This window comes from Dapis purpurea BLCC-M126 (assembly GCF_050015975.1).
In the GTDB taxonomy this organism is placed as follows: Bacteria; Cyanobacteriota; Cyanobacteriia; order Cyanobacteriales; family Microcoleaceae; genus Trichodesmium.
In genome coordinates, this window is the sequence record NZ_JBNHER010000314.1 from 1 (window position 1) to 115,343 (window position 115,343).

General features: G+C 35.3%; 87 protein-coding genes and 1 tRNA gene (1 of these 88 running past the window's edge). 54 read left to right on the forward strand and 34 right to left on the reverse strand.

All coding sequences use genetic code 11. The annotated features are described in order from the left end of the window. Positions 1–300: 300 nt before the first annotated feature. Positions 301–1,506: a response regulator gene (locus tag ACP6PL_RS28480; RefSeq protein ID WP_426548713.1), complete on the reverse strand. Its 1,206-nt coding sequence runs from the start codon at positions 1,504–1,506 to the stop codon at positions 301–303. Positions 1,507–2,117: 611 nt separating this feature from the next. Between ACP6PL_RS28480 and ACP6PL_RS28485 the strand changes: the two genes are divergently transcribed. The 7 genes from ACP6PL_RS28485 to ACP6PL_RS28515 all read left to right on the forward strand — a co-directional run bounded on the left by ACP6PL_RS28485 (position 2,118) and on the right by ACP6PL_RS28515 (position 20,300). Next, a complete protein-coding gene (locus tag ACP6PL_RS28485) occupies positions 2,118–5,027 on the forward strand; it encodes a CHAT domain-containing protein (RefSeq protein ID WP_426548714.1) in 2,910 nt (969 codons plus the stop codon). 946 nt (positions 5,028–5,973) lie between these two features. After that, on the forward strand, positions 5,974–8,376 hold the full coding sequence (locus ACP6PL_RS28490; protein WP_426548715.1) for a S8 family serine peptidase: 2,403 nt from the start codon (positions 5,974–5,976) through the stop codon (positions 8,374–8,376). Positions 8,377–8,898: 522 nt separating this feature from the next. After that, positions 8,899–10,305, forward strand: coding sequence for a hypothetical protein (locus tag ACP6PL_RS28495; RefSeq protein ID WP_426548716.1), 1,407 nt, complete (start codon positions 8,899–8,901; stop codon positions 10,303–10,305). Between the two features lie 199 nt (positions 10,306–10,504). Then, entirely contained in the window at positions 10,505–11,905 is a 1,401-nt protein-coding gene (locus ACP6PL_RS28500; protein ID WP_426548717.1) for a DUF1822 family protein, read from the forward strand. Between the two features lie 803 nt (positions 11,906–12,708). Further along, complete coding sequence (locus ACP6PL_RS28505) at positions 12,709–13,680, forward strand: tetratricopeptide repeat protein (RefSeq protein WP_426548718.1); 972 nt, start codon at positions 12,709–12,711, stop codon at positions 13,678–13,680. Positions 13,681–14,190: 510 nt separating this feature from the next. Next, positions 14,191–15,126 carry a tetratricopeptide repeat protein gene (locus tag ACP6PL_RS28510; RefSeq protein ID WP_426548719.1) on the forward strand — a complete coding sequence of 312 codons (936 nt, stop codon included), beginning with the start codon at positions 14,191–14,193 and terminating at the stop codon, positions 15,124–15,126. A gap of 392 nt (positions 15,127–15,518) precedes the next feature. Continuing rightward, complete coding sequence (locus ACP6PL_RS28515) at positions 15,519–20,300, forward strand: GAF domain-containing protein (protein ID WP_426548720.1); 4,782 nt, start codon at positions 15,519–15,521, stop codon at positions 20,298–20,300. Positions 20,301–20,811: 511 nt separating this feature from the next. Here the strand turns inward: ACP6PL_RS28515 and ACP6PL_RS28520 are convergent. The 3 genes from ACP6PL_RS28520 to ACP6PL_RS28530 form a co-directional block, all read right to left on the reverse strand. After that, positions 20,812–21,402: a hypothetical protein gene (locus tag ACP6PL_RS28520; protein WP_426548721.1), complete on the reverse strand. Its 591-nt coding sequence runs from the start codon at positions 21,400–21,402 to the stop codon at positions 20,812–20,814. Between the two features lie 1,727 nt (positions 21,403–23,129). After that, positions 23,130–24,023 (reverse strand): alpha/beta fold hydrolase, encoded by an 894-nt coding sequence (locus ACP6PL_RS28525; RefSeq protein WP_426548723.1) that lies wholly within the window; start codon positions 24,021–24,023, stop codon positions 23,130–23,132. A gap of 130 nt (positions 24,024–24,153) precedes the next feature. Further along, the gene (locus tag ACP6PL_RS28530; RefSeq protein WP_426548724.1) at positions 24,154–24,726 is read right to left on the reverse strand and encodes a hypothetical protein; all 573 of its coding nucleotides are present in this window, start codon (positions 24,724–24,726) and stop codon (positions 24,154–24,156) included. Between the two features lie 628 nt (positions 24,727–25,354). Between ACP6PL_RS28530 and ACP6PL_RS28535 the strand changes: the two genes are divergently transcribed. Both ACP6PL_RS28535 and cdf31 read left to right on the forward strand, forming a co-directional pair. Then, positions 25,355–26,548: a ferrochelatase gene (locus tag ACP6PL_RS28535; RefSeq protein ID WP_426548725.1), complete on the forward strand. Its 1,194-nt coding sequence runs from the start codon at positions 25,355–25,357 to the stop codon at positions 26,546–26,548. Positions 26,549–27,670: 1,122 nt separating this feature from the next. Beyond that, positions 27,671–28,582 carry a CDF family zinc efflux transporter Cdf31 gene (cdf31, locus tag ACP6PL_RS28540; protein WP_426548726.1) on the forward strand — a complete coding sequence of 304 codons (912 nt, stop codon included), beginning with the start codon at positions 27,671–27,673 and terminating at the stop codon, positions 28,580–28,582. A gap of 426 nt (positions 28,583–29,008) precedes the next feature. Here cdf31 and ACP6PL_RS28545 read toward each other — a convergent pair whose 3' ends face one another. Then, positions 29,009–29,182 carry a hypothetical protein gene (locus ACP6PL_RS28545; protein ID WP_426548727.1) on the reverse strand — a complete coding sequence of 58 codons (174 nt, stop codon included), beginning with the start codon at positions 29,180–29,182 and terminating at the stop codon, positions 29,009–29,011. A gap of 103 nt (positions 29,183–29,285) precedes the next feature. On the opposite strand from ACP6PL_RS28545, the gene ACP6PL_RS28550 reads away from it, so the two are divergent. Then, positions 29,286–30,056: a PEP-CTERM sorting domain-containing protein gene (locus tag ACP6PL_RS28550; RefSeq protein ID WP_426548728.1), complete on the forward strand. Its 771-nt coding sequence runs from the start codon at positions 29,286–29,288 to the stop codon at positions 30,054–30,056. Positions 30,057–30,268: 212 nt separating this feature from the next. On the opposite strand, the gene guaA is transcribed toward ACP6PL_RS28550, so the two are convergent. The 3 genes from guaA to ACP6PL_RS28565 all read right to left on the reverse strand — a co-directional run bounded on the left by guaA (position 30,269) and on the right by ACP6PL_RS28565 (position 34,198). Next, a complete protein-coding gene (guaA, locus tag ACP6PL_RS28555; protein ID WP_426548819.1) occupies positions 30,269–31,816 on the reverse strand; it encodes a glutamine-hydrolyzing GMP synthase in 1,548 nt (515 codons plus the stop codon). A 470-nt stretch (positions 31,817–32,286) separates the two neighbouring features. Next, positions 32,287–33,435 (reverse strand): cobalt-precorrin-5B (C(1))-methyltransferase CbiD, encoded by a 1,149-nt coding sequence (gene cbiD, locus ACP6PL_RS28560; protein WP_426548729.1) that lies wholly within the window; start codon positions 33,433–33,435, stop codon positions 32,287–32,289. A 133-nt stretch (positions 33,436–33,568) separates the two neighbouring features. Continuing rightward, on the reverse strand, positions 33,569–34,198 hold the full coding sequence (locus tag ACP6PL_RS28565; RefSeq protein WP_426548730.1) for a hypothetical protein: 630 nt from the start codon (positions 34,196–34,198) through the stop codon (positions 33,569–33,571). A gap of 293 nt (positions 34,199–34,491) precedes the next feature. On the opposite strand from ACP6PL_RS28565, the gene ACP6PL_RS28570 reads away from it, so the two are divergent. The 4 genes from ACP6PL_RS28570 to ACP6PL_RS28585 all read left to right on the forward strand — a co-directional run bounded on the left by ACP6PL_RS28570 (position 34,492) and on the right by ACP6PL_RS28585 (position 41,372). Continuing rightward, entirely contained in the window at positions 34,492–39,765 is a 5,274-nt protein-coding gene (locus ACP6PL_RS28570) for an NHLP family bacteriocin export ABC transporter peptidase/permease/ATPase subunit (protein ID WP_426548731.1), read from the forward strand. A 38-nt stretch (positions 39,766–39,803) separates the two neighbouring features. Next, positions 39,804–40,205 (forward strand): hypothetical protein, encoded by a 402-nt coding sequence (locus ACP6PL_RS28575; protein WP_426548732.1) that lies wholly within the window; start codon positions 39,804–39,806, stop codon positions 40,203–40,205. Beyond that, positions 40,206–40,364: a hypothetical protein gene (locus ACP6PL_RS28580; protein WP_426548733.1), complete on the forward strand. Its 159-nt coding sequence runs from the start codon at positions 40,206–40,208 to the stop codon at positions 40,362–40,364. An 801-nt stretch (positions 40,365–41,165) separates the two neighbouring features. Beyond that, on the forward strand, positions 41,166–41,372 hold the full coding sequence (locus tag ACP6PL_RS28585) for a hypothetical protein (protein ID WP_426548735.1): 207 nt from the start codon (positions 41,166–41,168) through the stop codon (positions 41,370–41,372). Positions 41,373–41,769: 397 nt separating this feature from the next. Here the strand turns inward: ACP6PL_RS28585 and ACP6PL_RS28590 are convergent, their stop codons facing one another. Further along, entirely contained in the window at positions 41,770–42,135 is a 366-nt protein-coding gene (locus ACP6PL_RS28590) for a four helix bundle protein (RefSeq protein ID WP_426548736.1), read from the reverse strand. A gap of 142 nt (positions 42,136–42,277) precedes the next feature. After that, positions 42,278–44,251 carry an NHLP bacteriocin system secretion protein gene (locus ACP6PL_RS28595; RefSeq protein ID WP_426548737.1) on the reverse strand — a complete coding sequence of 658 codons (1,974 nt, stop codon included), beginning with the start codon at positions 44,249–44,251 and terminating at the stop codon, positions 42,278–42,280. Between the two features lie 640 nt (positions 44,252–44,891). Between ACP6PL_RS28595 and lepB the strand changes: the two genes are divergently transcribed. After that, on the forward strand, positions 44,892–45,491 hold the full coding sequence (lepB, locus tag ACP6PL_RS28600) for a signal peptidase I (RefSeq protein WP_426548738.1): 600 nt from the start codon (positions 44,892–44,894) through the stop codon (positions 45,489–45,491). A 309-nt stretch (positions 45,492–45,800) separates the two neighbouring features. Here the strand turns inward: lepB and ACP6PL_RS28605 are convergent, their stop codons facing one another. Further along, a complete protein-coding gene (locus ACP6PL_RS28605) occupies positions 45,801–46,118 on the reverse strand; it encodes a hypothetical protein (protein ID WP_426548739.1) in 318 nt (105 codons plus the stop codon). 435 nt (positions 46,119–46,553) lie between these two features. Continuing rightward, positions 46,554–47,690 carry a peptidylprolyl isomerase gene (locus tag ACP6PL_RS28610; protein WP_426548740.1) on the reverse strand — a complete coding sequence of 379 codons (1,137 nt, stop codon included), beginning with the start codon at positions 47,688–47,690 and terminating at the stop codon, positions 46,554–46,556. A gap of 389 nt (positions 47,691–48,079) precedes the next feature. On the opposite strand from ACP6PL_RS28610, the gene efp reads away from it, so the two are divergent. The 3 genes from efp to ACP6PL_RS28625 all read left to right on the forward strand — a co-directional run bounded on the left by efp (position 48,080) and on the right by ACP6PL_RS28625 (position 50,520). After that, positions 48,080–48,637, forward strand: coding sequence for an elongation factor P (efp, locus tag ACP6PL_RS28615; protein ID WP_426548741.1), 558 nt, complete (start codon positions 48,080–48,082; stop codon positions 48,635–48,637). Positions 48,638–49,636: 999 nt separating this feature from the next. Further along, positions 49,637–50,140, forward strand: a complete 504-nt coding sequence (gene accB, locus ACP6PL_RS28620; RefSeq protein ID WP_426548743.1) for an acetyl-CoA carboxylase biotin carboxyl carrier protein — start codon at positions 49,637–49,639, stop codon at positions 50,138–50,140. Between the two features lie 14 nt (positions 50,141–50,154). After that, on the forward strand, positions 50,155–50,520 hold the full coding sequence (locus ACP6PL_RS28625) for a cupin domain-containing protein (RefSeq protein ID WP_426548744.1): 366 nt from the start codon (positions 50,155–50,157) through the stop codon (positions 50,518–50,520). 236 nt (positions 50,521–50,756) lie between these two features. Here ACP6PL_RS28625 and ACP6PL_RS28630 read toward each other — a convergent pair whose 3' ends face one another. Continuing rightward, positions 50,757–51,458 carry a GerMN domain-containing protein gene (locus ACP6PL_RS28630; RefSeq protein WP_426548745.1) on the reverse strand — a complete coding sequence of 234 codons (702 nt, stop codon included), beginning with the start codon at positions 51,456–51,458 and terminating at the stop codon, positions 50,757–50,759. Between the two features lie 553 nt (positions 51,459–52,011). After that, positions 52,012–53,817: a proline--tRNA ligase gene (proS, locus tag ACP6PL_RS28635; protein WP_426548746.1), complete on the reverse strand. Its 1,806-nt coding sequence runs from the start codon at positions 53,815–53,817 to the stop codon at positions 52,012–52,014. Positions 53,818–54,002: 185 nt separating this feature from the next. Here proS and ACP6PL_RS28640 point away from each other — a divergent pair, with 185 nt between their 5' ends. Further along, positions 54,003–54,437 carry an NUDIX domain-containing protein gene (locus ACP6PL_RS28640; protein ID WP_426548747.1) on the forward strand — a complete coding sequence of 145 codons (435 nt, stop codon included), beginning with the start codon at positions 54,003–54,005 and terminating at the stop codon, positions 54,435–54,437. A gap of 390 nt (positions 54,438–54,827) precedes the next feature. Here ACP6PL_RS28640 and ACP6PL_RS28645 read toward each other — a convergent pair whose 3' ends face one another. From ACP6PL_RS28645 to alaS, 3 genes are all read right to left on the reverse strand, one after another. Then, the gene (locus tag ACP6PL_RS28645; RefSeq protein WP_426548748.1) at positions 54,828–55,592 is read right to left on the reverse strand and encodes a hypothetical protein; all 765 of its coding nucleotides are present in this window, start codon (positions 55,590–55,592) and stop codon (positions 54,828–54,830) included. Further along, positions 55,585–57,075: an AAA family ATPase gene (locus ACP6PL_RS28650; protein ID WP_426548749.1), complete on the reverse strand. Its 1,491-nt coding sequence runs from the start codon at positions 57,073–57,075 to the stop codon at positions 55,585–55,587. Before ACP6PL_RS28650 ends, ACP6PL_RS28645 begins: the two co-directional genes overlap by 8 nt. Before the next feature lie 118 nt (positions 57,076–57,193). After that, on the reverse strand, positions 57,194–59,818 hold the full coding sequence (gene alaS, locus ACP6PL_RS28655; protein ID WP_426548750.1) for an alanine--tRNA ligase: 2,625 nt from the start codon (positions 59,816–59,818) through the stop codon (positions 57,194–57,196). Positions 59,819–60,429: 611 nt separating this feature from the next. Here alaS and ACP6PL_RS28660 point away from each other — a divergent pair. The 5 genes from ACP6PL_RS28660 to ACP6PL_RS28680 all read left to right on the forward strand — a co-directional run bounded on the left by ACP6PL_RS28660 (position 60,430) and on the right by ACP6PL_RS28680 (position 64,714). After that, positions 60,430–60,681, forward strand: a complete 252-nt coding sequence (locus ACP6PL_RS28660) for a hypothetical protein (RefSeq protein ID WP_426548751.1) — start codon at positions 60,430–60,432, stop codon at positions 60,679–60,681. A 16-nt stretch (positions 60,682–60,697) separates the two neighbouring features. Then, positions 60,698–60,916, forward strand: a complete 219-nt coding sequence (locus ACP6PL_RS28665; protein ID WP_426548820.1) for a calcium-binding protein — start codon at positions 60,698–60,700, stop codon at positions 60,914–60,916. 46 nt (positions 60,917–60,962) lie between these two features. After that, on the forward strand, positions 60,963–61,466 hold the full coding sequence (locus tag ACP6PL_RS28670; protein WP_426548821.1) for a calcium-binding protein: 504 nt from the start codon (positions 60,963–60,965) through the stop codon (positions 61,464–61,466). 479 nt (positions 61,467–61,945) lie between these two features. Next, positions 61,946–63,484: a phytoene desaturase family protein gene (locus tag ACP6PL_RS28675; protein ID WP_426548752.1), complete on the forward strand. Its 1,539-nt coding sequence runs from the start codon at positions 61,946–61,948 to the stop codon at positions 63,482–63,484. A 15-nt stretch (positions 63,485–63,499) separates the two neighbouring features. Then, positions 63,500–64,714, forward strand: a complete 1,215-nt coding sequence (locus ACP6PL_RS28680; protein ID WP_426548753.1) for an FAD-dependent oxidoreductase — start codon at positions 63,500–63,502, stop codon at positions 64,712–64,714. A 231-nt stretch (positions 64,715–64,945) separates the two neighbouring features. On the opposite strand, the gene ACP6PL_RS28685 is transcribed toward ACP6PL_RS28680, so the two are convergent. The 3 genes from ACP6PL_RS28685 to ACP6PL_RS28695 all read right to left on the reverse strand — a co-directional run bounded on the left by ACP6PL_RS28685 (position 64,946) and on the right by ACP6PL_RS28695 (position 67,650). Then, positions 64,946–65,509: a Uma2 family endonuclease gene (locus tag ACP6PL_RS28685; RefSeq protein WP_426548754.1), complete on the reverse strand. Its 564-nt coding sequence runs from the start codon at positions 65,507–65,509 to the stop codon at positions 64,946–64,948. Between the two features lie 14 nt (positions 65,510–65,523). Beyond that, a complete protein-coding gene (locus tag ACP6PL_RS28690; protein WP_426548755.1) occupies positions 65,524–65,700 on the reverse strand; it encodes a hypothetical protein in 177 nt (58 codons plus the stop codon). Between the two features lie 192 nt (positions 65,701–65,892). Next, entirely contained in the window at positions 65,893–67,650 is a 1,758-nt protein-coding gene (locus ACP6PL_RS28695) for a sodium:solute symporter family transporter (protein ID WP_426548756.1), read from the reverse strand. A 434-nt stretch (positions 67,651–68,084) separates the two neighbouring features. On the opposite strand from ACP6PL_RS28695, the gene ACP6PL_RS28700 reads away from it, so the two are divergent. The 4 genes from ACP6PL_RS28700 (at position 68,085) to ACP6PL_RS28715 (ending at position 69,958) form a co-directional block, all read left to right on the forward strand. Continuing rightward, positions 68,085–68,222, forward strand: a complete 138-nt coding sequence (locus tag ACP6PL_RS28700) for a DUF433 domain-containing protein (protein ID WP_426548822.1) — start codon at positions 68,085–68,087, stop codon at positions 68,220–68,222. Between the two features lie 220 nt (positions 68,223–68,442). Next, positions 68,443–68,580 carry a hypothetical protein gene (locus ACP6PL_RS28705; RefSeq protein ID WP_426548757.1) on the forward strand — a complete coding sequence of 46 codons (138 nt, stop codon included), beginning with the start codon at positions 68,443–68,445 and terminating at the stop codon, positions 68,578–68,580. A 170-nt stretch (positions 68,581–68,750) separates the two neighbouring features. Then, positions 68,751–69,434, forward strand: a complete 684-nt coding sequence (locus ACP6PL_RS28710; RefSeq protein WP_426548758.1) for a hypothetical protein — start codon at positions 68,751–68,753, stop codon at positions 69,432–69,434. Positions 69,435–69,448: 14 nt separating this feature from the next. Beyond that, entirely contained in the window at positions 69,449–69,958 is a 510-nt protein-coding gene (locus tag ACP6PL_RS28715) for a hypothetical protein (RefSeq protein WP_426548759.1), read from the forward strand. A 272-nt stretch (positions 69,959–70,230) separates the two neighbouring features. Here ACP6PL_RS28715 and ACP6PL_RS28720 read toward each other — a convergent pair whose 3' ends face one another. The 6 genes from ACP6PL_RS28720 to ACP6PL_RS28745 form a co-directional block, all read right to left on the reverse strand. Next, positions 70,231–72,699 (reverse strand): CHAT domain-containing protein, encoded by a 2,469-nt coding sequence (locus tag ACP6PL_RS28720; protein ID WP_426548760.1) that lies wholly within the window; start codon positions 72,697–72,699, stop codon positions 70,231–70,233. 54 nt (positions 72,700–72,753) lie between these two features. Further along, entirely contained in the window at positions 72,754–73,125 is a 372-nt protein-coding gene (locus ACP6PL_RS28725) for a trypco2 family protein (RefSeq protein ID WP_426548761.1), read from the reverse strand. 120 nt (positions 73,126–73,245) lie between these two features. After that, positions 73,246–74,226 (reverse strand): zinc-binding dehydrogenase, encoded by a 981-nt coding sequence (locus ACP6PL_RS28730; RefSeq protein WP_426548762.1) that lies wholly within the window; start codon positions 74,224–74,226, stop codon positions 73,246–73,248. 325 nt (positions 74,227–74,551) lie between these two features. Further along, a complete protein-coding gene (locus ACP6PL_RS28735) occupies positions 74,552–75,553 on the reverse strand; it encodes a zinc-dependent alcohol dehydrogenase family protein (protein WP_426548763.1) in 1,002 nt (333 codons plus the stop codon). Positions 75,554–76,120: 567 nt separating this feature from the next. Beyond that, positions 76,121–77,503: a bifunctional UDP-N-acetylglucosamine diphosphorylase/glucosamine-1-phosphate N-acetyltransferase GlmU gene (glmU, locus tag ACP6PL_RS28740; protein ID WP_426548764.1), complete on the reverse strand. Its 1,383-nt coding sequence runs from the start codon at positions 77,501–77,503 to the stop codon at positions 76,121–76,123. A 553-nt stretch (positions 77,504–78,056) separates the two neighbouring features. Beyond that, positions 78,057–78,953: a tRNA (5-methylaminomethyl-2-thiouridine)(34)-methyltransferase MnmD gene (locus ACP6PL_RS28745; RefSeq protein WP_426548765.1), complete on the reverse strand. Its 897-nt coding sequence runs from the start codon at positions 78,951–78,953 to the stop codon at positions 78,057–78,059. Positions 78,954–78,977: 24 nt separating this feature from the next. Here ACP6PL_RS28745 and ACP6PL_RS28750 point away from each other — a divergent pair, with 24 nt between their 5' ends. The 5 genes from ACP6PL_RS28750 (at position 78,978) to ACP6PL_RS28770 (ending at position 84,630) form a co-directional block, all read left to right on the forward strand. Further along, on the forward strand, positions 78,978–80,237 hold the full coding sequence (locus ACP6PL_RS28750; protein WP_426548766.1) for a hypothetical protein: 1,260 nt from the start codon (positions 78,978–78,980) through the stop codon (positions 80,235–80,237). A gap of 158 nt (positions 80,238–80,395) precedes the next feature. Further along, positions 80,396–80,953 carry a hypothetical protein gene (locus tag ACP6PL_RS28755; RefSeq protein ID WP_426548767.1) on the forward strand — a complete coding sequence of 186 codons (558 nt, stop codon included), beginning with the start codon at positions 80,396–80,398 and terminating at the stop codon, positions 80,951–80,953. Positions 80,954–80,960: 7 nt separating this feature from the next. Beyond that, on the forward strand, positions 80,961–81,788 hold the full coding sequence (locus ACP6PL_RS28760) for a sulfurtransferase (protein WP_426548769.1): 828 nt from the start codon (positions 80,961–80,963) through the stop codon (positions 81,786–81,788). A gap of 152 nt (positions 81,789–81,940) precedes the next feature. Continuing rightward, positions 81,941–83,623, forward strand: coding sequence for a tetratricopeptide repeat protein (locus ACP6PL_RS28765; RefSeq protein ID WP_426548770.1), 1,683 nt, complete (start codon positions 81,941–81,943; stop codon positions 83,621–83,623). Positions 83,624–83,868: 245 nt separating this feature from the next. After that, a complete protein-coding gene (locus ACP6PL_RS28770; protein WP_426548771.1) occupies positions 83,869–84,630 on the forward strand; it encodes an FkbM family methyltransferase in 762 nt (253 codons plus the stop codon). Between the two features lie 835 nt (positions 84,631–85,465). Here the strand turns inward: ACP6PL_RS28770 and ACP6PL_RS28775 are convergent. Next, positions 85,466–86,977: an MBOAT family O-acyltransferase gene (locus ACP6PL_RS28775; RefSeq protein ID WP_426548772.1), complete on the reverse strand. Its 1,512-nt coding sequence runs from the start codon at positions 86,975–86,977 to the stop codon at positions 85,466–85,468. A gap of 317 nt (positions 86,978–87,294) precedes the next feature. Here ACP6PL_RS28775 and ACP6PL_RS28780 point away from each other — a divergent pair. The 4 genes from ACP6PL_RS28780 to ACP6PL_RS28795 all read left to right on the forward strand — a co-directional run bounded on the left by ACP6PL_RS28780 (position 87,295) and on the right by ACP6PL_RS28795 (position 89,655). Beyond that, a tRNA-Phe gene (locus ACP6PL_RS28780) sits at positions 87,295–87,367 on the forward strand. A gap of 833 nt (positions 87,368–88,200) precedes the next feature. Beyond that, positions 88,201–88,506 carry a hypothetical protein gene (locus tag ACP6PL_RS28785; RefSeq protein ID WP_426548773.1) on the forward strand — a complete coding sequence of 102 codons (306 nt, stop codon included), beginning with the start codon at positions 88,201–88,203 and terminating at the stop codon, positions 88,504–88,506. Positions 88,507–88,646: 140 nt separating this feature from the next. Beyond that, positions 88,647–88,994, forward strand: coding sequence for a YtxH domain-containing protein (locus ACP6PL_RS28790; protein ID WP_426548774.1), 348 nt, complete (start codon positions 88,647–88,649; stop codon positions 88,992–88,994). Positions 88,995–89,100: 106 nt separating this feature from the next. After that, complete coding sequence (locus ACP6PL_RS28795; RefSeq protein ID WP_426548775.1) at positions 89,101–89,655, forward strand: DUF948 domain-containing protein; 555 nt, start codon at positions 89,101–89,103, stop codon at positions 89,653–89,655. Here ACP6PL_RS28795 and argB read toward each other — a convergent pair. From argB to ACP6PL_RS28815, 4 genes are all read right to left on the reverse strand, one after another. After that, on the reverse strand, positions 89,647–90,546 hold the full coding sequence (gene argB / locus ACP6PL_RS28800; RefSeq protein WP_426548777.1) for an acetylglutamate kinase: 900 nt from the start codon (positions 90,544–90,546) through the stop codon (positions 89,647–89,649). The two genes, ACP6PL_RS28795 and argB, sit on opposite strands and share 9 nt — an antisense overlap. Positions 90,547–90,988: 442 nt before the next feature. After that, entirely contained in the window at positions 90,989–91,507 is a 519-nt protein-coding gene (mreD, locus tag ACP6PL_RS28805) for a rod shape-determining protein MreD (protein ID WP_426548778.1), read from the reverse strand. Positions 91,508–91,635: 128 nt separating this feature from the next. After that, on the reverse strand, positions 91,636–92,391 hold the full coding sequence (mreC, locus tag ACP6PL_RS28810; protein ID WP_426548779.1) for a rod shape-determining protein MreC: 756 nt from the start codon (positions 92,389–92,391) through the stop codon (positions 91,636–91,638). A 593-nt stretch (positions 92,392–92,984) separates the two neighbouring features. Continuing rightward, positions 92,985–93,986 carry a rod shape-determining protein gene (locus ACP6PL_RS28815; protein ID WP_426548823.1) on the reverse strand — a complete coding sequence of 334 codons (1,002 nt, stop codon included), beginning with the start codon at positions 93,984–93,986 and terminating at the stop codon, positions 92,985–92,987. A gap of 607 nt (positions 93,987–94,593) precedes the next feature. Between ACP6PL_RS28815 and ACP6PL_RS28820 the strand changes: the two genes are divergently transcribed. From ACP6PL_RS28820 to ACP6PL_RS28855, 8 genes are all read left to right on the forward strand, one after another. Then, a complete protein-coding gene (locus ACP6PL_RS28820) occupies positions 94,594–94,953 on the forward strand; it encodes a single-stranded DNA-binding protein (RefSeq protein ID WP_426548780.1) in 360 nt (119 codons plus the stop codon). Positions 94,954–95,154: 201 nt separating this feature from the next. Beyond that, positions 95,155–95,250 carry a hypothetical protein gene (locus ACP6PL_RS28825; protein ID WP_426548781.1) on the forward strand — a complete coding sequence of 32 codons (96 nt, stop codon included), beginning with the start codon at positions 95,155–95,157 and terminating at the stop codon, positions 95,248–95,250. Positions 95,251–95,974: 724 nt separating this feature from the next. Continuing rightward, positions 95,975–96,121: a hypothetical protein gene (locus ACP6PL_RS28830; RefSeq protein WP_426548824.1), complete on the forward strand. Its 147-nt coding sequence runs from the start codon at positions 95,975–95,977 to the stop codon at positions 96,119–96,121. A gap of 40 nt (positions 96,122–96,161) precedes the next feature. Continuing rightward, the gene (locus ACP6PL_RS28835; RefSeq protein WP_426548782.1) at positions 96,162–96,296 is read left to right on the forward strand and encodes a hypothetical protein; all 135 of its coding nucleotides are present in this window, start codon (positions 96,162–96,164) and stop codon (positions 96,294–96,296) included. 2 nt (positions 96,297–96,298) lie between these two features. Further along, positions 96,299–97,045 (forward strand): DUF3153 domain-containing protein, encoded by a 747-nt coding sequence (locus tag ACP6PL_RS28840; RefSeq protein ID WP_426548783.1) that lies wholly within the window; start codon positions 96,299–96,301, stop codon positions 97,043–97,045. A 277-nt stretch (positions 97,046–97,322) separates the two neighbouring features. Next, positions 97,323–97,697: a LapA family protein gene (locus ACP6PL_RS28845; protein WP_426548784.1), complete on the forward strand. Its 375-nt coding sequence runs from the start codon at positions 97,323–97,325 to the stop codon at positions 97,695–97,697. A 499-nt stretch (positions 97,698–98,196) separates the two neighbouring features. Beyond that, on the forward strand, positions 98,197–99,051 hold the full coding sequence (locus ACP6PL_RS28850; RefSeq protein ID WP_426548785.1) for a segregation/condensation protein A: 855 nt from the start codon (positions 98,197–98,199) through the stop codon (positions 99,049–99,051). A 764-nt stretch (positions 99,052–99,815) separates the two neighbouring features. Then, positions 99,816–100,982, forward strand: coding sequence for a nucleotidyltransferase family protein (locus ACP6PL_RS28855; protein WP_426548786.1), 1,167 nt, complete (start codon positions 99,816–99,818; stop codon positions 100,980–100,982). A 629-nt stretch (positions 100,983–101,611) separates the two neighbouring features. On the opposite strand, the gene speA is transcribed toward ACP6PL_RS28855, so the two are convergent. Continuing rightward, a complete protein-coding gene (speA, locus tag ACP6PL_RS28860) occupies positions 101,612–103,702 on the reverse strand; it encodes a biosynthetic arginine decarboxylase (RefSeq protein ID WP_426548787.1) in 2,091 nt (696 codons plus the stop codon). A gap of 622 nt (positions 103,703–104,324) precedes the next feature. Here speA and ndk point away from each other — a divergent pair. The 3 genes from ndk (at position 104,325) to ACP6PL_RS28875 (ending at position 106,467) form a co-directional block, all read left to right on the forward strand. Next, a complete protein-coding gene (gene ndk, locus ACP6PL_RS28865) occupies positions 104,325–104,774 on the forward strand; it encodes a nucleoside-diphosphate kinase (protein WP_426548788.1) in 450 nt (149 codons plus the stop codon). Between the two features lie 780 nt (positions 104,775–105,554). After that, a complete protein-coding gene (gene psaM, locus ACP6PL_RS28870) occupies positions 105,555–105,650 on the forward strand; it encodes a photosystem I reaction center subunit XII (protein ID WP_071525264.1) in 96 nt (31 codons plus the stop codon). Between the two features lie 397 nt (positions 105,651–106,047). Beyond that, positions 106,048–106,467, forward strand: coding sequence for a slr1601 family putative cell division protein (locus ACP6PL_RS28875; RefSeq protein ID WP_426548789.1), 420 nt, complete (start codon positions 106,048–106,050; stop codon positions 106,465–106,467). A 199-nt stretch (positions 106,468–106,666) separates the two neighbouring features. Here ACP6PL_RS28875 and ctpA read toward each other — a convergent pair whose 3' ends face one another. Continuing rightward, on the reverse strand, positions 106,667–107,905 hold the full coding sequence (gene ctpA / locus ACP6PL_RS28880; protein ID WP_426548790.1) for a carboxyl-terminal processing protease CtpA: 1,239 nt from the start codon (positions 107,903–107,905) through the stop codon (positions 106,667–106,669). A gap of 349 nt (positions 107,906–108,254) precedes the next feature. Here ctpA and petB point away from each other — a divergent pair, with 349 nt between their 5' ends. The 5 genes from petB (at position 108,255) to ACP6PL_RS28905 (ending at position 112,806) form a co-directional block, all read left to right on the forward strand. Next, complete coding sequence (gene petB, locus ACP6PL_RS28885; RefSeq protein ID WP_426548791.1) at positions 108,255–108,923, forward strand: cytochrome b6; 669 nt, start codon at positions 108,255–108,257, stop codon at positions 108,921–108,923. A gap of 264 nt (positions 108,924–109,187) precedes the next feature. Continuing rightward, complete coding sequence (gene petD, locus ACP6PL_RS28890; protein ID WP_426548792.1) at positions 109,188–109,670, forward strand: cytochrome b6-f complex subunit IV; 483 nt, start codon at positions 109,188–109,190, stop codon at positions 109,668–109,670. Between the two features lie 712 nt (positions 109,671–110,382). Further along, the gene (locus ACP6PL_RS28895) at positions 110,383–111,552 is read left to right on the forward strand and encodes a glycosyltransferase family 4 protein (protein WP_426548793.1); all 1,170 of its coding nucleotides are present in this window, start codon (positions 110,383–110,385) and stop codon (positions 111,550–111,552) included. A gap of 225 nt (positions 111,553–111,777) precedes the next feature. Beyond that, positions 111,778–111,933, forward strand: coding sequence for a hypothetical protein (locus ACP6PL_RS28900; RefSeq protein ID WP_426548794.1), 156 nt, complete (start codon positions 111,778–111,780; stop codon positions 111,931–111,933). A gap of 489 nt (positions 111,934–112,422) precedes the next feature. Next, the gene (locus ACP6PL_RS28905) at positions 112,423–112,806 is read left to right on the forward strand and encodes a hypothetical protein (protein WP_426548796.1); all 384 of its coding nucleotides are present in this window, start codon (positions 112,423–112,425) and stop codon (positions 112,804–112,806) included. A gap of 161 nt (positions 112,807–112,967) precedes the next feature. On the opposite strand, the gene ACP6PL_RS28910 is transcribed toward ACP6PL_RS28905, so the two are convergent. Further along, entirely contained in the window at positions 112,968–113,978 is a 1,011-nt protein-coding gene (locus ACP6PL_RS28910; protein WP_426548797.1) for an endonuclease/exonuclease/phosphatase family protein, read from the reverse strand. 778 nt (positions 113,979–114,756) lie between these two features. Here ACP6PL_RS28910 and purH point away from each other — a divergent pair. Further along, on the forward strand, positions 114,757–115,343 hold the beginning of the coding sequence (gene purH / locus ACP6PL_RS28915) for a bifunctional phosphoribosylaminoimidazolecarboxamide formyltransferase/IMP cyclohydrolase (RefSeq protein ID WP_426548798.1). The gene runs 967 nt beyond the window's last position; only the first 587 of its 1,554 coding nucleotides appear in the window; its start codon is at positions 114,757–114,759; its stop codon lies beyond the right edge, outside the window.

Here is a 115,343-nt window from a genome sequence, read left to right on the forward strand (position 1 = left end):
TTGTTAATTAAATAATTGTGGTTTAAAGCCTCCCCTTTTAAGGGGAAAAAGCGGTCGAGGAATGCCGAGGTCTCCCGCTCTTGCAGAGCCACGAACGCTTTTCATGTCGCGCAGCGTTAACGAAGTTGTGCGGAACGCTAAACGGCATATCCAATCGACCAAGAGAAGAGAAATGATATTTCCCAATCTTCAATTCCCGAAGGGTTTTAACCAGAGGTAATTATCAATTATCCATTATCCATTATCAATTATCAATTAATGAATCCCCATCTCCCCATTTCCCTCTATTCTCGAACTCAATTATAAATCTGATTCATCAGATTTTATTTCAGAATCACCAGATGGAGGATTTTGTAAATATCGCTTGACCAATGCTAGAACTTTTTTCGGTTCAACAGGTTTAGTCAAATACCCTGTAGCTCCTACCATTTTCGCTCGAACTCTATCTACAACTCCATCATTTCCAGTTAATATAACTATTGGTGTATTCTCAAACATAGGCACTCGTCGGAGTTGAGTACAAATTTCATAACCATTAGCAATTGGCATCATTAAATCTAAGAAAATTATATCTGGTTTAGCTTCAATAATCATGACCAATGCTTTAATAGAATCCTGGATTCCGAGAAATCTATAACCACCCTTATTCATAATTTTCTCTAATAGATAACACATCTCTTTACTATCATCTACACAAGCAATTAATGCTTGATATTTAGTAGAAGATGTTGATGTATCAATATCTGGCTCTAATCCAGGACTTCCTTTCAAACGTTTTTTATCTGGAACTTCCTGTAAATCAATTAATTTATTTTTAATATAAGGCATTAAAAATAAAGTTAACTGGCGCAAATCTTTGTTGACCAAAGCAGCAGTTTCTCGAAGCGAGTGTTTGGCATCGACTAACTTTTTAATTGTATTGTAAGAGTTGTTTTTTGCTACTTTTTGTAACTGTTTATCCTTTGTAATTGCAGGAACTAAATTAGGAGAATATGCAGCTAAATTTGACTTTTGCCACTCCAGCCATAACTTATTAATAGGAGGGAGAACATTTTCTACTTGAATCACTGTAGACATGATGATTAAAGATTTATCTAATCCTGTATCAGATAAATTATAGGTTAATTCTTGTTGAGATTGTTCCTGTAGAATATCAAATAAAACTTCTTTTAAATTTGCCAATACTACTGCTTTTACTTGAGGGGTAGTTAATGATTTTCGTCTGTATAAAACAGACATAATATGATAGTAATAACAAATAGCATAATCTCCTTCTCGAAACTTAATTTTGTCTAGAGAAATATTAGAACAAAATTGATGCCATATTTTGTGAAATCGCCGATTATAATGTGCCCCGCCTATAGCCCAAGCTAGACGACCTATACAGAAAAATAGTGTCCAAATTTGGCGAGAACTTTTTACTTCTAACTTGCCTGTAAATTGATTTGGTAGCTTATTGAGGACCGAGTTAAAAAGTTTATTTTTGCTACTTTCATTAGTGTTCATTTTTTTATACCAATTGCATACAAAATCAGGAATTAGACGGGATAAAATTTCAAACTATACAAATAAAATTGATCGTTATTTTTGCATTTACTTTATATTCCAAGCAGTGCTGAAAGGCGAGGTCTTTAAAGTAAAATAACACCCTGTTTTTTGCTAATAAATTTTCTGGCTAGGGAAAAAATATCAGAATAATTTTGACAACTATAATTCAAGGATTCAAAAAAATAAGTAAATTAATCATTTCATCTATCTATAATTATTTATATAATTCCCCGCTTCCTGTTTTACACTGAAAAAAATGAATGTTAAAGAATATCAATAAAATAATTTTAGAACTATCTAAATTAACTTTACCATAAGTTCTACTTAACCGAAATTAACTCACTTGGCCACAGGGTGAACTTGAGAAATTTGAGAAAGGTAAAATGGTAAAAAATACCTGTTAAGAGTATAAAATCTTAGACTCTTAAAGAAGGTTTTAGGTTTAATTGTGGGTAAAAAAACCTAACCCCCCATAGCAAAAATAATATTAAATGGCCAAAATCTATAGTCTTTAAATAACTGTTTTATCTCAAACCCAGAACTTGTATTGAATGAGGAGGTCTTCCACAATGAAAAATTCCTATTTTTACTTTAGCTATTTGACTGTTATGGCGATTACCATTTTGGCCATACCCAACATTATAATTGTCCCAAATGTATTAGCCCAAACTCCTGCCCCAGAGGTGGAAAATTCTCCAGAATCCTCTGCCCCTAAGACTAAGGCAGATAAATTGTTTAAAACAGGTGTGGAACAATTTCGCAGAGGAACATTTGATGAAGCTTTAGAAACCTATGAACAAGTTTTGACAATTCGTCAGGAATTAGGAGATCAAGCAGGAATTGGTCAAACCTTCAACAATATTGGGGATGTTTATATTAACCAAAGGGAATATTCAGAAGCTTTAGACGTTTTGCAGAAAGCTTTAACTATTCGTCGCCAGATCAATGATCGCTCTGGTATAGCAGAAACTTTAAATTTAATTGGTTTTGTTTATCAGCGACAGCGGGAGTTTTCCCAAGCTTTAAATTTGCATCAAGAAGCTTTAGATATTTCTCAAGGGATTAACGATCGCTCCAAAGAAGGAGAGTCATTGCATAATATTGGTGCAGTTAAAGCAAGTCAGAGGCAACTTGAGCAAGCACTAGAATTTTACCAAGAAGCACTTACCATCCGGGAAGAAGTAGGCGATCGCCGAAACCTTGGTCGCACTCTTAATAATATGGGAGTAGTCTACTTTAATCAAGGGAATTATGACAAAGCTTTGGAAACATATCAAAAAGCTCTAACTGTCCGTCGAGAAATTAATGATAGTGCTGGAGTTGGGAGGTTATTAAATAATATCGGTTTTGTTTATCGGCAAAAAGGTGAAAACTCTGAAGCTATCAAATATTTCCAGCAAGCGGTTGCCATGTTAGAAAGTGTTGGTGACCAAAGAAGTGTAGGGCGAATTTATGGTTTTATTGGGGCACTCTACCAAAAAGAAGGAGAGGAAAGTCAAGCATTAATAGCTTATGAAAAAGGGTTAGAAGCTGCTAAAGTTGCCAAGGATAAAACTGGGCAATTAGAAGCTTTAAATTATTTGGGTAATGCCTATTATGAAATAGGAGAAAATACCAAAGCAAAATCAACTTATGAAGCAGCTTTAGTATTTTATCAAGAAGAAGAAGACCGCGCGGCCGAAGGTAAAACGATGGTTGGTTTGGGAAAAGTTTATGACCGTTTAGGAGAAAATCAGAAAGCCAAACAAATTTTACTAAAATCTTTACCAATTAATCAGAAAGTAGGAGAAAAGTCAGTTATTGCTGCAAACATGAATGCTTTGGGAGAAGTTTATTATACTTCTGGGGATTATTCTATTGCTCTAAATTACCACAAACTTGCTTTAGATAATTTACCCAAAAAAGAGGATAAAAATGCTGTTGCTATAGCTTATCAAGGAATGGGAGATTCTTTATTTCAACTAAAACAATATCCTCAAGCTTTAGAAAATTTAGAGCAAGCATTAGCCATATATCAAGAAATTGAAAAAACAGCAAAAGCAGGTAAAATTTATGGACAGTTAGGCACAATATTAATCGCCCAAGAAAAACCAGAGTTAGCAGTAGTTTTTTACAAACAAGCTGTTAATATCAATGAAACTATGCGGAGTCAGGAAAGTCAGAAAAGTTTATTAGAAAATCCTGAAACAGTTTATCGGAATTTAGCAGATTTACTATTACAACAAGAACGTATTTTTGAAGCTCAACAAGTTTTAGATTTGCTGAAAATTCAAGAATTAGATAATTATATCGGCAATGTTACAGGTAATGAAGTAACAGCAAATGGAATAAAATTGCTAGCTGCGGAAGAAAAAATTCTGGCTGAAGGTGCAAAAAATATTTTAAATCTGGAGATTGATAAAAATAATCTCAAAGCTGATTTGTCACAGTTCAAGAGTCTACAAGCAAAATTGCAAAAGTCACCCGAAGCAGCACTATTTTATCCATTGATTTTACCAGAAAAATTAGAATTGGTATTAATCAAAGCAGATGGGGAACCAATACACAAAACTGTAGAAGTAAAAGCAGAAGAAATTAACGAAGCGATCGCTGACTTCCGCCTAACAATTTCTAACCCCATTGGAGATATTAAAAATTCTTCCCAAAAACTCTATAATTGGTTAATCAAACCAATAGAAAATGAATTAACTAAAGCAAATATTAATACAATTATTTATGCGCCAGATCAGCAACTACGTTATCTACCTTTGACAGCACTTTATGATGGAGAAAAATGGTTAGTAGAACGTTTTGGTGTAAATAATATTATTGCAGCTAGTCTAACAAATTTTGAAACTCAACCCAAAAATCAACCTCGTGTATTAGCAGCAGCTTTAACCGAAGGTAAATATCAAGTTCAGATAGGCACTCGCCAAGTTCAGTTAAGACCAACAACAGGAAAATTAGTCGAAAATTTAGCAGAAACAATTCCAGGAACTAGAAAGTTAGTTAACAGCGAATTTAGTTCACAAACAACAATTAATGATTTTAATAACTACAATATTGTACATTTAGATACCCCCGTTGTATTGTTAACAAAACAAGAAGGAAATGGCAAACCAGAAGACTCTTTTATCTTATTTGGAGATGGCGATCGCATTACTTTGCGCGATATAGAAAGTTGGTCATTTGAAATAGATTTGGTAGTATTAAGTGCTGCCGAAACTAATATTAGTGGGCGAATGGGTAATGGAGAAGAAATAGTTGGTTTGGGTTATCAAATGCAAAATGCAGGAGCAGAAACAATCATAGCTTCTTTATGGAGAGTTAATGATGATTCAGACCAATTAATGAATACTTTTTATACAGTTTTGCAAGAAGGAAAAAGTAAAGCAGAAGCATTACGCGAAGCTCAAATAAATATGATTACTGGGAAGGATAAAGAAGGAAGTAATCCTTATTATTGGTCATCATTTATATTAATGGGAAATGGATTTTAAGGAAAGGGAATAGGGAATAGAGAAATGTTCTAATGGTACTTAGAGATTTTTTGAGATAAAAACTGCTTCAAAGTCATTCTAGACAAGGGAAGTACCTCAACGCACTAAAAATGGCTAAAACCCGTGCTTATAAATGATTTATACCTTTGCAACCTCAAAAACTATCCCTGTCTATCTTTAAGCTTGTTTTATATAGAATCCGGTTATACCAATTTGATAAATGTTTGCTACAAATGGTAGAAGTAAGGAAGAAGCAAGAAGCAAGAAGGAAGAAGGAGGAAATATTGAAAAAAAGGGGGAAATGATAGATATAACTATCTCACATGAATTAGAGTAGCTATTTTTCAGCACATCCGATCAGGGGCTACCTTTTCGTAGCATTCTTTTTTCAAAGTGGTATTATATAGTATATGTTCATAATTCTATCCACACTTCAATCTCCGCATCTCCGCATCTCCGCATATCCCCATCTCCCTATCCCCCAACTATATAACAAGTATTCAACCTGAGCTTATATACGGCTATTTTGTGTAAGTCCCCCTAACGTATTTGCGTAGCGCTATATATGTAATTAGAAACTCGGGTAATTTCAATAACCGGGTTTTTTTGTGCATAACCTCGAATGGATTAGATATATGTTAATGCAACAAAAGTTGAGGTTGCTTCTCAATCTGGGGATGTTCCTACTGTAACTGATATTAGATTTTGTCATGTTGATAAATCACAGTCTGCAGGAGTAGCACCCCTACCCTGTGCTTACCCCATCTGGGTAATAGGGGAACCACATAAGAATTGCCCCTAGAATTTCTTAATGCAATAACTTGGAGGTCTAATTGTAACTTTTTTTTACAGCATCCATAATTCCTGAATAAACTCTCTAGTTATTCCTAAAATTTAAGTATAAACGGACTGACAAAACTTAAAATTTAATCCCTACCTAAAAGTTATGTTTGATTTAGAGCTTGCTGAGAACAAAAATATTCTACAATTGGTAAACGATACTGATACTATCAGTAATTTCATACCCGATGAGTTAAACAACTATAACCAATTTTCTTCAGCAACAGATATTTCACCAGAGTTAATTCCTTCAGAAATAACAACTCCACGAGAAGTAGATAAATTAATATTATCCCCACCAGTAGGAGTAGATAACCTTACTTATTACCTAGAATCTGATACTGAATTTAGACCAAACCAAGATGCAATCGATCCACTCACTGGAATACCGAGTACTTCCGAAAGAACTGCCAATCAATTTAACCCCACACCACAATTTGATAACGATCTAATAAACGCTCGTAATATTGGAATTTTGAATGGTAATCAATTTTGGCAAGATTTTGTAGGTACTTCCGACTTTGTAGACTATTATCGTTTCGAGCTAAATACAACCAGTGACTTTAACCTATTTTTGTCTGGTTTAAGTGCAGATGCAGATGTCACCTTGTTACAAGATAACAATAACAATGGTTTAGCAGATTTTGGAGAAACTATAGATTTTTCCGATGCTGCTGGCAACACTTCTGAAGAAATTAATTTGTTTAATCTAGATCCTGGTACTTACTACGTTGAAGTCAGTCAATACAGTGGAGATACAAATTATGACCTAACTCTCTCAGCAACACCCTCTGTAAATGTACCCCCTCTAAATAACGACAACGACCTAACAAACGCTAGTAATATTGGAGTTTTGAATGGTAATCAATTTTGGCAAGATTTTGTAGGTACCTCCGACTCTATAGACTATTATCGTTTCGACTTAGATACAACCAGTGACTTTACCCTATTTTTGTCTGGTTTAAGTGCAGATGCAGATGTTGAATTGTTACAAGATAGCAATAATAATGGTTTAGTCGATTTTGGAGAAACTATAGATTCTTCAGTTGCTTTTGGCAACACTTCTGAAGAAATTAATTTGTTTAATCTAGATCCTGGTACTTACTACATTGAAGTAAGTCAATACAGTGGAGATACAAATTATGACTTAACTCTCTCAACAAGACCTTCTATCAACACTCTAAACAGCGATCTAGACCTAATAAACGCTAGTAATATTGGAGTTTTGAACGGCGAGCAATTTTGGCAAGATTTTGTAGGTACCTCCGACTCTGTAGACTATTATCGTTTCGATCTAGATACAACCAGTGACTTTAGTCTGTTTTTGTCTGGTTTAAGTGCAGATGCAGATGTCACCTTGTTACAAGATAGCAATAACAACGGTTTAGTCGATTTTGGAGAAACTATAGATTCTTCAATTGCTGCTGGTAACACTTCTGAAGAAATTAATTTGTTTAATCTAGATCCTGGTACTTACTACGTTGAAGTCAGTCAATACAGTGGAGATACAAATTATGACCTAACTCTCTCAGCAACACCTTCTCTAAATTCTGGTGGTTTTAGTAGTATCGATGGATATGGTTTAGTTGATGCCAATGCAGCAGTTGCTCAAACTATTGGCGCACCTTTCTTTCCTGAAGTTGTCGATGTCAATAACTGGGATATAGAACAAATTAATGCTCCTGAAGTCTGGAATCAAGGTTATAGCGGACAAGGTATTGTAGTAGCAGTCATAGATAGTGGAGTTGACTACAATCACTTTGATTTAGCTCCTAATATCTGGATTAATACAGATGAAATTCCTAATAACGGTTTTGATGATGATGGCAATGGATATGTAGATGATATTAGAGGATGGGACTTTTTTGATAATAATAATGATCCAATGGATTTAAGTAGTCATGGCACTCACATTGCAGGTACGATCGCTGCACAGCAAAATAGCTTTGGAGTAACAGGAGTTGCACCTAACGCTCAGATTATGCCAGTTAGAGTGGGGAATGACAGTTTTGATCATTTAGACATTGCTTCTGGTATTTATTATGCAGTTGATAACGGTGCAGATGTCATTAATTTAAGCTTAGGGAGCAATTTTTCTGCAACTATTCGGGATGATGCGATTCGTTATGCGATAGAAAGAGGAGTTGTAGTAGTTATGGCAGCAGGTAATGATGGTAGTAGTTTTCCTGAATATCCAGCAGCTAATGCCGATCAATGGGGAATTGCTGTTGGAGCAACAGATATTTTAGGGAGAATTAATGATGCATCCAACCGTGCTGGTTCAACACCACTAGATTATGTTGTTGCTCCTGGAGAAGATGTCTATTCAACTCTTCCTAATAATAATTTTGGCTCTAAAAGTGGTACATCAATGGCAACTCCCCATGTTGCAGGTGTCGCTGCTTTGATTTTGAGTGCTAATCCTTCTTTAACTCGTGAGCAAGTGGAATATATCATTACGACTACAGCAAATCATAACCAAGTCTTAGACATCTCTAGTGCAGGATGACGGAAATAAGTGACCAGTAACAAAATACTCAAAGTCTTACCAATCAAAACTTCTGAATTCAGAATTCAGAATTCTGACTTCCGCGTAGCGGTACTAGAGATTATACCAATTACCATAAACTTTGCTATACTTGGATTTTCTATTTCTAAATATTATTTGTTGGAGCAAATACTTGATATTTGGTAACTTCAGTTATGAAAGAAAGTTATTTTTGCCAGCTTCTAAGTATAGCAAGATTTTTGAGAATTGGTATTACATCAGTAGGGACGTTCCATTGAACGTCCCTACATTTCTTTTTCCCAAATATAGCAGTGCCTAATGATGTATAAGTCTTGACTTCTTTAAAAGAGTATCAAATTGCTTCATATAGAGTAAAATACTGCATAACCTTGAGGAAGATAGAAATATATGTAAATCAAAGGGATAATAGCTTAGTATTAAACCCAACTTATTAAGAGAGAAAAATTATCGTACAATTAACAATTAACCATGAGTATTATTTATTGAGCTGATTTATTCTTTATGGGTACTATATCTAAATACTGGAGACATATTAAAATTAACAGTTCTGGTTCCCGCCAAATTCTGGAAATTGCGGAGGCTAAAGAATTTTTTACCTCAAATTTTCCAGAATATTTAACAGCTAGTGACGTTCCAGATATTAAAATTCAGCGTCAACTTTTAGCATGGATGGGAGATAATTCAGATACTAATCCAGAGATAAATCCTTTATTAGCAGAACGCTGTTTACTATGTTTTATATCTTGTCAAATTGAAGGAGTTTGTCAACAGTTAGCTGCTAATTTTGGTAAAAATCATGGCTTTATTAGCCGGGATTTATTCCCTTACGTTTTGACCGATGATGGCAGAATCTCTAGCCAGAGAAAACAAACTTATGCTCCATCTTTTGCTCAAGAAATTCTCCAAAGTTTTGACCCAAATCAAGGCAGTTTAGCTACCTGGACAACTAGAAAAGTCAAACAGCATTCTGACCTAAATAATTTCTTACTAGAATGTGGAGTTTATTTAATTAGTGATTGGGCACTGCTGAATGATACTCCTCCTAAACAACTAGAGAAAATTTTTTCAAGCTTTTATAATTTGACCACTTGGGAAACTCAAGAAAGCCTGAATATTCTGTCAAGTTATCACTCTATTTATCGGGCGGAACGTCGTCAACAACGTCTCTCAAGATCGGGAAAAAAATGTTTACCACCAACTACAGAACAATTAGAAAAAATTGCTCAATTAATAGAAACTAAAACTGGTCAAAAAAGTTCTCCAAAGATATTGATGAATAAACTACAAAATCTGGCTTCTCAACTAAGAGAGTACCGAATTTATGTGAGAAAAGGTTCTCTACCCACAATTCCATTAGATACTTCTAAAAATCAATCTTTAGCTAATAAAATTTCTCTCTCTCAAGAAACAGATACTATAGATGAAGAAAATGAATTTTTGACTAACTATAGACAACAATTTATTCAAAGTTTAGATGCTGCTATATCTGAAGTAACAGATGTTTGGAGTAAATTACTGAAAGGCAAAAAATCATCAAAATCGGAACAATTTATCCAGGCATTACATCTATATCATTGTCAGGGAAAATCCATGACAGAAATTGCTAAAGATGTGGGATTAAAAGCCCAATATCAAGTAACTCGATTACTGAAATTAAAATCATTTCGGGCTGATATTCGGCAAAAATTGTTAATTATTTTGCACAATCGGATCTTAGAACTTGCTAAAGATTACACAAATCCACAAAGCTTAAAAACTCTAGATCGACAAATAGAAATTGCTCTAGATGAACAAGTTAATCAAATATTTCAAGAAGCCCAAGCTGAAGGTTATACATCTGGTCATCATTATACAGAAAGCTTATTTGCTAAAAGAGTTTGTACCTATTTAGATTTAGTTAAAAAATAACTATTTCGACCACATTCTTAAAGATAGAAAATCTTAATGAAGTCAGAAGTTGTTTTTGTAACGGGAATTTATTAAGTCAGAAGGCGCGAATTCAGAAGTTATAAATTAAATTATTACTTTTAACGAATAACTGATTAAAAGGCGGGGTTAAAGATCCAATTATTTTGATAAAAGAACTGAGTATAGAGGAAAAATTACAATGAATAACCAATTAACTAACACCTTAGAATCTCTCCTAGATTTTCAGCCTATTTCTACAGAATCTATACATCTATCATTAGACAAAATTGACCAAGCTATCCAAATCAGCAATCAAATTCCTAATGAATCAAGACAATGGGAAACGTATTTGAATTCTTTGGCATTATTTGGATTTGAAGAATGGCTAGAACAAAGAGATACAGATTTAACAATTAATTCAGACGATTCTTCGATTTTTAACCCAATTATCTCTAATTCAATTACCGCAGTTTGTCATCTTAATGTTAATCAGTTTCAAGTCTGCTTAATTACTACAGGTAGTTTTATAGATGAGGAAATTAGTATACCTAGAGCAGTAGTAGACTTACCAGAATTCAGCCATCATTTATATGTAGTGATGGAAGTACAAGAAGAACTAGAAACAGTAGTAATTTATGGTTTTATTTCTTATGCAGATTTAATTCGCTATAAAACACAGGTTAATCTACTCCCTGATGAGGACTGGACTTATCAAATTCCCTTAACTTGCTTTGATACAGAAATTGATAATTTATTACTTTATTTTCGTTGTTTAGATTTATCAGAAACTACTTTGCCAGATGTACAAACTAATTCCCAAAATTTAGCTGTAGCTAAACCTGAAATTACAAAATTATTACCTCAGTTATCCACACAAAATTTATGGGAATTTATTACCTGGGAACAAGGAAAAATCCTCCTTACTAATTATGAGTTATTAAAATGGATATATGATTGGCAATGGCAAAAATTAATAGAGTCAGAAAATATCCCAGATAATTTAGTGGAAATTGCAGAAAATCAAGAAAATTCACTAAATTATTTGAAAAAATATTTGCCAGACTTACTTAATATTTTAACTGAGCCAACAATTAATGTAGGGCGGTGGCTAAGAAACGAATTAGATAATTTTGCCAATCAATTATCCTGGGTTTTATTACCAGAATTACCAGAATTATCTCCCATGAGAGGAACATATTCTCCTACAGAAGAAATTCAAGCAATTATCAGAGAGCTACCAGAAAATGGCGCAGATATTCCTGCCCATGCGAGGGGTGCTTATCAAGATTTATTGTTAGGTGGGATTCCTTTAAGATTGTATGCTTTAACCTGGTCTTTAGTTTCAGATTCAACACCAGAATGGATGTTATTGTTGGTATTAAGTGCCCCGATAGGAATGAGTTTACCAGAGGGGATAAAATTACGGATTAGCGATACAACAGGAATTTTAGTTGAACAGAAATTAAATTATGATGAGGATGATTTTTATTTATTTGCTCATGTCGTGGGAGGTTTGAATGAGAAATTTATTGCTACAGTGTTTTTAACACCAGAAATTCAAGAGACTTTACCTCCTTTTGGATTTTATCCTGAGTCTTAGGGTAATTAATTAATGGATAATGGATAATTGATAATTGATAATTGATAATTACATCTGCTTGAAACCGTAAGGGAATTGAATATAAGGAAATATCCTAGTACCGCTACGCGGAAGTCAGGATTCTGAATTCAACCCACCCCCGCCCCTCCCAGGAGGGGAGCTGGGAGGGGAAGTTAGAAGTTTTGATTGGTAAGGCTTTGAGTATTTTCTCACTGGTAACATATTTGCGTCATCCTGTACTAGTACTTTTCTCTCATTCTTTTCACGAAGCCTTTCCGCAGGAAATGGAAACCTCAACAATGAGCACTCGATGCGTGACTTCCGTGAAACTGTATAATACCACTTTGAAAAAAGAATGCTACGAAAAGGTAGCCCCTGATCGGATGTGCTGAAAAATAGCTACTCTAATTCATGTGAGATAGTTATATCTATCATTTCCCCCTTTTTTTCAATATTTCCTCCTTCTTCCTTCTTGCTTCTTGCTTCTTCCTTACTTCTACCATTTGTAGCAAACATTTATCAAATTGGTATAATATATGTCAAATAATCCCTTGAAACTATTATATAATTAAATTTTTATGTCTATCAAATCTTAATGCATCACTTTTGAGTTCCGTGAAACGGTATAGTATTCAAAAATAAGCAGGGTAAGGAAGAATTTAATTTCCTACTCTCCCAACTCCCTCTCTCCTTTTCTTAGTCAGAGAGTAGCATTGATCTGAAAAATCTGCATAACCTGCTCACAGTCGGAAATACTAAAGTTTACAACCGAAAAATTACAGTATTCTCCTGGAGAAACTACGATGGTATGCAGTAATGTCCATGAAACTAAATTACAACAACTAATTCAAACAGGCGATCGCTTATTTGATCTAGGAAAATTTGAAACTGCTTTAAAAACTTTTCAGGAAGCTTTAGAAATTGCCCTAACTGATGAGCAAATACTCAAAATTTTCAACCGAATAGGATTAGTTTATCGCCGTTTAGGAAACTATAATTTTGCTTTAAAATATCTCAAATTAGCTTTACATATTGCTAAAGAAGTTGGCAATCAATATCAGGTTTTAATGATTTTAAATGATATTGGTGAAACTCATTCTCTGTCTATAGAATATAGTATTGCCTTAAGATACTATGCTAAAGCTTTAGAAATTTCTCAAAACTCTTCTAACTTAGTAGGTATGGGTATAACTCTCAATCATTTGGGGGAAATATATAACTTACTAGGATTATTTGACCAAAGTCTTAACTGTTGTCAAAAATCTATGGATATTTTCTATAAGGTTGAAAGAAAATCAGTGTTAGATAAATTAACTGCCCAAATTAATATCGCTCTAGCACTTCATAGTATAGGAGAGGCTTATTTATGGCTTGGTCAAGATACCCAAGCTAGAGAAATACTGGAACTTACTTTAGCTATTCGTCATAAAATTTGTAAAGTTATTTTTAAGCACTTTAGTAAAATTCCCAATGATTTAGATAAAAATATTCTGCATAAGGCTTGGTTTAATAGTAAAAAATCACCTCAAAAATTACCAATAATTCAACAAGAAGATATTGACTTCACTCAAAGTATTATCTCCCAACATGGAGCAGATTTAGCTAATACTATGAATTTAATCGAAAAAGTTTATCACAACTTAGGTCAATGGAAAAAAGCTGATGAGTGCCGTCAACAAAAAATTAAAATTTTGGAAAATTGTAGCGATAAATCTCTAGTCTACAATGTCTATATTCTGCCATTTTATTTGAGATTTAATTATCATCACAACTAGAAAATATAGTTAGATCTGCTAATTAATATTATTAACCATAGCTAATAAGATGTATTTTCCTGTTGATCCAGTTGCCAATATCTACTCAAAATTTTCCATTCTACATAATATTTTATCTGTCTGAGATTGACTTATTCCTAAAAATTAAAAATATTAATATAGATTAATTAATATTAATAAAATTAAAGCATACAAAGTAGTAATATTACCAATAAAGAGTTAGGTAATATTACTCTTAAAAACAGGATTTAGCCATAATGGCAATGGATATAATTTACTTATACCAATTCACTTTAGAGATGTCACAAATAGTTTCAAACTACATAAGTGAAATAATTTCCTGAAATTACTGTAGTGTTCAAGTTTTGAGCCTGTAAAATCTTAATGCATGACTTTGAACTTCCGTGAAATGGTATTATCTCCTACCTAAAACTGATTTGTAGCCAAATTTCTTCAATTTGTATAAGCTGTGTATCAGTCAAAAAACTAACTTTCATCAGGGTAACTACTATGAAACCTCATTCTAACTATCAAAATGAATTAAAAGCACTCTATCAAAAAGGCGATCGCTTCTACAGTTTAGGTCAACTAGAAACCGCATTAAAAATATTTCAAAAAGCCTTAGAAATCACGAAATTAATTAATAGTCCTGGGCAAAGACTTGATATTGTCTATCGTCTGGGATTAGTTCACTGTAGGATAGGAGAATATATCAATGCTCTTAACTATCTAAAACTAGCACTAAAATTAGCAAAAAAAATAGGAGATGAAGCCAAAATTGCCACTATATATAATGAACAGGGAGAAATTTATTATCTTTTAAAAGAGTATGCTAATGCCTTCCAGTCTTATTCAAAAGCTCTGACAATATTTCAGAAACTCAAAGATATAGTAGGTATTGGTAAAACAATTAATTATATTAGTACAATTTACAATTTAAGCGGATTATCAGCTCAAGCTCAAGAGTATTCTCGTCAATCTTTAAAGATTTTTCAAAAGCTTGATAAATCAGGAAAAATTGATAAATTTACAACTAAAATCAATGAATCAACTGCACTTCATAACATGGGAGAATCATATTTTCTTCAGGGTAGACCTTGCCAAGCTAAAGCTTTTTTAGAAATGGCTTTAGATATTCGGCAAAAACTGTGGGAAGATTCCTTAGAACGGCTAGAATTAATGGAAGATTATGTTCCAAAATTGGAGAAAAATCAAAATTATAACTATATGTATCCTCAAAAAATGTCAACTTACGACTATAAAGAAAAAGATGGATTTCACAGAAGTATTTTTGCTCAATATGGTCAGGATTTAATACAAACTATGAGCTTAGTAGAGAAAGTTTGCCAAGATTTAGGTAACGAGCAAAAAGCAAATAACTATCATCAACAAGCTGTGGAAATTCAGGAAAAAGTTAATAGTGATTTTTGCTCAGTAACAAACTAATTTAATTAATAGGGAGTAGGGAGTAGGGAATAGGGAGTAGGGGAGTAGGGAAGTAGAAAATAAGAAAAACAACTGTACCTCATTAGACATCTCTAGAAAAGAGGGAACAGGGAACAGAAAGAAAGAATAGATAATTTCTGGATGATAATTGATTTGATTTTTAATTTTTGGAGATGTCTATTAGTTTGAGAAAGGCTATAATTATTTTCGATTTACTATTGTAGGGAGGTTCCATGAAACCTCCCTACACTCTTTTTTGGGGATATCTAAAAATCTAACAGTAAAATAAAAAGGTCTGTAATTTTCTCCCAAGATTTTTGACTCCTACCTCCAGTCTTATCTTTTGGCCAAAAGATTGATAAAATGTTTAACAGTAATAAATAAATTACAATATGTCTCAACAAAATACAGAATATCAAACAGGATTAGGAGAGGCAATCGCTCAGATTCCAGTATCCCTAAACCCAGAAACTATTTTCAAAACTCAACTTACAGAACTAAGAAAGTTTCTTAAGGCAGACCGCGTGGCCCTATTGCGTTTATATTCTCAGTTAGATGTGGCAGGAGAATTTGTTTGTGAAAATGTTGGAGATAGTTGGAATTCTTTATTAAATCTGAAAGTTGAAAATAATTGTTTTCCTGACTATCAAAAAGAGGGTATTCAGGCAGTAACAGATATTGATGCGACCCAAATAAGTGAATCTCATGCCCAAATATTACGAGAATTTCAGGTAAAAGCTGATTTAGTTGTTCCTGTATTCAAACAAGATGATGCCACAGAAGTAACTGTACCTGAACTCTGGGGACTGCTCTGCATTCATCAATGTAGTAGTCCTCGAAAATGGCAAGACTTGGAGATTGAATTTGCCCAGAAAACAGCCGAAAACTTGGCAGTAATTATTAGAAATACAGAACTTTTAGCAGCAGCACATTATCAAGTAGAACAACAAAAAACTCTAGCAAAAGTAATCAAAAGGATTCGTACACCTCTAAGTTTAGAAGAAATTTTCCAGGTTACTGCTACAGAAGTACGTCAACTACTTCAAGCAGATCGGGTTGCCGTATTTCGTTTTTATCCAGAAAGAGACTGGGAAGGAGAATTTGTTTCCGAAGATGTAGCAGATGAATGGGAGTCAGCTTTGGCAGCTAAAGTATATGACCATTGTTTCGGCGGAGAATTTGCTGTTCACTATCAAGAAGGTAGAGTACAAGCAGTAGAAGATATCTATGCAGCAGGATTAAGTGATTGTCATATAGAAATTTTAGGACGATTTCAAGTCCGGGCAAATCTAGTTGTACCTCTACTTAAGGGTACAGAACAAGGAAAATTATCGGAACTTTGGGGTTTGTTGTGCATTCATCAATGTAAAAACCCCCGTCATTGGCAAGACTACGAAATAGATTTTGTCCAACAAATAGCCGATAATTTTGGTGTGGCACTACAACAAGAAAACAATTTTAAACAGCTTGAGGAAAACGCAATACAGCTAAGTATCAGTGTAGAACAACAAAAAACTCTAGCAAAAGTAATCAAAAGGGTTCGTGCGACTCTAGATTTAGAAGAAATTTTCCAGGTTACTGCTACAGAAGTACGCCAACTACTTCAAGCAGATCGGGTTGCCGTATTTCGTTTTTATCCAGAAAGAGACTGGGAAGGAGAATTTGTTTCCGAAGATGTAGCAGATGAATGGGAGTCAGCTTTGGCAGCTAAAGTATATGACCATTGTTTCGGCGGAGAATTTGCTGTTCACTATCAAGAAGGTAGAGTACAAGCAGTAGAAGATATCTATGCAGCAGGATTAAGTGATTGTCATATAGAAATTTTAGGACGATTTCAAGTCCGGGCAAATCTAATTGTACCTCTACTCAAGGGTAAAGAAGCAGGAAAATTACCCGAACTTTGGGGACTACTCTGCATTCATCAATGTAGTAGTCCCCGTCATTGGCAAGACTACGAAATAGATTTTGCCCAACAAATAGCGGATCATTTTGGTGTGGCACTACAGCAAGAAAAGAATCTCAAACAAGTTGAACAACAGGCAACAGAACTAGCTATTAGCAGAGAAAAGGAAAAGTCAACCGAACGTCAGAAAATAGTGAGTGAGTTGTTTGATAAAATTCGCCTTTCTATGGATCTTAAGACAATTTTTGCTACTGCTACTCAAGAAGCAAGACAACTGCTACAAGCGGAGCGAGTGGCAATATATCAGTTATTTCCTGATTGGAGTGGGGAATTTGTTGCCGAGTCTTTTGCACAAGGATGGACTCCTCTAGTCGGAGTTAAACCAATTATTAATGATACTTTTTTAGCAGAAAATAAGGGTGGACGGTATGTCAACAATGAAACTTTAGCTATTGATAATATCTATAAAGCTGGTTATAACGAGTGTCATATTCAACTTTTAGAACAGTTTGGAGCTAAAGCTTATGTAATTGCACCAATTTTGCAGGGAGAAAAACTTTGGGGTTTACTGGCAGCTTATCAAAATTCGGCTCCCCGTCATTGGCAAAGGGATGAAGTAGAGTTGCTAGCTCAAATAGGTACTCAGTTAGGGGTAGCTCTACAACAAGCTGAGTATGTTCAGAAACTTCAGGAGCAGTCAACACAACTTGCTACCAGAGCAGCAGCAATGGAAAAATCAGCAGAACGCCAAAAAACTCTAGCTACAATTGTTGATAAAATTCGTCAGTCTCTGGATATTGAGACAATTTTTGAAACAACCACCCAACAAGTACAAAAATTACTAGATGCAGACAGAGTTGTTATCTACCGCTTTAATTCTGATTGGAGTGGGGAATTTGTAGCTGAGTCAGTAGCTGAAGGTTGGAATTCCTTAATACAGCAGCAAAAAGAAAATCCCGAAATTAAGGAAAATGTTAGTCGATGTTCCGTGCAGGAGTTGGCAAATCCCCATATTGATACTTATATGCAGGAAACTGAGGGCGGGGCTTTTGCTAAAGAATTAGTTTATCGTATCTGCAACGATATTTATAATGCAGGTTTTAGTGACTGTTACATTAAAGCATTAGAGTCTTATCAAGCTAGATCTTATGGCATTATTGCGATTTATCAGGGAGAAAAACTTTGGGGTTTGCTGGCAGCTTTTCAAAATTCTGGTCCCCGTTATTGGCAAAAAGATGAGGTAGATTTGCTAGCTCAAATAGGTACTCAGTTAGGGGTAGCTCTACAACAAGCTGAGTATGTTCAGAAGGTTCAAGAGCAGTCAAAACAACTTGCCATTAGAGCAGTAGCAATGGAAAAATCAGCAGAACGCCAAAAAACTCTGGCTGCAATTGTTGATAAAATTCGCCGATCTCTCAATATTAAAACAATTTTCCAAACAACTACCCAAGAAGTACAACAATTATTGGATGCAGACAGAGTTGCTATCTTTCGCTTTCATCCTGATTGGAGTGGGGAGTTTGTAGCTGAGTCAGTAGCTGAGGGTTGGGAGAAGTTAATACACGAACAACAGGAAAATCCCCAAATTAATAAAAATGTTAGTCTATGTTCTGTTAGAGATTTACCAAATTATGTGAATGATACCTATTTGCAGGAAACTAAGGGGGAAAATTTTGCTCAAAAAGTTTATCGCACTTGTAACGATATTTATAATTCAGGTTTTAGTGACTGTTACATTGAGGTATTAGAGTCTTGTCAAGCTAGGGCGTATGCGATCGTAGCTATTTATCACGGAGAAAAACTTTGGGGTTTGCTGGCAGCTTATCAAAATTCTGGTCCCCGTGAGTGGGAATTAGCAGAAGTAGAAGTGTTGGCTCAAATTGGGGGACAGTTGGGAGTAGCACTACAACAAGCTGAGTATTTCAAACAAGTTCAAGCTCAAGCAGCAGAGTTGGAGAAAGCAACAGAGCGGCAAAAGGCGCTGTCAAATACCATTGACAAAATTCGTCAATCTTTGGATATTAATGCTATTTTTCAGACTACTACTCAAGAAGTGCGACAGTTACTAGAAGTTGAACGAGTGGCAATTTATCGTTTTTACCCAGACTGGAGTGGGGAGTTTGTGGCAGATTCGATGATTGATGGATGGAGTCCTACAGCTCAGACTCCGTTACAAATTAATCCTGTAATTGGTAAACAAACTAATGCTAGTAAACTTCCCAGAAATGAAACTTTTGTACCAATTTTGCAGGGGGAGAAACTTTGGGGATTGTTAGTTGCTTATCAAAATTCTAGTCCTCGTTATTGGCAAGATGAAGAAATTAATTTGTTAGCACAAGTAGGAGTGCAGTTAGGTATTGCTTTAAAACAAGCTGAACTACTAGAAAAAACTCGTACCCAAGCTGAAGATTTGACAAAGGCTTTGCAGGAGTTAAAACAAACTCAGGTACAGATGATTCAAGGTGAAAAAATGGCTGGTTTGGGTCAGTTAGTAGCAGGAATTGCCCATGAAATTAATAATCCTGTTAACTTTATTTACGGCAACCTGAATTATGTGGAAGAATATACTCAAAATTTACTGGATTTGATGAAATTATATAGTCAACATTATGTCGATGCTGTTCCAGAAATTCAAGATTTTATAGAAGATATTGACTTAGAATTTGTGATAGAAGATTTACCTAAGACAATGAATTCTATGAAGGTAGGAGCTGAACGTATTCGTCAATTAGTATTTTCATTAAGAACATTTTCTCGTCTTGATGAAGCAGAAATGAAAGCAGTAGATTTACATCAAGGAATTGATAGTACGCTGTTGATTTTGCAGCATCGTTTTAAACCTAAGAAGGCAGCTTTTGAGATTGAAATTGTGAAAAATTATGGAAATTTACCTTTGGTAAAATGTCATGCTGCTCAAATTAATCAGGTGTTTATGAACTTGCTGAGTAATGCCATAGATGTATTGGAAGAAAAACTAACAATAGAGAAAGATTTCAGCCCTACTATTAGAATTACTACGGCAATTAAGAAAGATAATCCAAGTAGTGTTTTGATTAAAATTGCTGATAATGGTTTGGGAATTCCCCCAAAGGCAAAAGAGAAAATATTCAATCTGTTTTTTACCACTAAAGAGATAGGAAAAGGAACAGGTTTAGGACTTGCAATTAGTTATGAGATTATTGTGCAAAAGCATGGTGGTAACCTCTTATGTAATTCTCAAGTAAATCAAGGAACTGAATTTATTCTGGAAATTCCAATTCAACCAGAGTAAGGGAGTCAGAGAGCGGGGGAGTGGGGAAAATAAAATATAAAATATAGCATTCTTTTTTCATGGCTGATATTACTATTTATAGATAGTATGATTTAAGATAATCAGGGTGAAATTATTTATTGCATTTTTTTAAGTCAATTGATAAGTTATATCATGTGCCCCCTCCGGGGGAGCTATGCTAACGGATAATCACTTATAATAAAGTATATGGTTTGTAGTAGGGCTTCAGCCCGAACTGTAGATAGGGCTGAAGCCCTACTACGAACTGTAATTATAATAACTATTTAACCGCACATAATATTAATAAGCAAAATTAATTATACATCCTATTTATTCCCTGTTCCCCGTTCCCTATTTCCTTTCCTATATTACTGAATAATTAATAATTATTAATTAAATAATTCATCCTTTAAAGCCTCCCCTTTCAAGGGGAAACAAAGTCCTAGGATATTTCCTTATATTCAATTCCCTTACGGTTTTAATCAGAGGAATTATCCATTAATGAATAATACTAACTTAATTCAGTCCATTTTTTAGGAAAACTTTGTTGTGGAAATACAATATTGGCTTTTTGATAATGTTCAAAAGATTTAATTAGATTATGGGTAGAAATTCCATAACAGCGAGTCTGATAAATTAGAGCTAGATTCTTATTAACTATTGCCCATTCTTCAGGAAATTTATCTAAATCATATACTTCCAAGGCTAACTCACAACAAGCTAAAGCAATTTCTAAATTCACATCCGAATCTCCATCAGGTAGTGCCCAAATAATTTGACCAAAATTTACTAATGTACAGGCAATGATAGCCGCTCTATTTTGATAGATCTTCGGAAAAGTTTGCCTCGCCCATTTACGTAAAATATATATAAAATGGGGTTCTAATAAATCAAGATTTTCGACAATTAGAGGATAAACAGTTTGAGGATTGCCTTGACTGTTAAAAGTTAACTTTAATACCTCTAGTAAAAATGGCAAAGTTTCATCAATCGGTATAGTTAGAGAGGGAGTAAAAATTTTATCTTCTAACCAAGAAACAAAATTTTGATAATCTGGCAATTTTTTCTCTAAAACGCTGTAAATAGGAAAATATGGCTGCATGAATTTTATATAGATTTTAGTTGATTTTGCTTGTAATGGCTGCTATTATCAATTGATGATTTTAACATTTTTAACATTTCCATTATTAGTCAGTTAATATTCTATTTTCCCATTCTAGAGTGGAGATTTCCGGATAGTATGAGATTATTTTTAGAAATTTGTGGTAAATAAAATTGAGAATATAGGGTAGTTAATTATCCTGATATAATTGAATTAAGGTTGTTATGGTTAGTAGTGAAATAATATCATAAATCAAGCTTGAATATAGCGTCAAAAATAATACTAAATGTAATTATTATTTGCTTGAATCGACTTTTCATCTAATTTTACTCCTAAGTACCTGTGGAAAATTAATTTAACATTTCTAAGTAGAGAACAGAGAACAGGAAAAAAATATATATTTGTATACTTTACCAGTTGATATAAAATAATTTTGCCTACCGAATTATCAAATTGAAAAGATTATATATAGCAATCCTCTAATCGGTTGTAATATTTTAGTGGTAGGGACGATTTGCCTAATTAGGAGCATGACAAAGGGATATTGCCCCTACAGGAGTCATAATTTTTAAGCTTAAAGGATCAAATTAACTATTATTAAAACTTTCACGACTAATAGGCAGATTGCTGTAATATTTGGATTTTATATGGAACCCATTTGGTATCTATTTAAAAGTAGAGGGGGAGATGGGGAGATGGGGTGTATTATACCATTTCTCAAAAGCTTTTCTACATTTTATTGAGCGGGGGAGTAGGGGAGTAGGGGAGTGGGGGAGAAGTAAACATAAGAATAATTAACATTAACTTAGCTTAAATTAGCAAAAAAAATATTATGTTTGTGTTAATTACTTAATAACTGAAGTAGTTCCCAAGTATAGCATTACTTTTGGGAATTGGTATTAGATATCTCTCAAAATCCAATCATCAAATCAACTATTACCCATAAATTATCAATTTCTTATGCCTCCAACCTATTTTCTGGAGATACCAAATGCGTTCTATAAGGAGTAGGGATTCAATAATTAATAATTAACAATTAATAATTAATAATTACCTATCCTTAAAAGAAGAGGATTGAGCAAAATATTTTTTTCTTCTGTTATATCATGTCCGGATAATTAGTGATAAAAAAACTTTCTGATTTTTATACTTTCTTTCTGCTCTCTTCCCTCCTGACTCCTGACTCCTGACTTCTGACTCCTCCCTCATTTATTTATAACTATTCAACCGGACATGATATTAGTCAATTGGATATGGCGTTTAGCGCTCCGAACAAGGCACGTTAACCCGCGACATCAAAAAGGCAGTGGCTCTGCCTTCTTCGGGAAACCGGCTCTTGCAGAGCCACTGCCCTAACGCCATCCCATCCTTCGGAATGATCCGCAAACGACGGCTGTATTGGTTGATTGGATATGGCGAGGGGACATCGCCATCCCTCAACCGCTTTTTAGGGAGAGGTAATTATCAATTATTCATTATCAATTATCAATTATTGAATCTTCCTGTCTCCTGTCTCCTGTCTCCTGACTCCTACCCTAACCCATAAGACTTTTTCAGCAAACCCTATTTAACATCTGATTTTAGATTGCTATATTATTCAATCATCAAACTAATTAGCTCTAAAACTACACCTTTGAAAAGGAAATATTTTTGGTAAGGTTACTGAAAATAACCCTTACAAAAATAACTTCTTCCTTCTTCCTTCTTCCTTCTTCCTTATTCTCTATCTACACCACAAAATTTAGCACACTTTGTAGATATTTTTCCCGATCTTCTAACATGGGAAAATGAGCCGTATTTTCCATAATAGTAAATTCTATATTTTGATTCAGATTTGCTGCTTGCCGACCCATCTCTGCCGGAATAATTTTGTCATATTCACCAGCTATTAATAAAGTAGGTACAGTTAATTTTTGAAATTGTTCTGGTAGCCATTCTGTTGCTTCTTTACTTACAGAAGTTAAAACTGTGCCATAAGCAGCATCAAAATCTGCTAATAAGAAATCTTCTAAAAAAACATTACATATATGATCGGGCAGAGATTTATATAAAAATCTTGCCATAAAAATACGACCCATAAAAGGAATTTTCATCAGCCATTTAGGTCGAAACATCACTACATAACGACTAAATTTATGAAAAGCAGAAAAGCTTTTTTCATCATATTCAAAAATACCACTACAAGTTAGAATTGCTTTTTCTAATCTCTCTGGATACATATTCAAAAAGAGAGCAGCAATAGAGGCTCCAGTTGAATGAGAATTAATATAAACTTTATCTAAATTCAAAACATCTAACAAAACTTTTAAATCTTCTGCATAAGTTACTAATTCATAATTATCAGTAAGATTTTTTGAAGTTTGAGAAATACTTTTTTCTCCTTTGGTTTGAGATTTAGGTAAAGAGGTACGACCAAATCCTCTTAAGTCGTAAATTAAACAATCAAATTCCTCAGAAAGTTCTTGAGCTGTGTTTTCCCAATATCTACCAGAACCTCCCCATCCATGCAAAAATACCATTACTGGTTTTGATTTTCCTATAGAGTTTGATGTTTTTATCCACTCATAATAATGTTCAACACCATTAACATTTATATAAGATGTTTTTTGTGCTGTTTCCACTCTAACTAGCTCCTGATTTTTGATGAAATTTTTTAATCTAGTGTAAGCATTCAGCGGTCAGCTATTAGCTATTAGCTCTATTACTTTAGAGCAAGCCTGCCTTTCTTTTGTTTAAATATACTTCACCATTTTAAAAGTTACTTAATTCTCCATAGTTTTCTAATATTTTTATGATAAATTCTTTTGCTGTTACAGGTGTTGCTGTTTTTACTTCAACACTGTTTTGATGTAGCCACCAACCTGTAGTAATGTCCGGCGATCGCCATATTTCTAAATGTTCTACAGATGGATAAGCATAAAAACTCTCATCCCCACTCCCGAAAATTCCCCAACTCCAATGGGTAAAATAGTCGTGACTAACTTTATATATAGGAAAATTCCCAACTACAGGCATTCCCCATCCATCAATAGCTATAAAAGCTTTCACTTGTCCACCCCGCAGTTGCCAAGTCCAAGCGGCTCCTATTGCTCCTACCACTCCTGCACTAAAGGCAATAAATATTAATGGTACATCTGTGGTTATAGATTTTGAGTACCATAAAAATTTTGATATGTCCATGGCAGAGTAGGGAGCATAGTCTTGAGTTGGGCAAACTAAGAGGTTACTGGAATCAGAGAAACTCCACCAATTAATAAATAATCTCTCCAAGAATTGATTAGTTAGCTTTGGATCATGTATTCCTGGGCAAATTACTACAGTCATTTCAGTTATCAGTTATCAGTTATCAGTTATCAGTCACCAGAAATATTTGGTATAGGTGCTGCATGACATTTCATTAACGCACTCCAGTAGACCGAATCAGAGATGACTTGTGACTTTTGAATTTTGACTTTTGAATTTTCAAACCTTTATATAATCTCAATTATTCTAGTACCCATCCCCCCGATAGGGAATGCTAAACTAACACCAGAGTGGAATTACTCACTACTACTTTTGCACAGAAACCAATAATTCTATACCAATTCACTTTAAGGATGTCATAAATAGTTTCAAGCTTTAAATTTCAAATAATTGCCTGAAACTGTTGTATTGTCGAAGTTTTTAGTTGATCAAATCTAAATTCTGACTTGTAGAGGCGAATGGCCATTCGCCTCTACTTCCTCTCCTGGCTCCCCTCTTGGGAGGGGTGGGGGTGGGTTGACTTCTGACTTCCGTTAGGGACAGATTTAACAAAAATGTTTGATTGTTTTCCCATCAAATTTCGATAAAATCTGTTCTTAAAAAAAAGTATTTTTATACTTGCTTTTTGAACAAGTATAAGCCGATAAATTATTTCTGTTGCACCTTCTTTAATCGAGTTAATTAATAAACATAACTAGAGGAGAAAAACGTGGTTACAACTCCAGAAAAAATTCAAAATTCAACAAATTCTGCATCTCCCAGTCAAGACAGAGTAGCAGTATTATTAATGGGATATGGCGAAGTAGAAAGTTATGAAGATTTTGCAAATTATAACGAACAAGCATTAAATTTACTAACTGCTAAATTTGCTCCTGTTCCTACCTGGATATATCCTCCTTTAGCAAAATTATTAGCTATTTTTGATTTGCATGAATGGAGTCATCAACATGGTAACTTCATCTCTCCTCATAATGCTATTTTTGAAAGTCAAAGAGCGGGAATTGAAAAAAATCTCCAAGTGAAATGGGGCGATCGCGTCAAAGTATTTAAAGCTTTTAACTTTTGCGCTCCTCACTTACCAGAACAAGTATTAACACAAATTAAATCTGAAGGATTTGATAAATTATTGATTTATCCTTTGCTAGTTGTTGACTCTATTTTCACCAGTGGAATTGCCGTCGAACAAGTTAATAAAGCATTGGTAAAATTAGCAGATAAAACCGAACATTGGGTTAAAGGTCAACGTTATATTCCTTCTTTTTATAACGAACCTGATTATATTGACTTAATGGCAAAAATGGTAGAAGAACAAGTTGCTAATGATTTAGCAGTTGCTCATTTACCATCTCAAATTGGCATTGTTTTAACTAATCATGGTTGCCCTCACAAAGCCAAAGGTTTTACTTCTGGAATTGATGAAAGTCAAACACTTTATGAGTTAGTGCGGGAACGTTTAATTAATCGTTTTCCTTTAATTTCTGTAGGTTGGTTAAACCACGATACTCCACTCATTGAATGGACTCAACCAGATGCTAAAACTGCAGCAAAAAATCTCATAGAATTAGGTGCAACATCTATTGTATTTATGCCTATTGGTTTTGCTACAGAAAACCACGAAACATTATTAGATGTGGAACATATTATTGAAGGTTTGCGTCGTCAAAATCCAGAAGTAACTTATCGTCAAATGCCTTGTGTAAATGACCGCCCAGAATTTTTGCAGATGGCTGCGGAGTGGGCTAACCTTTATATTGAGGAATTATTGAGCGAAAATGCTTTAGCTGTTAATCCTTCTTTGGCAGTAGCACAAGCAAAGTCAACTCATAGTCATAGTCATGATGGGGAGCATGGACATTCTCACAACCATCATCATCACGATCACCACCACCATCATCATCATTAGAAAGGAGTCAGGAGTCAGAATTTATTTTCTACAACTGGTGGAAGTCTTAGTGTAATATCATGTCCGGATAATTAGTGATAAAAAAGTTTTTGTTTGTAGTAGGGCTTTAGCCCGATAAATACCTATCTTAGGGCTAAAGCCCTACTACGAGCTTTAATTATCACTGTTCAACCGGACATGATATAAGTTGGGTTTTCGTGCGCAATATGCTTGCTTTTTTGCTAGCCCAAAGCGTGATATCATGTCCGGTAGCATCGGTATTATAAGGTAAGGGTAAGGAAGAAGGAAGAAGGTTAAGGTTTTAGTTATCTATGAGAGAAGGTTTTAGTTATCTAGGAGAGAAGGCTTAAAAGCCTGAAAAAACTTAAATTTCTTGTAAATATTCACACTTGGGTTTACACAAACGATACCAGTGGACATGATATGACCTGGGAAAAAAGTGGTAGTGCCACTCAACATATATCTATTCTATTATGGATATCTAGTCTACTCAACTGAAAAGCGCTGTAATCACAACATTAATCGGAATTATTTTTGTCGCCTTGCTCAATGGTTTAATTACAGAAAGATTATTAAGTACAAAATTTAAGTTTATATCATGTCCGGATAATCAGTGATAAAAAAGTTTTTGTTTGTAGTAGGGCTTCAGCCCGATATATACTTAGGGCTGAAGCCCTACTACGAACTTTATAGCAATTTTCATTAATATAGAGTACAGAGATTTAGGTTTAAAGGAAGAAGGAAGAAGGAAGAAGTTTTGTAGTCTACCTTTGTGAAAACCGCTATAATTATAACTATTCAACCGGACATGATATTACGAGAATAAATCCTATCCCTACCCAACACCATATTGTAATTGTTGGTTTAGGAAGAGTTGGTCAACAAGTTGCTACTTTATTACAAAGATTTAAACAGAAGTTAGTTGCAATTAGTAGTACAGTAGTCGTAACGTACCATTTTAGCTCCTAAAAACTACTCAATGGTGCGTTACGGCGCAATATCATACTTAAGAGTTCAACGGTATTTTTTTGTAAGCGCCTTTTCATGTTGCGCAGCAAAACGCACCCTACTGCTAACTTTATAATACTCTAATTATCAATTATCCATTATCAATTGCTGATCATGTCTACCGATAACCGTAAACAAGTCCGCAAAGTCTTAATCATCACTTTACTACTCAATTTATTAGTGATGCTAATTAAAGCAACAATAGCATTTTCGACAGGTTCCCTGAGCTTACTTGCAGATGCTTTACATAGTGTTACTGATAGTGCTAATAATATTTTAGGATTAGTCACAAATCATCTTGCTTCCCCCGAACCTGACCGCGAATATCCCTACGGACACCAAAAATTTGATGCTATTGGTGCTTTAGGTATTGCTGCATTCTTGGGTATTGCTTGTTTTGAAATTTTGAGTGGGGCGATAGAAAGAATAATCGGAGGTACTCAAGAAGTTGATATTTCCCCACTTGCGCTATGGATATTATTAATTGTGCTAGGAATTAATATTTTTGTGGCATTTTATGAACGTCGCGTAGGACAAAAAATTGGTAGTAGCATTTTGATTGCTGACTCTCATCATACCATGAGTGATATTTGGGTGACAGTAATAGTAATTGCAGGATTAATTGGTGTTTGGCAAGGAAATAAATTTAATTTACCTATTTTCCTTTGGTTAGATGTAATTTTAGCTTTTCCAGTTGCTTTATTAGTATTTCATAGTGCTTGGGAAGTTTTGAAAGAAAATTTGCCTTGGTTGGTAGACTATATGGCAGTTGCACCAGAAGCTATTCATGCGATCGCTATGGAAGTTCCAGGAGTAGTTAACTGTCACGATATTGCTTCTCGTGGAGTTATTGGGCGTCAGGTATTTATTGAAATGCACCTCATTGTTAATAGTGATGATGTAAAAAATGCTCATCAAATTACTGAAGAGGTAGAAGCACGTCTACAAGAAAGGTTTTATCCTGCTAGAATAATGATTCATGTTGAACCTCCTACTTATAAATCAGAACATATTTCTTTTGATTAGGGAGTAGGGAGTAGGGAGTAGGGAATAGGGGAGTGGGAATAATAAGAATCAAATCGAGAAACCGGGTTTGTATCAAATGCCCCACCATACTAAAATCTACCTTCCATAAACCCGGTTTCTTATAACACTCCAAAGCCAGAAGTATTCCATATCATATAAAAAAATATTAGTCAATTAGTTAAACAAAATATAAAATGACAAAATTATTGATTGTTGAAAAAGTGAAGTTTTCCACATTCTTGGTTGTTGAAAAAGCAAAGTTTTCCACAATTAAAATATAGTTTTCCACAGATTTTTCCACAAAGATTAAGGTTAAGTTAAAAAGGTGTTATCAACAGATTTATCTATACAAATTTATTTTAAGTTTAAATCAGTAAAAAAAAGTGAGACAAGTCTGGTTAATAAGTGAAGATAACACAAATAATGTCATGTTCGATCACCGAGCAGAATATATAAAGCCCGACTTTTATCTATCGGATCTACGGGGGCGATCGCTACCCCATGACAAAGTGCAAAGCCAAAAATCAGGAAATTTACATAAAATACCACAAATACATCCGTAGTTTTATGAAGATTCAGTAAAGATTTAGGGAATTTCACTGGTTTTATGAAGAGTTGATGAAGTTGGCGAAACCCGCTTGACACTAGGGGGGGTGGATTTACATTAGGATTGTAACGTTTTATTAAATACAAAACTTAAAGAATGAAATTTAGAACTGCCGATCAACCAACTTTCAGCCTGAATAAATACCTTGCAGCAAGTTTCGGAATTATCTGTGGTAGTAGCTTTTGGGGATTGATGCAGAACCCAGCAGGTGCAGCGTCTTTCACAGATATTAACGATTTCAACTCATTCGTGAGTTCTCCAACAGTTATCTCATTTACAGAGACTTCTTCTGGTTCTTTTGGTCAAGGTCCAACATTTTCAGATGTTCAAGCTGGAACATTTGACCCCAATGACTCATTTCAACAAGTCTATGCAAACCTGGGTGTAGTCTTTGCAGAAGGAGCTTCTGAATTAGGTGTTCCTTTAGCTAATGACAATATACCTGGTACAGGGAGTGGTGGAACTGATGCTGTGCTTGTTGGAAATTTCCCCTCCTTTACGCCAGCATTGGGAGCTTTTTTTGTCGATCCACAAACAGCTAATGGCTTTGTTAGTCCATCTCAAGCTTTTGCAGTAGGCGGTGAAGTTATTACCAATGGTGATGTAACGTTTAGTGTTTTTGATGTTGATGGAAACTTGATTGAATCAGTAACTCGAAATGGTAATGGTTTCCTTGGAATTACTTCATCAACCGCAATTGCTGCTGCTACATTTGAATATGATATTGCCGCTCAGAGTGCTTTGGATACTTTTATTTTCCAAAAGACTGACATCCAGAGTGCCGCCACCCCCGAACCAAGCCTAATGTTAGGTTTTATCACATTAGGTGGTGTAATGCTAGGCAGCAAAAGAAAAACTAAAAGCTAAAAAGTCATGGAAACGATTGAAGAGAGGGGAATTTCCCATTCTCTTTTCAGTTATCAGTTATCAGTGCGAATCGTTTATGAATTGAACTTGCCTGCGCCACGCTCCGTGCAGCCATATCGCCGACAGGTTTCATCAAAAACCGAGCAATTTTCGTTTGTAGTAGGGCTTTAGCCCGAAGATAGATATTTGATGGGCTAAAGCCCTACTACGAGCTACTCCCATTCAATAGTTCCAGGAGGCTTAGAAGTAATATCATACACCACCCGGTTAACACCCTTAACCTCATTCACAATACGGTTAGAAATACTTTCCAACAAATCGTAAGGCGCACGAGACCAATCTGCAGTCATCCCATCTTCACTAGAAACAAACCGCAAAACAATAGGGTAAGCATAAGTACGTTGGTCTCCCATTACCCCCACACTCCGAATAGGCAACAACACCGCAAACGCTTGCCAAAAATCGTGATACATTCCTTGCTTGTTGATTTCATCCCGCACCACAAAATCAGCATCCCGTAATATTTTCAACCGTTCGTCTGTAACTTCCCCTAAAATCCGAATTGCTAATCCTGGACCGGGAAAAGGATGTCGTCGGACAATTTCTTCTGGTAAACCAATGGAACGCGCTACCTTTCTGACTTCATCCTTAAAAAGTTTCCGCAGAGGTTCGACTAACTTAAATCTCAAATCTTTGGGCAAACCGCCAACATTATGATGACTCTTAATTTTTACTGCTACTCGCTCCCCAGTCTTGGGGTCAACATTAGTGTTAGCAGATTCGATCACGTCTGGATAAAGAGTACCTTGAGCAAGATAATCAAAAGGTCCTAAACGTTTTGATTCTTCTTCAAATACTTGGATAAATTCATGTCCGATTAATTTGCGTTTTTGTTCTGGATCAGTGACTCCTTTGAGTTTATCTAAGAAGCGCTCGCGGGCATTCACATATTCAACTGATATATGAAAAGATTCGTGAAATATTTTTACTAAGTTCTCCGGTTCATACTTCCGCATAAACCCTTGATCGATAAACATACAAGTTACTCGATCGCCTATCGCCTTATGGAGCAAAAACGCTAAAGTTGAAGAATCAACTCCTCCAGATAGAGCTAATAATACTCGTTTATCCCCTACTTTAGCTCTAATTTCTCGAATTGCTTCTTCCACAAAAGCTGCTGTCGTCCAAGTTGGTTCGCACTTGCAGATATGGTAGACAAAATTCCGAATCAAAGCTTGACCGCCAATAGAGTGAACTACCTCTGGGTGAAACTGAGTACCATAGAGCTTTTTCTCATGGTCAGCGATCGCTGCACAAGGAGTATTATCTGTATGAGCTAATACTTCAAAACCAGAAGGCATTTTGGTAACAGAATCTCCATGACTCATCCACATAGTTGTGCCTTCTTCTACATTCGTCAGCAAATCTGTAGGATCGTCTATTGATAGAGATGCTTTACCATATTCAGCTAACTGAGCGCGTTTGACTTCTCCGCCAAGTTGTTGTACCATTAATTGCATACCGTAGCATACACCCAAAATGGGTATTCCCAAATTCCAAATTTCCGGATCGCAATGAGGTGCCCCTTCATCGTAAACAGAATTAGGCCCTCCAGAAAGAATGATTCCCCTGGGATTTAGAGCTGCCAGTTTTTCAGCAGTTGTGCGGTAGGAAATAACCTCCGAATATACTTGAGTTTCCCGAATTCGGCGGGCAATTAGTTCTGAATATTGAGAACCAAAGTCCAGAATCACGATCATTTGACGGTTAAACTGAGTCAGAGAATCTGAACTTTTTTCTGTCTGTGTTGTTAGAGTCACGGTTAATATGCTATTATACTAGACTGGTGAGTTTAATTTTCCTGGATTTTGACTTGTTAGCTTCAGCTTATCGGCGTATAAGTAGTTTTATTGTGAGGAAAATTTGTTTCTCCACACTTTTGAGATAAAATTAAGTTTTTCTTTATTTACACAAAAGTTTGTATACTAGAATTACCGATAACCTGAGAACTAACAAGTTAATTGGAGTCAATTAATAATGGGGATCAGTTTATTAACTGAGTTTTTAGCAAAATTTGGGAATGGAATATGAAAAATGTTTTGATATTTTAACTAGAGAATAATCATCTATAATACACAGGTAACAATTCTAGTTAAGAACATAAAACAATTATTAATAATGTTTTCTATCCCCATAGGCTATTATTAATTCCTCATAAAATACCCTAACTCTAGCTCAGGGTATTGTTAATAGCATAACAAATTTGAGCAAAAACTGTATCAGCGACTTCAGTTTTATAGAAAATTTTCCGATCGCGGTCAAACAGCATCGAAGCTACTTGGACCTGCTTTTGACTATGATTAAAAATATAAGCTTGGCAACGTTGCTCAATTTTCGAGGCGATCGCCCCATACACCCTACTCACCCAGTCATTTTCGTCATTTATATCTAAGTTCCGCAAGAGTTTTAAAGCATCCTCAGCAGTATTACAAGCAAAAATTTCTTGTAGCACAGAAGTGGGCAGACCTATATTTGCACAGTGAGCTGTCAGAATTTCTAATCGTCCGTCAGCTAGATGGTGATGAGTATGAAAAATTCCCCCAGCCAATTTAATTAATTTGCCATGATAACCTAATAATAAAATAGATTCTACTCCGGCAATAGCAGCAGCCACCAACATTGGGCCTAACCAGTTAGCTGTTTTGAGGATTTGCTGTGACGGTATTCCCATTTTCCTTGCTATATCTAAACCATTTTCGCCGACACAAAACACCAAACTATTAAATTGCACTGCCTTCTGTTGTAGTTCTTCCTGGTAAGCTTCAAGTTGTCCAGGCAAGCTCAAAGGTTGAGAAACCCCGGTAGTTCCTAACAAAGAAAGACCTTCAACTATACCAAAAGCAGAATTAGAAGTCCGAGTTGCTAATTGACGACCTTCTGGTAAAATGATAGTGATTTTAACTTGTTCATTTTGGTTGAGCAAGGCTTGAAGATTTTCTTGCAGTAGTCGTCGCGCATAACTATAGATAGCTACTTCCCCAGAATGAATATTATGTCCAATTCCTGCTCCTCCCATAACTACAATTTGTTCTGAAGCATCAGTTGGGGAAACTGTGGCCAATTCTACCATAGCCCAAATAGGAGTATTCTGAGTTAGGTCGAGATTATTACCAGGATCGGAACGAGTAATAGCTAAGGCAGTATTACTTTTCAGTAAAGCCACCTGTTCGACAGGGATATCGACAATTTCTGCTGGTTCTAGTAAATTAATTGATACGGTAGACAAAGACGAGATATTTTGACGTATCCAACGGAGAGCAGCTACAGCAGCAGCACAAGCAAATACAGGTAGAGTATATCCAGGGCGAGGTTCAGTCATTTCAGTTATCAGTTATCAGTTATCAGGAAGTGATAGGTGAAAAATTACTATTAGACATTTCCAGAAATAAAAAATCAAATCAATTATCGAATTAGATATCAATTCTTTTTTCCTATTACCTATTACCTATTGCCTACTCCCTACTCCCTACTCCCTTCTGCAGATATCTATTAATTCCTAGAGATAAAATTCCTAAAATTTTCTCTAAGTTATTAACAACATATTCTGTTAGATCGATGTGAACTACCGTATTTTCTAATTGTAAGAATTTCCAAATATTTCCTGTAGTAACAACCCCATAAATAGTAGAAATTTGATTGCCTTGTTGTTGATTAAATATTTGTCCGGCAATCATTTCTGCCAGACATTGCCCTAATCCAGCATTTAAGTTTTCTTTTTTAGCTTCGACAATGGCAAAAACTGGAGATTTTATAAATAGTTGTTCTGGATCGAGACTAATTAGAAAGTCACAAGTACCGTTTAATCCTCTGGTATTATCAACATTAAATTCTGTTCCGGAAAAGAGGCTAATTTGATTATTCAGGATTTTTCTTAATTCTATTAAAATCGGGGCAATTATCATTTCTGAACGGGCTTTTTCTGTATTAATAGCTAAAGCTAATGGCAAGTTATTTTGTAATGTTTGTTTTAAAAATTCGCTTGATTTAACTTCGGAATTATTGGCAAAAAAATCGACTTGTTCATTGATTGTTAAGGAAAATTCTTGTTGAATTTTGGGTAATGTAAAATCGCTGTAAGGCATTTTATTTTTACTCTTTGGATTTTAAGCATTATTATAAAGTAAAAAAATTAATAATGGTAAGCATTTTATCAAATTTTACACAAATGCTACCAACAGACATGATATTATTTTAATATTTATTCCTTATTTCCTACAGCAGTTTTCAGGTTAATGAACCACATTAAAAAAATGATAACCTAGTAGAGAGGTTGTATCCAATCTCTCTACTATAGTCTACTAATTATGAAAACCGCTGTAAATACAAAAACCTTCTTACTTTTTCCTTCTTAACTTCCTCCTTCTTAATAATAAAAATGAGAGTAAAAACCAAACCTTTTTTACAAAGAGAAGCTACAGAATGTGGTGCCGCATCTTTGGGTATTATTCTGAAATATTATGGACGTGAAGTTCCTTTAATGGAGTTGCGCGGTAAATGTGGTGTTAGTCGAGATGGTACTAATGCTGGTCAAATTGTGAGAACGGCAAGAGAATATGGTTTGGAAGCTAGGGGTGGCAAAAGTACAGTTGAATTCTTAGAAAATACCGATCTACCTGTAATTATTTTTTGGAAATTTAATCATTTTTTGGTAGTAGAAGGTTTTGATAAAAAATTTGCCTATCTGAATGATCCAGCATTGGGTAGGCGCAAAGTTAGTAAAGAAGAATTTGCAAAATCTTACAGTGGTATTGTTTTGCAGATGGAACCAGGAGAAGAGTTTGTTAAAGGAGGAAAAAAAAGAAATTTTATTGCTTATTTAGCAGTTCGGTTACAAAACTCGAAAACTGCTCTTGCCTTTACTTTGATAGTTGGTTTTTTCCTCAGTTTAATTCGCTTAATTATTCCGGCTTTTAGTTTGGTTTTTGTTGACCAAATTTTAGTGGAGGGTTTTCAAGATTGGCTCCGCCCTTTATTGTTAGGAATGGCAGTAACAACTATTCTGCAATTTACTATTGCCAGGATGCAATATATTTTCTTGCGGAAGCTAATTATTAAACTTTCTATTACGATGAATAGTCAGTTTATGTGGCATCTGCTGAGGTTGCCAATGAAATTTTATGCTCAAAGATTTGCTGGAGATATTAGTTCTCGTGCTGCGTTGAATGACCAAACTGTGCAACTATTGAGTCGGGTGGCAAATACTTTAATTGATGTGATAATGTTAGTATTTTATGCTATTTTAATGAGTTTTTATAATGGAATTTTAGCGGGAATTACTATATTTTTTGGTTTGATTAATGTAGCAGCATTATATTGGCTCCGACAATTTAGGATTGAAGCAACTTTAAACTTGAGCGAAAAAAGAGGAAAATTATCTGGTTATCTTTTAGGGAGTTTAGGAGCAATTGAAAGTCTGAAGGCGGGGGGTTTAGAATCTTATATTTTTGCGCGGATTTTGGGAATATATTCTCAGGTGATGAATGAGGAACAAAGATTAAATATCCAAACCCAGACTTTAACTCTTTTACCAACATTTTTAAGCACTCTTTCTTCGACAATAATTTTGGTATTAGGAGGGTTAAAAGTAATGGCGGGGGAAATGAGTATTGGGATGTTAGTGGCATTTCAAACTGTAGCTTCTGGTTTTTTAAACCCTCTGGGGGAATTAATCAATTTTGGCAGTAGTTTACAAGAGTTGGAAGCAAATTTGGAACGTCTTGATGATGTTTTAGATCATCCTGTTGATGAAGATATTGAAATTACTGAAGCAGTAGAAAATTCTGTTTTTGAAGAGGAAAATGAGGTGGAAAAACCAATACTTGATTCCTCTGTACGGACGTTGCATAACAAAAATGCGTTTCATGTTGCGCAGCAAAACGTCCCTACATTCTTCTTAAAAGGAAAAGTCGAATTTATAAATATTACCTTTGGTTATAATCCTTTAAAACCTCCATTAATCGAAAATTTTAATTTGTTAATTAAGCCTGGTTCAAGAGTTGCTTTGGTAGGAAAAAGTGGATCTGGTAAATCAACTATTGCTAATTTAGTTTGCGGTTTATATAAACCTAAATTAGGAGAAATTTTATTTGACGATGTGAGCCGTCAAGAAATTCCTCGCTCGGTTTTAACAAAGTCTGTAGCAATGGTGGCGCAAGATATATTTTTATTTGAAGGAACAATTCGAGAAAATTTAACTTTATGGAATCCAACGATTAGTAATTCTGCTTTAATTCAAGCTTGTAAGGATGCAAATATTCACGAATTTATTATGACTTTAACTGGTGGTTATGATGCTAATTTGTTGGAAGGTGGGGTAAATTTATCGGGAGGGCAAAGACAACGTTTGGAAATTGCTAGGGCGTTGATAAATAATCCTCGGATTTTAATTTTAGATGAAGCAACGAGTAGTTTAGATGCGGAAACGGAAAGAATTATCGATCGTAATTTACGTCGTCGAGGTTGTGCTTGTATTGTTGTCGCACACCGTTTAAGTACAATTCGAGATTGTGATGAGATTCTGGTTTTAAAAGAAGGAAAAGTATTAGAAAGAGGTAATCATCAACAACTTTGGAATGAGGGTATTTATTATCGTGAATTATTAGAGGTAGAAGAAAGGAGTCAGGAGTCAGAGAAAGAAGGAGTCAGGAGTCAGGAGTCAGGAGTCAGAATGGGGGAAGAAGGAGGAAGAAGGAGTCAGGAGTCAGGAGTCAGGAGTCAGAATGAAGAAGAAGTCAGGAGTCGTAGGGGCGAATGGCCATTCGCCCCTACAGGAGTTAGAATGAATGAAGAAGAGAATTGGGTGTCAGAAATAAATGGAGAAATACGAGAGGAAAATCTTTCTGGAAATTCTGTTTTTTCTGCTCGTTTATTGGCAGATTTAGAAAATAAAGGAGAACATTATTTCCTAGAAGGTAATCAACCTATAATTTTTGAATCTCCCCAAATTATCTGGTTAGTAAAATCTGGGGAAGTAGAAATATTTTATTCTCTGGAATCAGCGGGAGAATTAATCGGAAATCGTGATTATTTATTTACAGTTAAACCGGGAGAGTTAATTTTTAATTGCGATGCTCAGACTCAAGGCAAATTATTGGGAATTTCTTTGGAAAAAGCCGAACTAATTCAGATTAATCTTACCAATATAGACTTAACTGAAGATTTGAATAATTTGTCTATCCCTTCTTTAGTAGAAAAATGGTTAAACCACCTGTGGGAAATTCAAAAGTCAAAAGTCAAAAGTCAAAACTATGAATTTGTAGATGAATCTGTTGACTCAATATCTGAACATCCTAATTTCTCCCAAGTCGTCACAATTAACAATAATTTTTGTAATTATCTGCACGAAGTTATTTTGGCAGAAGAACAAACAGAAATATTCAATTCTAAACAACTCAAAACCTATAATCAACGCAGTCAAGCAGAAACCATGCAAAATTTTGTTTCTGTCTTATACGATCGAGAAACAACTAACTCAATAACCTCTAATTTTAATGACTTATTATTAATAGCAGTCGGAGCAATAGGTCGTGCCAACCAAATAGAAATTAAACCACCATCTACACAGACAAAAAACTTCCAAAATATCCCCCCAGAAAAAAAATCTCCTGCCGATTATCAACAAGATTTACAAGAGATTGTTAAAGCTTCCCGATGTCGAATACGGACAGTAAAATTACGAGATAAATGGTGGAAAAAAAATTCTGGTGCTTTGTTAGGTTGGTTAGAATCAGAAAATATACCCGTTGCTTTATTACCCCACAAAAATAACTACCTTCTCTATAACCCAAAAACTCAAACTTCCATTCCCATAAATCAAAATGTTGCTGCTACTTTATCATCAACAGCATTTACTTTTTATCGCCCTTTCCCTTTCCAAGTAAAAAATGTTTGGGAGATATTTTTATTTGCTATCAAAAGTTATGAATGGGATGGAATTAAAACCATGATTTTAGGCACAATAATCAGTCTGATGGGAATGATTACTCCTCAAGCAAGTGCCATTCTTGTTAATAATGCGATTCCTGACAGTGACAAATTATTATTATGGCAAATAGGATTGGGTTTACTTGCGGTTACTGTGGGTAAATCTTTATTTAATTTGCTCCAAGGAATAATGTCTATCAAAGTTTCTCAGGGAATGGAAATTAATTTACAATCTGGAATTTATGACCGCCTCTTTCGGCTAAATCCAATTTTTTTCCGAGAATTTAGTACGGGAGACTTATTAACTAGGATTGCTGCGATTAGTCAGATTAGTAATTTGGTTAATAGTGCCGTTATTACAACGATTTTTACTGGTATATTTTCCCTCTTAAACTTGGGTTTAATGTTTTTCTATAGCCGAAAGTTAGCCTTAATTGTTCTAATTGTTGGTTTGATTTCTTTCCTCATCACCTTGATTTTCGGCATCATATTAATTCGCTTTGAACGGGAACAAGAAAAGCTGAGTGGGAAAATTCAAGGTTTAACGGTACAACTAATAAACGGCATTCAAAAATTACGAGTTACTGCTGCTGAAGTTAGAGCTTTTGCCGTTTGGGGTAAAAAATATCAACCTCAAATTCAACTTAATAATCGAATTTTTCAGATTAACGATATTATTTCTGTGATTAATGAAATAGTCTCGCTGGTGACTTCTCTTCTGATTTATTGGTTTACCATTCAGATTATTATTTCGGCTCAACAAACAGGAAATCCTGGTTTAAATATTGGTACATTTATTGCTTTTAATTCGGCGATGGGGGTGTTTCTTGGTGGCGTAACTTCCTTGAGCAATACTATTACTGATGTTATCGGTATTGTACCTTTGTGGGAAAGAGCAAAAAGTATTTTAGATTCTCCCATTGAATATAATCCTAATTTGGCTCACCCCGGAGAATTACAAGGTGGTATTTCTGTCGAAAATGTCACTTTTAGTTATCATCACAAGTCTAAGTTGACAACAGAAACTGCCGATAAAAATCTCTCAGAAATTAATGTCACCACCGTACTCCATAATATTAGTTTAGAAGTGAAACCAGGAGAATTTGTCGCCATTGTTGGTCCCTCTGGCAGCGGTAAGTCTACCTTATTCCGTCTGTTATTGGGGTTCGAGCAACCGCAAACAGGAAGCATTTTTTATGATGGTAAAAATTTAGCTGAATTAGACTTGGAAGCAGTCAGACAACAATTAGGAGTTGTGCTGCAAAATGGGAAAGTGATGACAGGCAGTATTTATGAAAATATCAGTAGTGGTGAGTTGGTAAGTCCACAGACAGCATGGGAAGCAGCTCAGAAAGTAGGTTTTGCAGATGATATTGAAGAAATGCCAATGGGAATGCACACGGTGGTGAGTGAGGGAGGTAGTAATCTTTCGGGAGGACAACGACAAAGGTTGCTTATTGCGCGGGCGTTGATATTGGAGCCGAAAATACTTTTGTTTGATGAAGCGACGAGTGCTTTGGATAATAAAACTCAGGCGATCGTGACTGAGAGTTTGGAGCAGTTGAATGTGACGCGGGTGGTTATTGCTCATCGTTTGAGTACCATTCGGAATGCGGATGTTATTTATGTGATGTCTCAGGGAAGGGTAGTGCAGAAGGGGAGTTTTGATGAGTTGATGGAAGAGGAGGGGTTGTTTAGAAAGTTGGTTAGTCGTCAGCTGGCTTAATTAATTTAATAATAATTTAATTATTTAATTACATTAAAGTGTTAAAATGTCAGACACCAAAAGTAATTAGAAAACAGAAAACAGAAAAAAAGAGAAAACAGAAAACAGAAAACAAAATGAAAATGCCAAATAACAACGAAATGTATGCCGACAAGAACTGTACCACTACTCACATAGCAACTAACCCTAATTCCAGCTTCTCCCACCACAAGAATTCCTCCACCACACCCTCGGAGAGAGAGACTTTCTCTCCTCTCTCTGATGAAGAATTGGAGGCATGCACCGGCGGTCTTTACCGCGAGGAAGTGGCCACGAAACTAAAAGACCCACGACTACTGTTGAAGGACCCCAATCCCTATCGCAAAGTGAAGTTCTTTGACCCTTCTAAATATAAAGAAAAAGAAGAAGAAGAAGAAAAAGAAGAAGAAGAAAAAAAATAAGTGGGTGGGCAAAATGAAAAAATGTATGTCGCCGATGGCGGGTTGTCACAAACAAAAAATTACTACACTCGATGGTTTTATGCTAGCTATCAAAAGCAACCATCAGAGAATAGAAAGCATGAAGTGCCGAAATTATCACCATTTAATTTGATACAATAGCACAGGAGAAGTCAGGAGACAAGACTCAGGAGACAGGACTCAGGAGTCAGAATAGGAAACTAGTGGATGGTACAAAGTAGCCCATAAAGTGTCGTTTTAGGAGTTGACCAATACGACAAATACTCTCACTAACTGATAACTGATAACTGATAACTGAAAAGACATGGGCAGACCAAAAAGAGAATTCAAGGCAGATTATTCGTACCATATTACGACTCGGTGCAATAACAGAGATTTCAACCTCACCCGCCATGAGACCAGAGAAATACTGTTACATATATGATGTCCGGATAATCAGTGATAAAAAATTTTTTGTTTGTAGTTGGGCTTTAGCCCGAACTGTAGATAGGGGTAAAGCCCAACTACAAGCTTTAATTATAACTATTCAATCGGACATGATATAAGGTATCCCCCGGTCAAATTCCCTTACCTTTTTTAGTAGAAAAATTGTCAAAATCGAAATTCCAGCGACCGCCAAAACAGCGATAGATTTTATTACAGTGAATCGTTTTCCCTATTATTCAGTAGAGTTAAAAAAAGTCAAAATTCTAAATTAAAAAGCCAAAACTCAAAAGCCAGAATTTAGAATTTTTAAGTTGATATAAAACGCGAAAGAAGTAGTCCAGTAGGGTGTATTAGCGGAACTCTAAGAGCGTAACGCACCATTTTCATTTTTGATGTTGCTGGTGCATTAGCGATAACGTAACGCACCCCACTAGACCTAAATAGAAATAAATAATTTAAAGAAATTATCAAGAAAAAAAGGTTATATTAAAAAAAATATTCAAAAAAACAAACATTATGGATCTGTCTATGTCGCAACCTAAAAAACCCAGTAAAAAACAACCTGCAACAATTGCAGCAACCCGCGAGGACTGTGGAATAGGGGAGGAATATATGGAACTCGACCTTCTCGAACTAGAGGAAGTGGTTGGTGGGTGGGTATCGTGGTGGCATGATGCGGTGGAGATTAAGAAGAGGGAGATCATCTCTAATACTCACGGCTAAATGGTGAGACGTTTAGCCTACAAGCTAATCACACCGAGAAAAAATGTCAAAAATCCTTTGCTTCCTGCTTTGACGGCCTATTTGCTACAGCAAATTAACTAACAACCCTTGCCAGTTAATCATTTTTTTTTCTACCTGACCTGGCACTCCCAATAAGCAGAGGACAAAAAATACAGTCGCGATCGCTACCAAACAAAGGAGGTCGTTTTGTTTAAGGTTTAGCAGATATTAATTTTACCATTGGTTGTTGATTTTTAGTAATAATAATTTCCTTTCCTTCGGCAGCCATATTTTCAATTCAAAAGTCAAAATTCAAAATTCAAAAGTAAGAATGTATCAATTCAAAAGTCAAAATTCAAAATTCAAAAGTAATAAATTTTAAGTTGAAAGTAATAAGTTAGTTATTCAGCTTTTTTTTGCTAGTAACTATGGATTGAGCCAGAATTTTAATAAGTTGTTCGCATTCATCTAAAAGCTTGGCTATTCTTTCAGATTCTATCATATCAGTTTCAATAAGTAATCTTAACCAATATCGAGTTTCCCTTGCTTCTTTGAGAGATATTTCTTGCTTACTAATAAAATCTTTAATACTCTGAGCTGATTGTGATTCTGCTAGATTAGCTCCAATTGATGTTCCAGACCTAAATAATTGATTAGCTAGTAATCTAGGTGTTCCTGGTTGCTGGTCTAAAAGATTACAAAGTTTGGTAATTCTAACTGCAAATTCAAAAGTTCTCTCAGTAATAGGTATATGATTTTTCATTTATTTAACTTTTCCTTTTTAACTTTAAACCTAAAAATTCTCACTTTGGAATTAAATAATTCTTACTTTTGACTTTTGAATTTTGACTTTGGAATTGAATAATTCTTACTTTTGAATTTTGAATTTTGACTTTTGAATTTAATTAAATCCCGCTCCATTCTCTCAATATTGGCAAAACAAAAGTAATAGGCGCTCTTTCTTCCACTTTTACTCGTGTTGTTATTGTGGTACCCGCAGTTAATTTTTGTTGGGGTCCGTTTGAAGAAGACCATTCATAACCACTGAAGGTATTATCATCTTTTCTTAGTTGAGCATAAGCTTCAATTTGCCCGCCACTTTCCCCAATAATATTCTCGACAATTTCAGGATTTCCTATTACAAAACTTGCACCTTCTTTAGTTACAGGAAAATTAGAAATAGAAGTAATATTTCCAATAATTCCGCCAAATCTTTCCCGTTTCACAGTATCAGGAGTAATATTAATTTCCAGATCGGGTTTAATCCGCTTACCATCTTTCACAGGGAAATAAGTAACTGCTACTAATTCAGATGACCTTCCTTGAACATTAATTTTACCCAGAGAAGTACCAGGATTTACATATTGTCCGACAGTGCTTTGAATTTCCAGAATACATCCATCTACCGGACTAAGAATTTTACTATTATCAGCCACTTCTTTTTCTAATTTAGCAATTTCTCGGTTAACGTCTTCTATGAGATTTTTTCTGGTATTAGCTGCTTCTAAATTCTCTTGTTCCAAACGTTTTCTCTGGGTATCTAAATCCTGTAAATCTACTTTTAATTGAGCAATTGTATTTTGGTTTGCTAAATATTTTTCCAGGGCTTCTGTTTCTTGCAATTTAACTTCCTGCAACTGCACTTTTATCTCATTAATTTGATTGAGATTATCCAGAAATTGTTTAGAAGTTTCAGTTGTTTGTGAATCTAATGCTTGGAGTTCAGTTTCAATTTCTCTAATAGTATTGATATTATCTAAATATCTCTGGTTAGTTTCTACTTCTTCCACTTCTAAGTCTTTGAGTTGACCTTCAATTTCATTAATATTGCTGAAGTTTTGTAAATATTTTTCTGTGGTTTCTGCTTCCTGTACTTCTAATTGTTTTAATTCAGCTTGAATTTGAGCAATAGACTGTAAATTTTGCCGAAATTCTTGTTCTGTTTGTAACAAATTATCTTGAGAAATAGCACCTTCAGCAAATAATTCTTGGCGTTGTGTTAGTCTCTGTTGAAAAATAGGAACTAATTCTTGAGCATCTTTTAAACGTTGCTGTAAACTTTCTCGTTGTTGTTGCAATGCCAACTCATTTTTATCTCGCAAAAGTGGAGTTAAATTTTTGGCATTTTGTAACCTTTCCTGGAGGGTGATTTTTTGTTCGGCGATCGCTTGTAATTTTTTATCCCTCAATTCAGGAGTTAATTGTTTAGCATCTCGCAAACGTTTTTCTAAACTTGTTCGTTGTTTATTAATTTCCTGTAATTTTTCCTCTTTTAATATCGGAGTAACAGCTTGCATATCCTGTAAACGTTGCTCTAAAGTTTGACGTTTTTCCCGGAGTGCTTTTAAAGTATTATTTTGTAGAGTAGGTGTAAGATTTTGAGTATCTTGCAAACGTTGTCTTAAACTTTCAGCTTTACTCGTCAAACCATCTATTTCTAATTCAGTCCGTTGACTTTCTAATTGTTGAGTATCTAATGCTTGAGTTTGCAAAAGAACTAATTTTTGTTGTTGTAATTCTAACTGTTTTTTGAGTTGAGATGGATCGATAGTTGCCAGTACATCATCTTTTTTGACACACTCTCCATCCCGAATTTCCAGAGATTCTAAATTACCTTGAATTGCTGATTGAAATTCTACTACTTGTCGAGGACGAATTAATACTCCTTTTCCAGTTACAGTAATAGGTATTTTGCCAAAAATACTCCATAAAATACCAACTAATACTAAACCTCCCAAGATGGCAAAAGATAGCCAGTCTTTTATGGTAACTACTTGTATTAATTGGTCAAACTCTTCTGGGGAAGATATTTGTTCCCATGACTCTTGAGAAAAGATACGGCGTTTTGGGGAGTCGGTTTTGGGGAGTTGGGTAGTCATTTTTTTCAATTACTATCATATTAAGTATAACACTTTTAATTAGGATCTTAGAAGCTGTTTGTAAACTCATAAAAACCTCTCTTCTACGAGCAGAGAGGCTTTGAAATCTTAATTCTCTTGTAGGGAATTAGGGCATGGGGGTTAGGTTTTTAGGATTAATTGGTTCCATATAATACTTCTGAAACGTAATAATTCAGGTGATATTTATATCGCTCTCACCTGAATTATTACGCAGTTACCACCGATTTCAAGCTAGTTTTAGTCTTTTAAACCCTTCTGTACTTAGTGAATTTAGCCTTATTTCTTTAGTGTTCATAATTATTTTTTTATAGGGGAAACTATGACAATAATTTCTTCTATTTCTTTTCCCTAGTACCATATATCTAAAGTCTTGAATATATAATATCATGTCCGCTGGTATCGGAGCGTGTAAACCAAAGGGTGAATATCTACAGGAAATTTAAGTTTTTTCAGGGTTAATACCCTTAAATAAAACCTTCATCTCAAATTTCTGAATTCTGAATTCTGAATTCTAAATTCTTACCCTTTTACAATACCGATGCTACCGGACATGATATAAATGCTAATTCCCAGGAGTTTTCCTGTAAAATAGAAATAATCAAAAATTAAAACCATAGAAATGACATCAGAAAAAGAATCCCTAAATCAACCAATCACAATTAACTCGAAAACTCCCTGGTGGTTAAAAATATGGCAGGAACAAAAAGAAAATATTAAAGTTTTGGCGATCGCTCTATCCTTATCTTTATTAGTCAGAATATTAATTGCAGAACCGAGATATATACCATCAGATTCAATGATGCCAACCTTAGAAGTGGGCGATCGCCTAGTCATAGAAAAAGTATCTTATAATTTTCATCCACCTGTAACAGGTGATATCATCGTCTTTGAACCACCACAACAGTTACAACGCTACGGTTATACCAAAAATCAAGCTTTTATCAAACGAATTATAGGTCTGCCAGGAGATACTATTAGAATTGAGAATGGTTTAGTATATATAAATGACCAACCCCTTTCTGAAAATTATATTGCAGAACCTCCTGAATATTCTTTACTAACTTCAGTTCAAGTTCCTGAAGATAAATATTTTGTAATGGGAGATAATCGTAACAATAGTAATGATTCTCATATTTGGGGTTTTTTGCCTAGAAAAAATATTATAGGTAGGGCAATATTTCGCTTTTGGCCTTATCAAAGATTAGGATCAGTTAATTAATGGATACTGGATAATTGATAATTACCTCAAGGAAAACCGTAATGAAATTGAATATAAGAAAATCTCCTAGCACTTTTTTTCTCCTTGACTGGATTTGCTTTAAACCAGATTGATTAATTATTAATTATCCATTAGTAATCATTTAGTAATAAAGTTGTATGCAACTTCCCTACTTTGTGGTTTACCGATCTAGAAAAAGCAGTGTAAATTTGTTTGTAAAGTTATTAAAAAAAACTTATCCTTAAATATTTCCATTAGGAAACCTCGGTTTATAACTAATTCCTAATCAAAAAATACTGATAACTGAAATCACCATTGTTGTCGATCTAAAATAGGGGGTAAACTTAAGCGAGGAAATCTGTACAATGTATCTCCTTGTTCATCTATTTCTAGAATTGCAGAGAATATTTGTACTTGAGTGTCTAGATATTTTTGAGCAATTTGAGCATCAACTTTAGCAGCAGCAGCTAATTGAATTAGAGAAATTCTACCATTTTGAAGTTGTAATAATCTGTAGAAAGCATCATCTAAAATACGCTGCTGCTGTCTATCATTTGACATATTAACTATAAATGCACCTAGTATAATTCCTAACCCAGTAAGTATTACAAATTCTATAATAGCCATTTAATTAATTAATAATTAATAATTACCTCTTCTTAAACATAAGAGGATTGGTTAATTAGTTTTTCGGTAATAAGGAGGAGAAAGTAAGAAGCAAAAATTAACGAGTAAAATATACTTTTTTTATCTAAACAGGATAAAGGGAAGAAAAACCAGGAAAAATTATCAATCTACTTAGAGTATAACGAAATAAAATTCCCTAGTTATTCTCAGGTTTTTTCCTATTTCGTCAAACTTAAACTTATCCGAGTTAATTTAACTAGAGTAATTGGTGATTTAGTCTTGTAATTATCTATAATTTTCGAGACTAAATTATCCAATTACCCTAATTTTAGATCGAATTTTATAGCACTACGCAAATAAGTTAAGACATTTATAAATACTCAAACTCAGTCATGCATTACTTCTGACTTGCGGGTAGCGCTATACTTAATCAATTTATGCTTCAGGTTCCACAAGATTTTCCAATCCAGCTACTACCTTCGCAGAAATAATCTTGTCTCCTTTACCTAATTGTTCCAAAACCTTTTTACCTTCAACAACATAACCAAAAACTGTATAACGACCATCCAATAAATTTATTCCCGCAGGTGTTAGTTCTGGTTGAAATAAGAAAAAGAAAAATTGAGAGGAACCACCATCATTTTCATCTTCAGGCCGAGCCATAGCCACTGTACCATAAGCAGAAAAAGGCAGAACAGTTTGTTCCCGAAAACGACCAATCTCTTCCAAAGTAAAACTATATATTGGTTCCTTATCCCCCTTCACAAAAATTTCTAATGGGATATTACGGTACTCACCACTATCAGGGTCAATAAAACCAACTTCTGGGCCAGGAGGGTCGCCAGCTTGCAGGACATAAGACTGTTCTGAGCGAATAAACTCTAGGCCATCATAAAAACCTCTCTGAACCAAATCTACAAAATTACCTGCCGTAACAGGGGCACTATAACCATCAACAATCAAAGTCAAAGAACCTTGAGCGGTTTCCATCTCAATAGTAGCGTGACCTTTCAGTTGCGGTAAATTAGAGAACTCTGAAGGTACTTCAAACGGAAATCCTTCTACCATCAACTGTTCAAGCTGACCCACTAATGTCAGTAGTTCTGCCCGTTGCTCCAATACTTGTTCCCCGTCTTTGGCTTCAGCAACTTCTCTAATATTAATAATGCCTTGATCTAGTTGAGCAATTATGGCCTCTGCCTCAGATTGTTTTGATTCAGGCACACTAGCTAATAATTTAGGCTTACTTATACTGAGAACCCTTGATGCAGCAGCAATATCACTACCAACAGAAGTCCAACGTTTGCCCCGCAGTCTATTAGAAATATCCTCTAGACTACTTTGTATTTTACGTACAGGTTCATTTTCTATTGGTAAGGCATACCTTAACAAGGCCCTACCATCAGTAATAGGATCGCCCTGAGGCAAACGACTTTCACGAGTTGTTGCAGTACCACCGTTCCACCAAGCAGCACTAAGACCTATAGACAAAGTAAAGAGTAGCAGCGCTAGGATGCCAGTTTTAAGCAGGCGTTTACAAGTGTTAATTACGAAATTGTGCAGATTTAGCATATTTCTGAATTTTTATTCCCTTAACTAATATTACATGGCTGTCCACGGTCTTAAAGAAGTCAGAAGTCAGATAGGGGAGCCGTCGGTAGGGGGACATACAGAAGTTGTTTTTATAATAGGGATTTTAAGCAACTCTCCAAAAACATTTCGCCAATCAAACCAGGGTTTTAGACCCAATTATTTTGATAAATTTTGTGGGACAAAAATTAGGTGATTTTTGATGAGGTGCTAAAAAATTTTTTCTACTCCCACAATATTCAACTATGATTGTGACTCCCAAATCTTTGGTCCTAACTGATAAACTCCTTCAAATATTTATAGAGAGTATTGTACGATGTCTAATGTTAAGTTCTAATTTGAATAATTAAAAACCGCAATCACGGTGTTATATGATTTCTAGTAATGACTTTCGCCCCGGTGTGACTATAGTATTAGATGGTTCAGTTTGGCGAGTAGTAGAATTTCTGCACGTTAAACCAGGTAAAGGGTCGGCTTTTGTTCGGACAAAGCTCAAAAATTCACAAACTGGTAGTGTTGTGGAGCGAACTTTTAGAGCAGGAGAAACAGTCCCTCAAGCTACTTTGGACAAGAGAGTGATGCAGCATACCTATAAAGACGCTGACCAATTTGTATTTATGGATATGGAAAGCTATGAAGAGGCCAGTCTAACTTCGGCACAAATTGGTGAGCGTGTTAAGTACCTAAGTGAGGGTATGGAGGTTAATGTCATTAAGTGGGACGAACAAATAATAGAGGTGGAACTGCCAAACTCGGTAGTATTAGAAGTGATCGAAACTGACCCTGGTGTTAAAGGAGATACTGCTACTGGTGGTAGTAAACCTGCTACTGTGGAAACAGGCGCTCAAGTTATGGTTCCCTTGTTTATATCCAAAGGAGAACGAATTAAGATAGATACCCGTGATGACAAATACTTGGGTAGGGAGTAACTACAGGAAACTAGACTTCTTACAAAAGTAAGTCAAGAGTCACAATTAGTCAAAATAAAGACAACTCAATAATGTCTTTATTGTAATTATTTGACTTTTAGCTTGGCAAAGGGTTCTTCAGTTTTCCTCGCAGGGGATAATCCCCTGCTTTTTGCTCTCAAGTTCTATATTTTCTGACTTTGCATTTCACACTTCTACCTCTATACTGAAGCAATAATTGATATCCTCCTAACGTTCCCATAGCTTAACAAAGTAGGGTTAGCTCAACTTATTATGAAGTAGCTTATTTTGCCTTTTGCCTACTGAGTCATGGCTGCGCTTTTCATCTCGCGCAGAAACAGAGGAGTTAAACTTTTCGGCGTTGCTGAATAAATGTATGATATTCAGGAGTTAGGAATCACGAGGGAAGAGGGAACAGGGGAAAAAGAAGGTATAAAAAAGAACGTTGCTGAATAAATGTATGATATTACAGGAGTCAGGATCTAGAAAAGAGTTATTTCCTAACTATAAGCTAAGAAATAAATACGATTTACACCATTAGCAATGAATTCTTGACCTATCTTACGAATGCAGTTTCATCACTAAAATCAGCAAATTAAGCTTTTAATGTCGCGCAGCGGGACATAGCAGCGCCCTTAAAGGCCAAATATCTTTCTAGTATGATGGTTACTCCATAGTAAGTTATCCTACTTACTGCTGCCCCAACATCCTTATCTACACTAGCAAATTTCTGGTAGAAGTGCAATATTGATTGCCATTCCCTGGTGACTCTCCCAGACAAAATAGTCTGGATATAAATCCCAACTTTCTGCTCAACCAAGACTGACGCACGAGAACCCAGAAAACCTGTTTCTGTTTTTTCCTTTTTCCTAGATGTCTATTTTTCAAAATAAGGATTTTTTCTAGAAACCAGGTTTAGGGCGCGTAAGTCCTATAAACTTTATATTTTCATTCAAAATCAATTTAGTTTAACACCAATTAACTGGGGATATACAAACTGTGGAATTAGATTTACATCAACTTCGGGAACTACTAACAGCAATAAACCAAACTAATATTTCCGAGTTGACCTTAAAAAGTGGAGATTTAGAACTGACGGTACGCAAAGGAACTTCACTCAGCGATCGCCCCTCATTACCTTCTCCTGACGAGAGCAATGCTGTTTCTGAATTAGTTTCTCCTACTGTAGTCCCGTTGGAAACAACGGCTACGTCAAAAACTCCTGCAACGCCTTCAGCCGCGCCACCTACAGCTTCAAACAAATTTGAAGAAGTTTTGTCCCCAGTTGTTGGTACTTTTTACCGCGCTCCTGCTCCTGATGAACAAGCTTTTGTGGAAGTGGGGGATCGGATTACTTCTGGCCAAACAGTTTGTATTATTGAAGCGATGAAGGTAATGAATGAGATTGAAGCTGAGGTATCTGGACAAATAGTGGAAATTTTAATTAAGAATGGAGAACCCGTAGAATACAATCAACCTCTAATGCTAGTTAACCCCAACTAAAGTTTATCAATACCATGCCACAATTAATTGAAAAGCCTACTCGGATTGAATCTACTGGTAATAAACCTAAGGAAATTGATGAGTATATTGGGCGTGTAAATAGTCAAACTGATGCTATAAGCCTGGCCAAAATGCACTCTCCCAGTGGTTGGATGGAACCAGGTCAAAGGCCGGAATTTGATGAATTCACCCTGGTACTTAAGGGCACTCTATGTGTTGAATATGAAGGTGGAAAATTAGAAGTTAATGCTGGCCAAGCAGTAATAGCTCATAAAGGAGAATGGGTAAAATATAGTACCCCTGGTGCAGAGGGAGCAGAATATATTGCTATTTGTTTGCCTGCTTTTTCCCCCGATACTGTAAATCGAGATTCTGATTAGATACAGAGAAACTTGACTTTACTAGGGAAAGGGGCCGGTTTGAATTATATACTTGTTTGAAAACCGCCCCTAAAGTTTTTTTGATTAGAAATTACCCAAATAAACCCTGTTTATACGAGAAATCCTTGGTTTAAATAATAGACATCTAGAAAAAACCTAGTTTCTGGGTTCTTATGCGTAATATTAAATTTACTTCTTTCCTACTCCCTATTCCCTACTTCCTACTCCCTATTCCCTTAATTTAATTGAAACTCTTGTTGAAAATTCTGCCTAGTAATAGGTTGAGATATTTCTAATCCTTCACCCCCTAGCATTTCCAAAGGTTTGCCCCCCACAAAAATCCAAACTTTAACATCTGGTTCTAAACTAGAGGCAGTATAGATAACTTGTCCCAAACGCCCCATCATTGAAGCACTACCACCTCCAGAAGTAAACTCTTCAGATAAGTCAATGTATACCCCATTATTTTCCACAGTTAAGGCTTGAATTTTGGTTCCTTCGGGTATAGCACTCACAACATCTGTATTTTTTGGCCCAGATAATAAACGGTCAAAAGCAGCGGTCAAAATAGCTTCCGGTTCGTCTGCTGCTTTTATTTTTACTCCAGAGGAAACTAAACCAATATTTCCAGCACTATCATTGACCCAATATAGTTCCACAGTCTTTTCTGTAACTGCTTTGGGTTCTGTTTGGATAGATAAAGGAAACTGTTCGGAGTCTAGAGAATCAATAGTAGCAGGAGGTGGAACAGATATAGTTTGATTAGGTGAGTTTTGAGTGGAGGGGTTTGTCAGAGTCTGGGAATTATCAGAAGTTTTTGTGGTGGTAGATTTTAAATTTGTCCACAAAGCGATGCCACCACCCACCGCCACTGCCAATGCACAGACACTGGCCACAATACCAACAGATAAATTACGAGTTTGATTTTGTTCTTTCATTTTGACCCTCCTTGAAAATTAGGCACAATGGCAGTGAGGAGCTGAATTTTAACTTTCTATTAGGTTAACTATATTACTTCTATTATGCCGAAATTAGCAGTTACTTATTAAGATTAGTATTTTTGACGTAAATTTTGAGACTTTTGGGATTGTATGATTTGAGAGTAAAAAATCAAGTCTTCAAAGAAGTTAGAAGTCAGTGGAGATAATTTCCGTTTGTCATGCTCTGCATTCAGTAGGAAAGCTTTGCAGAATGCAAAACGAGAATCACCCGTACAGAAGTTAGAAGTTAAATTATTACTTTATTCTGTATGATGAAACTAGAAAAAAGATTTAACTGTTAACGCAATTCTGACCTAGGAAGCTAACTGATTAAAAGGCGGGGTTTTAGACGAAATTATTTTGATAAATTATTTATCAACAAATTCTAGGCATAAAAAAATTACTGAACTGATACATCCTAGCTGAAAACTACTGCTGAAACTGATTAATATCAAAACAGCAATAGTTAACAATATAAAAATCAAAGTTGAATTTTTCCAGAATGAAAAAATCATTTTAAGGCTGTCTCGATTAAGTCTTTTAAGGTAGATAATACTTCTGCTACAAGAATTTCCTGAGATTGATGATTTGCTCTTTCTACGAGTTCAACTTTGCCAGATTTTAACGATCGCCCTGTAACTATTCGATAGGGAATTCCAATTAAATCTGCATCTTTGAATTTAACACCCGCTCGCTCGTCTCTGTCATCTAAAATAGTCTCTATTCCTGCTTCATTTAATTCCTTATAGAGATTTTCTGCTACTTCTATTTGTTTAGCATCTTTAATATTAGGAATACAGATAACCGCATGATAGGGAGCGATCGCCACAGGCCAAATAATTCCATCCTTATCATAAGACTGTTCCACCGCTGCCTGGGCTAAACGAGAAACCCCCACACCATAACATCCCATCATTAAAGGCGCTTCTTCACCCTGTTCATTAGTATAAGTTGCCCCCATAGCTTTAGAATATTTTGTCCCCAACTGGAATATATGACCCACCTCAATACCTCTAGCAGTTTCTAGAATTTGACCAGGGTCATGTACAGCGCGATCGCCTTTTTGAGCCTTTCGTACATCTACCACCAACTTTGGCAGACTAAATTCCTGACCCCAATTTGCCCCCACAACGTGATAACCTGATTCATTACCACCAGTTGCAAAATCTGTCAAGTATACGGCTGTTTGATCGACCATTCGTAGAAACTTTGGACTAATGTGCTGACTAGAAGCGATATAATCATCAGACAAATCTGGAGCAATATAACCCAAAGGTAAAGACTTAGCTGCCCATTTCTTTTGCGCTTCCACATCTGGTACAGTCAAGGCCAAAACAGTTTTTGCCTCATAATTTCCAGCCAACTTAGTCAACTCATTCAACAACTTCACATCATTAACATCTTGGTCTCCCCGAAGACTCACCAATACCAAAACAGTCATCCCATTGTCATAAACTGCCTGGTACAAAACATTTTTGACTATATTAGTTGCAGAGCAATGGAAAAACTCACACAGCTTTTCAATAGTTTCCGTACCAGGAGTTTCTAATTTTTCATAAGTATCAAAATGTGAAGTCTCCCCATCTACAGGTAAAGACATAGCCTTTTCCACATTTGCAGCATACTGGCCATCTTCGGTGTAGAGAATTTCATCCTCACCAGCATCTGCCAAAACCATAAATTCTTGGGAACCAGAACCACCAATGGCCCCAGAATCAGCATCAACGGCCCGAAATTGTAACCCACTGCGACGTAATATATTTCGATAAGCCTTATCCATATCCTGATAAGTCTTCTTCAGGCTTTCCTCATCAGCATGAAACGAATAGCCATCCTTCATAATAAATTCCCGACCTCGCATTAACCCAAAGCGAGGGCGAATTTCATCTCGGAATTTGGTTTGGAGTTGATAGAGATGTAGAGGTAATTGTCTATATGAACGAATCATTTCTTTAGCAACAGTAGTTATGACCTCTTCATGAGTTGGGCCTAATCCTAATTCCCGATTTTGACGGTCAATCAGAGAAAACATGATACCCTCAGCTTGGGTATAAGTATCCCAGCGGCCAGACTCTCGCCACAAGTCGGCGGGTTGAAGTTGAGGGAGCAAACATTCTTGGGCGCCAGTAGCATTCATTTCTTCACGGACAATTGTGGAGACTTTATTTAGAACCCGTAACATCAAGGGAAGATATGCGTAGATACCACTACCAATGCGACGAATATATCCAGCACGGATGAGGAGTTTGTGGCTAGGAATTTCTGCTTCCGCAGGGTCATCTCGTAGAGTGACTAATAACATTTGAGATAGTCGCATTGTTGCTCCTTGGTAAAAATAATAATTATCTCAGATTAGTTGAGGACATCTAGTATAGCGCTACGCAGAAGGGAAAAGACATAAAGGTAAAAGGCAAAATTTTACTATAATTACAATAAAATTAACTACTGTTGACTTAGAATGATATATTTTCTCTGAATAAAGTGAATTTCAACCAGAAGATTATGGAAAAGTCAGCAGTTAAGCCACAATTTCCACTTGTAACAGTCGGTGCTTTAGTTAAAGGGCCTTCCGATCGAATATTAATTGTTGAGACTACAAAATGGAAGGGTACATGGGGAGTACCTGGGGGAAAGGTTGACTGGGGAGAAAGTTTAGAGACTGCTGTGGCGCGGGAGTTTATGGAGGAGGTGGGGTTGACATTGACTGATATTCGCTTTGCTATGTTCCATGAGGCAATACTCGATCCACAATTTTATAAGGAAGCTCATTTTATTATGGTTAATTATTGGGCAAAATCTGATGGAGAAGATGTTGTGCCTAATGAAGAAATTGTCCGATGGGAATGGATTACTCCTGAAACTGCTTTTGATTATCCTTTGAATAGTTATACTCGGATACTTATTGAAAAATTTAGGTCTCAAACCTCTTTTTTATAGTTTATAGCTATTTCCAAGTTGAAGAAAATGTTGGTTAAGTTTCGGTAAAGTCTTATCATCTTTATCTTATACTTTGACTAATTCCCAAAAATTAATAACTCCATTAATCCAGTTTTATTTAGAAGGTGATATTTGTTGAGAAGAAATTTGTCAAAGCTATAAAATTTTTCAAGAATTTAGAGGAGAATAATTAATCTAGAATGCGGTTATATAATATATGTTTATAATTCCGGTTATCTTCACAATATTCAATCTTCCTACCTGCCCACTTCCTCATCTCCCGATATAAGAGGAGCGATCGCTTCATAATCCACAATTATAGTATCTACTCTGCTTGCGAGAAACAACCTGTTACTCTTTCATATTCATATACAAGAACAGAAAAGTCGGTCAGAAAAGTAAATCTTCGATTTTTACAGTAATACTTCCTTGATTATCCATACCATTAAAAAATTTGACCTTAGTTTTATCATTATCACTAAGTATAGTTGAACAGGTTAATAAATTTCTTTTCCCCTCAATTTTTCCCTCGAAAATATCGTAAAAAGTTTGTTCATTATCATTTCTTATATCTGCTTCTTTAATTTCATTTCTATCATAAAAAATTGCTCCTTTAAAATCGATATGAATAGAAGAGCGATTATAGTTTTTATCTGGGTTCCCATAATTATTCAAAGTCAATAACATATACATTCGATTCATAGTATCCCTAAATTTTTCGTGAATTTCATCTAAGGAACTGCTAATAATTTTTCCTGACTTACTTTTCCTCGGTTGAAGGGATGATTTCAGCTCAACTAGAATAATATTTAATCTATAACTATTACTTTCTAAATATTTCTGCAAAACCAACAATGCTATTTCTGTAGTCTTGCCACTTGTTGATATTCCAAAAATCTCTTCTTCCAAATTTATCCTCCAAATTTTTTCTATTTTAAATTTTTCATTGGCATAATTTAACTCTGTAATCTTGACCTGTTTTAAATTGGGTGTTCTCTCTCTTTTTTCGTTGATTTCTATTAACTCATCATCTAATGATATTTCTTCTATTAACTTTTCTTTGGCTAAAGCTTTATGAAATTCGTTTCTAACTAGAAAATGGTCATTGACATTCTCCTCATTAATAATCAAAAATTTGTTTCTTGCTTTACTCATCTTCGGTTTCTTTCAGATAGATGTAGTCAGTTAATACTTTCCTGGTTTTATCTAGAGAATCTATTATGTCTCGAAAGTTTCTAAAGTAAACTCCATATTCATCAGCTTCATAGTCAATTATTCTGCTGCCATCGAAGAAGTAAACTCCAATATCATCTTTGGAAATAGAGTGATCGGTATAGGCATATTTGAGGTTATTTTCCTCAACTATCTTATCAACAAAATCACTGCTATATTCATTTTTCAGCACATCCAGATAGATGTAGTTATTGACAGCATTAGCTAGAAGCGGACTGTGAGTTGTAACTAATACTTTATTCTCTTTTTGGGTAGCAAACTGAATTAATAGATCGACTAATTTAACTTGATTTTCTGGATGTAAATTTTCTTCTGGTTCATCGATCATTAGAAAATTATTCTTTTCAGCAGCCCAATATTTTAGATATAGGTAAAGCAAAGTTAATTGATTTACTGAGGAGGAAGTTAAGTGCATTGGTAAGTCTTGGTTTTCTTTCCCAAATCTAAAATAAAATTCTATTGGGGAGATCCCTTCTAAACTTTTTAAGACTATGTTTCCTCCCATTATTTTTCTCAGTTTTTCGATGATATTTTCATAATGTGTCACTATTTCTGTATTTTTATTCAGAGAATATAGTTCTTCAAATACATCGTTCATAGGTTCGGTGTAAGGTCTCTTAAATAAATTATCTTTGATAGAATCTGGTTTAATTTCATCCTTATTTTTCCTATTATTATGCTCAATTAAATCAATAATTTTCCTCACATCTTCTTCACGTCTTTTTCTATCTATATCATATATATACTTATAAAAAGTTGGATAGAATTGACGACTAGAAGGTAAAAAGAATGTTTGATGTTCATGGTTTAGCAAAATAAGCATTATGTGTAGAACCAAATATATTTTAATATTTCGCTTTATATCTTCCTCAAAATGCTTTTTAGGAACCAAATCAAAAAAACCTTCTGGCAAAGTTTTTTGTTCAATAGTGATTGATAAAGAATTTATAGATTTATTGATAACTAAATAATTTAGGTCTTTATAATCTTGAGAACTAACCTGAAAACTTCCTTGAAATTTACGTTGTTTCAATTCTTCTAGTCCATTGAGTTCAAATGATATTTCTAGATTAGAAGTAAAAGATGTAGACTGAACATTAAATATATTAGTGACTTCTTCTTTTAAAAATACCTCGTATTCTGACAAAATCTTATTAACTAAATCTTGATAAAGATTAACTTTATAAATATTAACCTCATCCGGAATTTCAATAGGAATATTTTCTAGTTGAATAGAACGAGCAAATTTATCAATTACCTCTGGATTAAAAATTGCCCACAATAGTTGAGAAATGTAAGTTTTTCCACTATTGTTATGACCAACAAAAACGTAAAATTTTTTAGATAAATCAATTGTCTGAGTATTGTTCCTAATCGGACCAAAATCTTTAACCAACAACTTCATTTAATATTTCTCCTTTATTGCTAAAAATATAGCTAATTTATTCAAGTATTGATACTAAAATAACATCTTTTAATCAATAAATATAGGTGGGTAAAAAACCCACCTCAAAAACTATAACCTACTTCAACCCATCAACTAACTGCTCCCTCGCACTCTCCAACGCTTCTTTCAACTTACTCGGATCGCGACCTCCTGCTTGCGCCAAGTTCGGACGGCCACCGCCTCCTCCTCCACACATTTTCGCTATCCCTCCTATAAATTTCCCTGCTTGCAAACCTTTACCATTCACGGACTTACTAAAAGCAGCAACTAAACTAACTTTACCCTCAGTACCAGAACCCAATACCACAGAACTCTCGCCCAACTTTTGTTGTAACCGTTCCGCAGCAGTTTTCAATGCTTCTGCATCAACACCAGGCATCTCTGCTACCAATATCTGAAACTCACCCACAGTCTCAGCATCCCCTAATAACTGATCGGACTTCGCTACTGCTAACTCGCCTTTCAACGCCTCCAACTGTTTCTGCGACTCCTTCAACTCCTGCTGTAAGTTACTTACCCGCTCTGATAATTCCTCCGGTTTTATCTTAAACCGATCGGTCAACTCTTTAACTACAGCATCCCGGACGTTCAAATAATCTAAAACTGCTAAACCTGCAACTGCTTCAATACGACGCACCCCAGAGGAAATACCAGCTTCAGAAATAATTTTAAACACGCCAATTTCTGCCGTATTACTTACATGAGTTCCCCCACATAATTCCATCGATACTCCCGGATAGTCAACTACCCGCACCACATCGGCATATTTTTCTCCAAACATGGCAACTGCTCCTTTTTCCTTTGCTACTTCCAACGGCATTTCTGCAACTGTTGCTGGATGTGCTTCCGCTATCCAACTATTCACCTGTGCTTCCACTTGCTCAACTTCCTCCGGTTTCAACCCTCGCGGACAATTAAAATCAAACCGCAAACGGTCAAAAGATACCAACGAACCTGCTTGAGAAATTGACGAGTCTACAAGAGACCGCAAAGCAGCTTGTAATAAATGAGTCGCCGTATGATTTGCCTGCGCTCTTCGCCGACAAGCAGCATCTATTTGAGCATTCACAGTCATCCCTAACTGTAAGATACCTCGCTCAACACGACCGAAATGTACAAAAATATTATTCTGCTTCTGCACGTCTTCTATCCGTACTACCACAGTATCCCCACTCAGAAAACCGCGATCGCCTATTTGACCGCCAGACTCAGCATAAAAAGGGGTTTGGTCGAGTACAATTTGCACTTGAGTACCTGTTTCAGCAGACTCAACCTGTTCCCCATCAGCTACTAATGCCATTATTTGTGCTGGGGAAGTCAAATCTGTGTATCCTAAAAATTCGGTTTGGTCAACATCTAATTTCACTCCACCTTCAGCAGTCAAGTCAATAGTTTCGTGTGCTAACTGAGAAAGAATTCGCGCCTGCTCCATTTCTGACTCAAACCCATCGACATCAACAGTTAAACCATTTTCTTCTGCTATTTCCTGAGTCAATTCTAGGGGGAAGCCATAAGTGTCATACAACTTGAAAGCATCTTCCCCAGAAATTTGTTTGCTTTTCTGAGTTTCTGGTTTTGCCATAATTTCTGCCAACAATTTTTCGCCCCGCTCCAATGTTTCTAAGAAGCGAGACTCTTCCCTTTCCAACTCAGCTTTAATAGCAGTTTCCCGTTCCCGCAAATTTGGGTAAACATTCTCAGAAAGAGCGATCGCTGTCTCAGCAACTTTTGATGTAAATTCCCCAGAAATGCCAATCAAACGACCATGACGAACAACCCGGCGAATTAACCGTCGTAAAATATAACCCCTACCAACGTTAGATGCAGTGACACCATCAGCAATTAAATGAGCTACTGCTCGCACATGATCGCCAATAACCTTCAGAGAAATTTTGGTTTTATCATCACTTTTGCTATAGTCGATACCAGCAATATCAGCAGCAGTTTTAATGATGGGAAAAATCAGGTCAGTTTCATAATTATTCGGCACTTTTTGTAATATTTGCGCCATCCTTTCCAACCCCATCCCAGTATCAATATTTCTGTTTTTTAGTGGGGTGAGATTTCCCTCTACATCGCGGTTATATTGCATAAACACCAGGTTATAAAATTCGATAAACCTGCTGTCGTCTTCCAAGTCAATGTTCTCATCCCCTAATTCTGGATGAAAATCATAATAAATTTCCGAACACGGACCACATGGACCAGTTGGACCTGATGCCCAAAAATTATCTTCTTCTCCCATCCGTTGAATGCGGTGTGCAGGAATACCAATTTTGTCGCGCCAAATTGCAAATGCTTCATCATCCTCTCGGAAGACACTGACAACTAAACGCTCTGGTGGTAAACCGAATATTTTTGTGGAAAGTTCCCAAGCGAAGGCGATCGCTTCTGGTTTAAAATAGTCGCCAAAACTGAAATTGCCCAACATCTCAAAAAAAGTGTGATGTCTGGCAGTGCGACCAACATTTTCGATATCGTTGGTACGGATACATTTTTGGGAAGTGGTCGCGCGGGGATATTTCCGGGGTTCTTGTCCAAGAAATATTGGTTTAAAAGGTAACATTCCCGCAATAGTCAGTAATACTGTGGGGTCTTCAGGAACTAGGGATGCACTGGGTAAAATAGGGTGTTCCCGTTGTGCGTAAAAGTCGAGAAACTTTTGGCGAATTTCGTTACCTGTGAGTTGTTTTGCAGACATAATTAATTTAAGATGTTTGATTTTGATTTTCAGGCGTTTAGGTAAGACTTTACCTTTTCTGTTATTACTTTACTTTAGTAGGTACTAGGTGTTATAGACCATTAAACTAGAGTAATTTTCTCAGGATTTACCTAAATAGGCTATATCATTCATAGCTATATTTTATATTATTTATAGCTATATTTTACCTTTTAAACTAATATTAGTTAACTCATCAATCAATAAGAAATAATCTATAATTTTACAGAAAATTTTAATCAGGGATTATTATGAGCAACATTACTTTTGGTAACTTAATAGAAGATAGTATTAGCCTTGAGGGGGAGCAAGATACCTATACCTTCAATGGCCGTTCTGGAGAGGGATGATATATAAGATTATCTACAGATTTTGAACCAGATCCAGCCATTACTATTTTCCGGCCTGATGGTTCTATTCTCACGGAGCAAAGTAGCTCTAATAGAACACTAGAACTAAGTGGTAGATTAGACGGTGATGGAATATACACAGTTATAGTAAAAGATAGAGATGGTTTCAGAACAGGGCAATATAGTTTATTTCTTCAGAATCTCACTAATCCAGAAAACTCTACTCCACTAACATTTGGTAGTTTGATATCTGGTAGTATTGATAGTTCTGTAGAAGTAGACACCTATACTTTTGAAGCTCTTGCTGGAGACAAAATTTCCTTGAATGTAAGTAGCCCTGATTCATTTAATTTGTTTCCACAGGTTATGGTATATGACTCAGATGGGAATCTTTTAGAAAGTTCCAGCGAACCAACAGAAGTTGATATTCAACTTTCTATAGAAACCAGAACCACCAACTCCTACACAACCACCAGACGAAACCCTCAATGGTAGTAATGGCGATAATATTATTAACGGTGGAGAAGATGACAACCAACTCAACGGCAGAAGAGGTAGGGATTTACTCCGAGGTAATGGTGGCGATGACACATTACTTGGTGGTATTGGTAATGATACTGTCAGTGGCGGTAATGGAGATGATACTGTTAATGGTGGTCGTGGTCGCGATCAAGTATTTGGTGGTGCTGGCGACGATCTGTTGCTAGTGCAGAATGGCGGAAATAACTGACCAGTTACAAAATCCTAAAAGTCTTACTAATCAATACTTCTGACTTCTGACTTCTGACTTCCGCGTAGCGGCACTAGGTCGCCCTGGTAACGATATCTTGTTAGGAAGTGATAGTGACGATACTCTAGAAGGAGCTATCGGTTGCGATCGCTTAAATGGTGGAGCAGGTAACGAGCAACTTACAGGAGGTGCTAGTATTGACCGCTTTATCTTTAACACTAATGAGGAATTTCAGAGAGAGGATGTAGGTATAGACACAATTACTGATTTTTCCCAAACCCAGGGAGATATTATTCTCTTAGACTTGACAACTTTTACTGCTGTCAACAGTGAATCAGGAACAGGTTTCAGCATTGCCAGTGAGTTTGCTACTGTTACTAATGACCAAGAAGCAGCAACCGCTGATGCAATAATTGTCTATAATAGTGAGAATGGTAATTTATTCTATAACCCTAATGGTAGTGAAACTGAATTTGGTAGTGGAGGTCAATTTGCCACTTTAACAAATATCCCATTGTTAGAAGGAGAAGATTTCTTCCTCAGAAGTTAGCCGCCATTTGCCGGCAGTGGGAGCATCTTGCCCCCGTGCTAGGTGTTGATAGATGTTTGGCGCTAAAGGGCAAGTACAAACAAAAACTTTTTTATAACTAATTATCCAAAAAGATGAGGTCTTATTCAGAGTAGTTTAACCCGACTTCTTCTGGTTAATGAGGAACATACGACAAATATTTGATAGAAAAAAATCAACCCGACTTCTCAACTCAGTTATATTTTATTAAGTGAAGTTTCATAAAGAAATGATCTAAAAATAAACTTTGAAAAACATCTCTAGTATATCAATCTGCTGACTTTTAAACAATACAATTTAGTATTAAGATGTGTTACTAAAAATGCTATAAAACTGCTCCTTTTAACCTGATCAAATTAACATTTTTCAACACTATTTTCATAATTATAGAGTTAGAATAGAGAAAGTTACAGCCTGACTATATAGTTAGATGTACAGCTCTATTTTTATAAACTTGTAAAATGAAAACGGATTATCTGATCATAGGCAGTGGTTTATCCGCCTTAGTATTTGGAGCGCTAATGGCAAAATCCGGTAAGCAAGTCCGAATATTAGAGGCCCATGAGCATCCTGGAGGTTTTGGTCATACCTTTACGATGGCGAAAAAATATAAATTTAATGCACAACTTCATTACGTTTGGGACTGTGGAGAAGGAGGCAGTGTTAATCGAGTTCTCAAAAAGCTAAATTTAGATCGAGTTGTTACTTTCAATCATTATGATCGTAATGGATTCGACCACATGAGAATGCCTGGTTATTCACTAGATATTCCCTCAAAATCAGAGGAATTAATTCAGCGTCTTGCGGCTTTATTTCCTGCTGATGCTCCTCGCTTGCGTCAATTTGTTGAAGAGGTAGAAAAAACCAGTGAAGGGTTGAAAATATTATCACCCCCTCTCAACCCTGCTGACTTATTTCAAAATATTGGAGAAGTTGTCTGTGCTTTAAAATATTTGCATAGTACCCTTCAGGATGTTTTCGATCGCTTTAATCTTCCCCAAGCAGCGCAAACTCTTTTAGCCTTACAATGGCCGGATTTCTTATTGCCGCCAGAACAACTATCTTTTTATGCCTGGGTAATTTTATTTACCGGATATCAAAAAGGGGCTTTTTACCCAGCCAAACATTTTGAGTTTGCTATCGATTCTTTGGTCAAGGTTATTGAAGAAAATGGTGGTGAGATTTTATATAATTATGAGGTAACTGACTTTATTCTTAAAGATAAAACAGTGAGTGGTCTTCGAGCTATTAATCGTCTGAACAATCAAACTCAGGAATTTACCGCCGAAACAATGATCTGTAATATGGACCCGAAAAAAGCTGCCCAGGCGATCGGGTGGGAAAAATTCTCCAAAACATTACAGAAAAAGCTCAATTATGATTATTCGCCCTCAAACTTTGTGGCATACTGTGCAGTCAAAGATATCGATCTGCGAGACTATGGATTTGGAGAATGGAATACCTTTCATACCGAGCATCGCAATTTGAATGAAGCCTTTACTCAAATGTATGAAAAGCACGACTTTTCTAACCCTTCTTTTGCAATTACAACTCCGACTTTATTAACCCAAGAGGAACGAGACTGTCCGGAAGGATATCAGATTATTGAGTTTTTGACCGTTGCTAATTATGGTTACTTTAAGCAACTGAAAGAACAAGATAAGAAAGCCTATCAAAAGAAAAAGACAGAAATTTTAGATGCCATGCTGAATGTAATGGAACGAGATTATATTCCCAACTTCAGAAAGCATCTGGTTTTCAAAATTACTGGCACTCCCACAACAAACGAGTATTTTTGTGGTTGTCCCGAAGGCAATTCTTACGGTTCTAGCTTAACCCCTAATAATATGGGAATAGGTAGGCTCAATCATCACACTTCTTTAAAAAACTTCTATTTTTGTAATGCTTCTTCTGGGTATCCCGGATTTGCTCCTACATTTTGGACGGGAGCAATTTTGTATCAAAGATTATCGGGAGACTTAATTTTATCCAAAAACTAAAGGGTGAATAAAAATATGAAAATCGCAATTATTGGAGGCGGAGCAAGTGGTTTAGTCACAGCATACTTACTTGATAAACAAGGTCATCAGGTTACACTTTTAGAAAAAGAAAATATTTTGGGGGGGCATATTCGCACCCTGAATAAGAATATTCAACCCAATCAATCTAACTGCAACCAAATTTTAGAATCCGGTGTTCTAGAATTTCCCCTTAAGTTTCATAACTTTCTCAATTTAATGAAAGAATTGGAAGTGGAATTGGAACCCGTCAAGATTGGTTCCGCTTTATTTCTTCAAGATGGTCGCCATTTTCTTTCGGGAGAAACGATCAAAAAAAATTTTACAGGTATTCAGCGTCTGCTTGAATATCTGCGCCTTGATACACTTTATGCTCGTTCGGCAGGATTTTGGGTGACAACTCGTTTTGCCAAAATGCAGGATTTTTATAATCACCCGATGTCTCAACACTTAAAGCGCCAGTGTCTTCGTAATTGTTGGCTGAAATTACTGACCATGTATAGCTATTCAATGCCATTTGAGACCATCGACGATTTTCCTGCGGAATTAGCCATTCCTGCCCTCCGAGATTATATTTTTGTGGGTTGGGTGCGAATTAAAGGCGGAGTGTATTCATATATCGAAAAAATTCTTCAACGCTTTCGGGGTAAGATTTGGCTCAATGCAGAAATTAAAGAAATTTCTCGAACCGCTGATTCTGCGAACATTCGGATGTCGGATGGAGTGACACAAAGATTTGACAAGGTAGTTTTCGCGACACCACCCGATCGGGTACGGCAGTTATTATCCGATCCGACTGACGCAGAAATCAAACGCTTTTCTCTCTGGAAGGCCAACCACGCCAAAACAATTATCCATTTTGATACCTCAATGTATGAGCGTTATGGGATTCAAAAATCTTCTGAATTTGACTTTTTTCAAACGGATAACGGCTGGGGATATAATGCTTATCTCAACCAACTTTGCGGAATTTCATCCTCTGAGCAATACAGTTTGGCATTTAACATAAATCCTTTGCTTGCTCCAAAGAAAATTATTCATATTCAGGAACATCAAACACCTTTATACAACGTTGACGCTTTTGAATATCGAGACGAAGTTGTTATTACTAATGGAGAGAATAATACTTATCATGCAGGAGCTTACTTAGGAGATGGGTTGCATGAAGGAGCAATTACTTCTGCTATCCGGGTTGCCCAATTATTAGCATAGAACGATCGACGGCGACTCTAATTAACTTGATATCTCATTGTCCTCATTTGGCAATTTCTCAGGAGCGATCGCTCAATATCTTTGTAGCTCAAGTTTATCAACTTATATCAATTCAATTTAAGGATGTCAGAAATAGTTTCAAACTTTAAATGTCAAATAATTGCCTGAAACTATTGTATTGTCAAAGTTTTGAGTCTATAAAATCGAACTTCTGACTTCCGTGAAACGGTATTACTCTTCCTCCTCAAATACTGGTGGCCAAATTTCCGATATCGGTAGTTCCCAACCAGGTAATAATTCTGGGATAGTCAAAGTATCTTCATTTGTTAAAATTATCGGTTCGCCATCGGCGCGATATACGGTTACGGTAAAATTTTTGGGATCTACTAAAATACCTACTTGGCTTCCCAATTCAATAAATTTTTGGAGTTTTTCTACTAACGGTTTAATATTATCTGATACTGACCTGACTTCAATAGTTAAATCCGGCACAATTTTAGCAAAAGCACGAGGAGCTTGACGCATCTTTTGAGCGGGAACAAAAGAAACATCAGGCCCGCGCAAGTTGCCGTCTGGTAGGCGAAATCCGGCAGAAGAACCTGTAACTCTTCCCAATTTACGGGGGAGTATCCACATACTCAGAAAGGTGATTACTCGAGCGATAATTTCTTCGGAAACGTAGTCTGATAATCCCATAATAATAATTTGGCCGTCAACTAATTCGGTTCGGTAGTCCAGATGAGCTTCTGTTAGTTGTTTTTGAATTTTTTCTAAGTCTGCAACTGTCAGAGACATAGATTTTATCTACCTTATTCTTTGAGACTGTTGATACTATTATAGCGGACAAAGTTGGGGATGTCATGGAAAATAATTGTTTTGGTGGCGATCGCATAGATGCTAAATTGCTTCCATAGCAATATTAGCAAATCACAAAATATAATATTTTCATTGCCAGGGAGGTGGGAAAAATCCTTAATTTTGTTCATCTCTGATTAAACCCCCTAAGCAATCTCTCAATAGCGATCGCTCTTTTAACTGTTTTGTTTGTGACAAAATTGCTTGATAGTAGTATTACAGGGCTTTTTATGATTACTAGACCACAAAGTAGGGATAAAGTAGCATAAAGCGAATGCTCTTTTTCATCCCGATCGCTTTGCAAATTGAAAATGGGACAATTCTCAATTTTCAATTTTCAACTTTTTTAGATGTCTGTACCAGGCGAAGTACAAACAGATAGAAAGTAAAAGTAGTAGCAGGGATAGGATTTGGAAATTATCCCAACGTTTCATCATAAACATGATTCCTGTGAGGCACAAAACTATTTGCCAGGGAATCGCGATCGCAGTCGCCAGCAAATCCCGCCGATTCTCTAATGTGATTTTGACCATGAGATTGCGGGGCAGATTAACGGCGATCGGCTTCCAGAAACCGAAGGGGCGGGTGATAGTATAGAATTTCTCCAGGACTGACCGTTCCGTTGCTGGAGTTAACAGGGTGCCAGCGATGCATCCTGCCAAGGAACAACTACTAGGAATTAAAAATTGGATAAATTCGGCAAGTTGCAGATTTGGGAAGGAAGGTAAGACGATCGCCTTAGTAACAATTGCGGCTACCATGCCAGCAGCGATACCGGTGGCAAATCCATAGCCATTAAACCGCCACCAATACCATCTTAACAGCAGAGGAACCGCAAGACCTGTGCCCAATCCCAGGGTCAACCATCCCCAAATTTCATTAATATTGGAGATACTGAAGCTAAATAGCAATCCCACCATGACTATAATAACCGATGCCCAGCGACTTTGAGCCAGCAGTTTGCGGTTGTCAGCTTGCGGATTGAGATAAGCTTGATAAATATCTTTCACCCAGTAAGCAGCGCCACCATTAATTAGGGAGTCAAAAGTAGACATTCCGGCGGCAATAAAACAAGCTAATATCAATCCTTTGATTCCCACTGGTAGGTAGGTAGCGATAACTGTTGGCAATACCAGTTCCGGGTCGGGAATTACTTGGTTAGTAATGCCGTAATTGATGCCGAGGATCGCAAAGGCAGTTACCAAAGGCCAGCGAAAGGAAAGCAAGAATATCCACCACAGGGACATTAACCCCACTTCCCGATCGCTTTTGGCAGCAAAATAGCGCTGCATCATATAGCCACCAATACCGCCAAACCCTTCCATCAATACCTTCAGCAGATAGAAGCAAAGGATAGCCCCGAACAAGTTGAAACGCCCATAGTCTCCTGGTAAGTCTACCGACATTGAGGGGAATATACTACTCCACTCGCTAAAATTCCACTCGTGTAATTGATCGGTTCCTGGAATGGAGATGGCAAATGTCTCCGGGAGAGGGGGAAGTTGCAGGGCGATCGTGCAGATATAGATGATAGCCACAAAAATCAATACTCCCTGAAACAGGTCTGTTAACACTACTCCATAAAAACCGCTAAGGACAGTGTATATCAATGCTAGGAAGATAATTAAAATTGAAGCTAGGCGGGCATCGACAGTGATAAATTCTCCTAAGAATTTGCCCCCACCTATGGCAAAGTAACTAATCCTGCCAATGGTCAAGATAATAGCAGCAACGGCACTAACTATCCGGGCAAGATTTCCTTCCCGTCCGACTCCAAAACGCAAATGCATCCATTCCGCTAAAGTCATAACTTGGGCGCGACGATTCCATTTGCCCATAAAAATCATAAACATTGCTAAAATTAAGGCAATGCTACCCCGGAGTTCCAGAAAAAATCCCTTCGTTCCCAAAGCGTAGACTAAGGCCGTTATCAACATTGTCCCCGCAATGTCTGTATTGGAAGCCATCCCGGAAGCCCCCAATACCCACCAAGGCATATTCCGATCGCCTAGAAAGTAAGAGTCTATGCCAGCCGAAGCTTTCCGCTGGAGAAATATGCCAAACAAGACTATCGCCAGCAAGTAGATGCCGACAATAATGTAATCAATTAAATGCATAAACTCCTCAACTGTCTTAATCAGTATCATTGATAGTATTACAATATTTTAGCCATGTCAAGTCACTACTGACAGGGGCTTGTATCGTTGTCGTGCAATAAGAGTTACACCGTCAACTATAGGATTACGGAGAATTTCGGTAAAGTGGAATGAAGCGATCGCTTTAATCGTAGATTTTCAAAGCAATCTCTCAACTTTTCCGCAGTGAGGGGGTAGAGAAAATCCTTGATTTTTCATCTGCAATCTAACCTCTGAAGCAATCTCTCAGTAGCTATAGCGCAGTGGAACGGAGTTATATCGCTACTGTTTTCTGGCAAATAGATCAAGCGATCGCTTATGCTACAATAATTGAATACAAATTTCTGTAGGGAAAAATGATGGACAAATAGCGACAACATATAGTCTCAAACCCTAAAATAATGATAGGCAAACCAGCGATCGCGGGAACTTGTATTACTGTGGAATTTATTCTCGAAAGTCTGGCAGCAGAAGAGACTCTAGAACAATTGTTGGAGGGGCATCCCCGACTTAAGTGAGAGGACATTCAAGCAGCTTTAGCGTTTGCTATGGAGGTTGAATAGAAATCTCCAAAAATCAATCCTTTCTCCCTATTACCTTTGTTATTGAATTTAGAATTAGTGTTTTGTCACAAGAGAAATTATAGAAACCATTCGGAAAGTAGTCTATGTCGAGAGCGATCGCTAACTTGAAATTAGCCTGTCCGATACTGTAGAACCGGGTTTAGTAGAAGTTTTGGTGGTAGTACAATCTTTACCCCTAGTAAGGGAAGTTTCGCAAGAGGAGGAGGAAGCTTTAGACCTTTTTGGCTTTTTGCCAAAACGGATAGATCCTCTTGAATTTCAACAAGTGTTAAGGGCAGAGTGGGATGACTAAATACTTGCACGCCATCATCAATTAAGCAGATAAAATTATTACTATACTACCTTTTAACTTGCTTTTCACTCTGTGAGACTACTACCACTTTATTAAGAAACTTTTCAGAATTACCACTTTCATAGATTAAAGAGAGTATGATCAATTAGCCTAGCTTGAGAGATTTTAAGATGGTGTCATATCTGGCCATTAACAAATTCCAGGATGTCTTTTACCCATATCTGGATACTGTTAAAGATTTTTGTTACTTATTTTTGGCTCTAGGAATTGCTTTAGTTTTCTGGAGTTATGCTGAACGATATACTGAAAAAGGACTCCGATTTGTTAACCCCCTATTATTTTTAGTTATGGTTATTTGGGGTGCAAGTGGCTTTTTTTTCCTTAGTCCTGTTCTACAGTTTTTACCTAGTTTTTTTGACTCAATTCTTGATATTTTTTATAAAGCAATACCAGATTGGGATATTGCTTTATATATTTGGTCTAATTATTGGTTTCCAAGGGTAGGTTGGGAATTCCTAAAACATCGTAGTTGGCTCTTTAGCTCAGTAATTATCCCTACAGCTATTCTGGTAATTAGCATACTACCATCTTTATTACACAAACCTATTTTAGCTAAAAAGTATCGTTGGCATCTAAATACTCTACGAAGTATTGCATTTGGTTTATTTGTTGGAGTTTCTGTTAACCTTTGTGGAGACATACTTCTAAGTTTTATTCCTCGGGGTGATATAGGGTTTAAAATTTATGGTTGGAATCAATCGGATTCTCTAATTTGGTTTGCGTTTCATATATTCTTAGGAATTTTTATTCCTTTCCTATGGATTTGGTTGATAGGTGTAACTTATAAAAAATGAAGTAAATTAGAACTATGAAAAATATGCAAAAAATGCTTGCTGCTGGTGCTGTGTTAGTCACAGTTACGGTTGTTGTTATTTCTTCTCCAGAGTCAGATTTTACACTTAGTCCTGGTTTTGATAGAAAAACTGAAATTGGTTATCTTGGTGATGAAAAATCAGAATATGATTATCAAGAGAATTGTAAGGGAGGCATAGCAAATATACGTCCTAGTAGAGATCCAGATCACATAGCAACATTAACAGATAACTTTGATAAGTCTATAATCAAAGTAAAAGTAAAAATAGAAGCCAAAGCTACTCCAGAAAAAGTAAATCCTGGGATTCTTATCAAAGCGGTAACAAAAGAAGAAATTATTTGTGAAAAAAATGATGAATCCGATTTAATATATTTTAGTTATCAAAACACTGATGAAATAGAAGCAGATACTTATCAGGTTTGGGTAGGAGATACAGAAGAAAATAATAATTTGACTAAAGATATAAAATATATAATAGAAGTTACTGAAGAGCCGAATTATTAAGTAGTCATGCCAAATTAATTACACATACTCTAAAGCTCAAAAGTTGATGCTGTAAAAATCATAGGAAATAAATAATGGTAATTAATTTTGTTTAAGCACTTATTGATTAGATATATCTAAAAATTGCCAAAGTTTTTTTATTTTGATTTGATTATTTTTTGAGGTTGGCTAATAAAGGTATGAAACATAATTAATGTCAAAGATAAAATGCTTTTCAGCTAATAGTTATGCGCCCGCCCTTAAAGTACAATCATAGCCAAAATCACCAACGCCTATAATTTATACTTTTTTGCTTTTTTCCAATGATATCTATAGACTCGCCTAAGAAAGTTCCTCTCTTCTAAGGGAAGATAATCTTCCAGATCATCTAGAAGATCATCTGGTGAGTTTAGCTCATATTTTTTTTCGTAATATTCGACAAACTTCTTATTAACATTGATAAGAAATTGTTTAAATTTAGGATCGCTTACACTTCTAAAATATTTTTGAAGCAAACTATTTAATTGAATAATTTTCCGACTAATATTAAACTCTCTTAAAAGTGATGATTGGTATAATTTAAGACATAAATGTTTAACTGTTGAAGATGGCAAATCCCAAATTATTGCGATAACAGAAAAAGGAATATTTAAATCTGCTGAAAAGATAAATAAAGAGTGAAAGTATTCTTTTTCTTTTTCAGTAAGATACTTAAAACTTTGCTTAATATTCTGATTAATTGGACTTTTGTGATCAGACCAATTAATTTCTCTGATTTCTTCTATGACATTATCTATAATAACTTCAGAAGTAGGACAATCAGGCAGATGTACAAATTGTTGAATTTTTTCCAAAGCTAAATTTAACAAAACAGGCCAATCATACAGTAAATCAGCTAATTCTTTGATTCTTAGATCGTTAAAGTTTTTTTCCTTTTTCAAAGGATACTTTAAAACAGTAATTAATTCTTCTAGATTTAAAGGGTTTATTTGTATTAACTTGAAATTATTACATTTCTTAAATGTATCAAGTCTTTCAGTCGTTATTAACAATTGACTGGATTCTCCAACGCTCCTGAGAAATAAATCTAATTCTTCTTCATCCTCTATATTATCTAAAATTACTAAAGTTGGCTTTTGGTTCCACTTATCAAGAAAATGCTCTGGCTCAACATCTTTCTCAATATTGGTTAAGTAGCTATACAATTTTTTAAGTGCTTTCTTTGCATCTAAATCATTTTTAATTTCAATCCAATAAATACCACCACTATAATGTTGCTGAATAGATGCTTCCCAAGCAATTAGTTTTGCTAAAGTTGTCTTACCATACCCACGTGGACTCCACAAAGCTATCACAGTTTTGCTTTGGTCTAGTTCTAATAGTGCTTTTATTATTTTCTCTATCTCTTCATCGCGTCTCACAAAAACAGAAGATCCACTAAGCTTAGGAACGTGGAATTTCGTTATGGGAAAACTTTCGCTTACAAAAAGTTGACCACCCTCATTGTCTTGCCAACGCAAATAAAGAACTGGACGATACCACTGATTTCCGTCCACACCCATCGCTGATCGGCCCTGACTCACCGCCATTGCCAGAGAATTTTTCTGCCCCAGGGAACGATAAAACTGTTCGGCAAACTTAGTGGCGCTGTCAACCCTCACAGAATATTGCATTGCCACCACCGCAGGTACCCGATGGGCGATGAGATTTTGAGCAGCACCATTAAATACCGACTCTCCCGCTATTGCCATTCCCGACTGACAAGCACTCAATACTACTAGCACCACCCCCTGTGTTTGACTGCTACCGTCGCTCAAAGCAGACTGTTGTAGCAGAGTACCCAATTCTTTGGCACTAATATAATCAGGATCTCCATCCTCATCCTCAAATACTAGATATCCCTGGGGTGAGGACAACTGCGCCTGACAATTTCGACATTGCTGCCGTTTTGTGGTTTTGTGAATTGTTGAACATTGCTGACATTTCTGACCAAAAACACCATGTCCGTCAAAGTGAATAACATGGGGGCTATCTTCTCCTTTATGTTCCGTTAGATAATCCCTCAAATGTTTTAATGTGGCAAACTCCAGTTCTGTCAAACTAATATGTCCCTCTTCCTCCGCTTTTTTAGCCCCCTGACGAATCGCTTCTCTTTCTTGCCTAGAAAGACGTTTTAAACCCATTTGTTTACTGAAAGCTTCTGAGGACACCAGCAAAATATTCAGCTTTTCCACAGGAGGCAGTTTTGGTGCAACCCCTTTATAAGCAATGTAACGAGACAATTTGACACTGTGATGACAGAGAAATCTATGACCATCATGGAGCAATTCCCAAGGATAATCAGCTAGTCGAGAATGCTGCACTCCATCAGCAGGAAATTTCAGTCGAACTACCAAAGGCTTTCCTTGAGATTCGGCACTGGCGATCGCCTGACCAAGTAGCTTTTCAACAGGACTTCCAGGTGGAAATAGAGCTTTGTATAAGAGCTGGCCAATTTGGGCTAAATAATCTGGATGAAAGGCATTGCGAGAAGTTGTAATAATGTTCTCGGCAGCCATCCAATCTAACTCAGTGTCATCTTGAAACTTGTCAACGCTAAACTGAGAAAATTCCACTGTTTTGATTAGAGTTATTCTCCTATGGCCTTCGTCTGGCAAAACTGATGGGGTATCTCCTCCGTCTCCCGAAGCAGTTGATTGACTGACAATTGCCGTAAATCGCGTTTCATCTATAGGGGATAGATAGAGTTCAAATAATTCCATTTTTCTTCTATAAGTAAAGCAGGGGAAAATATGTTGAGTCTTTGCTCTTTATTATTAAAACTGTGACTCACCTCGATGTTGTGGGACTTCTTTAAGTATGGCATCACTACTATTTATCAATAAATCTTTAAAATGTTCTGGATAACGCTTTTTATAAATTGCTAAAAGCTGCTCTTTATTCAAAAGTGGAGATAATTTTACCTTGACCTTCTGGACATCATCGCGACTGCCACCTCCTCCCATTTCCAAAACATATATTTTAATTCCTTCTTTTCTTTCTTTTTTCACCGTCACCTGTAATTCCAATTCTACAGAATCAACAGCAAAAATCGGGATATCTGTTTCACTATCTGGTGCTTGGGTTAGTAATTCCTGTTTTACTTGTTGAATTAACTCTGCTAGACCAATAGAACTTTCGTTATTCATATTTTTCTTTTACATTTGTATTCGACGACTTTATTATAATACTGTGAGTTGGGTTTTGTTCCTCAACCCAACCTACAAAGTGTCAATTTTTTATTATTAAGCATTTAACTAAATATGATATTACCCAATTTCAGCAACTATTTTTCCTCGCACATGACGACCTTTCAAACGATTTAATGCTTCGGGTATTTCCTCTAAACTAATCACTTCAGTTAACATCGGATTAACTTTTTTTCCACTCACTAATTCCCCCATTTCTCTCGCAATTTTTCCTAAATCTTGAATCGCCTTTTTATCCCCAGATAAATAAGCACCTCCTAAAGCAATTTCATGGATAGAAACAGCAATACTAAAAGGTTTGAATTTACTAAAATCAGGTAAACCTGCAATACAAGCAATTCCACCATTAAACGCCAACATTTCAAAACTTGTTGTTGCAGTTTCCGAACTAACTGTATCTAAAATTGCATCAACACCACGCCCCTGAGTAATTTCCTTAATTCTGGCAACCACATCCTCATTTTGATAATCAATTAAATGCTTTGCTCCCAATTTTTGCACATAATCAAAATTACTTTGAGAACAAGTTGTAATCACTTCCAACCCTGTTAAGGATGCCAATTGCACGCCAAAACCACCAACTCCACCAGCGCCACCATGAATTAAAATAGTTTGCTCTGACTGAATGTGCAAACGGCGATGCAAAGCATGATAAGCAGTGAAACTAGCACAAGGAATAGCAGCAGCTTCCACAAAAGAAATACCCTCTGGAAGTGGAGCAACTGCTAAGGCGTTAGCGTTGGTATATTCTGCATAACCTCCTGGTTTAGACAAATTTCCATGATAATAAACCTTATCTCCTACTTGCCAGTCAGTCACATCAGCACCGACAGCATCCACAACCCCTGCCACATCTAACCCCAAAATAAACGGATAACTCCATGTTGAAAAACCGGAAGCAGCAACTTTGTAGTCAACAGGGTTTAATCCCACAGCATGAACTTTTACCCGTATTTCTCCTGCTTCCGGTTGTGGTAAAGGCATTTCTGTAATGTTTAAAGTATCAGGAATTCCTGGTTTTTCTAATATTAGTGCTTTCATGTTTGTTTCAATTTGATAAATGTTTGTTACAAATAATAGAAGTAAGAAGTAAGAACAGGACTTACGCATAAGGAATGAAATATCAACATTTGAGATTGCTATCCTGACGGACTGCTCCGCAAACGCTGTCGCTCGCAATGACATAAATGCCTTATTTTGCGTGATTTCTGAAGAAGTAAGAAGGCTTAAATTTCCTGTAGACATTAACGCTATCCCCAATCAAGAAACCGGATTTATTGTCCTAATTTAATGGTTGATATGGCAAATTTTAGTTCATAAACCCTGTTTCTGCCTAAGTCTTGTTATCGTTTAAGACTCTTCTTCCTTACTTCAATTCAATTGTAATTTTGCCAAAATGGGAACCAGTTTCCATATAACTTAGTGCTTCTGGAGCTGACTCAAATGGAAAGACGCGATCGCAAACCGGACGTAACTTAGAGACATCTATTGCCCTATTCATGGTCTCAAACATTTGACGCGAACCCACAAAAATACCTTGTATCCGCACTCCTTTCATGACTGCGGGTAAAGGATTAAATTCTCCTTGCGCTCCTGCCAATACACCTATTAAACTTATTTGACCTCCCATTCTCACTGCTTTCACAGACTTACTCAAAGTATTTGCTCCACCAACTTCTACAACATAATCCACTCCCACTCCCTCAGTCAAAGCTAATACTTGTTTTTCCCATTTAGGCACAGATTTATAATTAATGACATCAGATGCACCTAACTCTTTCACCCGCTCCAATTTTTCATCACTACTGGAAGTTGCGATGACTCGCGCTCCTGCCATTACTGCAAACTGTAACGCAAACAAGGAAACTCCACCTGTTCCCATGACTAGCACTGTTTCCCCTGGTTTTAAACCTGCTTCCATTAAAGCGTGCCAAGCTGTCACCGCAGCACAAGGTAAAGTTGCTGCTTCTGTATCAGATAAGTGAGATGGAATATGTACCACCCCATCTTCAGACAAGACTACATATTCTGCCAACATTCCGTCAACTTCACCCCCTAAAGCAGACTTTGCTGCTTCTGTAGTCAAATTACCTGATAACCATTTCTGCATAAAAATGCCAGCTACTCTATCTCCCGGTTTCACTTTGGTGACACCTTCTCCTACTGACACAACTTCTCCCACTCCATCCGAACATGGAATAACAGGTAAAGGTAGATGGGGGTTGTAAAAACCTTTAACCATTAAAATATCTCGATAGTTAAGGGAGACAGCTTTAACTTTAACTAAAACTTCTCCAAATTTTGGTTGTGGTTGTGGTTTTTCAGTACAGACTAAGTTACCAAATTCCTGAATTACAAAAGCTTTCACAAAGTTCTCCTATTTACTAACTTTGACAAAACATGGCAGTTAAAAATAACACTGTAGTGGACTGTTTCATCTTAAATGTTGCATTAGAAAATGAAGGGATGGGGGGATAGGGTAATCGGGGGATGGGGTGATTATGAGAAAAGCTAATGCACTATTTTAGGTGAAACAATCCAGTAGTGAAGCGACACATATTCAATGGTGCGTTACGACGGATTGTTGAATGTATTTCACAGTCTAAATTTGAGCCGTCTAACGCACCCTACTAGACTGACACGCCTTAAATGGTGCAATAAATTTTTAGGAAAAGTCTGAATTTATCAGAGATTAAGTCATTTTTCTAATGCACAGTTTTAGCTGTGTCAGTCCACTACTGGACCGTTTCATCTTAAATGGTGCAATAGAAAAGTGCCTGGAGATTGCTTCACTGTCGTTTGCTATCGCAAAGCTGCGCTAACGCAACGACAAATCTAATGCACAGTTTTAGGTGAAACACTCCACTACTGGACTCTTGAATTTGTTGGGTAACTATCAATTATCCATTATCAATTATCCATTATCCATTATCCATTATCCATTATCCTCCGACTGTTTCAACCGCCAACCTTTTCTCACAAGTTGTCGAGAGCGAGCAATAACTAAACTATCATCTTCTACATCTTTTGTTACCACCGAACCTGCTGCTACTGTCACATCTTCCCCTAAAGTCACAGGAGCAACTAATACACTATTTGACCCAGTTTTCGAGCGATCGCCAATCTTAGTATGATGTTTTTTCACTCCATCATAATTAGCAGTAATTGTACCAGCACCAACATTTACTTTTTCTCCCAGAGTCGCATCCCCTAAATAAGATAAATGAGCTGCATTAGAGCGATCGGCAACCGTAGCTTTTTTCAATTCCACAAAATTACCAATTCTACAGTGAGAACCCACTTGAGAATCACCCCGTAAATGTGCATAAGGACCGATACGAGTATGATCGGCCACCACACTATCAGAAATTACGGAGTACAGAACCGAAGTATTTTTACCTATCTGACTATTTTCAATCAAACTTCCTGGCCCAATACGACTACCGGCACCGATCGTACTCCGACCCCGAATATGAGTTTGTGGTTCAATAATCACATCCCGTTGTAGCAAAACTGTATCATCAATAGTAATACTATCAGGGTCTATCAAGGTTACTCCAGCGGCCATCCAATCATCTTTGACCCGCATCTGCAAAATCTCATAAGCTGTAGCCAAATGTTTACGGTCATTAATCCCAACAATTTCTTGATAGTCATTCACATCAACTGCCATGACAGGGTTGAGAAAATTTACTGTATCTGTTAAATAATACTCTTGTTGGTCATTGTTAGGTTTGAGTTGGGGCAGTATTTGTGCTAAAGCAGGCCATTTGAAGCAGTAGACTCCAGCATTGACTCGATAGTTTTTTTTCTGGGCAGCCGTACAGTCTCGGTCTTCTACTATTTGAGTAACAATATTACTTGTATCACAGAATATTCTACCGTAGCCTTTGGGATTAGGTAAATTGGCAGTCAAGATGGTGGCTGAATTTTGATTTTCCTTGTGGGTATTGATTAACTGCTTGAGAGTTTCGGGTCGTAATAATGGTACATCTCCATTTAATACCAGCAAATCCTCAGAAAATTCTTTTAGATAGGGTAACAATTGTTGAATGGCATGACCAGTACCCAATTGTTCCGTCTGTTCTACAAATTCTAGTGTAGGAATATTATCATTATCAATATTATCTAGGAGAGATTTTTGTACAAGGTCTCCACGATAACCAACTATCACAATTATTCTTGATGGTTGAATAGAAACACAACTTTCCAGAACTCGTCCGACTAAGGTAGAGGAACCTAATTGGTGTAATACCTTGGGTAAGTCTGACTTCATTCTGGTGCCACGTCCAGCCGCTAAAATTGCTACCGCTACCATGATTTTTGGAATTATTTGCTTTCTGAATAAGATTCGTCATAAGACAAATCTACAATACTCATATTCTCATATTTGAGGGAGTAGGGAGTAGAGGGTAAGTTTTTTACTTTCTGGTTGTTACAAGACTTGGAGGACTTGGTTACAAGGAAGATAAGGAGGACAGGGAAGATAAGGTAACAAGAGAGAAAAAAGCAATTGTCATTACTCTATTAAATACTGGCGTGATAGATAACTAAATTTTTATAAGTTTGAATTTGGAGGTGTTTATGCTTCCTTGTCTACTTTCCCCCCAAATCTACCAAGTATTACCCTATTTATCCCTTTGTTGTAAAAAACCTACCCTTGTAAGGTAGGGAGTAGTTCTAATCAATAGGAATGAGAACAAGTAGTGAAAGGGAGTAAATATTTATAATTCAAATCTTCTAGTGCAGGATGACGGAAATAAGTGACCAGTAACAAAATACTCAAAGCCTTACCAATCAAAACTTCTGAATTCTGAATTCTGAATTCTGACTTCCGCGTAGCGGTACTAGATTATGCAACGCCATAATTTTTAACTTCTGACTTCTGACTTCTGACTTCTGACTTTCGTAGACCAACGTTTTTTCCAATGGGATGTAGGTTCTAAGGATGATTTTTGTTGTTCTAACTGACGGCGATGCACAATAATGTCAGTGGAGTCTGATAGATTTGGGTCACGGTAAGGAATACCAGCGCGAGTGAGTAAGTGTTCCTGTTCTTTCTGGGAAAGTGGGGGTAAATTTTTTTCTGCAAAACTGGCCACTGTTCCTGGCGATCGCCTACCTACTGGTGTTGTGGAACCAATTTTTAAACCAGTTTCAAGTAATGCTGTTCTGACTGCTGCGGAACAGGAATATGTTGCTAGATAACCATCAGGTTTAAGACAACTACTTACTAAGGATAAAAATTCTACCGTCCAAAGTTGGGGACAAGTGGGAGGAGAAAAGGGGTCGAGAAATATAGCATCTGTCTGGAAGCTAGAGTTACTTAATTGTTGAATCGTTGTCCTTGCATCCCCTGTTAGGAGTTGGGCCTCAATTTTGTCTGTTTGTAATTTATGGGTATTAGCAAGAGTAGTTAATAATTCTGGCACTGGTTCCGGCCAATTATCGAGAAGACCTTTGGCGATCGCTGCTTTTGGCACTTCTGGGTCTAATTCTAGTCCCACCCATTGGACTTTGCAACTAGGATTAACTGTCCAGATAGCTGCTAAAGCTGAAGCAGTATTATATCCTAGTCCATAACAAACGTCTAGTAGGTAGACTACAGATCGATCTACTCTAGATAATAGTTGAACTGGGTAAACAAATTTATATTCAGCTTCTTGTTGAGCGCCAAAATGAGAGTGAAAGCTTTCACCAAATTCGGGTGAAAAGAAAGTCCATGAACCATCTGCTGTTAGTTGTGGTATGAATTTATAATTTGTCAATTCTTCCTCCTAAATTTTCATCTAATGAACAAACCGAAAAAATTCTACTTACCAATATGGTTTCCTTATCCGAGTTCTTGGTTAAAGGCTTTAATTATGCTTTCTTTTCTGACTATTTTAGTTGCCCTAATTAGGAACTTTGAACTAGGAAGATATTTTTGGGAGCAAGTAGGGGGCAGTTTAGAATTATTGGTTTCTTTGAGTATCGTTATTCTATTTTTTTTCATTCCTGTTTTTGCATTTGCACATCATTTTTTTATTTTATTATTTAATACTATTCGGGAAACATTTTCTAAGAAATATCGTTATCATTTATTTTTTTTTCCAACCATTATCAGTTGGTGGAAAGCTTTATATAGCTGGTTAGTAATTATGATTAGCACCTTAGCAGCGATTTTAGTTTCTACATTAATCATGCCTTGGATCAACCTAAATTACACAGTTTTTATCTTAGAAAAAAATCTTTTTTTATATCCTGAGTCAGTTATCGACAAGTTGCTTTTATTTATATTTATTAGTATTTGGGTAATAGTAGCTGCTAAATTATATCAATTTGAATTTATCTCAAAAAGTTTTTTTCTGTCAAGCAAAACAAATCATTATAGTCAAGCCAAGAGTTCTAAAGTTAATCAAATAAATCAAAATCAACCTGACGTTGATTTGAATAAGATTGATGATGAATTAGCAAAATCAAGCATTTATTATGGAGTAAATCAAATCACAAAACCCCAAAATATTAGAGAGCAAATTCACAATAAAAAACTAATTTATTCCCAAAATAATCAGTTGAAAAAATTACCTAAAATCATCAGAGATAATATTTTAGTGTTACTAATTATTCCTTTACTAGGATTAGGCGTATATAAATTTTCTCAATGGCAATTAGCCTCTGAGACCCCTGTAGTTACAGTCACTGAAATTCCCTCACCAATACCAAAAAAACTGAATTCTGAAAAACCAGAAGTTGAAGAGGTAAAAATTGAACCGACACCTCTATCTTCTCCAACAAAAAAATCTGCATCTATTCCCACAAAAACTATTGTTTTACCACCACCTGACCCATTTACATTAGCAGTTAACCGAGCTATAAATGCAGCAGAAATGGCTCAGTCTGCCCAATCTCAAATAGAATGGGAAGCAGTAGCGAGTCAGTGGCAAGACGCAACAGAATTAATGAAAATAGTACCAGTATCTCATCCTAAATATAAGGAAGCCAGAAAAAAAATTAAAGAATATCAAAGCTACGCTGACTATGCAATTAGAGTTGCGAAAATTAAAAGGTAAAGCAATGGATAATTGATAATGGATAATTGATAATGGATAATTAATCCCCAAAGGTTTAAAGCGTCTCCTAATAATTAAGAATTGATAATTGAACTAAAATGTTTTTATTTCTCCCCAAGTTCCCTACTATCTACCCCCTAAAATAAAGGTAATTAATCATGGTTCAGTATAGATTTATCCAGCTTGCCAAACAAGGAAATTCTAAAGCGATCGCTACTTTATTAAATAGTAAATTACACCCTGAAGGTATTAATGCAAAAGCTAGTGTAGTAAATAGTTGGTTACACGTACTCCTAGAATCTGATGAATTGCCAGATAGAAGTTCTACTATAGGTGTAGTTCGGAATCAACTAATAGAATTAGCACCTGATTCAATTAAAAGAGTAAAATTATTGTTCAAAAGATACATTGATGATTATGCTACTTGGGGTCAAGAATTTGATTTAGAATTAAGCTCTTTATCTAATTTAAGCTTGACCAGTTTTCCCGATGATCAACAAAATGGATTTTATTCAAAGTCAAAAATTAATAGTATCAAAAATCAAGGTTTGAATAATCTCAGAATGAGTCAGATAACTTTAGCGATAGTAGTGATAATATTGTTCATGGCTTTAGTTGTTTTTATTGGCAAAATGTTGGTTAAGCAATCATCAACAACTCCCAATACTGGTACAACTTATCCTCAAGTCTTACCAGCAGAAGAAAACCTAATTTAACTTAAACATGACTAATACAAATTTTCTCATTTCTCCTCAGTGGTTAGCAAACCATCTTAATGACCAAAACCTAATTATTATTGACTGCCGTTTTTCCTTGGCAGACCCAGAATTAGGCAATAAAAAATATCAAGAAAGTCATATCCCTGGTGCATTCTATTTAGACCTCAACCAAGACCTTTCTAACCCTGTACAAAAACATGGTGGACGTCATCCATTACCTGACTCTAATAAACTTTCACAAAAATTAGCAACTATGGGTGTCAAATACCAAGAAACTTTAATCGTAGCTTATGATGATTCTCGCTTTGCCTTTGCCTCTCGTCTATGGTGGTTATTAACATATATGGGTCACGACAAAGTTGCTCTCTTGGATGGCGGTTTTTATGGATGGCAAAAAGAATATCCAGTTACAAATGAAATTTCCACTCGAAATATAGGTTTTTTTGAACCTCAAATTCAATCAAAAATGGTGGTAGATATAGAAACAGTAAAAGCCAGAAAAGATTTGCCAGAAGTAGTTTTAGTTGACTCACGAGATAGCGATCGCTATTTAGGAAAACATGAACCTATTGACCCTATTGCTGGTCATATTCCAGGGGCAGTTAATTATCCTTGGAAACAAGTTACTGATGAAAATAGTCAGGCGAAAGTTTCGGAACAAGTTTCTCGTTGGGAAGAAGTAAAAAATGCTGAGGAAGTTATTGTCTATTGTGGTTCTGGTGTGACTGCTTGTGTTAATTTATGGTCATTAAAAGTGGCGGGTATTAATAATGGAAAACTTTATGGGGGTAGTTGGAGTGATTGGTGTTCTTATTTAGTAGATAATAAGTAAAGTAAAAAGGAGAAACTCAGAAGAAAGAAGAAAGAAGTAAGAAGTAAGAAGAAAAAATAAACAAGGAAGAAACAACTATTAAAAATGTCAATATCAAATCAAGCAAAAGCTCATATCCACAACTAATATATTCAATCATTGACAACCATACGATGAATATCAAAACAAAAAAAAATTTGATTTTTATTATCTGTGTCTGTATCACTACTTGCATTTATATTGCACTTACTTTAAATCCTTCTTGGTCAGTTAGCGATAGAAATCAAAATGAATTAAATAGTGCAGTTCCTCTATGGAAAAACTTAGGAAATATCCATCATAAAATTACAACAAATTCTCCTCAAGCTCAACGTTACTTTGAACAAGGCTTAACCTTTATTTTTGGCTTCAACCATGCTGAAGCTAAACGCTCTTTTCACCAAGCAACTAAACTAGATTCTAATTGTGCAATGTGTTATTGGGGTATTGCTTTATCAGTAGGTCCTAATATTAATGCACAAATGAATCAAGAATCTATTCCTACTGCTTATAAAGCTATCCAAAAAGCTCAAAAACTTTCTACTAAAACTACTCCTATAGAACAAGCCTATATTAAAGCTTTATCTCAAAGATATTCTGCTCAAAATTTAGAAAATCGTCAACCTTTAGATATGGCTTATGCCAATGCCATGAGAGAACTTTCAAAACAATATCCTAATGATTTAGATGCAGCAACCCTATTTGCTGAATCTTTAATGGATTTAATGCCCTGGAATTACTGGAAAGAAAATGGTGAACCTCAACCTTTAACGAATGAAGTTGTTAAAACATTAGAGTTTATCTTAGAAAAAAATCCCAATCATCCAGGGGCAATACATTATTATATTCATGCCATTGAAGCTTCTCCATATCCAGAAAAAGCTGAAAAACCAGCAGATCGTCTCCGTAATTTAGTTCCTGCTGCTGGTCATTTAGTACATATGCCATCTCATATTTATCTCAGAATTGGTCGTTATCATGATGCAGCTAGTAGTAACGAAAATGCGATTAAAGCCGATGAAAAATTTCTGGCAAATTCTCAACAAAAAGGATTATATTCAGCACTTTATTATCCTCATAATATTCATTTTTTCTGGTCAGCAGCTAGTATGGAAGGACGTAGCAAAGATGCAATTAATGCTGCTAGAAAGTTAGTAGGTAAAGTTTCTCTTCAGGAACTTGAGCAGTTTCCTTTGAGTGAAATGTTTCTCCCCACTCCCTATTTTTCCTTGGTGCAATTTGCTAAGTGGGATGAAATTCTTACCGAATCTCAACCATCAAATGAGTTACCCTATACAATGGCAATGTGGCATTATGCAAGAGGTATGGCATGGGCTGGTAAGGGAAATTTAGAAAATGCTCAATTTGAGTCTAAAAAAATCAACGACTTATTAGAAAATTCACAATTTAGTGGATTGGAAACTGCAAATTTTCCAGCTACAAATTTAATTTCAATTGCTAATCATTTATTAGTGGCAAAAATTGGAGACCTAAAAGATAAAAATGAAGAGATGATTTCCGAATACCAAACTGCCGTAAAACTTCAGGATAATTTACCCTATATGGAACCCCCTTATTGGTATTATCCTGTACGTCAATCTTTAGGTGCAGCTTTGTTAAAATTAAATCGGGAAAAAGAAGCAGAAGCAGTTTATCGTCAAGATTTGCAACAGCATCCAAATAATGGTTGGTCTTTATATGGATTAGCAGAAAGTTTATCAGCACAAGGTAAACAAAAAGAAGCTGCTAAAGTTAAACAAGAGTTTAAAAAAGCTTGGTTAGAATCAGACATGAAACTAACTACTTCTGAGTTTTAAAATTGGCTACATAAAGTGCTTAATAATATTCAGTTAATTTTTTTTTAATGAGATGCGAGCTTGAATAATTATCAGCTAATAAGCCATCATATCTAGTCTAGAATAGCCTAATTAAATTGCTTTAAATTTTTGAAGTGGTAGCATTTTCCTAGAACTTGAAATTCCGGATTAGGAAGTTGACAAAATGTAGAGTTATCAGAGATAATTGTAGATTATTAACCCTCATTGAATAGGAAAATGTTAATATGTATGAAACGATAAAAAGTACGCTTAGTAGATATCCTGTAGTATACGAGCCATTACGTAAAACATTAAACAGCTACAGAAACCTGAAAATACAATACAACAACAACAAGAGACTTAGAAAAATACAAAAGCAAATATGGACAAATATTAAGCATAAAAATTCTGTTTTCTTTGTGCAAGTTGGCTCAAATGATGGGTCTCATGGAGACCCCATTCGGGATTTGGTTATCAGAAATACAAATTGGAAGGGCATATTTATTGAGCCTATTCCTTTTCTTTTCGAGAGATTAAAACAGAACTATAACAATTCTGAACGATTTATTTTTGAAAAGATTGCTATATCCACCCAAAGAGGTTTTCAGAAATTCTATTATGTTTCTGAGGAAGCAAAAAAAGAATTAGAAAATATACCTAAATGGTATGACCAATTGGGTTCTTTTGATAGAAATCACATACTTAAACATCTCGAAGGGAAGCTTGAACCCTATATTCTTGAAGAAGATATCGAAACTATAACTATGCAAGAAATCTTTGACAGAAATAATATAGAAAAAATAGACCTTCTTCATATAGATACAGAAGGATTTGATTATAAAGTACTATCACAAGTTGATTTTTTGAGATATAAACCCTCTGTCATAATGTATGAGCATAAGCATCTTTCTGATGATGAGAAAAATTTAGCAAAATCACTCTTGAGGAAGTACAATTATAACTGCTTTTCTTATGGTGGTGACACTTTGGCATTTATCAATGGCTAATCAGTACTAATACCAATTACCATAAACTTTGCTTTACTTGGATTTTCTATTTCTAAATATTATTTGTTGGAGTGAATACTTAATATTTGGTAGCTTCTGTTATCAATGAACCTTGTTTTTTCGAGCTTCCAGGTATAGCAATACTTTTGATAATTGGTATAAGGTAAACAAAAAGAGGCTGCTGAAGTTAAACAAGAGTTTCAAAAAGCTTGGTTAGAAGCAGATATTAAAATAATGGATAATTGATAATGGATAATTGATAATTAATCCCTAGAGATTTAAATTCTATACTTTTAAATGGATAATTGATAATTATGGTTTGTTGAATAACTCTTTTTGTCAGTGTAGCAGTCAGGGGAAATGGGAATTATAGAAGAAGTCAATAAATAATGGATAATTGATAATGAATAATTGATAATTAATCCCTAGAGGTTTAAACTCTATTCTTTTAAATGGATAATTGATAATTATGGTTTGCTGAATAACTATTTTTGGTAGGGTAGGAATCAGGAAAAAAGGGAATTATATAATAAGTAAGCAGTTTCTTGTCAAGATTTCCAACAGCATCCAAATAATGGTTGGTCTTTATTTGGATTAGCAGAAAGTTATCACCACAAGGTAAACAAAAAGAAGCTATTGAAAGTAAATAAAAAGAAGCTACTGAAGTGAAACAAAAGTTTGAAAAAGAAAAAGGTTATGACCTAACCTTAGTAGTTACTTGATTCTTTCAAAAGCTAATAGTTGAATACTTACATTCTTCTTCCTTCTTTGAAAAGTTAATAGCTAAATGTTGACATTCTTCTTACTTCTTCCTTCTTCCTTCTTCCTTCTGTCTCTAAAAATCAAAATAAATATAAGGCAAACCTTCCGGCGCCAACAACCAAACAACAAAGAAAAATACAGGCACCAACAAAACTTTCAACTGCCAATTTAATTGTAATTTCAGACCTCGATGAAACCAATAATTAACTGCCATAAGCACCACAACCCCAGACATTAACCAAACCAACTGTAATCTTTCCAAACCCATTGCCTCCAGATAAACTTTATCAGCAAATTGAACATCTGCATCATAACCCCACCAATGATAAATCACCCAAATAGAATCTCTCAAATTTGGCAATCTAAAAAATATCCATCCCCCAAAAACCATACTTTGAGTTAACAACCAACTTACCAAAATCCCCAACCAACTTTCCCAGATTTTATGTACTTTGAGTTGCTTGGAAACTGTCTCTACTAAACGATGCATAACTAATGCTAAACCATGTAAAATACCCCAAACAATAAACCCCCAACTAGCACCATGCCAAATACCAGCAATTAACATCACAATTAACAAATTCAAACAAGTACGAAATAAACCTACCCTTGAACCTCCTAACGGAAAATACAAATAATTTCTCAACCAATCTCCCAAAGTTGTATGCCACCTGCGCCAAAATTCTGAAATACTTGTACTGAAATAAGGAAAATCAAAATTTTGTGGCAAACTTAAACCCATTAAAAAAGCACTACCACGAGCAATATCAACATAGGCACTAAAATCAAGATAAAGTTGTAATCCATAAGCAACAGTTGCTAACCACAAATCACCACTTCCTGCTCTTTGCAAATTACTAAAACTCAGCTCTACAAAAATTCCTAAATTATCAGCTATTAAAGCTTTTTTGACTGCTCCAGTTGCAATTAACCAAATTCCTTCTGTAATTTGTTCTAGATTTGGGAATTTTAAAGCTGGTATTTTCACTGAATCTAGAGTATTTTTTTTGCCTATCATTCCTAACTGATTTTGTAGATAATGATAGCGAGTAATCGGACCAGAAATAAGTTTCGGAAAAAATAATTTATAAGATGTAAATTCTAGCCAAGAAGCAGCAGGAGGGGCACCTCGATAAATGTCTATTAAATAAGCCAGACATTCAAAACAAAAAAAACTTAATCCTAAAGGAGCTATCAGATTATTTTCAAACCAATTAGCAGTTTCTAAAATGTGAGGTAGATTGTAAAGTATGCCAATACTATTTAGTATAAAAGGTATATATTTAAAGCTTAATAAAAGTAAGATATTAGATATTATACCTAACCACAATAGTAGTAAGCGTCGGCGGTTCCATTTTGTATTGGCAATGCGCCAGTCTTTGGGTTCTCCAATAGCTTGAGCAAGGTAAAAATTCAATAGGGTAATTATTAATAGCAGTGGAATATATTGGGGTTGAATAGTAGCGTAGAAAATTAAACTCCCACCTAAGAGAATAAATACTCGCCAAGACTGGCGTGGGGTTGACCAGTAGATTCCTAGCACTATTAATAAAAAGAGAGCATAGTTAAAGGAGATAAAAGTCATTTCAGTTATCAGTTATCAGTTATCAGTAGTTCTAAATGAAGCCTATGGCTTAAAATATTAAAGTTTATTCTTTTCATCCCATGAAAAGGGGAGGCTATTGACCTTATTTTCTGGTCAAAATGAATCTTGACTAACTGAAAAATTTATAGTATGGTTACCTGATACTAATATTTATTTAAGTTCCTTTGAAGAGCTAGGATTGGGTAGACTAAGCTAAAATTATTATCTAGTAAGTATTTCAGCCAATAATAAAAAAAATTGCTCAAGTGCTTGTCAAAATTATATTTAGTCTGCTACTATAGTGAAAGTGAAAAAAAGCCGGGATAGCTCAGTTGGTAGAGCAGAGGACTGAAAATCCTCGTGTCGGCGGTTCAAGTCCGCCTCCTGGCATTTAATTATTGCTTTAATATTAAAGATATGGCTTTTACACCCCATAGTTAATTTAGGAATTCTTCCTAAAGCTATCCTACTGAAGTGACATAACTAAAATAGTTCATTATTGTAGTACCTTGTCTAAACAAAAAATATTGAGGTAAAACCTAACCCCTCAACCCAATTCTCTAGCAGGGAATGGGGAGGACAGTAACCCTTCTCCTACAAGGAAAGAGGTTAGGGTATAGGTCCGTATTTTCTCAAATTGTGAGAAAAAAAACCTGCTTTTCTGAGATCCCCCACCCCCTTTGAAAGCTATGCTTTACCTAATGTTGAATTGTTTACAGGATAGGGGAGACGAGGGATAAGTCCTATTGGGAAGTGAAGAGAAACCAGCCATATCTCATATCTAGGACAGAGGTGGCTAAAAGCTAGTAATGGAATGAGTACCATTTGTCAAGTCTGGCTAGCTACTTAAACCATCTCCCCAATCTCCCAATCCTACAATACTTCTAAGACTTATGGATAAGAGATAACTTTGAAAGGGAGAGAAGAAGTTTTAATTTTAATTATTCTCACTACTTACGCAAATTTTAAAGCTAGATGTGCTAGTGCACCTACGCGCAAGTTAAATAAAAGTCCAGCATTTAAAAGTCAAAAGTATTGCTTGGTAAGGCTTTGACGATTTTGTAAAAAGTAAGTTATTTCTGTCATCCTGCAATAGTAGGCTGCATATTTACGGTAATTCAAGTTGTTAAAGGTATCTAGGAATCGGTCGTAACACACCAGGTATTGATTATGATTAGACTATTTGTTAGAGTTATTCTCTAGATTTTTCAGTGGAGTGAAAGATGCTGTGGTTAGTAATTGAATTAAATATAATTATATCAATTTTTGGCTTTTACCTAGCTTGTAGAATCTGGAAATTTAGGCAAATTTTGTTAAAAGTAGAACGAAATCTTAGCTTAATAGACAATTGCACAGATGAAATATTTACCAAAACACCAAAATTATTACAACTTCGATTGCAAAGGGTAAATCAACTACGACAACTATATCAACAACTGAATTTACAAGTTCAACAAGTGCAGCAAGTAATAGCCATATTTTGGTTGCTCAGAAGAATATGGCATCGTTTGAGTCGAATTTGGCATTAGATAAAGTAATGTAGATTGATTTTTTTGCTCAAGAGCTTTGAAAGTAAGCGGCCTGAAGTGCAAAAATCACAATTTTCATCCTCAAAATCTTTAGTATATATCTATGATAAGAATAAGTATTCTAGATATATATTTTCAAGATGTCCAATAAAAAATCTGGGTTATTTATCAGTGGTTTACTCCTAGGTTCAGCCATAGGTACAGCAACAGGGTTATTAATGGCCCCGAGAACAGGAAAAAAAACAAGACAGTTGGTGAAAAAATCAGCATCAGCTATTCCACAACTTGTAACAGACTTGTCCACCAGTGTCAAATTTCAAACAGACCGATTTTCAGACTCTGCTACTAATTCTTGGGAAGAAATCTTAGAAAGACTCAAAGAAGCGATCGCTGCTGGATTAGAAGCTAGTCAAACAGATAGAGAAATATTATCTAAAACAGAGACAAAAAATTCTGAAGTTTCAGTAGTTATAGACACGAAAAGTTAAAGTAATAAACTTCTTCTCAAAATTATAGGAGTTCCAAAAGCACCCATTCTTGTTAAGATAATCCAGGTATAGGAAATTATCATTCCCCTGCTTAGGCGAAATACCTGTGAATAACCCTCTGTTTTGGTTAGGATTATCCTTATTACTGGTTGGATTGAGCCTGACAACTGTATTAATTGTCACTTTACCTGCCATGTTGGCATTAGCAAGAGCAGCTCGTAGCATAGAAAAACTAGCTGATACCCTAGAGCGTGAACTACCACCAACCTTAGAAGCAATTCGTCTTACTGGTATAGAGATTGGTGAGTTAACTGATGATGTAAATGATAGTGTTCAAACTGCAGGAGAAATTGTCAAACAAGTCGATCAAAGTCTAAGTAATGTTCGTCAACAAACTCAGCAGGTTCAAACTACAACGAAAAGTATTTTTACTGGTATTAGAGTAGCTTGGAAAACCTTTAGTTCTAAACCACAAGCAAAAAAAAATACGGGAAGGGCATCAAACCATACTTCTTCATTTTATCACGAGAATAGTAATAAGAGTCATCCTCCCTACAGAGATATTACTCCTACTACTACTGAAGATCCTAGTCTAAATTCAGATGCCTGGACAAAGCAAGAAGTAAATAGTCAAGAAATTAACTCAGATACTCTACTCTGAAACTAATCCTAAGTTACTTACTATCATTGAGCCAACCCCAGCATCTGTAAAGATTTCCTGTAAAAGTACATGGGGAACTCGACCATCAAGAATATGAGCTGCTCGAACCCCCTGAGCTAAACTCCGCACACAACAATTTACTTTAGGAATCATTCCACCAGATACAATTCCTTTTTCAATTAATCCTCTTGCTTCTTGAATATCTAACTTAACAATTAAACTATCTGGGTTATGATAATCTTCTAAGATTCCAGCCGTATCTGTTAGTAGAATTAACTTTTCTGCATCCATCGCCGCAGCAATTTCACCTGCCACTGTATCAGCATTAATATTGTAGGCTTGTCCTTCCTCATCCGTTGCTACAGTAGATACTACTGGGATATAACCATTATCAACTAGGGATTGTAATATATCTATTTTGACGTTACTAACTTCCCCAACAAAACCAATTCCTTCACTTCCTTCGGGACGCGCTTTAATTAAGTTGGCATCCTTGCCACACAAACCCACTGCACATCCACCAGCTTGATTAATTAAAGAAACAATTTCTTTATTAACTTTTCCCACCAAGACCATTTCTACTACTTCCATTGTGGGCGCATCAGTAACCCGTAAACCATCCTTAAACTGAGGTTCAATTCCTAGTTTGCCCAACCAAGAGTTAATTTCTGGACCACCACCATGAACAACAATGGGACGTATACCGACACAAGATAATAGTACAATGTCTCTAATCACTTGATCTTTTAGACTACTATCTTTCATGGCTGCACCGCCGTATTTCACGACTATCTTACGACCAGCAAATTTTTGAATGTAAGGCAGTGCTTCACTTAGCACTTTGACTCGGCTGGTTTTTGACTGATTTTCAAAGTCTGTACTTTTTAGCATAGACAGCTACTGTTTTTAGTTGATAATTTGAACAATAATAGTTTATTTTATTATTTCTGATTTACATTACGGAACTCACACTGCTAATTTAGTATTTTAGCTGTATTAGTTTAATTTTTTTATATCAAAATCTGAGTATTTTTATCAACTAATATTTAAGCCAGATCACCTTACTACTTTTTTAAAGGATGAGATGCAAAATTTACATAGTCTAAATATTAGAGAAGATTGTTGTTTAATATATTGAGTAATGTTTTGATTTATTGGTAGATAATTCTGTAATTTAAGCAGTATGGAAAATGCACATTTAAATTTTTCCAGATAGTTAAAAGTATAATAACAGTTTCCAATTAAAAATTGCTATAACTATTTATCCTCTCTCCTAACCATGTCTTCAATTATTAGTTAATTTGACTGAAATAAACCAGTTGAAAACTACTAATTAGTTATTCTTAAATTTCCAAAATTGACTAAGAGGAAAATACAAAACTGGAGCCCAAAGACTACTAATAACAGCAGAACCCAAAGCAATTTGCTTATGGTGACCCCAAACTTCTGCAAAGCTTTGATTACCGATTAATCCAAACTGTATTGCCATGAAAGTTTCTGCAATAATAGCCATAATAAATGTTACTAAGGCTATGGAGATAAAATCCTCCTGAATATAGCGTTTTTTCTGTAAGAATGCCGTGACAAATCCGACAAAAACTAAAGGAATAATATGAGTAGGATAGGAAGCTGTCATGCCATCTTGAATTAATCCTAAAACTAAGCCAGCGACTAAACCTCCTATAATGGAGCTATGGCTACTCCAAGTAACTACCCAAATTAATAACCAGTTAGGTCCAATTCCAAAAATTTCCATCCCAGGAATACGAGCAAGCAATAGTAATGTACAAAGCAGTATCGAGGTAATTGTGATTAGTAATTTGAAAATTGTTGACTGAGATATATTAGACATCTGAATTGGAAAGTACCTTTAATAATTTTAAATAGGTTAATTATTCAATTTTTGAGCAGAACGAAATTTTGAGGACAAGGGTAATTTATATTGTTATCTCAACTTTCGTTTAATTGCTATATTATTAATTAATTTTCCGCTTTATTCTGTTTATTTGGATAAACATTAACCCATTCCAAAATATTCAGTGGTGCCGATAACTTAACAATAGCTTCTGGAGCAGGAGTATTAGCCAAATTAATCTCTTCAACCGTTCCTACAGGCCAACCCGCTGGAAACAATTGACTATAAGCAGAAGTAGATACAACATCACCAACTTTAATATCAGGAACATCATCAAAAAATTCCATCACAGCCGTATCATCACCCCTACCCTTCATAAAGCCCATTTGACGACTACGAATAATTCCCACACCAACTTTACTGGTTGGATCGCTAACTAATAATACCTGGCTAGTATTAGGTGTAACGCTAGTTATTCTACCGACTAAACCACCAGTTCCCATCACAATAAAACCCTCTTGAATACCATCTTTACTTCCTCTTCCCAGGGTTATTTTTTTCCACCAATAATCTGCACTTCTACCTATCACAGGAGCTACTACTCCTTTCAAATTGTTAGTTTTTGTATAATTCAAAAGTTGTGTGAGACTCTTATTTTGTTGCTCTAATTCTTGTAATTTAATTTCTAGTTCTTTGATCCGAGCATTAACTAATACTTCTTGTTGAACAGGACTAGGTTGAAATGGTAGACTGAGCCAATTGTAAATTTCAAAAAATAAAGAAGCTTGAGTTTGTCTAACCCAAAAAGCTGCACTCACTGCTAAAACTAACAATGCAGCTTTTCGCATCAGTTTTAAGCCTCGACGACGCAATGTTTGCATTAGTAAAACCTTTAAAAATCGCTACTACTTTAGATTTTTTACTACTGGTTGAACTCAAAAGCAGGAACTTCTGTAATTGAATATTTTTCTTCAATAAATATATTGGTTAATAGCTAATACCAGGCGTGATAAATTTTTGCTACAAATATTGATACTGCCGACTAGGAGTCAGGAGACACGAATCAGGAGTCAAAATAAATAGTTGAAATATCATTTATTGGCTTGAATATCCTTTTTTAATCAAAGGGAAACCCGATCAAATTATTTTAATTAACCTGATTATTTGTAACATTATTTTTTCACGCTTGGTATAACATTTAATTCTGAAAAATACAATTAACCATTCGCTATTAATAATTCCCTAAAAGCGTGAGGTACAAAATTCTAAGTTTTAGGGAACTAGGTAACAGAAAAGAAAAAAGATAAGTGTACCTCAAGCTTACGGAGAAACCCTATATTAGCAATTAATAGTCTTAGTGAATTTTATAGATGTATAAAGCTAGACTTAACACAATAATCTTTATTTCTAATCAAAAAAAACTATCCGAGAAAAGCCCCTCAGTCGGTACTCAAATAAAATAAATAACACAACTCTATCGAGCTTGCCCACTGAAAAACCGTTCAAGCTGTTTAAAATTCTCCAAAACACGGCCAGTACCCAACACTACACAACAAAGTGGGTCTGCTGCAATATGAGTAATAATACCAGTCTCATGGCTAATTAAAGTATCTATCCCCTTTAACAAAGCACCACCACCAGCCAACATAATACCCCGATCTATAATATCTGCTGCTAGTTCAGGGGGAGTACGTTCCAAAGTCCGCTTAACTGCCTCTATAATTATAGATAGAGGTTCACTCATACTTTCTCGAATTTCTGCTGCTTTGACTGTGACAGTTCTAGGTAAACCAGATAATAGATGTATACCCCTAACTTCCATCGTTGCCTCATTATCATCCTGAGCAGGATAAGCTGAACCTAATTTAATCTTTATATCTTCCGCAGTTCGCTCACCTATGACCAAATTATGGACTTTTTTCATATACTGAGTAACAGAATCATTCAGTTCATCTCCAGCTACACGGACAGACTCACTCAGAACTGTACCTTGTAAACTCAGAACAGCAACTTCTGTAGTTCCTCCACCAATATCCACAATCATATTGCCAGTAGGTTCGGCCACAGGCAGCCCCGCACCAATAGCAGCAGCAACAGGTTCATCAATTAACCGTACATCCCTAGCACCAGCTTGAGCAGCAGCTTCCATTACAGCTCGTCTTTCTACACCAGTTACTCCACTAGGAATACCAATAACAATTCTTGGAGATACCAGGGCTTTTCCTTCATGGACTCGCCTGATAAAATGTTTCAGCATTAATTCTGCTGTATCAAAATCAGCAATAACCCCATCCCGTAGGGGTCTCATTGCAATTACATTAGAAGGAGTTCGCCCCAGCATCTTTTTGGCTTCTTCTCCCACTGCGATAGAAGTTTTTTGCTCTTGATCAATAGCTACTACAGATGGCTCTTGAAGAACAATACCTTTACCAGATACATATACAAGTGTATTCGCAGTACCCAAGTCAATTCCCATGTCCCGAGACAAGGAAAAGCGATTTATCAGACCCACTGGATTTTGACCCCCAAAATCAAATCTTAACTTTGTTTAATAATTTATAAAGAAATATAGCTGAGGTGAATTTTATGATTATTCCTCAGTCTACTAGGACTGTATCAAAAATGATACAAGCAAGTTTAACTGTCCTTGGTTTCTTAGTGCGACACAATAGGGACAAAATCCGGAGGAAGTATGAGATTAGGAGCTGCTTAATTAATTAGTCCTGTTAGAATATTATTGTAGATTTGACATCTTTTCCGGCCTAAAGGTGCGGAGATTATCCTGAAAATCCAGGATTCCTGGTTCACTGAAACCACTTAAGTCAAATACCTAATGACATAGTTTTTTTATCACCTTTTTCCTCTATTTCCATAGCGTATTCCCGTATGCTATATCCTACCATTCACGCGCCTAAAAAACTTGTTTTCTGTGTTTTTGGGTGCATCTATTGATTAAAGAACTAGGTGTTTAGAGTGATTGATTACCTTTCCACTTTTATCTATTATAATAGAAGGTCACTATTGTAGGTTAAGATATTAAATCTAGTTTTTTGGTAAGATTAGCAGTTATTTGATAATAGTATATGAGTCTAAATGTTGTAACTTTGGTGGGTAGGGTAGGTGGTGACCCTGATGTTAAATATTTTGAATCAGGTAGTGTAGTTTGTAGATTAACCTTGGCTGTAAATCGTCGTTCCAGTAAAACTGACCAACCAGACTGGTTTAATTTAGAAATGTGGGGTAAAACTGCAGAGGTTGCTGCTGACTATGTTCGTAAAGGTAAATTAATTGGGGTAAAAGGATCTTTGAAATTTGAATATTGGGAAGATCGTAATACAGGGGCAAGTCGTTCTAAACCAGTAATTAGAGTAGATAGACTGGAATTATTAGGCTCTAAGCGTGATGATGAACAAGCTGCTTCAGCAAGTTACGATGAATTCTAATTTTAAAATTCAAGAAAAATTCTCCTGAGTGAATCAACCTTAGAGGAAATTCTTAAACTTGCTATTCAAAAAGCTGAAGCTGTAGAAATTTACTATTTATCAACTGAGGATATCCCAATAAAATTTGAAAATAATTATTTAAAATTTCTATAAAATAAAGCGAAAAAAGGAGTAGCTCTGAGATTAATTTATAAAGGTAAATTGGGTTTTACTAGTTCTAAAGATTTGACAAGAATTGATAACTTAATTGATACTGCTATTCAAACAGCAAAAGTTAGCAATATTATACAATTTTAATTTGCTTCCTCTAATAATTTTAATCCACCAAAATTAGACTATAACTTACCTCAAGTTAATTAATTAATCGTATCAGTTCAAGAAATTATTTATCAAGATTCATAATTAAAATCCAAATATTCTAGTAAATATTGGTTTTAATATTCGCAAGACAAAAGTTAAATTTTTGACTAATACTGATGTCTATGCTCAAAATTTTAATCAATTATTTAGTGCTGATATTTATAGTAATTTAGTTCAAAATGAAGACTTTCTGAAAATTATCTAGTTCAGATTTGGTTAGCCTTAGCCTCCTAGAAATCAATAAACTAATTTTCTAAGTAATCCAAAAATATCAATGGGCTGAAAATTCAGCTAAGATAAACTGTGCAACTATCCCTCTATTTTTTACTCCTAAAGCAGTAGAAAAAGCGATCGCTAGATTATGGAAAACTTTTTTGTCTGTACAAGCTAGTCCAGAAATCCTCTGCTCTTGCAGATAAGGTAGGAGATAATATTTTCGACCACCATTTACCGTCTTGGAAGACCCTAATTTTGAGCCTTATGTTTGTGCCTGTGATGATAAAAGTATAGCTAACTATGGTCAAAACTTTTATAGAAGCAGATACAATCAAAAACTTCTATTAGGACAAAAAATGGGCTGCTCTTGTAGGATGCAAGTCCACTGGCAATAGTTTTTAGATATGGACTATCTCAGCCTACTTTTAGTTTAGTCAATTTAAGTATTAGTCCTGGGGAAACTTCTGACAGTAAATTGATTAGTAACATAAAAGAAGGTTTAATAGTAGAGCAGGTATTAGGAGTAGGAGCAGGTCAATCAAATCAAGTAACTAGCAGGAGAATTTTCTGTCAATTTGGGTTTAGGTTATAAAGTATAAAATGCTCAAATAATAGGTCTAGTTAAAAATACAATGGTTACTGGTAATATTTTTGCAGCATTTCAAAGTTTAGTAGATATTGGCAATTTTCCAGAATTAATTAATGGTGGTTACTATTTGCGATCTATCTTATTTCAAAAATTAGGTGTAGCAACAAGGCAGGCTTAGATATGAAAGTTCTGAAAGTTATTTTGATTAGTTTTTTAGCAATTTTACTACTGAGTGGATGTGTTCAATATGAAGTGGGAATAAATTTTCAGAGTCAAACCCATGGTGAGATTGTACAACATATTAAACTACCACAGAAGTTACGCAATTTTAGTCGCGATATAGTTTCTGATTGGTTAAAAAGTATAGAAACTAGAACTTATGAGTTACAAGGAAAAACAAAAAGAATATCTAGGCAAGAAGTTGTAGTTACAATTCCTTTTAATAATGGTGCTGAGTTAGAAGAAAAATTTAATAGTTTTTTTCAACCTATGGATTCAGTAGGGTCTCAAAATTATTCCCCAGAAATAGCAGTAGATTTACCAAAACTAGCATCTCATATAGATGTTAACCAGAATAATTTTTTTGTGGCATTAAGGAATAAATTGAGTATGAATTTAGATTTGCGATTATCTGCAGATAATCGCAAAGTTGCAGTTAATCCAGGTGAATTATTAGATGTTGAGTTTCAGTTAATTACACCTTGGGGTTTTAGTGATGTCGAATCAAGTGAAAATAATACAATATACTATCAAAATGATAGAGAAATTATATGGAAACTCAAGCCGGGAGAAATTAATTCACTTGATGTGGTATTTTGGATTCCTAGCCCCATAGGAATAGGTGCAATATTAATTAGTTTATTGGTTTATATAGGTATAGCTTTAAAATATCAAATATTACCTACTTTAGGAATAAGCAAAAACTAATAAGTTAAGGATAGTAAATTATACCAATTTCCCAAAATAATGCTATACTTCGTCAAGACTTCACTTATTAAGTAATAAGTAAGTAAGATCAATGTTTTTAAATATTCTAGGCATTAAGCAAAAATATACTATAACTAATAACCCTACTTCCTATTTTGGTATTAGATAGTGAATCAATTAAGATGGTACTTAATATCACAAAATATATTGCCAGTTTATACATGAAAGGTATAAACTTAAGATATTGACCATTCAAGCATAAGTTGAAACAAAAACAATGAAACCAATAAACTTTTTGCTGATTTTCTTAGTTTGTTTAGCGTTAGTTATATTCAGCTTACAAAATACCCAACTAACAACTATCAAACTTATTGAAGGTATTGAGTTAGAAGCTCCATTATCTGTAGAACTTGTAATTGCTACAGGATTAGGAGCAGTTCTAGCATGGCTATTCAACTTATGGTCAAGAATGCAACATACCATAGGAAGTTTCGGACAAATGCGAGAAATTCGTAGCAGAAATAAACGCATTCAAGAATTACAAGAAGATGTAGAACGTTATGAAGATGAACTAAAACAAAGAGCTAGTTTAGCAGCATCAGAAACTTTGTCTGAGCTAGAAAAATCTACTGAATTAGAAGCTTCTAAATAAAAGTAGAATTAATTCAGTTATAACTTTTATTTCATTGGGTAGTTGTATTTGGATAATACTAACCTTTAATCTAAGCATTCAGTGGTCAGCTAGCCTCTTGCCTCCTGTGGAAGAGTTGTGCTTTTTCCTGACTGAATGCTCCGCATTCATGTCGGCTCTTAGCCGAAAACGTTAACAGCTATAAGTTATTAACTAATTATTTTGGAAGAAGGAATTAGTCTTCAAAAATAATTAAAAGTTTTGGTTTTGAAGAAAAAGGCAATCAGCTAACCTTAGTAGTTGTTTTATTATTTCAAAAACTGTTTGCGTAGTCTCATAGGAAAAGCTTAAATCTGAATCCTAATAGCTGAAAGCTTAACCTTTACTATCCTTAATTTTTTCACTCTCAATAATCTCACACTTATCATAAAGTGTGAGATTCCAGGTTAAAATATTTCAAGAATAGTCTGATAATTATTGATATTTAAAAGTACAGTAAAGTAGAGAAAAAACTACAACTATGACAATTGGAGTTCCCCAAGTTTCAGAAACCCTTTCAGAAGGAATAGCTCTATTAACAAACTTAGCAGAAAAGGGAGAAATTAATCCTTGGGATGTCCAGGTAATTGAAGTAATCGATCGCTACTTAAGTAAACTTACTCCTGAATCAAATATTTCTGCAAGTGACGATTTTGCCAATTTATCTCAGTCAGGTCAAGCATTCTTGTACGCATCTATATTAGTATGGCTAAAAGCAGATCATCTAGCTAATTCAGAATCATCTGAAAATAATTCAGAGATATGTGAAATAGTACAAATTCCAGAAGCAGAAAATTTTGAAACACCAAAGATACCACTAAAACTAGAACAACAATTACGTCGTCGTGCTGTAGCTCCCTCCCCCCGTAAACGTAGAGTCACCCTTCAAGAATTAATTGAGCAGTTACAACTGATTGGATCTGCTATAGAAGATAGAAAAGCACGTCCTCGTATCCGTAAAACTAGTTCCAAAGCAAGAGCGCAAGCGGCCAAAGTTATTGCAGAATTAGCTCACCAGGAAAATTTAGTAGAAACAGCTACAGATATAGAAGAGTTTCTTCTAGAAAAATTGCCAGAGAGAAGTGAAGATTGGTTAGAATTTGAAAATCTTTTAGAATTGTGGTCTTCAAGATTACAGTTAAAAGCTGAAAAACAAGAAAATGAACATATCAATGTCCAAGTAAATTCTGATCGAGTAGGTGCATTTTGGGCATTACTCCTGCTTTCTGCTCAGTCTAAAGTTGAGTTATCCCAAGAAGAATTTTACCAAGAAATCAAAATCCGTACTATTTCATCACATTCTCAAGACCAAAAAGTTTTAGAGGAGAAAATTTAATCCTTTGAAAAACAACATAGTATAATACTATACATTTGAAATTTCTATAATACTTTACCTACATAGTGGCTAAAATTAAGATTAATTTACAGCCTTTGTTGGTATAAATTAGCTTATCAACAGGGAAATTCATGGAATATTAAAGGCTCAAAAATTTTTTATCTATAGCAGGGAAAAGGGAAAAGGGAAGAGTTGAAAAAACATTTCCTAGTCTAAGATTTATCATCAGTCTATATCCTAACTAATTCTTTCTTAGCAATAATTAACAATCTTTTGGTTTTTCAATATCAATGTAGTAAGTTATTGAACTGATGTGTGTATTATTGGGTAAAAACCCTGAATTACTTCTTTTGATAATATTCTAATTCATTAAACTCAAGACTATCAAACTGAAAATTGGAAAATATAGCACTACGCGCAATTTAGAATTCAGAATTCAGAAGTAATTCCTGAGTGAGTTTGAGCATTTATAAATGTCCTAACTAATTAACGTCGTGCTATATCTCAGAAACATCATATTATCCGGTATCTATGAATATGAACTGGAAAGATATGTCCAACAATAACCCTGTTCACCCAGAATATCAACAAATATTGGTAGATAAAAATTGAGCGATCTGCCTTTCCATCAGAAAAGTGAAAAATTATCATTCTGCTTTTCTGCCTGTTGAAGTCAGATTTGAACGGAGTTTGTATTGTGAATTGAGAACAGAGATAATAAGTATTTTAGTATTTTTGACATTTTTAAGGTGGAGGAAACCAAAATGAAAGCCATGATTCTGGCAGCAGGTAAGGGAACTCGTGTTCGTCCAATTACTTATCGCATTCCTAAACCAATGATTCCTATTCTGCAAAAACCAGTAATGGAATTTTTGGTAGAGTTGCTTCGTCTACATGGTGTTGACCAAATTATGGTCAACGTTAGCCATTTAGCAAAGGAAATAGAGGACTATTTTCGTGATGGTCAAAAATTTGGGGTAGATATTGCTTATTCTTTTGAAGGACGAATTGAGGATGGAAACTTGATTGGGGAAGCACTAGGTTCTGCTGGTGGTATGAGGCGGATTCAAGATTTTTATCCTTATTTTGATGATACTTTTATAGTCCTTTGTGGTGATGCTTTGATAGATCTGGATTTGACTACAGCACTCAAATGGCACAAAGAAAAAGGATCGATGGCTACTGTGATTATGAAATCTATTCCTCGCGAAGAGGTTTCTAGTTATGGTGTTGTAGTGACAGATGAAACAGGGCGAATTCAATCTTTCCAAGAGAAGCCAAAAGTTGAAGAAGCTCTTAGTACCAATATTAATACTGGTATTTATATTTTTGAGCCAGAAGTGCTTAATTATATTCCGTCTGGTGTTGAATTTGATATTGGTAGTCAGTTGTTTCCCAAATTGGTTGAGATAGGGGCACCGTTTTATGGTGTGGCAATGGATTTTGAATGGGTGGATATTGGTAAGGTGCCAGACTACTGGCGAGCAATTAGAGATGTACTTCAGGGGCAAGTTAAAAATGTCTCTATCCCCGGTAAAGAGGTATCGCCAGGAATTTTTACTGGCTTAAATGTAGCAGTTAACTGGGATAAGGTGGATATCGAAGGACCTGTTTATATTGGTGGTATGACCAGGATTGAAGATGGTGCGAAAATTGTTGGACCTACTATGATTGGTCCTAATTGCTGGATTTGCAGTGGTGCAACTGTTGATAGTAGTGTTATTTTTGAATATTCCCGTTTAGGCCCAGGAGTTCGCTTAGTTGATAAGTTGGTGTTTGGTCGTTATTGTGTAGATAAGACTGGAGCATCTATTGATGTTAAAGCTGCAGCCCTTGATTGGTTAATTACCGATACTCGTCATCCTTTCCCTTCTGCTCCTCCTGCAGAACATAAAACAATTAAGGATATTTTGCAGGAAAATGGGGGTTAATTTTTTCACCTATACCAAGGAAAGCGCAGTCAAATCTTTGTGTCAATAAAAATACCTTGGAAACTAGGTTGATAATTCATAGTAATTAACCTGGCTGAGAAAGAATAAAACTAGGGGTATTAATCTACTTCCCCTAGTTTTTTTAATTCAGTTATAGTGGTTTTCACAAAGGTAGACTACAAAACTTCTGTTATCTGTTTCCTGCGTTTTGCCTTTAAGCCAAAATCTCTATCGTCTATGTTAATGAAAACTGCTATAAGTATGGCGTATACTAATATGATTAATATTTGCTACTAAAGATTGATAGGAAGATCGGGGAATGGGGAGATAGGGAGATTTTTAAGTAGCACAATTTTTGGTATTTCATCTAAATTTATAAATTTTTCCTACAAATATTTAGATTGTTTCTAGTACTCATTAGCAATAGTCAGTATAAATAGCTTCAATGATATTGAATCATAGGTGAAAATTATTTTTTTTATCATGAAAACTTAGAAGATAAAATCAATATATTTATCATTTATAGCTACTGAATTTTTGGTGTTACACAATCAAGAATTATAAAATCCAAAAGTAGATATTTTTGGATAACTGTTTCCTCAATAATATGTACAGTTTAAAATCTATTATCATTCTTTAATGTGCAGCCCCCTCAAATAAGTATAACTGCTGAGACTACTCTCATAATTTTGTAGCAGCATTCGCGACTCTTTAATAGTAATTTTTTCTTCTTGTAAAGCTTGCTCAGTTTGACAACGAATACTTTCGACTAAACCATCAGAATTATACTGAACATAATTCAAGACTTCTGTCATTGTGTCCCCTTTAACAACCTGTTCAATTTTGTACCCTGAAGGGGTTAATTTAATATGCACAACATTAACATCACCAAACAAGTTATGGAGATTACCCATTATTTCTTGATAAGCACCTCCAAGAAACATTGCTAGATAGTAAGGTTCAAAGACAGAAGAAATTTCTGTAGCAGAATTTTCTGATTTTTGAATAGGGGAATATTGGGAATATTTATGACTAACTTTCAGAGAATGTAATTCTAAGAATGATTTAACATCTCGTAAATCAATAAATTGCTCAATTTTTCCATCACTATCGCAGGTAAGATCGGCTAATATAGCTTTTTCAGTAGGTTCTTCATCTAACCGATGAATAGGCATAATTGGAAATAATTGATTAATCGCCCAACTATCAGGAGCAGATTGAAAAACAGAAAGATTAATGTAGTAAATAGATGCCATGATTTTTTCTAGTTCTTCTAAATCATCTGGCACATATTCAGAGTCTTTTAGTATTTCTTGGATTTTCCGAAAACATCCCCAATATAGTTGCTCTACTTTTGCCCGTTCAATAATACTCAGATATCCAAAATTAAACAAACTAATAGATTCTTCTTTGAATTGAATAGCATCATGATATGCTTCTTGATAATTATTTTTGCTAATAGATTGATAGGTTTCATAGAGGTTTTGCAAAATTAAATGGTCGTCTTTGCCAATAACTACTGGTTCTTCTTTTGGAACTTGACTAACTCCTAATACATCAAAAACTAGAACTGATTGATGGGATGCAACTGCTCTACCACTTTCACTCACTAATATTGGAGGTAATATATTTTTCTCTTCACAAGCTTCTTTAACTTCTGCCACAATATCATTAGCGTAGTTCTGCATATCATAGTTTTTAGAAGCATAAAAATTTGTTTTAGAACCATCATAATCAATTGCCAAACCACCTCCTACATCTAAGTATTTCATATTCGCTCCTAGTCGAGCTAATTCTACATAAATTTGACTTGCTTCTCTAATAGCATCTTTAATCACACTGATTGAAGAAATTTGTGAGCCAACATGAAAATGTAATAGCTGTAAAGAATCTAAAATACCCGCACTTTTTAACTGATTAACAACTTGAATTATTTCCGGAATATTGAGACCAAATTTAGCCCGATCGCCTGTAGTTCCTGCCCAACGACCAATACCTTTAGTACTGAGTTTTACCCTGACTCCAACTGCAGGTTTAATATTTAATTTTTGACTAGCTTCTATCACTAATTGTACTTCTTCTACCTGTTCAATTACAATTATTGGTGTTTTTCCTAATCTTTGAGCTAGGATTGCTGTCTCAATATATTCTCGGTCTTTATAACCATTACAAATTATTAGTGCATCAGTCGTATTCAAGGTAGCTATAGCAATTAATAATTCAGGTTTTGAACCTGCTTCTAAACCAAATTTATGAGGTTTACCAAATTTAACTACTTCTTCTACTAACTGACTATTTTGATTACACTTGACCGGAAATACACCTCGATATATATTCTTATACTTATAACGAGCGATCGCTTTAGCAAAACAAGCATTTAACCGCTCAATTCTATCTTCAAGAATATCTGAAAATCTAATAATTAATGGTAGTCCTATATTTCTTTGTTTAATAGATTCAACAAGTTCATATAGGTCTAAAGAACCTCCTAAATCACCTTTAGGGGAAACTGTAACATGACCAGCAGAATTAATTGAGAAATAAGGATTACCCCAACCAAGTATTCTATATAGTTTCTCACTATCTTCAATTGTCCATGATTTCTTTTGTTCAGACTTGATATGATTAATTTCTGTTTTCTCTGTTTGGGTTTTATTAGTGAATGATGTATTATTTGAAGTCTCAGAAGAGTTTTGATTTATAGTTGACTGTAAATCCATTTTATCTTTTAATTTGATAGATTAAACTTGAGATAATTTTAACTGAATCAGTATCTGTATCTGTATTTGTATAAATCCTCCTATAGGAAAACCTATAGCGCTATAGTTTAAATAGAATTTACTCTGTATTATAAAGTATTACTATTGAGTAATTGTTTTAAAATACTAAACTGTAAGATATTTTAAGTGCCTAGGCAAAATTAATTACCTAATTTTGTTCCCTGTAATATTCATCATTATAGACTTTCCAGCTTTAGAATATATGTAATTAATTTGGCATGACTACTTCACTAAACTATTGGTTATTTAAACCGCTTGTTTTATAAGCTAAAACCCTTGGTATGGTTAGAATCTCCTAGAAATTTATATGCTTAACAGCTTAAATCAGTATTCGTATAAATCCTAGAGGAAAAACTATAGCGCTATAGTTTAAGTAGAATTTACTCTGTATCGTAAAAGATTACTATTGAGTAATTTTTTTAATACACTAAACTGTAAGACAATTTTAACTAAATTCAGTATTCGTATAAATCCTAGAGGAAAAACTATAGCGCTAGTTTAAGTAGAATTTACTCTGTACCGTAAAATATTACTATTGAGCAAATTTTTGAGGAGCATAAGTTTGGAACGCACCTTTATAGCGATTAAACCGGATGGTGTCCAAAGAGGACTTGTAGGCCAGATTATCAGTCGCTTTGAAACAAAAGGTTTTACCCTAGTGGGTTTAAAAGTTATTAGTGTAAGTAAGGAACTAGCTGAAAAACACTATGATGTTCACAAAGAAAGACCATTTTTTCCAGGCTTAATACAATTTATTACATCTGGCCCTGTAGTAGCAATGGTTTGGGAAGGTGAAGGGGTTGTGGCATCTGCGAGAAAAATTATTGGAGCAACTAATCCTTTGAGTTCTGAACCTGGTACAATTCGTGGTGATTATGGAATTAGTGTTGGCCGTAATCTAATACATGGTTCTGATGCGATTGAGACTGCTCAGAACGAAATTAGTCTTTGGTTTAAAGAGGAAGAGTTAGTATCATGGCAACCTACTTTAACTCCCTGGATTGTTGAATAAATAGAGAAAATTTTTCCTGTCTCAAATGTCTATCAGTTAGCTCTCTAAATCAGGGAGCTAGCTATTTCAAAAGTATAAACTACTGAAAAGTAGAAAGTTATCCCCAAGAAAAATTTGTATTGAAGGCTCAAAGCATTACTGTGAAATCCTTACAGTACTTACAGATTTCGATAAAGAGTTTTTAACCTTTAGATCGCTGAAAGCCTTAGCTAGCAATAGTTATTTCAAGAACTTTGCACTGTCTAGTAAACTGTACTTCAATGTACATAGTTGATTTGAAATTTTTCTCTCCAATCTAGCAAAAGTATTTCTAGGCAAAAATTAAAAAATTAATATTAATTAAGTAAGTATAGTAGCAACTAAAAAAATTATCATCCTAATAAATAATTATATACTAATAGTTTGACTAAGTTAGTACTTAGGCATAAACCGAGTTATGAGGCGAAATTTCGTGAGAGCGAAAGACAATAATTAGGCCAATAAACCCGTTTCCTTATTTGGATGGGTGCGTAAGTTCTGTAAGCCGATTTTTATTGATTTTTTGTTCTTTTGTTAACTTATATTAACTTATATTAAGTGTTTAAGTAGCTATTAAGACAAGAGTGATGAGTGACAAACCCCGGAGCTAAATACAAGAGAAGGATAGTATCGAAGAAGGAAAAAAATTAATCGTTTGTTTCAAGTTGTAACAATAACAGTCTGTGAATTTGCCAATTGTAGGTAAAATATGGAAAATTAACTGCACAGTCAACTACAAACATTCATTAGGAGTTTTGAACTATGCCTTTATCTGATACCCAAGTATTGGTTGCTCTCGTAATAGCTCTCATCCCAGGAATCTTAGCATTCCGACTCTCAACTGAGCTGTACAAGTAAAATCCTGTCAATTATTAAAACCTAACATCTAAATCTGTCCTAACGGTTACTCCTTAACACAATAAAATTTTGGCTTGTTAGCAAAGTCAAGTATTATTGAGAAGTTACTAAGGTAAAAACTAATGGGGCAGATTTTTTTTATGGAATACTCATAATTAAAGCATCTATATATTCTCACCCATCAAGGTAATTTTAATAGAATTAAACCCAATATTAACTAATCATCTATCTACATTTTTTTCTGGCTTAAAAATCATAACTATGTTCAGTCTCTTCTAAGCAAAATTTTATGGTGACTAAAAATTAAGTTTGTTAGTAATTAATCATTTATTTATCATAGATAGATTAATATACAAAATAGGAGTATTATAATTGATTAACTTATCCACACAAAATTATGCAAGCTACTAAACCAGTTCAATTTTCATCAATTTCTGATGGTCAGCCTATTCAAGTTAAACCTAGATTATTCTATAAACAACAAAAATCCACTTATATAGTAGGAATAACAATTGAAAGTACAGCAAAATTATTAACTAATATCTTACTTTCTATTTGTGTAACTTCTGCTTTATTAAAATTGTTACCTCATTACCAATCTATTCAAGAAAAACTACAAGTTATTGAATCTGAAATTGGAGCTACAAAAGAGAGACTTAATAATGAGAAGGAAAAATTTAGTCGCTATTTTGATCCTGGTCAAGCTAAAACTATTATGCAGGAGCAAAGTAACCGAGTAGACTCTCATCAAATGCCTATAATTTGGCTAGAAGATAATGGTATTAAAACAAATTCAGAATCTAATTCTTCTCTATAGAAATCCGCCCATAGATTGTAATATTTTAGCTAAGGGGGTTTGGAAACAAAACCCAAGCAAAAATGGGATGAAAATACCAAACCCCTAAAGTTTTTTCTTCACGAATCATTTCATATTGTTATATAAGTAGGTAGGCGCGAATAAACCTCTTACTATTTAATGAAATGTTGGTACAGTCAAACCCCTGATTTCTGGATATTTAAGCTGCATTAGCTAATACAAATTGAGATGTTATAAGTTCTACTGCAGCTTGATATTGTTTGTCAGCTTCTGTAGTAATTTGTTTAGGTAAAATTGGGTCTTGTTCCACCAAAAAATCTGGAATAATTCCCAGTTTATTAATATCTTTATGGTTTGGCGTTTCATACTTAGCCACTGTTACTGCCAACCCCGAACCATCAGACAAATCAAACAAAGATTGAATTAAGCCTTTACCAAAAGTTTTTTCACCTAACAAGAAAGCACGGCCATTATCCTGAAGTGCGCCAGCTAGAATTTCACTAGCACTAGCAGTTCCTTGATTAGTTAAGACAACTAATGGGGCATTAGTTATAGCAGGACCTTCAGCAGAAAAACTACCAAGAATTCTTTGTCTATTTACTGTGTAAACAATTGTACCTTCGTCTAACCATAAACGCGCAATTTCTACTCCAGCTTGTAACAGTCCACCTGGATTATTGCGTAAATCAAGTACATAGCCAATCGCTCCCTGTTCCTCAAAACTTTTGATAGCTTGGCTTACTTCTATAGTAGCATTAGCATTAAATTGACTAAGGCGAATATAACCAATTGGGCTTGCTTCAGAGTTATACTTTAACTTGGCATAAACTGGATTAATCTCTATTTGATCCCGAATTATTGTGATGTCTTGGGGTTGGTCGCTACTTTCTTTTAGAATTGTTAGTAGAACAGAAGAACCAACAGTACCCCTCATTCTATTTGCAGCTTCATCTAATGAAAATTCTGTGGTGGGATGGCCATCAATTTTCACTACGCGATCCCCTGCTTGGATACCAGCAGTTTCAGCAGGAGAACCCTCCAAGGGGGATATAACTATTAGTTCTCCTGTTTGAGAGTCTAAGGCAATTTGTAAACCCACTCCTGTTAATTCTCCTGAAGTATCGACCTGCAAATTCCGGTATTGTTGTGGTTTGAGAAGTCGCGTAAATGGGTCTTCTAGACTAGCCAACATTTCTTGAATGGTGCTGTAGGTTTCTTCTCTAGTTTTCAGGGGTTTCTTCATTAATTTTTGACGCTTAAACCACCAGTTCTGATGATTGAAAGAATCATCAACATAAGCTAAATTGACTATACGCCAAGCTTCCCCCAATAAGCTCTGTTCTTCAGTTAATGCTCTTGCAGAAGGTGTCCAAAGTGCCGAGGTCAGAATAACTGGCAATATTAATAGAAGTGCAATTTGCAAAAATCTTTTTTTCATAAAACAAAAGTATTAAATTATCAATCCTTGATAATTGGCCGATATAGTGAAGTCGTTTGATAAAATCTCTAGGATAAACGAAAATTCTTTCAAATATCAAACTCTACAAAAATTGCCAGCTTATCTGAAATATATCTACAAATTATGTTAAATTTTTTTACTAGAGGGTAGGCAAGGAATAAAGATTTATCTACTCAAACAGTAGACTTGCAGCTTGATTCCTTTGTCAGTTAGTATGAGATTTTCTATTGCTGATTCAATTCAAGGGTTAATGTGAGTATCTTTTCCTAACTACCCAAAAACTTAATTCATTAACAAACAGCAATATTCATCTAGGATTTTTAGCTTCATGTTCTCAAAACAGGTAACTGATTCACCCGCTTATAAGTGGTTTGACGAACGCTTAGAAGTTCAAGCGCTCGCTGACGACATTTCTAGCAAATATGTTCCACCTCATGTAAATATTTTCTACTGCTTAGGTGGAATTACTTTAATGTGCTTCCTGATCCAGTTTGCTACTGGATTTGCCATGACTTTCTACTACAAGCCAACAGTAACAGAAGCATTAGCATCAGTCCAATACATTATGACTGAAGTTAACTTCGGTTGGCTAATTCGCTCCGTCCATCGTTGGTCTGCCAGTATGATGGTGCTGATGATGATTCTTCATGTTTTCCGGGTTTACCTCACAGGTGGTTTTAAAAAGCCTCGGGAATTAACCTGGGTAACAGGTGTAGTTATGGCTGTAATTACTGTTAGCTTTGGGGTGACTGGTTATTCCTTACCTTGGGACCAAATTGGTTACTGGGCGGTAAAAATTGTGTCTGGTGTACCTGATGCAATTCCATTTGTTGGTCCATTCATTGTAGAACTGATGCGTGGTAGTACAAGTGTTGGTCAAGCAACTCTAACTCGTTTCTACAGTCTTCATACTTTTGTATTACCTTGGTTTATTGCAGTATTTATGTTATTGCACTTCTTAATGATTCGTAAGCAAGGTATCTCTGGACCTTTGTAAATTAAGCAATCATTAACTATAAAACTAGGTTTCGCTTTAAAAATGGGTCTGAAGCCTCCTGGTTCTAGAGAGACTGTTGCTAAGGCAAATAAATTGAGTTGCTGGATATCCTTCCGAGACTAGAAATTAATACTGGGAGAAGCGTCAGACTACTGCCAAAGTTAGCAGCAGGAAAAGTCAACCTGCCGACTAACTAAGGTATGGTAGAATCTCCCGTGCTTAAGCTCGGAGAGAATATAAACTATCACGGAGAAAAGAACTGTTATGTCCACTTTGAAAAAACCGGATCTGAGCGATCCTCAATTAAGAGCTAAGTTAGCTAAAGGTATGGGTCACAACTACTATGGTGAACCTGCTTGGCCTAATGATTTGCTCTATGTATTCCCAATAGTAATGATGGGTACATTGGCTTTGTGTGTAGGTTTAGCTGTACTAGATCCTGCTATGGTTGGTGAACCAGCAGATCCATTTGCTACTCCTCTGGAAATTTTGCCTGAGTGGTATTTCTGGCCAGTTTTCCAAATTCTGCGTACTGTACCTAATAAATTGTTGGGTATTTTCGCAATGGCTTCTATTCCTTTAGGATTAATGTTGGTTCCTTTCATTGAAAATGTCAATAAGTTCCAAAATCCTTTCCGTCGTCCAGTAGCTACTGCTGTATTCCTATTTGGTACAGCAGTTACTCTGTGGTTAGGTATTGGTGCTACTTTACCAATTGATATTTCCTTAACTCTAGGTCTATTCTAAGACTTGGATATCTAAATAAAATTTATAAAATTTTACGCCCTTTGTGGATTTTCTTAGTTAAGTACATTTTGTATTTGTAGAAATTCTCAGAGGGTGTAAATCTTTTTTTTTAGTTCTTATGCAGTTGAGAAAATTTGAGAAATTGTAGTAAATTTTTATTATACTTTAGTGCAGTTTTCAGGTTTAGTGCAGTTTTCAGGAAATAGGCAATCGGGAAAATAATTCTTTGGTTATTTTGGCGAGGGATATATTTTTCAATAACTACAATTTATACTGTTTCACGGAAGTTAAAAGTCATCCATCGAGTGGGTAATTCAGAGATTCGATTTCCTGCGGAAAGGATCCGAGAAAAGAATGTAAGACGCACTCAAGATAGTAAAAAGTCCGATTTTATAGGCTGAAAACTTTGAAACTACAGTAATTTCAGTAAATTATTTCACATATTATATTCTGAAACTATTTATGACATCTTTAAAGTAAATTGGAATTAGATTATTATTAAATTTTGACTACATTATCAGCATGGTTTTACTTTGAAATAAAGCTATAAGTCAATATGATTCAGCTAAATATTTTTTTTGGTAGTTATGTAATTATGAAGAGCTACTCTAAGCGCGGTACACCTTATTAGTTATAATCTTATTTGAACCGTATTGATCTATAAGTAATAACCAATATTAGGGGTGTGTGGAAATAAACATAATCTAAAAATGTGGGGATAAAATTGGCTAAGAAGGTTGCTCAAAAAAAAGGAAATATATTCGTTTTTCTGGAGATTTTATCTTGTGAAGGTGGCATTCAGTCTTATGTAAGAGATATTTTTCAGGCTTACCAAGACTTGACAAATTATGTAAAATCTGATGACTCTTTTCTAGAATCAGATATCTTATTACTAAGAGATGGTAAAGATTGTGAAAATCCCTATCAGTCCAATAGTCTAAATTTCTATTATTTGAAAACTAAGTCTGTTTGGTTAGGGAGATTAAGGTTAGCTACAACATTACTATGGTTTTTACTTAAAAAACAACCCAAACAGGTTTTTTGTGGTCATATTAATTTAGCTCCATTGGTTCAAATTTTGTGTGTGCCTCTGGGCATTCCCTATACAGTTTTAACTTATGGTAAGGAAGTATGGGAACCACTACCAAATAAATCTCAACAGGCATTAAAACAATCAGCTAATATTTTAACTATTAGTCGTTATAGTCGCGATCGCTGTTGTGAAAGTAACTATCTAGATCCGGATAAGTTTCAATTGTTGCCTTGTATGGTGGATGGGGATAAGTTTATTCCTGGACCTAAACCTGTAGATTTGATTGAAGGTTACAATCTTCAGGAGGCAAAAGTATTAATGACTGTAGCTAGACTTTGGTCGGGAGACCCTTATAAGGGTGTTGATGTGACAATTCGGGCGTTGCCCAAAATACTACAAATTTTCCCAGAAGTCAAGTATTTAGTAATTGGACGAGGAGATGACCAACCTCGCTTGGCAAAGTTGGCTCAAGATTTGGGAGTAGGGGAAAAAGTGGTATTTGCAGGATTTGTGCCCACAGAGGATTTAGTTAAACATTATCAAGTAGCTGATGCTTATGTTATGCCTTCTCAGGAAGGGTTCGGTATTGTTTATTTGGAAGCAATGGCCTGTGGAGTGCCAGTGTTGTCTGGAGATGCGGATGGTTCGGCGGAACCTTTACAAGATGGAAGGTTAGGATGGCGGGTGCCTTACCGAGACCCAGAAGCAGTAGCTAATGCTTGTATAGAAATGCTGAAGGGAGAGGATCAAAGGTGTGATGGTCAGTGGTTGCGAGAGGAAAGTTTAAAAGTTTTTGGTAGGAGAGCTTTTACCGAAAGAGTAAGACAACTGTCAACTTCTGCGGGCTGAAGCCATGCAGCTTGGATAACCGAATATCCGACTAAGAGTTGGCTAGACCAATAAGCCCAAAGCGATAACACTTCTGGGTATTTACCTAGCTCGGATTATCTGTTGGCCTTTTTGGGTAAAAGCACTGCATTATTGCAGGACACAAAGCTTTTGATGGTCTTAGGGACTTATAACTTTCTGGAAAAGGATTATCTCTGATGATTCGAGTACCAGTACAAAATCCTGATGGCTCTCCTGCAATGCCTACAAGAGCATCGCGGGCACGCCGTTGAGTCAAGAAAGGATAAAGCTACTCGCCATTGGAATGATGCGGGTTTGTATTTTGTTCGATTAGTAGCTGAACCATCGGGTCGTGAAACTCAGAAAATAGTAGTTGGTTGAGACCCTGGTAAAAACTATACAGGAATTGCAGTGCAGTTGGCTAAATTCACACTTTACACTGCCCATTTGGTTTTGCCTTTTGAGCGTCTTAAAGAAAGACTTGGTTGTGCAAAAGTTAGCATTTATGACCATAATTGGAAACGAATTGGGAAATTTTCTCCTAAAAAAGTCCAACTGATTCGTAGGTCTAATAAACTGTGCGTTGTTTAAACCACGGCGATTGAAACTGCCGTTCGCCTTAACTCCACCTCTTTTTAAAGGGTGGATTCCAGGCTCTCGATTACTTTTCTTGAAATTTGTGATTAGGATAGAGTAGAGGAGTAGGGAAGTGGGAGAGTAGGGGAGTAGTAAAAATATTAATAATTAATACGCTACTGGCTAATAATTATCCAAAAGGTTATTCAGCCTGTATTAATTATTTAATAATTAGAGTTTCACCTAAGTATAGAATTTTAATGTATGGTAATTGGTATTAGAGGAGATAATTAAGTGAATCAAGGGAACTCAAAAATATTTCAATTAACTATGGCTAGTATTGGTAATTGGCTAATTGTTTTAGCTGTTGTTTGGTTACTGGGTTCTATAGGATTGGGATGGTTAGTTAATTCGATTTTAATATTATTTGGTTTTATTTTAATTGCACCTGTAATTGCATTTATTGGTTTGCGTTGGTGGTTAAATCGCAATTTAATTATTGATAAGTGCCCCGTTTGTAGTTATGAATTTACTGCTTTAAATCAAACTCAATGTCAATGTCCTAGTTGTGGAGAACCACTTAAAGTTGAAGGAGGTTCTTTTAGTAGATTAACTCCTCCTGGCACTATTGATGTTTCGGCAGTGGAGATTAATGCTCGGCAAATTGAAGATAAATAATTAATGGATAATTGATAATGGATAATTGATAATTACCTGAAACTGGATTTATAGAGTTTCCCAAAGTCATCAGGTACATCTATTTTTATTTTTATCCTATTCCCTATTCCCTAAAACCTAGAATTTATTACCTCACAAGTATGGGAAATTTTATAGTATTATTACCTAATAAATAAATCTGTAATCAAAGGTATATGATCTGAACCTAGTTCAGAATTTAAATTGCCTCTTGTCTTAACATTTACAACTTGAATTTCTGAACTGATTAAACAATGATCTATGGGAATTTGAAAAAATCTAGATAGTATTTTATATACTATAGATTTACTAAATCCTTTAGCAGGCCAAGTAGGAAGAATACCAAACCCTAAACGGCTATTCTTTAACCCAGTTTCCTGTTCTAATTTTTGATAATAAGGAGACCACATAGTTATATTCAAATCTCCCGCAAGAATAACTGGATGATTTAATTGTTGAATATATTTACCAAGTTCCTCTAAAATTTGATTGCGTTGTTTAAAACTGCTTGTGTATATAGGAACAGTAGGATGGGTTGCTATTAAATAAATGGCTTGTTGATTAATATTGAAGTTGGTAATAATAGTGGGTTTGTTGGGAGCAAAAAATTTTATTGAGTAATCCTTGATGGGAAATTTGCTATAAACTGCAACAATTCCATAGGGAGGAGTTCTGTAGGTAAACTGAGAAACAATCGAATTGGGCAAAATATCAGATAATGTTTGCAGATTTTTAAACCATGTATTTGTAGGTTCTAAAAAAATTGCTATATCTGGATTTTCCTCTCTTATCATTCTGGTAACTTGTGAATATTGAGAATTTCTACCTCCGTAAAGGTTGTGAACTAAAATTCGTAAGTTAGCAGTTTCTTGACTAATACTATTTTGATAAATATACCAAGGTAAAATTGGGGTGAGGTTAATAATTGTGCAAAATGTACCAACTAAAAATAATCTTTTTTTGCCTGTTATACCTAAGCAACATAACAAAATTAAGCTGATTACAAAATACTGAACTTTAAAATGAGAGATTAACTCAAAAATTATACCTTTTTGCCAATAACCCCCTAAGCAAAATAAGGTAGTAATAATAATTCCTGTGGTTAATAAGTAACTGAAAATTTCTTTTAGTCGATTAAACCAAGATATTTGCATATTAGGCTTTGGAAGATAATACTTTAGTTGAAAAAATAAATCAACTTACTAGCGGAGTTACTACTATTACTTTGACCTTATCATAATTTTTCACTTTATCCTAAAATTTTATTTTCGTTGAAGTATTTTTATTGAGAGCTGTCAGAAATAAAGCAATTTTTAGACCTAATTAAGGTTTGCTGAAAAAGCAGAGAGTGGGGAGAGTGGAGAGACAGAGAAAGTAGGAGGAATAATTTTCCCTAAATCTTTCTGAGCTTTTTTATCGAGAATGCTAGCTTTATGAGTGTTTTTAACTGAAACAGGCGTACTTTAATTAATAATTACTGTTAACTGATAACTGAAATGACCTCTTCTGTGATATAAGGATTGGTTAAAAGTAATTTTTTTTAATTATATGACTCTTATTAGTTAAGAATTTTTTGAAGAAGGGAGAAAAAAGAAGGAAAATAAGTAGTTCTGCATAGTAATGGTGAAAATATACATTTTTTTCCAAACTTCCCACACTCCCTAAACCATTACTATGAACCACTATCGGAAAATACATGAGTCTATAGCTAGATAACTTTTGAGTTTTGGTTTGCTCTGAACCGTATTAATTTTTATTCTAATATACTAAGTATTTATTAAAGAGCTGAAAGCTGTTAAAGAAGTTCCTCCGCAGGAGGCAAGCTGACTGCTAAATGTTCAAAAATATTAAAATAATCCGCAGAGTTTCAATATCTTAATTTTAATTCTTAAAATATAGACTGTTACTTATCTAAATTAGGATTTAAAACTAATGGCACGTTTAGCATTACTAAGTACATCTGATAAAACAGGTTTGATTGATTTAGCAAAAAGTTTAGTTTCAGAATTTGACTATGAAATAATTAGTAGTGGGGGTACTGCTAAAACTCTTAAAGATGCAGGAATTTCTGTAACAAAAGTATCTGACTATACGGGGTTTCCAGAAATTTTAGGAGGTAGGGTTAAAACTTTACATCCTCGCATTCATGGAGGTATTTTAGCAAGAAGAGATTTAGAGCAAGATATTGAAGAATTAAATGCTAATAATATTCGACCTATTGACTTAGTTGTTGTTAATTTATACCCTTTTGAACAAACAATTTCTCAACCGGGAGTTACCCTAGCAGAAGCAATTGAAAAAATTGATATTGGCGGACCTGCAATGTTAAGAGCATCAGCTAAAAATTTTGCTCATCTAACAGTTCTATGCAACCCTTCTCAATACAATTCTTATTTGGAAGAATTAAGGAAAAATGGAGGAGAAGTATCCTTAGAATTTCGTCAAAAATGTGCATTAGCAGGATTTCAACATACAGCAACTTACGATCGAGCGATCGCTACTTATTTACAAGAACAAGA

What these genes read in the sequence shown, in the direction of transcription:
- ACP6PL_RS28490 (WP_426548715.1), top strand. Translation starts at nt 5,974, where the DNA reads ATGTTTGATTTAGAGCTTGCTGAGAACAAAAATATTCTACAATTGGTA.
- ACP6PL_RS28710 (WP_426548758.1), top strand. Translation starts at nt 68,751, where the DNA reads ATGGTGTCATATCTGGCCATTAACAAATTCCAGGATGTCTTTTACCCA.
- ACP6PL_RS28785 (WP_426548773.1), top strand. Translation starts at nt 88,201, where the DNA reads ATGCTGTGGTTAGTAATTGAATTAAATATAATTATATCAATTTTTGGC.
- ctpA (WP_426548790.1), bottom strand. Translation starts at nt 107,905, where the DNA reads ATGAAAAAAAGATTTTTGCAAATTGCACTTCTATTAATATTGCCAGTT.
- ACP6PL_RS28495 (WP_426548716.1), top strand. Translation starts at nt 8,899, where the DNA reads ATGGGTACTATATCTAAATACTGGAGACATATTAAAATTAACAGTTCT.
- ACP6PL_RS28755 (WP_426548767.1), top strand. Translation starts at nt 80,396, where the DNA reads ATGGTTCAGTATAGATTTATCCAGCTTGCCAAACAAGGAAATTCTAAA.
- ACP6PL_RS28610 (WP_426548740.1), bottom strand. Translation starts at nt 47,690, where the DNA reads ATGCTAAATCTGCACAATTTCGTAATTAACACTTGTAAACGCCTGCTT.
- ACP6PL_RS28835 (WP_426548782.1), top strand. Translation starts at nt 96,162, where the DNA reads ATGGTTACTGGTAATATTTTTGCAGCATTTCAAAGTTTAGTAGATATT.
- cbiD (WP_426548729.1), bottom strand. Translation starts at nt 33,435, where the DNA reads ATGACTGAACCTCGCCCTGGATATACTCTACCTGTATTTGCTTGTGCT.
- ACP6PL_RS28515 (WP_426548720.1), top strand. Translation starts at nt 15,519, where the DNA reads ATGTCTCAACAAAATACAGAATATCAAACAGGATTAGGAGAGGCAATC.
- ACP6PL_RS28595 (WP_426548737.1), bottom strand. Translation starts at nt 44,251, where the DNA reads ATGACTACCCAACTCCCCAAAACCGACTCCCCAAAACGCCGTATCTTT.
- ACP6PL_RS28505 (WP_426548718.1), top strand. Translation starts at nt 12,709, where the DNA reads ATGGTATGCAGTAATGTCCATGAAACTAAATTACAACAACTAATTCAA.
- ACP6PL_RS28765 (WP_426548770.1), top strand. Translation starts at nt 81,941, where the DNA reads ATGAATATCAAAACAAAAAAAAATTTGATTTTTATTATCTGTGTCTGT.
- ACP6PL_RS28715 (WP_426548759.1), top strand. Translation starts at nt 69,449, where the DNA reads ATGAAAAATATGCAAAAAATGCTTGCTGCTGGTGCTGTGTTAGTCACA.
- ACP6PL_RS28630 (WP_426548745.1), bottom strand. Translation starts at nt 51,458, where the DNA reads ATGAAAGAACAAAATCAAACTCGTAATTTATCTGTTGGTATTGTGGCC.
- ACP6PL_RS28625 (WP_426548744.1), top strand. Translation starts at nt 50,155, where the DNA reads ATGCCACAATTAATTGAAAAGCCTACTCGGATTGAATCTACTGGTAAT.
- lepB (WP_426548738.1), top strand. Translation starts at nt 44,892, where the DNA reads ATGACATCAGAAAAAGAATCCCTAAATCAACCAATCACAATTAACTCG.
- argB (WP_426548777.1), bottom strand. Translation starts at nt 90,546, where the DNA reads ATGCTAAAAAGTACAGACTTTGAAAATCAGTCAAAAACCAGCCGAGTC.
- ACP6PL_RS28815 (WP_426548823.1), bottom strand. Translation starts at nt 93,986, where the DNA reads ATGGGAATTGACTTGGGTACTGCGAATACACTTGTATATGTATCTGGT.
- petD (WP_426548792.1), top strand. Translation starts at nt 109,188, where the DNA reads ATGTCCACTTTGAAAAAACCGGATCTGAGCGATCCTCAATTAAGAGCT.
- ACP6PL_RS28790 (WP_426548774.1), top strand. Translation starts at nt 88,647, where the DNA reads ATGTCCAATAAAAAATCTGGGTTATTTATCAGTGGTTTACTCCTAGGT.
- efp (WP_426548741.1), top strand. Translation starts at nt 48,080, where the DNA reads ATGATTTCTAGTAATGACTTTCGCCCCGGTGTGACTATAGTATTAGAT.
- ACP6PL_RS28685 (WP_426548754.1), bottom strand. Translation starts at nt 65,509, where the DNA reads ATGTCTCTGACAGTTGCAGACTTAGAAAAAATTCAAAAACAACTAACA.
- psaM (WP_071525264.1), top strand. Translation starts at nt 105,555, where the DNA reads ATGCCTTTATCTGATACCCAAGTATTGGTTGCTCTCGTAATAGCTCTC.
- ACP6PL_RS28500 (WP_426548717.1), top strand. Translation starts at nt 10,505, where the DNA reads ATGAATAACCAATTAACTAACACCTTAGAATCTCTCCTAGATTTTCAG.
- ACP6PL_RS28690 (WP_426548755.1), bottom strand. Translation starts at nt 65,700, where the DNA reads ATGAACAAAATTAAGGATTTTTCCCACCTCCCTGGCAATGAAAATATT.
- ACP6PL_RS28570 (WP_426548731.1), top strand. Translation starts at nt 34,492, where the DNA reads ATGAGAGTAAAAACCAAACCTTTTTTACAAAGAGAAGCTACAGAATGT.
- ACP6PL_RS28585 (WP_426548735.1), top strand. Translation starts at nt 41,166, where the DNA reads ATGGATCTGTCTATGTCGCAACCTAAAAAACCCAGTAAAAAACAACCT.
- ACP6PL_RS28875 (WP_426548789.1), top strand. Translation starts at nt 106,048, where the DNA reads ATGCAAGCTACTAAACCAGTTCAATTTTCATCAATTTCTGATGGTCAG.
- petB (WP_426548791.1), top strand. Translation starts at nt 108,255, where the DNA reads ATGTTCTCAAAACAGGTAACTGATTCACCCGCTTATAAGTGGTTTGAC.
- ACP6PL_RS28750 (WP_426548766.1), top strand. Translation starts at nt 78,978, where the DNA reads ATGAACAAACCGAAAAAATTCTACTTACCAATATGGTTTCCTTATCCG.
- ACP6PL_RS28845 (WP_426548784.1), top strand. Translation starts at nt 97,323, where the DNA reads ATGAAACCAATAAACTTTTTGCTGATTTTCTTAGTTTGTTTAGCGTTA.
- ACP6PL_RS28485 (WP_426548714.1), top strand. Translation starts at nt 2,118, where the DNA reads ATGAAAAATTCCTATTTTTACTTTAGCTATTTGACTGTTATGGCGATT.
- ACP6PL_RS28730 (WP_426548762.1), bottom strand. Translation starts at nt 74,226, where the DNA reads ATGAAAGCACTAATATTAGAAAAACCAGGAATTCCTGATACTTTAAAC.
- ACP6PL_RS28820 (WP_426548780.1), top strand. Translation starts at nt 94,594, where the DNA reads ATGAGTCTAAATGTTGTAACTTTGGTGGGTAGGGTAGGTGGTGACCCT.
- guaA (WP_426548819.1), bottom strand. Translation starts at nt 31,816, where the DNA reads ATGATCGTGATTCTGGACTTTGGTTCTCAATATTCAGAACTAATTGCC.
- mreC (WP_426548779.1), bottom strand. Translation starts at nt 92,391, where the DNA reads ATGCAAACATTGCGTCGTCGAGGCTTAAAACTGATGCGAAAAGCTGCA.
- ACP6PL_RS28480 (WP_426548713.1), bottom strand. Translation starts at nt 1,506, where the DNA reads ATGAACACTAATGAAAGTAGCAAAAATAAACTTTTTAACTCGGTCCTC.
- cdf31 (WP_426548726.1), top strand. Translation starts at nt 27,671, where the DNA reads ATGTCTACCGATAACCGTAAACAAGTCCGCAAAGTCTTAATCATCACT.
- ACP6PL_RS28640 (WP_426548747.1), top strand. Translation starts at nt 54,003, where the DNA reads ATGGAAAAGTCAGCAGTTAAGCCACAATTTCCACTTGTAACAGTCGGT.
- ACP6PL_RS28680 (WP_426548753.1), top strand. Translation starts at nt 63,500, where the DNA reads ATGAAAATCGCAATTATTGGAGGCGGAGCAAGTGGTTTAGTCACAGCA.
- ACP6PL_RS28770 (WP_426548771.1), top strand. Translation starts at nt 83,869, where the DNA reads ATGTATGAAACGATAAAAAGTACGCTTAGTAGATATCCTGTAGTATAC.
- ACP6PL_RS28530 (WP_426548724.1), bottom strand. Translation starts at nt 24,726, where the DNA reads ATGACTGTAGTAATTTGCCCAGGAATACATGATCCAAAGCTAACTAAT.
- ACP6PL_RS28840 (WP_426548783.1), top strand. Translation starts at nt 96,299, where the DNA reads ATGAAAGTTCTGAAAGTTATTTTGATTAGTTTTTTAGCAATTTTACTA.
- ACP6PL_RS28720 (WP_426548760.1), bottom strand. Translation starts at nt 72,699, where the DNA reads ATGGAATTATTTGAACTCTATCTATCCCCTATAGATGAAACGCGATTT.
- mreD (WP_426548778.1), bottom strand. Translation starts at nt 91,507, where the DNA reads ATGTCTAATATATCTCAGTCAACAATTTTCAAATTACTAATCACAATT.
- ACP6PL_RS28775 (WP_426548772.1), bottom strand. Translation starts at nt 86,977, where the DNA reads ATGACTTTTATCTCCTTTAACTATGCTCTCTTTTTATTAATAGTGCTA.
- ACP6PL_RS28650 (WP_426548749.1), bottom strand. Translation starts at nt 57,075, where the DNA reads ATGAAGTTGTTGGTTAAAGATTTTGGTCCGATTAGGAACAATACTCAG.
- alaS (WP_426548750.1), bottom strand. Translation starts at nt 59,818, where the DNA reads ATGTCTGCAAAACAACTCACAGGTAACGAAATTCGCCAAAAGTTTCTC.
- ACP6PL_RS28520 (WP_426548721.1), bottom strand. Translation starts at nt 21,402, where the DNA reads ATGCAGCCATATTTTCCTATTTACAGCGTTTTAGAGAAAAAATTGCCA.
- ACP6PL_RS28855 (WP_426548786.1), top strand. Translation starts at nt 99,816, where the DNA reads ATGAAAGCCATGATTCTGGCAGCAGGTAAGGGAACTCGTGTTCGTCCA.
- ACP6PL_RS28725 (WP_426548761.1), bottom strand. Translation starts at nt 73,125, where the DNA reads ATGAATAACGAAAGTTCTATTGGTCTAGCAGAGTTAATTCAACAAGTA.
- proS (WP_426548746.1), bottom strand. Translation starts at nt 53,817, where the DNA reads ATGCGACTATCTCAAATGTTATTAGTCACTCTACGAGATGACCCTGCG.
- ACP6PL_RS28675 (WP_426548752.1), top strand. Translation starts at nt 61,946, where the DNA reads ATGAAAACGGATTATCTGATCATAGGCAGTGGTTTATCCGCCTTAGTA.
- ACP6PL_RS28510 (WP_426548719.1), top strand. Translation starts at nt 14,191, where the DNA reads ATGAAACCTCATTCTAACTATCAAAATGAATTAAAAGCACTCTATCAA.
- ACP6PL_RS28645 (WP_426548748.1), bottom strand. Translation starts at nt 55,592, where the DNA reads ATGAGTAAAGCAAGAAACAAATTTTTGATTATTAATGAGGAGAATGTC.
- ACP6PL_RS28760 (WP_426548769.1), top strand. Translation starts at nt 80,961, where the DNA reads ATGACTAATACAAATTTTCTCATTTCTCCTCAGTGGTTAGCAAACCAT.
- speA (WP_426548787.1), bottom strand. Translation starts at nt 103,702, where the DNA reads ATGGATTTACAGTCAACTATAAATCAAAACTCTTCTGAGACTTCAAAT.
- ACP6PL_RS28590 (WP_426548736.1), bottom strand. Translation starts at nt 42,135, where the DNA reads ATGAAAAATCATATACCTATTACTGAGAGAACTTTTGAATTTGCAGTT.
- ACP6PL_RS28900 (WP_426548794.1), top strand. Translation starts at nt 111,778, where the DNA reads ATGGCTCTCCTGCAATGCCTACAAGAGCATCGCGGGCACGCCGTTGAG.
- ACP6PL_RS28850 (WP_426548785.1), top strand. Translation starts at nt 98,197, where the DNA reads ATGACAATTGGAGTTCCCCAAGTTTCAGAAACCCTTTCAGAAGGAATA.
- glmU (WP_426548764.1), bottom strand. Translation starts at nt 77,503, where the DNA reads ATGGTAGCGGTAGCAATTTTAGCGGCTGGACGTGGCACCAGAATGAAG.
- ACP6PL_RS28550 (WP_426548728.1), top strand. Translation starts at nt 29,286, where the DNA reads ATGAAATTTAGAACTGCCGATCAACCAACTTTCAGCCTGAATAAATAC.
- ACP6PL_RS28565 (WP_426548730.1), bottom strand. Translation starts at nt 34,198, where the DNA reads ATGCCTTACAGCGATTTTACATTACCCAAAATTCAACAAGAATTTTCC.
- ACP6PL_RS28910 (WP_426548797.1), bottom strand. Translation starts at nt 113,978, where the DNA reads ATGCAAATATCTTGGTTTAATCGACTAAAAGAAATTTTCAGTTACTTA.
- ACP6PL_RS28605 (WP_426548739.1), bottom strand. Translation starts at nt 46,118, where the DNA reads ATGGCTATTATAGAATTTGTAATACTTACTGGGTTAGGAATTATACTA.